The following is a 113315-nucleotide window of genomic DNA, read 5'->3' on the forward strand; positions in this document are numbered from 1 at the left end:
CACCTACCCGCGACTCAGTATTGCCGGCGCCAGCGGCGGCAATATCAGCGAGATTCTGTGGACCCGGATCTACCTGTACCAGGTGCAGATTTTCGGGGTATCCCATGGCACCCGGGAAGAGGCGGAACAACTGATGGCGTGGATCCGGGGAGGGCAGCTGAAACCGGTTCTGCACGGTGCCTTCAAACTCTCCGATCTGCATCGGGCAGAAGAGTATTTCGTGAACCGGGGTAGTAATTATCTCGGCAAGATCGTGATCGTTCCCGACTCAAAATGGGAAGAACACGGCCAACCCTGGTCTCTGGAGAGCGCCTGATGAAACCGGAACTGACCATTCAGTTGATGGATACCCACGCCGGCGGTGATGTCAGCCGGATCGTGACCGGCGGGATTGATCTGTTGCCCGGCGATACCGTTCGGGCGCAGATGGAGTACCTGCGGGATGACGCCGATGGCCTGCGCCGGCTTTTGTTGGAAGAACCATACGGCGTGCCGGAAATGTCCGTGGATTTGCTAGTGCCGCCAACGGATCCCCGGGCCGCAGCCGGTTACATCATCATGGAAGTCATGGGTTACCCCATATACTCAGGCTCCAATACCATCTGTACGGCCACTGCAGTGCTGGAATCGGGCATCGTGCCGAAACAGGAAGGCAAACAGAATTTTCTCCTGGAGTCTCCCGCTGGCCTGGTTCAGATCGAGGCGACGGTGCACGACGGCGTGGTGGAAGCCATCACCTGTGAGGGGTTGCCCAGCTATATCCACACCTACAAGGCCACCATCGACGTGCCCTCGCTGGGTGAGATTACCTACAGTGTTGCCTACAGTGGCGGCTTTTATGCGTTGGTGGACGCGTCCAGTCTGGGCTTTGATCTGACCCTGGACGAAGAGCGCAAGCTGTCGGAAACCGCCCACGCCATCGTTGAGGCCATCCAAGCCGAGCGGGGCTTCTCCCATTACACCCTTGGCGATGTGGGGCCGTTGCCGTTCCTCCACTTCATGGGGCCGGTGGAGCATGTGGCAGAGGGCTATTACCGGTCACGGTCCGCAACCTATGTGCATCCCGGTGTGATCTGCCGGAGCACAACGGGCACCGGCACCTCCGCCCGCCTGGCGCTGATGAATTACGAAGGCAGCATAAAGCCGGGCGACAAGCTCGAGACCGTTTCCCTGAGAGAGACGGGTTTTATCGGGGAATTTACCTCCGTCGAGGAGGAGGGCGAGTACCAGGTGATCAAGAACAGCATCACCGGCAAGGGCTATGTCATCGCCCGCTCCGATATTGTGGTCAACTGCGATGATCCCATGGTTGAGTGCGGATCCCTCCACCACATTCTGTCCAGCCGCCATACCGGAAAAATTACCCCTCAATCCTGAGGCCCTTTTCGGATCCCTGCCCCGGGCGCGGCGGGCCCGCTGCGCCTGGTTTCCCATCTCATAAAACCAGCCGGATTTCTTCCTTTTTGGTCTAAAGTTTACCTTTACGTAAAGTGAAGCCTGTGCTAAACCTTGACCCGTGCTTTCAATGATAAAAACAACAGGAGTTGAGAATGAGCCTTCCGGAATATACCGACGTTTACAACAACTTCGATCCTGCTGCTCTGGAAGCGGACATCCTGGATGGACGTCTGGATAGCGGGCTCAACGTGTGCCACGAAATCTGCGACAAGTGGGCGGATGACCCCAGTCGGGTTGCCCTTTACTACGAAACAGAGGATGGCGGTGACGGCACGCTGACCTTCGCCGAGTTGAAAGAAGCCTCTGCACGGTTCGCCAATTACCTGAAATCCCAGGGCATCGGCAAGGGCGACCGGGTGGCTGCACTCCTGCCGCGCACACCGGAGCTGCTGATCGTTATCGCCGGGACCCTCCGTGCCGGTGCCGTGTATCAGCCACTGTTCACGGCGTTTGGTTCCGGTGCGATCGAATACCGTTTTGAGCGGGCCAGCACCAAGCTGGTGGTGACCAACCCGGAGAACTATCCCAAGCTGAACGACGTCAAAGTCTGCCCGCCGGTGGTGGGCGTCAACGCCAGTGAGATTGGCGCAGACATCCCTGATTTCCGGGAGACCCTGGCGGCCCAGTCCAGTGAGTTCGAGCCTGTCATGATCAAGGGCGACGATCCGTTCCTCCAGATGTTCACCTCCGGCACCGTGGGTAAATCCAAGGGTGTTGCTGTTCCCGCCAAGGCGCTGTTGGCCTTCTACGTCTACATGAAGTACGCCATTGATCTGCAAGACGGCGACAAATTCTGGAACGTGGCCGATCCCGGCTGGGCTTACGGTCTTTACTATGCCGTAGTAGGCCCACTACTGATGGGGTATGCGACCCACTTCAATCCCGGCGGATTTACCCCGGAATCCACCTACGACATGATCCGGAAGTACAAGATCACCAACCTGGCTGCGGCGCCCACTGCCTACCGCCTGCTCAAGGCCAACGATCACGTGCTGCCGGAAGGCGAGAACCTCGGCCTGCGTGTTGCCAGCAGTGCCGGCGAACCTCTTAACCCGGAAGTGGTGAACTGGATTCGCAACCGCCACTTCTGCCCGGTGAAAGATCACTACGGCCAGACCGAAACCGGCATGACCTGCTGCAATTTCCACGGCCTTGAGCACCCTGTTCGCGAAGGTTCCATGGGCTATGCCTCCCCTGGCCATAAAGTCGTCGCTCTGAACGAGAAGAACGAGGAAGTGGGCGAGGGCGAAGTCGGTCAGCTGGCTGTCGATGTAAAAGCCTCCCCGCTGTTCCACTTCGATGGCTACACCTGGGGTGAAAAGGACCCGTTCGTAAACGGCTACTACCTCACTGGCGACATGGTGATCAACCACGGCAATGGCAACTTCTCATTCAGCGGCCGGGACGATGACATCATCACCACCGCCGGCTACCGGGTTGGTCCGGCAGACGTCGAAAGTACACTGCTTGAGCACGCCGCTGTGGCGGAGTCAGGTGTCGTTGGCAAGCCGGACGAAAAGCGCGGTTCCATCATCAAAGCTTATGTGGTGATCAAGGGCGATTACGCTCTTGGAGACGAGCAGGCCCTGAAAGATGAGCTTCAGGAACTGGTGCGCCGCAGGCTCTCTACCCACGCCTTCCCCCGGGAAATTGAGTTTGTTGATGAGCTGCCCAAGACACCCAGTGGAAAAATCCAGCGGTTCGTTCTGCGTAATCAGGCCAAGGAAGAAATCGGCGCATGATCATTACGTTTGAAGAGCTGCAGGCCTTCCTTGACGAGCAGTTTCCGCAGGGGGAAGCCTATGGCACCCTGCAGAAGCTCGGGGATGGCTGGGCAGAGATGAAGCTGGACGTGGATGAGGCGCATCTCAGGCCCGGGGGCACGGTCTCCGGGCCGGCCATGATGGGGTTGGCAGACGTTACCCTGTATGCCGCGCTGTTGAGCAAGATTGGCCTGGTGCCACTGGCGGTGACCACCAATCTGAACATTAATTTTCTGCGCAAGCCGGTGGCCCACCAGCCCATCTGGGCCCGGGCCACCATGCTCAAAGTGGGCCGCACCATGGGTGTGGGTGAGGTGTTTGTATACTCTGAAGGCGCGGAAGAGCCGGTGGCCCACTCCACCATGACCTACTCAATTCCTCCAAACCGGTAACTCCATGCAGATTCGTGACATGATGGTGCCGGTAGGCGACGGTGTTGAGCTGGAAGTGAGGCGGATCCAGCACGCGGAACGGAAAGGGCCGGTGCTGGTTTTTCTCCATGAATCCCTTGGCAGCATCGCTCTGTGGCGGAAGTTCCCGGAAAAACTGGCGAAAGCCACTGGCTGTGATGCGCTGATCTACAATCGGCAGGGCTATGGCCATTCTTCCGACGAAGAACTCCCTCGCCCTTACGATTATCTTGAGGTTGCCGGCCATCGTTGGTTGCCCCGGTTGCTGGACAAGCTCGAAATCGAGGAAGTTGTGCTGATAGGGCACAGCGACGGCGGTTCCATTGCCCTCGTGGCTGCCGGCGAATTGAATGGCCGTGTGAAGGCTCTGATAACCATGGCCGCACACATCTATGCGGATCACCTCACTCTCGCTGGCATAGAAGAGATGGCCGTTCGCTACCGGGAGACGGATATACGGGATCGTTTGGCCCGCTATCACGGTAACCGGACAGACGACCTGTTCAACGCCTGGCAGACAGTCTGGCGAGACGAAGGTTTCCATGCAGCCATGGATTTCAGTCACTGGCTGGCGGCCATCGAATGTCCGGCTATCATCATTCAGGGGGAGAACGATGAATACGGCGTGCCTGAGCAGGTAACCGATATTGTCGCAGGTATCGGGGAAAATGCCCGCGGGGTTTCTCTTGAAGACGCTGGGCACTCGCCGCACCTGGAAAAGCAGGACCAGGTAGTAGACCTTCTATACGACTTTTTGCGTAGCGAGAGTGTACTTAAAAACTGCAATTAAGTGTTGACGTTTACGTATACGTCAATCTAATCTGGTAGTCAGATAAAACGCACAACAATAACAAAGGTAGATTGGCTCATGAGTGAACAGTACGTTCTGGAGACCCGTAACCTTGTCAAAGAATTCAAGGGCTTTGTTGCGGTCGACGACGTGAACCTCAAGGTTCAGAAAGGCCACATTCACGCCCTGATCGGTCCCAATGGTGCCGGCAAGACTACGGTCTTCAATCTGCTCACCAAATTCCTGATCCCGACCCGGGGCCAGATCCTGTTCAAGGGTCAGGACATCACCACCATGAAGTCCGCCGCTATTGCCCGCCAAGGCATTGTTCGTTCTTTTCAGATCTCAGCCGTATTCCCACACATGACCGCGCTGGAGAACATCCGGGTTGCCTTACAGACCTTCGAGGGCACCTCCTTCAGTTTCTGGAAATCCGGTAATTCGCTGCACAAGCTCAACCAGCGTTGCATGGAGCTTCTGGATGCAGTGGGCCTGGCTGAATTCGCCAACACCACCACAGTAGAGCTGGCTTATGGCCGCAAACGGGCGCTGGAACTGGCGACCACGCTTGCCATGGAGCCCCAACTGCTGTTGCTCGACGAGCCGACCCAGGGCATGGGTTCGGAAGACGTTGATCGCGTTGTGGAACTGGTACGCAAGGCTGCGGAGGGGCGAACTGTCCTGATGGTTGAGCACAACCTCAGTGTGGTCAGCAAGCTGTGTGATCGCATCACCGTGCTGGCCCAGGGTGCCGTTCTGACCGAAGGCGACTACGCAACGGTTTCCAGCGATCCACGGGTTCGCGAGGTTTATATGGGGAGTGATGGTAGCGGAGAGCGCGGCACCACCGCCGACAGTGATCAGGCGGAGGCAGCGCAATGACCACGAAATCCGATCGCGAGTACGAACAGCTCCGTCTGTCCGGATTGCATGCCTTTTACGGCGAATCTCACATCCTCCACGGCATCGACATGGTCGTGAACCGGGGAGAGCTGGTGACTTTGTTGGGCCGCAATGGCGCGGGCCGAAGCACAACGCTTAAAGCCATCATGAATATGGTTGGCCGTCGAACCGGCTCCATTATGATCAATGGTGAGGAGACAATGTCCTGTGCGCCTCATCATATTGCCAGGTTGGGTGTCGGGTATTGCCCCGAACATCGGGGCATTTTTTCCTCACTCAGTGTTCAGGAGAACCTGACACTGCCACCGGTCGTGCGAAGCGGCGGCATGAGTCTGGAAGAAATCTACAACATGTTCCCCAACCTCTATGAACGACGCTTCAGCCAGGGCACCAAGCTGTCCGGTGGTGAGCAGCAGATGCTGGCCATGGCGCGGATTCTGCGCACCGGCGCCAATATGCTGTTGCTTGACGAGATCACCGAGGGCCTGGCGCCGGTTATTGTAGAAAAGCTGGGAGAGGTCCTCATTGCCCTGAAAAACAAGGGCCTGACCATTGTCCTGGTCGAACAGAATTTCCACTTCGCAGCACCGTTAGCCGACCGTCATTACGTTGTTGAGCACGGTCAGATTGTGGAAGAAGTCAGCGCCAACGAACTGAGTGCAAAGCAGTCGGTGCTGGATAGCTATTTGGGGGTCTGATCCCGGATAGGACGAGAGCAAGAAAAGTAACAACAACCCGAACCAACGCAAGACAGTAGCGGAGATACAACAATGACAATGATGAAAAAGCTTCTGACATCAGCCGTTGCATCAGCCATGATGGCAGGCGGAGCCCAGGCGGCCATTTCCAACGACACGGTCAAGATCGGTTATCTGGCGGACATGTCCGGCACTTACCGTGACCTGGCAGGACCAAATGGCCTGAAGGCTCTGGAAATGGCCATCGCTGATTTTGGCGGGCAGGTAAACGGTGCCAAGATCGAAGTGGTCAGCGCCGATGACCGTAACAGCCCGGATACTTCCTCCAGCACCGTTCGTCGCTGGGTTGAGAACGAGGACGTAGACCTCGTAGCTGGTATGGTCGCTTCCTCTGTTTCCATTGCCGTGAGCAAAATCCTGGAAGAGAACGATCGCCTGGGGATCATCTCCGGTTCAGCTGCTTCCAGCATTACCAACGAACACTGTACCCCCAACCACATCCACTATGTTTACGACACCTACCCGCTGGCCAACGGTACTGCCAGTGCGGTCGTTAAAGAGGGTGGCAAAACCTGGTACATGCTGACTGCCGACTACGCCTTCGGTCATGCACTGGAAGGCGATGTAACACGCGTTGTTGAAGCCAACGGTGGTGAAATTGTTGGTGCTGTGCGCCATCCGTTCCCGACCCAGGACTTCTCATCGTTCATCCTCCAGGCTCAGGCATCTGGTGCTGATGTTATCGGTCTGGCAAACGCAGGCGCTGATACCACCAACGCCATCACCACCGCCAGTGAGTTCGGTGTAACCCAGTCTGGCCAGACTCTGGCTGCACTTCTGCTGTTCCTGACCGACGTTCACGCGCTCGGTGCGCAGACGGCCCAGGGCATTCAGCTCACCACCGGTTGGTACTGGGACATGAATGATGATACCCGCGAGTGGTCTGATCGCTTCATGGAAGAAACCGGCGTTCGTCCGACCATGGTTCACGCAGGTATCTATTCAAGCACCATGCAGTACCTGAAAGCTGTTGAGGCGACCGGTTCTGACGATGCCCAGACTGTGCGCAAGCAGATGATGGATACCCCCATCAATGACATGTTTGCCAAGAACGGCAAGATCCGTGTTGATGGCCGCATGGTGCATGATATGTACCTGGCGGAAGTGAAGACCCCGGCCGAGTCCAAGAACGAGTGGGATCTGTACAAGATCCTGCGGACCATCCCGGCCGAAGAGTCTTACCGTCCGCTCTCCGAGAGCAAGTGCAAACTGGTCAATAACTAAAAGCGACCGTTTTGGGTTCGTCCTGCAACAGGGCAGGGCGAACCCATGAGAACGGAAAAGAACAAAGCCAAAAAACAATCCCTGTGCTGCTTCTGGAGTTAGCCCAATGTCCATGATTTTCGGCGTCCCTTTAGCTGTGCTATCCGGCCAGCTCCTGATCGGAATAATCAACGGCGCCTTTTACGCCCTTTTGAGCCTTGGGCTCGCGGTCATCTTCGGTCTGCTGAAGATCATCAATTTCGCCCATGGCGCCATGTATATGCTCGGCGCCATGACCACCGTCCTAATGTTCGACTATCTGGGCGTGAACTACTGGGTCGCCTTATTGTTAGCGCCACTTCTGGTTGGTGCCTTCGGTGTCGCCATTGAATATTTTCTGCTGCGTCGCATCGCGGGGCAGGATCACATATACAGCCTGCTACTGACGTTTGGTGTCGCGCTGATCATCTCGGGTGTACTGGTGAACTGGTTCGGGGTTTCCGGTCTTCGCTACACCATGCCTGACGTGTTCAAGGGCGGCGTGAACCTCGGCTTCATGTTCATGCCATATTATCGGGCGTGGGTCATCGTAGCGGCCCTGGTGGTCTGCTTTGGAACCTGGTTCGTGATTGAGAAAACCAAGCTGGGCGCCTATCTGCGGGCCGGTACTGAAGATTCCCAGTTGATGCAGGGTTTTGGCATTAACGTGCCGCTTCTGATCAGCCTCACCTACGGGTTTGGTGTTGCGCTGGCAGCCTTCGCCGGTGTTCTGGCCGCGCCCATTTATTCGGTGACTCCTGTCATGGGGTCAGCCACACTGATTACGGTATTCGCCGTGGTGGTCATCGGCGGTATGGGCTCCATCGGCGGTGCCATTATCACCGGTATTCTGATGGGCGTTATTGAAGGGCTTACCAAAACCTTCTACCCGCCGGCATCCTCGGCGGTCATCTTCCTGGTCATGGTTCTGGTTCTTATGTTCCGGCCCAGTGGCTTGTTCGGTAAGGAGGCATAAACATGAATCAGCCAGTCAATTCCGCCGACATTCACAAGGCTATCGTTGAGGAACAGGCCGCCCAGGATCGCAAAAAGATGATGCTGAACGGCGTGCTGCTGCTCATCCTGCTTGCCGCGCCATTCATGATCTATCCGGTCTTCCTGATGAAGATCCTGTGCTTCGCGCTGTTTGCGGTGGCGTTCAACCTTTTGTTCGGTTTCACCGGACTGTTGTCATTCGGGCACGCGGCCTTCCTGGCCACAGGTGGTTACACCACCGGTTATCTGCTCAGTAATTACAGCGGGCTCACCACAGAGATGGGTATCATCGCGGGAACGCTTGCGGCCACGGCGCTGGGCACGGGCTTTGCCCTGCTGTCGATTCGTCGCCAGGGTATCTATTTCGCGATGGTAACCCTCGCGCTTGCGCAGCTTGTGTTCTTCTTCTTCGTCCAGTCTGAGTTCACGGGTGGTGAAGACGGTATGCATGGCATTCCCCGTGGTGAGCTGTTGGGCTTTATCAATCTCGAAGACAACCTGAACATGTACTACTTCGTTCTGGTGGTGTTCATCGCCTGCTACCTGCTGGTACAGCGCATCGTCAGCAGCCCGTTTGGCCAGGTTCTGAAGGCTATCAAGCAGAACGAACCCCGTGCCGTTTCACTGGGTTACAACGTGGACCGTTACAAGGTGCTCGCGTTTGTAATTTCGGCGGCCCTGGCCGGTCTCGCTGGTTCCATGAAATCCGTGGTGTTCCAGTTGGCTTCCCTGAACGATGCCCATTGGCACATGTCGGGCGAGGTTATCCTGATGACTCTGGTTGGCGGTATGGGAACCCTGCTGGGCCCGGTGGTTGGTGCCACCTTTGTGGTGAATATCGAGTACCAGTTGTCCCAGGGTGCCCTGCGTGACTGGGTGGACCCAATCCTCGGGGGAATTTTCGTCCTGACGGTACTGGCATTCCGCAGCGGTATCGTGGGAGAGGTCCAGAAGTTCGTGAAAAAGAACCTGGGTTGACCCCCTCGTCAGTCCGGAAAACAAAAAGGGCCACCTGTCGCGGTGGCCCTTTTCATTGTTCAGCTGGTTGCGTTTCTTTGGCTAGAACTCGGCCAACCGACTGGGTGTCCCCACATAGACATAAACCGCGGAATCTCCGCGGAATGCTACCCTGTGAACCGACACATTCGGTTTGCCAGCTTCGGACGAGCGAAACCGGGTTACCATCCCGGCATTCTCTCCATCTCGCGTTCTTTCGCCTTCCTCGCTTGCCCAGCTCTCACCCAGGCACTGCCCCATCCAGTTGACGGCCGCGTCGTACCTCGTGGTGGCAACCTCGTCATTGGGGGTGTTGCCGGAGCAGACGTAGGCGCTGTCGTTATTTGCCCAACTCCAGATTTCGCAGTGTCCCTTTATCAACTGCTCCTTCGCATTGTAGACAGTAACCGATCTGAAACCGTTTGGGCTGCCCCGGTATTGCTCGAATCCTGAGGGGTAGTCAGCAACGATGCCTTTCAGTGAGGCGCAGGGATCGTCAACTCCAAGCGACAGCGTATCCTGAAAAGCACATCCTGCCAGGGACAACCCCAACATTACGGCAGAGAACTTTGCGGTCTTGTGGATGGTCATGTGTTGGCTCATTCCTTGAAGGATTTTTGAAGCTCTCGCACAGCAACCCGAGAAAACTCCTCGGTTGCCCGCTCAAGCGATGTCGGATCAATGGTGCTGGAAAACATTTGCCAGATGGCGGTGCCAGAGTCCGTATCGAATAATGTTGTTCTCAGGATGTATTCGGTGGATTCCTCGTAACGGTCCGGAATTGTCATGGTTTCCATGTAGGTGACGGACCCCAGCGCACCAATATTGGTGACGACAGGATTAAACACCACCTGGTTCGGAATATGCTCAACCTGCCGGTTTTTTCGCACCAGTGAGACGGTTAGAACACCGTCGGCCGTCTGCGTCTGCAGTCGCTCTTTGACTTTCTCGCGAAGTGCGTCTGAATCCTTCCAGGGCAAGGATGGAGCCGGACCATATGCTTCAGCCTCATAGCCTGCGGCGCGCAGCCGCGAGACCAATGCTGCTTCCATGAGCGATCTGTTGTTTTCTTTCGGGCTGATGGCAAGGACCAGAAGGTTTCTGGGGGCATCAGAAACATTCGGGGCCTTGCTGATACTTTTCACCTCCGGGCCTGAGGCGCATCCAGCAAGAAAAAGAGCAATGAAAATGATTGCGAGCAAAGAGCGAGGGTAAATCGGCGGTCTCATCGGCAAGTCCATTCGTGGCGAGTCCAGGGATGGAACTGTTTTTTCCAGTTCCGACGCTATTCAAAGCAAATATAGCAAAGTTTTGAGGTCATCTAATTGTTGATCGAAACCGGATAAGACTGGACCGGCTTATCCCGGCTGAGAAAAATTGGATGTTCAATGGCCTGCCATAAAGGCATTGTCTAATCTTAGTGCGGGCGTTCGCTATTCCCACTGGGAAGTATCCATTCAAGGAGATGAAATAATGCCGTTTTTTGCAAGATGGAAAGCAGGTTTGAAAAAAGGGGCTGTTCTCCTTCTTCTGGTGTGGGGCGCAATCACGCTGACTGGCTGTTCTGAGCCTCAGGAACAAAAACAAACCAACCCCGTCGCCGTCTCTGTGGTGGTGCTTGAGGCCAGCGAGATACGGCCTTCCCGGGATTTTGTTGCCAGAACGGCGGCTTCTGCCAAAGCCGATATTACGCCGCGCATTGAAGCAGAAATCCGGGAGATCCTTTTCACCGAGGGAGCGAAAGTCAGCCAGGGCGAACTCCTGATCCGGCTTGAGGATACTCGCGCGAGCGCTGATCTTCAGCAGGCGGATGCTGAACTGGCCGCCGCCCGCGCCGAGTTGGAGTCCGCAACCCGAAACCTAAGGCGCGGAGAGGAAGTGTCAGAAAAAGGGTTCCTCTCCGCCGCGGACCTGGACAAACTCAAAGACCGTTTCAGTGCGGCTGAAAGTCGGTTAAAGGCCGCCCAGGCGGCGGTTCAGAAGGCCGATACCAATCTGGAATATGCGGAAATACGAGCCCCGTTTGATGGCTGGATAGGGCGCCTGAATTACGATGTGGGAGCCGTGGTCAGTCCTGCAACCGGGCCCATCACGTCGGTGCTGGTGACGGACCCTGTCTACGTTGAATTCCAGGTCAACGAAGCTGATTTTGTCAGCTTTCGCCGGAGGGGTGCTGAATCCGCCGAGGCGTTTTCGAAGTCTTTAGGGCTCTCTTTGACACTGCCGGATGGCGAGCGCTATGAGCAGGATGGTGTGCTCGATTTCGCTGATGTGCAGACCGATGCCAGCACAGGCACCGTTGCCATGCGAGCAGTCTTCCCCAATCCCGATGCGGTCCTCGTACCAGGCCTGTACGTGACACTCCGGGTTGAGGGGCAGTCAGGTGAGGCCCAGGTGCTTGTCCCTCAGGTAGCGGTCCAGGAGACCATTGAAGGAAAGTTTGTTCTGGTGGTTGATGACCAGAATCAGGTGGCCCAGCACTTCATCCAGACCGGCGCGCGGGAAGGAGCTCTGCTGGTGGTCAATTCAGGGCTCGAAGCCGGTGACCAGGTGATTGTGGAGGGCCTCCAGAAAGTTCGGCCCGGAGTTACCGTCAGTGCTGTTCAGAAACAGATTGACCCGCAAACCGGTGCGCTCATCCAGACGGGTGAGGCGAGCCAATGATCAGCCGGGTTTTTATCCATCGACCGAAGTTCGCGTTTGTCATTTCCATACTGATTACCCTGGCCGGGCTACTGGCGTTACGCATTCTGCCGGTCAACATGTATCCGGACATGGCCCCGCCCCAGATCCAGGTGACCGCATCGCTTCCCGGGGCCAGCGCCCAGGTAGTTGAGGAAGCGGTTATCCGCCCGGTAGAGCAACAGCTGAACGGGGTGGAGGGCATGATCTACATCGAGTCCACCGCCTCCAGTGATGGCACGGCCAAGATCACGCTCACTTTTGAGAGCGGCACCGATACAGACATCGCCCAGGTCAACGTCCAGAACCGCGTTGCCCTGGCGGAACCGTTTTTGCCCGATGAAGTCCGGCGACAGGGCGTGGTGGTAAGCAAGCAGGCTGGCAACATGCTGATGGGTATCAACCTGACCTCCGAGCGACCGGACCTGGACGGTGTCTTCCTCAGCAACTACGCCTCCAATAACCTTGTCGAAGCCCTTGGCCGGGTGCCGGGCGTGGGTTCGGCGGAAGTGATGGGCGCGAAGGATTACAGCATGCGAGTCTGGCTGGATCCCCGCCGGATGGCCTCACTGGATGTGACCGTTGCCGAGGTTGCGGCCGCGCTCCGTGAGCAGAACCAGATTGTCGCGGCCGGCAAACTCGGCCAGCCGCCCGTGCCTGCGGGCCAACAGTTCGTTTACAGTATCCAGACCCGGGAACGCCTGTCAGACCCCGAAGAGTTTGCCCAGACCATTCTCCGCTCCCGGCCCGATGGCGGCTTTGTGCGCCTCAGGGACGTCGGGCGTATCGAGCTGGGTTCCCGTTCCTATACCTCCACCGCGAAACTGAACAATCAGGACACGGCATTCCTGGTGATCTACCAGCTGCCCGATGCCAATGCACTGGAGGTCGCAGAACGGGTAAAAGCACTGGTTGATGAGGCGTCCGTCAGTTTTCCGGAGGGTGTGAATCACACCGTTCTGTACGACACCACGGAGTTTATCAGCCGCTCCATCAGCGAAGTCATCGTGACCCTGTTCCAGGCCGTCGGCCTGGTGATCCTGGTGGTGTTCCTGTTCCTACAGAACTGGCGGGCCACGCTGATCCCGAGTATTGCCATCCCGGTCTCTCTGATCGGCACCTTTGCGGTTATGTCGGTGCTTGGCTATTCCATCAATACCATCACGCTGTTCGGTCTGGTTCTGGCCATTGGCATCGTGGTGGACGACGCCATTGTGGTGATCGAGAACGTGGAACGCATCCTTGCCGAGGAGAAGCTGCCGATACGCGAGGCGGTCACCAAGGCGATGGCCGAGGTCACAGGCCCCGTGATTGCCACCACACTGGTATTGCTGGCAGTGTTCGTCCCTGTGGCGTTCATGCCTGGGATTACCGGCAAGCTCTACCAGCAGTTTTCGGTCACCATATCAGTGGCGGTGATCATCTCATCAATCAACGCGCTCACTCTGAGCCCGGCTCTGTGCGTTGCGCTGCTTGGCAGGAGCGGGGACAAGGCCATTGGCTGGCTCCGGCCTTTCGAGGTACTGATTACGCGGACCACCAGTGGCTACTCAAAGCTTGTGGTGCAACTTCTTCGCAAAGGGGCTCTCGTTGGCGTTACCCTGGTGGTGATCCTGGTTGCCGGTGCTGGCCTGTTCAAATCAGTGCCCTCGGCATTCGTGCCGCCGGAGGATCAGGGCTTCCTGTTCGTGGATGTGCAGTTGCCCGATGCTGCTTCCCTCGAGCGCACCGAAGCCGTGCTTGGCAAAGTCACCGACATGGTTCTGGAAGATCCGGCAGTGACCGATTTCATTACGGTGTCCGGCTTCTCATTACTGGGTGGCGCTGCCACGAACAATGGTCTCGGGATTGTTATGCTAAAGGACTGGGAAGCGCGGGAAGACGCCAGTCTTGGTCTGGGGGCGATGATTCCAAGGCTGTATTCCAGGCTATGGACAATCCCCGAGGCCCAGGTGATGGTCTTCAACCCGCCTCCGATACCGGGTCTGGGAACCTCATCCGGTTTCGATTTCCGTCTCCAGGACAATCAGGGTAGAGACGTTTCGGAACTGGCGCAGGTGATGAATGGCCTCATCTACGAGGCCAACCAGAGCGAAGAGCTATCCCGGGTATACAGCACCTATCGCGCGAACATTCCGCAATATCTACTGGAGGTTGAGAGGAACAAGGCCAAGGCCCTGGGTATCGAGCTCTCCGATATCTTCTCTACCCTTCAGACCCAGCTCGGCTCGCTCTACGTGAATGACTTCACCCGGTTCGGCAAGAACTACCGGGTGCTTCTGCAGGCCGAAGGTGAATTCCGGCAACGCCCTGAGGACCTGTCCCATTACTTTGTCCGCAACCGGGATGGCGACATGGTGCCGCTGACTACGCTGGCCTCGCTCAAGCCGGTGCTCGGGCCCTCAAGCATCCAGCATTTCAACTTGAAGCGCTCGGTAACCATCTCCGGGGAGGCGGCAGTAGGGTTTGCCAGTGGCGACGCCATCGCGACCATGGAAGAACTGTCAGAAAGTCTGCCGCAAGGGTATGAATTCAGCTGGGCCGGGCAGAGCCTGCAGGAAATACAGGCGGGTAATCTGGCAGCGGTTATCTTCCTGCTGGCCCTGGTGTTCGTGTACCTGTTCCTGGTGGCTCAATACGAGAGCTGGACTCTCCCGGTAGCGGTGCTTGGCGCCGTGCCATTGGCCCTTTCCGGCGCCATGGCCGGGCTATGGCTGGTGGGGCTGGCGAACAACATCTACGCCCAGGTGGGCCTGGTATTGCTGATCGGGCTCTCCACCAAAACCGCCATTCTGATTGTGGAGTTCGCCATGCAGTTGCGCCAATCAGGTATGTCGACTGCCGAGGCGGCCCAGAAAGCGGCGGTACTGCGCTTCCGGGCGGTATTGATGACTGCCCTGTCGTTCGTACTTGGCGTACTACCGCTGGTCTTTGCCGGCGGCGCCGGGGCGGCAAGCCGGGTAAGCCTCGGTATCACGGTTCTCAGTGGCATGGTCGCCGCCACCGTTCTGGGCACATTGCTGGTCCCGGTATTTTACAAATGGATCCAGTCTGTTCGGGACCGCCGCCAACCGGCAGCGTAGTTCGCTGACCGTTCAGGCTGGATGCTGAAAAACAAAGGCATCCATGGCCAGAACGCCGTGTTCGATGCCGCCATCAATCAGCACGCCGGGTTGCTGTTCCCCGGCCGCACCGGCAGCCACCAACAGAGGCAGGAAATGCTCACTGGTGGGATGCGCCCGTTGGGCGTGTGGGGCTGCATCCAGCGTTGCGATCAGCTGTCGGTGGTCGCCGGCTCTCACTTTTGCACGAACCCAGTCGGTGAATTCCTGCGCATACCCGGATGCGTTCGGGTCACCCCAGCGTACTTCGTACAGGTTGTGGGTGAGGCTGCCTGATCCGATGACGAGCACACCCTCATGCTCGAGTGGCTGCAGCGTCTGGCCCAGTTGCCAGGCTGACTCAGGATCAAGATCCGTTGGCATCGAGACCTGAAATACCGGAACCGAGTAATCGGGGAAAAGGTGCATCATTGGCACCCAGGCCCCGTGATCCAGCCCCCGGGTCTGGTCAGCACTGGCCTTCCAGCCCCCTGCCTCCAGCAACGCCAGAGCGGTTCGCGCCAGTTCCGGGTGGCCGGCTGTCGGATAATCGAGGTCATAGAGTTCAGCTGGAAAGCCCCGAAAATCGTGAATTGTCTCAGGTGTTTCCGAGACGCCTACCCGGATTCCCTCCGTCATCCAGTGTGGTGAAACCACCAGCACCGCTTCGGGCCGGGTCAGGCGTTTGCCCAGCTCTGTCAGGGCCGGGCCAGCGAGGCCCGGCTCCAGTGCGAAGGTGGGAGCGCCGTGGGAAACAAACAGACTCATGATTTGCTCCTCCGGGTAGTGGTAGTTATCGGGCTGCAATCGCGCGGTCAATGGACGCGCGGCCTGCGCCGCTGAATACCAGGGATACGGATACGGCAAGTAAGGCCAAGCCAAACTCGTAACCATTGTTACTCATGAACAGGCCGTTGCCGATATGAACGCTGAAAATGGCGATCAACATGGCGAATGCCAGTACCGCGCTGGCGGGCCGAACCAGCAAGCCGATGATCAGAGCCAGGCCGCCAAAGAACTCCGCACTGCCGGCCAACAGGGCCATCAGGTAGCCGGGGCTCAGCCCGATGGAATCCATCCATTGTCCTGTACCTTCCAGGCCGTAGCCGCCAAACCAGCCAAACAGTTTCTGTGCGCCATGAGCGGCGAAAATGATACCGACCGGAATCCGAAGGGCCAGAGCGCCCCAGCCAGCATCAGTGGCAATCAGTTTGTTCAAGAATGCGTTGTTCATGATGAATCTCCTTGGGTGTGTTTCGAACATGGGAGTACTTTACAAATATCAATAAACGGGATAAACGTAGCTTTATTGAATTAACTGTTCCGGAAAAAGAAACAATGGATCGATTACTGGAGATGCAGACGTTCTGCACCGTGGTTGAGGCGGGGAGCTTTGTGGCTGCGTCGGAGAACCTGGGGATGTCCAAGGCCGCTGTCTCGCGTTATGTCAGCGAGCTGGAAACCCGTCTAGGGGTCCGGCTGTTGCAGCGGACCACCCGCCGCCTGTCGCTTACGGGGGAGGGCGAGGTGTTTTATGTCCGATGCCGGGAGTTGCTGGCCGGTGTTGAAGAGGCAGAAGCGGAAATTACCTCCCGCAATGATGTCGCAAGAGGCACGCTAAGGGTGAACGCGCCGGTCAGCTTCGGAATCAGCCACCTGGCACCTTTGTGGGGAGAATTTCACGCCCGCTACCCGGATGTGGAGCTGTCGATTGATCTTTCAGACCGGCTGGTGGATATCGTCGAGGAAGGCTTTGATCTGGCCATCCGGATAGCCACACTGCAAAGCTCCACGCTGGTCAGCCGACGGATAACCTCCACCCGGCTGATGGCTTGTGCATCGCCGGATTACATTGCCACCCATGGTTCCCCTGTGAAACCGGCAGACCTGGCCAGCCACAGGATTATTGGCTACAGCAACTTCACCACAGGTAACGACTGGCCATTTGAAGGCCCCGATGGCGCCACCAGTGTCCGCGTGAGGCCATGGATGTACGCCAATAATGGCGAAACATGCTGCGGCGCTGCCGTGGCCGGCCAGGGCATCGTGCTGCAGCCCGGATTTCTGGTTCATAAAGACCTGGAAGCCGGGCGGCTGGTGGAGCTGATGCCGGAGTATCGCTCCACCGAGCTGGGCGTTTACGCCGTCTATCCCACCCGCAAGTTCGTTACGCCCAAAGTCCGTGCGCTGGTTGACTACCTTGTCTCTGCCTTTCCCGATGCCCTGTGATGGCGCGAGCGGGGCCTCCGGACGCTAGGCTTCCGGTGTATGCAGTCGTTTGCGTTCCGCCCGGCGCATCAAATACCAGGCAATAAACGCAATCAGCGATACCGCCACGATGATCAGGGTGGCCAGCGCGTTGATCTTCGGCGAAACCCCCATCCGCACGGAGGAAAACACCACCATCGGCAGTGTTGTTGCACCCGGCCCGGAAACGAAGCTGGCAATCACCAGATCATCCAGCGACAGAGTGAACGCCAGCAGCCAGCCAGATACGAGCGCTGGAGCAATCACTGGCAGTGTAATCACGAAGAAGGTCTTCAGTGGCGTACAGCCCAGGTCCATGGCCGCCTCCTCAATGGAGCGGTCCACTTCCTGCAACCGGGCTGATACCACCACCGCCACATAGGCACTGCAGAAGGTGGTGTGGGCGATCCAGATGGTTGCCATGCCTCGGTCCACCGGCCAGCCGATGGTCTGGGCCATCTGCACGAACAACAGCAGCAGCGACAGGCCCGTGATCACCTCCGGCATAACCAGCGGGGCGGTAATCATGCTGGACAGTAGCGTGCGTCCGCGCATCTTCTTGAACCGGGTGATCACGAACGCACACAGCGTGCCGAGGCACACCGCCATGCTGGCGGAGTAGAAGGCAATCCGCAGGCTCATCCACACCGCCGACAGAATCTGCTCATCCCGGAACAGCTCGCCGTACCACTGGGTTGAGAAACCGGCCCACACCGATACCAGCCGGGACGCATTGAACGAATACACGATCAGCACGAACATCGGCAGATACAGGAACAGCAGACCGAGAACCAGCATCACTTTAGAGAAACTGAAGGAACGGGACTTAACCATGCTTTTCCATCTCCCGGGCCTGGAACCGATGGAACAGTACAATGGGCACCAGCAGTAACAACAGCATCACGATCGCCAGGGCAGACGCCACCGGCCAGTCGCGGTTGTTGAAGAACTCCTCCCACAACACCTTGCCGATCATCAGCGTATCCGGCCCGCCCAGCAGTTCCGGAATCACGAATTCGCCGACTGCCGGGATAAACACCAGCATGGAGCCGGCCAGAATCCCCGCCTTTGATAGTGGCAGAGTGATGGCCCAAAAAGTGGTCAGGCTGCGGCAACCAAGGTCTGATGCCGCTTCCAGCAGGCGCACGTCCAGCTTCACCAGGTTGGTGTAAATGGGCAGCACCATGAACGGCAGGTAGGCATAGACAATGCCCAGCACCACCGCGAAGTTGGTGTTCAGCATTTTCAGGGGCTGGTCAATCAGACCCAGCCACATCAGAAAACTGTTCAGCAACCCCTGGTTGCCGAGGATGCCCATCCACGCATAGACACGGATCAGGAACGAGGTCCAGGACGGCAGCATCACCATCAACAGCAGCACCAGCTGCCAGTGCTTCGGCGCCCGCGCCATGGCGTAGGCCATGGGGTAGCCAATAAGCAGGCACACGACGGTGGCGAGGAATGCCGTCTTCACCGACCCCCAATAGGCAGCGATATAGAGGCTGTCGGACAGCAGGAACAGATAATTCCCGATATTCACCACCACCGAGAGGGTGTTGTCCACCCAGCGGAAGACCGGTTCGTAAGGGGGAATGGCCATCACCGCTGAGGTCAGACTGATCTTCAACACCAGCGCAAAGGGCAGGAGGAAGAACAGCAGCAGCCACAGGAACGGGATACCGAACACCACCCGGCGATTGAACAGGACTGAACGCACCCGCTCGGTCAGAGGGGCGGGTAAAAGTTTCCGTCTCATCGGCTCAGTTCCAGAGCAGGATGGGGCTGGAGGCTTCCCAGGATACGAATACCCTGTCGCCCCAGGTTGGCCGCTCGCCACGGCGTTCCACGTTCGCCATGGTGGCCTGAACGCGTTTGCCGCTGGCCAGTTTCACGTAGTAGGACGTTATGTCGCCCAGGTAGGCAATATTGTCCACCGTGCCGCAGCTCCAGTTGTGCTCGCCGTCCGGTTTGTCAGAGGTGAGGTAGATCTTCTCCGGACGCAGGGCCACCAGTGTTGCGGTGCTTTCCGCCGGGGTGGTTACGCCGCGATCGATAAATACCGGGGCGTCCAGCAGGTCGCTGGTCAGCGTAACGCTGTCGGCTTCGTCTTCCCGGATATGAGCCTCGAAGATATTCACCGAGCCAATGAACTCCGCAGTCATGCGGCTGTTCGGGCTCTCGTAGATGTCGATCGGCGAGCCGATCTGGGCAATCCGGCCCTGGGCCATGATGGCTATCCGGCTGGCCATAGTCATGGCTTCTTCCTGGTCATGGGTCACCATCAGGCAGGTGGCGCCAACGTTTTCCAGGATTTCCACCAGTTCCAGCTGCATTTCAGTGCGCAGCTTCTTGTCCAGGGCACCCATGGGCTCGTCCAGTAACAATAGCTTGGGACGCTTGGCCAGTGAGCGGGCCAGGGCAACGCGTTGTTGCTGACCACCAGACAGTTGCTGGGGCTTGCGCCGGGCATAGGGTTCCATCTTGACCAGCTTAAGCATCGCGGCCACACGGTCGCGAATTTCGCTCTTGGGCAGCTTGTCCTGTTTCAGACCCATGGCAATGTTCTGCTCCACCGTCATGTGCGGGAACAGGGCATAGGACTGGAACATCATGTTGGTCGGGCGCAGGAACGGGGGCAGAGCTGTAACGTCCTGGCCGTCGAGCACGATGGTGCCGGCGTTGGGCGTTTCAAAACCTGCGAGCATGCGCAGCAGGGTGGATTTGCCGGAACCGGAACCACCCAGCAGGGCGAAAATCTCGCCCCTATGGATGTCCAGGTTCACATTGTCCACGGCCAGCGTGCCATCAAAGCTTTTCGAAATGCCCCGAATGCTGAGTAACACCTCCGCTTGCGCGGAGGTGTTGTTGCCGTTTTCCACCGCTTAGCGACCAGACTTCACGTTGGTCCAGGTGCGGGTCATCAGACGCTGTGCGTCCTGAGGCCGGCCTTCCATGATGTACAGCTTCTTCATCACTTGATCAGTGGGGTAGATGCTGTTGTCGCCCAGAATCTCCGGATCAACAAACTCGTTGGCCGGCTTGTTCGGGTTGGCGTACCACACGTAGTTGGTCACGTCCGCAATGATCTCCGGGCGCATCAGGAAGTTCATCAGCTTGTGGGCGTTCTCCACGTTCGGCGCGCCGGCCGGGATGGTCATCATGTCGAACCACAGCACCGCACCCTCTTTGGGAATGGTGTAGCGGATCACGTTGCCGTTCCCGGCTTCCTCGGCGCGGGCAGCGGCCTGCAGGATGTCGCCGGAGTATCCGGCAGCCACACACAGATCACCGTTGGCCAGATCGCCAATGTAACGGGACGAGTGGAAGTAGGTGACGTTCGGGCGAATGGCCTTGATCACCTCACCGCCTTTCTTGATGTCGTCGGCGTTGTTGCTGTTCGGGTCCAGGCCGATGTAGGCCATTGCCGCACGCACCATCTCTTCACCCGAATCCAGCATGGCAATACCGCAGCCGCCGGCGGCAAGTTTGCCGGTGACTTCAGGATCGAATACCAGGGCCCATGAATCGGTGGGGGCGCTGTCACCCAGGATTTCCTGGATACGGCCTTCGTTATAGCCATAGCCATTGGTGCCCCAGAGATAGGGCAGGGCGAACTGGCTACCCGGGTCAACCTTTTCCAGATCGTCCATCAGGTCCGGATTCAGGTTGCTCATGTTCGACAGTTTGCTGTGGTCCAGGGCCACAAACGCGTTGGCAGAAATCTGTTTGGCCACGTAGTGGTTGGAGGGCACAACAAGATCGTAGCCAGAGCGCCCGGAAAGCAGGGCGGCTTCGAGGATCTCGTTACTGTCGTAAACGTCGTAGATGACCTTGATGCCGGTTTCTTCCGTGAACTTCGCCAGGGTGTCCTCAGCGATGTAATCGGACCAGTTGTAGACACGCACTTCCTCAGCGGCAAACGCGGAAGAGGCACACAGAGACAACGCAACAGAGGCGGCCAGCGCCTGTGGCTTACACAACTTCAACATTGGATGATGTCCCTCACTCAAAAGGGATTAATACAAAACGTGCAGGACGCACGCAGTGTTGTGCAGGTCTGCTGAGGGTGGCCGCAGTTGGCTGTTGTCCCGGAAAGAACCGGTCGCCGCCTTTTGACTCCTTTAAGGCTTGTCCTGGAAAACGGCAGAGTGGAGCCTGCCGAATTCTCGCGATATGTACCATGAGATTCCGGGATGCGCTATAAAAAATTTCGCTCCGGGGATCCGTGCTTTTGCCTATCGGCAGAGGACTTTACGCTGCCGGTGATTAATTCGGGGTTTGTGGTATATGCCTATCTTGCCAAACACCCCGGAAAACGGGATAAAGGAGTGTTTAAACCCCTGCGCCGGCTCCTCGGCACCAGGCCTGTTTGCGTTGTGGAAGGCTTTTCCTATGGCTTCTGGTTCTACGAGTGCCGACTCGTTCCTTCAGGCACACCCCGAATTGCAGTTTGTTGATCTGCTGATCCCGGATATGAATGGCATTGTTCGCGGCAAGCGGGTGGATCCCTCCGCGCTGGCGAAGGTATTCGAGCGTGGCGTGGCCATGCCGGCTTCCATCTTTGCCCTGAATATCCAGGGCACCACGGTGGAAGAAACCGGGCTGGGGCTTGATATCGGCGAGGCAGACCGGGTGTGCCTGCCTATCGAGAATACCCTCACCATGGAACCCTGGCAGAAGCGACCCACGGCGCAACTGCTTCTGACCATGTATGAGTTGGACCGCGAGACACCGTTTTTTGCTGACCCACGGGTGGTATTGCAGAACATCGTCAAGCGGTTCGAGGAGCTGGGACTGAACCCCGTGGCGGCCTTTGAGCTGGAATTCTACCTGATCGACCAGGAGAACCTTGCTGGTCGGCCACAGCCGCCCAAATCGCCTATCTCCGGTAAGCGTCCGGCCGGCACCCAGGCCTATTCCATTGATGATCTGGACGAATACGCGGAATTCCTGGCGGACGTGCTGGATGCCGCCCATGAGCAGGAATTGCCGGCGGATGCGCTGGTGGCCGAGTCAGCACCCGGGCAGTTTGAGGTCAACCTGCACTACGTGGATGACGCGGTGCAGGCCTGCGACCACGCCACTCTGCTGAAGCGTCTGATCAAGAACATGGCCTACGACCATGAAATGGACACCACGTTCATGGCCAAGCCTTATCACAACCAGGCCGGCAGTGGCATGCACCTGCATGTGAGCCTGGTGGATGGCGAAGGTCGTAACGTGTTCGCCGGCGACGCCGAGCAGCCAAACGACATGTTGCGCTGGGCCGTGGGTGGATTGGTCGCCACTATGAACGACGCCATGGCCTTGTTCTGCCCCAATATCAATTCCTACCGCCGGTTCAGCCCGGAGTACTACGTTCCCAGCGCCGCCACCTGGGGCGTGGACAACCGCACTGCGTCGCTGCGTCTGCCGGGCGGCGATCCCGAGGCCCTGCGAATCGAACATCGGGTCGCCGGTGCCGATGCCAATCCGTATCTGCTGATGGCTGCGGTGCTGGCGGGCATTCACTACGGCATCTCCAACAGGATAGAGCCACCCCCCGTCACCGTGGGTAATGCCCATGAACAGCACGAAGCCTCATTGGTGAATAACCTGCGGGATGCCTTGCGGGAGCTGGGGCAATCGAAAGTGATGGCCGACTATCTCGGCAGTCAGTTTCTGGATGTGTTCGTCGCCTGCAAGGAGCATGAACTGAATGAGTTCGAGATGACCATCTCGGATCTGGAATATCTCTGGTACCTGCACACGGTCTAGCGGTTTGTGAATCATAAAAAACGGCGCCTCGAAGGCGCCGTTTGCATTTGCGAAGTGGCTCTTTTCCCTCTACTCCAGAACCAGCCAGGTCGCTTTCACTTCGGTGTACTTGTCGAAGGCGTGCACAGACTTGTCGCGACCGTTACCAGACTGTTTGAATCCACCGAAGGGCGCTGTCATGTCGCCGCCGTCATAGTGGTTGATCCACACGCTGCCGGCCCGCAGGGCCTTGGCCACCTTGTGAGCGGTATTGATATTGGAAGTCCACACCGCCGCCGCCAGGCCATAAATGGAATCGTTGGCAATGCGGATGGCCTCATCAGCGGTATCGAACCCGATCACCGAAAGCACCGGCCCGAAAATTTCCTCGGAGGCAATGCGCATCTGGTTATTCACCCCGTCAAACACCGTGGGCTGAACAAACAGGCCGCCGGTGTCCTCCATGATCCTCTGGCCACCTTCCACCAGGCGTGCGCCTTCCGACTGGCCAATGCCAATGTAGTCGATAATGCGATCCAGCTGCCCCTGATCCACAATGGCGCCGCAAGTCGTTGCCGGGTCCAGCGGGTGGCCGGGGCGCCAGGTTTTCAGGGCTTCGCGAATCAGCTCGATAAACTCTGCGCGAATGCTGTTCTCAACCAGCAGGCGACTGCCGGCAGTGCACACCTCGCCCTGGTTGAAGGCAATGGCGCTGGCTGCCTCGGAGGCAGCTTTTTTCAGGTCCGGCGCATCGGCAAAGACAATGTTCGGGCTCTTGCCACCGGCCTCCAGCCACACCCGTTTCATGTTGGACTGGCCAGCATAGATCATCAGCTGTTTGGCGACATTCGTGGACCCGGTAAACACCAGGCAGTCCACATCCATGTGCAGGGCCAGGGCTTTGCCCACCGTGTGGCCGTAGCCCGGCAGCACGTTGAAAACGCCGGAGGGAACGCCGGCTTCCTCGGCCAGGGCGGCCAGTCGAATAGCGCTCAGGGGCGATTTCTCGGAAGGTTTGAGAATCACAGAATTGCCGGTGGCCAGGGCCGGGGCGATTTTCCAGGCCGCCATGATCATCGGAAAGTTCCAGGGCACGATGGCAGCCACAACACCCATAGGCTCTCGAGAGATCATGCCAATCTGGTTGTGAGGCGTGGGGGCAAGTTCACCATAAACCTTGTCGATGGCCTCGGCTGTCCAGCGGATTGCTCTGGCTGTGGCCGGCACATCCACAGTCCTGGCGTGGCTGATGGGCTTGCCCATATCCAGAGTTTCCAGCAGGGCAAGCTCGTCGCCGTGGACTTCGATCAGATCAGCGAATCGCAGCAGAACCGCCTTGCGTTTGGCCGGTGCCAGCTGGCTCCAGATGCCTGCCTCAAAGGCGGCTCTGGCAGCCATAACGGCCTGGTCGGCATCGCTCTGATCGCAGCTGGCAATGGCGGCCAGCTCACGCCCGTCAACCGGGCTGACCGAGGTGAAGGTCTCGCCGCTGGCAGCCCATTGATAGGCGCCGTTCAGGTAGGCGCGGCCTTCCAGTGTCAGGTTTGTGGTCAGGGCCTGCCATTCGGTCTGGCTGGTTGGGGTGGAAGAGCTGACGGGTTGATTCATGGGCGCCTCGCAGGCTGTAGAGTTGAGCAATCATAGCAGCACTTTCACGCCCGGGCGCCGCCCGCGATATAGGTATAAGAACGTGTCTTTCCGAACGCCCGGCGCTGGCATAGACTTTCTGCGGCGCGCAGCGTTGCCCGCCGGATCCTGAACGTCTCTTTCACCCTCTCTGGCGCCACATAATGATCCAGTATCCTCCGGTTCCATCGTATTACGCAGCCTCTGCCAACCCGGCCCCAGTGCGTCCGGCTCTGAGAGGATCCTGCGAGGCGGATGTGTGCGTCGTCGGTGCCGGTTACACCGGCCTGTCTACGGCGCTGTTCCTGGCAGAAGCTGGTTTCAGGGTGGTGATTCTGGAAGCTGCAACGGTTGGCTGGGGTGCATCGGGACGCAATGGCGGCCAGATCGTGAACAGCTTCAGCCGCGATCTGGACAGCATTGAGCGCCAGACCTCAGAAGACCGCCTGAAGTTGCTTTCTGAAATGGCCTTTGAAGGCAGCCAGATTATCCGCCAGAGGGTGAAGAGTTACGGCATTCACTGCGACCTCAAAGAGGGCGGTATTTTTGCCGCACTCAATCCAAAGCAGCTCCAACACCTGGAATCCCAGCAGGCCTTGTGGCGCCGATTCGGTTATGACCAACTGGAACTGCTGGATCGGAACGCTATCCGCTCCCGGGTTGGCACGGAGCGGTATGTTGGCGGAGCCATCGATCACACCGGCGGCCACATTCATCCCCTTAATCTGGCCCTGGGCGAGGCCGCGGCGCTGGAGTCGCGCGGCGGCGTGATTCACGAGCATTCAACGGTAACGAGCATCGTCCCCGGTAAAACCGTAACCGTTAAAACCGACATGGGCGAGGTGAGGGCGCAAACAGTTGTTCTGGCGGGCAATGCCTATCTCGGCGGCCTGGTGCCGGAACTCGGCGCCAAATCCATGCCATGCGGCTCGCAGATTATTGCCACCGAATCGTTGGACGATGCTGTTGCCAGAGAGTTGCTGCCCAACGACAACTGTGTCGAAGACTGCAACTACCTGCTGGACTACTTCAGGCTGTCTGGTGATAAACGGCTGATTTACGGCGGCGGTGTGGTCTACGGTGCCCGCGATCCGGCCAATATCGAGCGGCTGATTCGCCCGAATATGCTGAAAACCTTCCCGCAACTGGCAAACGTGAAGGTCGACTACGCCTGGACCGGCAATTTCCTGCTCACCCTGTCGCGCCTGCCCCAGCTCGGCCGATTGCACGAGAACGTCTTTTATTCCCAGGGCTGTTCCGGCCATGGCGTCACTTTTACTCACGTGGCTGGCAAAGCGTTGGCACTCGCGATCCAGGATCAGGCGGAAAGGTTTGATGCATTCGCCAGCCTGCCCCATTACCCGTTCCCGGGTGGCCGCGCGTTCCGGGTGCCTTTGACGGCGATGGGGGCCTGGTACTATGCGTTGCGTGACAGACTGGGGGTTTGACGCCCAGGGCCGTTCAGGACTTACCGTAAATCGACAACTCACGCCCATGACGTTCGGGCTTCGGGTCGTCAATAGACTCCACGGCTTCGATCTGTGCAATGTACTCAACTGGCAGGTCGTTCTCCCTGGCGCCGATAAGGACGTGGTCTTTGTACCAATGGAAAGGCTGTAGTGCAGTGTTGATGCGCGTGGCGTAATACATCCAGGCCTGAATTTGGTCGCGGCCGCTTGCCAGCTCCACCTGCTTTTCTTCGTAGCCAAACCCCAGGGCCTCGTGTCGATCAAGGTCCGGCTTTTCTCCATCGTCAATCTCGTACACTACACCAATTACCCGATCGTCCGGATTGCCGGTTTCCTCGGCATCGCATTTGGCAGAGCCATCCCCGGCCGATTTATGAAAGCGAAGCCGATGGGCCGGAAGCTCTGCCACAGCCACAAACCGGGCCGATGGTACCCGGGCCTGGAGGCGTCGATGCGACATGTTGGAGCCGTAGGTGAAGCAGAGCATGGAATGTCCTTGTTGGCGACTAAACTGAGCCTACCAGCGATTTCGGTGTCATTGCAGGGGCTGCATTTCATGTGCGCCAGCTGGCGCCGACAATACTGGCTATCCGCGATTGGGTACTGAACGTACCCGGCGTATTGTGCTTAGTATCGCCGGCCGCCGCTGGCAGAACCTCACGCCTCGACCGCCTTCATGGTTTCAGCCAAGGCATCATCGAGCTCATTGGCCCGCTTTGCCGCTGGTCGTGCTTCTGTCCGTTGGATGTAATCCTGGAACACCGCGTTTTGCGGGATGTTCTTCTGCATGGTTTCCCACCACAGGTAACTGCTGACCAGCACATCCGCTGCGGTGAACGTATCGCCGCAAATATAGGGGCTCGCGCCCAGCACTTTTTCCAGTGTATTGATGCTGTCTTCCACCCGGCCGCAGCCGACCGCCTGGGCGTTGCTGCTATCGATCTTCCAGCCATAGGCGAGTGCGCTGGTGGCCATCTCGAAAGGGCCTGCCATGAAAAACAGCCAGCGATAGTAGGCGCCGCGTTCCGCAGAGCCTGACGGTGGGGCGAGCTTCTTGTCCGGGAACTGGTCCGCGAGGTAAGCACAGATGGCCGCCACCTCGGTCACAATGGTGTTGCCGTGTTTGATGGCGGGCACCTTGCCCATCGGGTTGATGGTCAGGTATTCCGGGGTTTTCATGTCCGGGCCGAATTCCATCGTCTCGACGGTATAGGGAATTCCGACTTCTTCCAGCATCCAGCGTACAACACGGCCGCGTGACATTGGGTGGGTGTAAAACGTGAGTTCCGACATGCTGATCTCCTTTTCAAGCCTGTGTTTGCAGGGGTATGGGTTACTGCGAGATCAGATTAATGTGGAAATAGGCCAATATCTGTCCTAAATAAATGGCAAGATGCATTTTTAATGTAAATCACCGGAAAAGCTGCCAGGAGGAAGGCGACAATGTCTGGTCCCACGACGCGGGTGTTGACCGTGCTGGAATTGTTGCAGGCCCATGGCCAGATCGGCGGGGCCGAACTGGCAGAACGGCTGGGCGTGGACCGGCGAACCATCCGTCGCTACATCACCGTGCTTGAGGACCTGGGCATTCCGGTGATGACCGAGCAGGGGCGTTACGGTGGTTACCGATTGGTGGCAGGTTTCAAGTTGCCACCAATGATGTTCACTGACGAGGAAACCCTGGCGGTCTCTCTTGGGCTGCTGGCCGCACAACAGCTTGGGCTGGCGGATGCCGCACCGGCGATAGCCAGCGTGCAGGCGAAACTCGAACGGGTGATGCCAGCCAACCTGAAGAAGCGGGTCCGCGGTGTCAGCGACACAACCCGGGTGATCCTCCCGCGCGGCGAACCCAGCCTGGACGACCGCGCCCTGCAAACCCTGACCGTTGCCACGGAAGCAATGCGTTCGGTAGGGTTTACCTACCACTCCCCGGATCGCGGAGGGATGGACCGAAGTGTTGATCCCTATGGGCTGGTGTTCCGGCAAGGGCGCTGGTACCTCACCGGCTTCTGCCATCTGCGGCAGGCTATGCGCTCGTTCCGTCTGGACCGCATCAGTGATGTTCATGTGCTGTCGGGTACCTTCCAGCGACCTCCAGGGTTTGATGCGGCGGACTTCCTTAGCGAGAGTTTTCGCGACTGGAGTGGAACTCACGAGGTTTCCGTACTCTTGCATACAGACCTTGAGACAGCGGCAACGGTGATAAATTCCTACTCCTCCTGCAGCAATCAGTTTGAGCAGTGCAGAGACGGGCTGTTGTTCAACACTCAAACAGACAGTCTCGACTGGTTCGCCTGGTGGCTGTCGCAGCTTCCGTTCCGTTTTACCATCCTCAATCCTGTCGCTCTCAAAGATGCCGTGCGGGAGCATGCAACACGGCTGCTGGAATGCTGTCGATGAATACCTGTCCATTCAGCTTGACTGTTCCCGTCCAGACTGTGAAACCGCTCTCGTTTTGCCAACGTTTAAATTTGTAATTCGAGGCATCGCCGCTAGATTCCAGCGCAGAGTTCTAATTTTAGCTTGATCCTTAAAAGCCAGGTAAAACAATATCTTATGATCAGAAACCTAGCCCTCGGGCTGTAACCTTCCATCACAACGTGTATCCCTGCGTAAACGCCAATTTCCTGACGGATTCGCCCCGGGAAATCCGGAACTGCGACGCATATAACCGAAAACTGCCGCTGTAAGATTCGCTCAAATTCGTCAAATAATTGGTGCGAAAAATGTCATATTGCGGCAAAAAACTAACGAAGCAAGGACTGCTGATGTTTCCTGCGGCCGTTCTGCTTTCGGGCTGCGGTCTGGACATTTCCAGTGACGATGACAACACCTCGACACAGTCGTCGGTCACGACCGAGCCGACAGTGCAGATTGCTGGCGCAGCGATGAAGGGCGTCATCCAGCAGGGATTGGTTGTTGCCAATCGCCTGATTGCGGATAAAGACGGCTATTATTCGCCCCAGCGCCAGGCAGCAAAACCGGTGTTGACGGCAGACGACGGCAGTTACGAGTGGCAGCTTCGCGGCAAGGCCGAAGGCTGGGCTTTAGTTGAACTGACGGCTGATAGCGGCACCCGCATGATCTGTGATGTCGTTCCCCAGTGCGATCAGGCTGGCGGAGCGCCGGTGGCGTTTGGCCAGACCATGCCTCTGGATAGCAGTTTCAGCCTTCGAGGTGCCGGCGATCTACGTATGGAAACCGTTAACCTTACTCCACTGACCCACTTGGCCGTAACATTGGCCGAGCGCAGTGGTGACGGCCTTTCACCGGTTGCCATTTCCAATGCTTACATCACAGTCGAAAACTGGTTCGGCCTTCCGGCCGGCGCCTTGCGCCTGACCCCGCCGGACCTGACCAGCCTGGACGAAATGACCGGCGTAACGGCTGACGCTATTCAGGTGGCAATTGCCAACGCGGCATTTCTGGCTCTGGTAAACGACAATACCCAATGGGATTCGATTTCTGATGTACTGACGGATGTTACCTCACAGGTCAGTGCGACAGGACAGATAAGCGTGATGGGTAACGGTACCAACGTGGCGCTGGCGGATCTTGTCAGTGCCGCAGCACTGCAGTCTTCTGAGCTTCAGAATGCGGTGGATTCAAGCGTCATCAGCCAGAAGCTGGTGGTTGTCGAGTACCGCAACGTGCAACGCTTTAAGACCATTGCCGATGTAAACGAAGAGAGTGATACCGGTGTTGCCGACTCGGGTGATACCACCGAACAAGCCACCGGCGGCGATGAAACCGCTGGAACCGATGCCGGCAGTTCGCCTGACAGCTCAACAGACACCAGCACTGATACGTCGACCGATACCTCTACCGGTTCAACGGACGAGCAGGTTGCCGGTACGACTGAGCCCGACACTTCTGGTGATGTTACTTCAGGCGGCGAAACATCAACTGATACCACTACTGACGAAACCGTAGCGGACACAGGAACAGACACGGAAACCAGCGAGCCAGTTACCGAAACGACGCCCGAGGAAACTGTCCCGGCAAATACGGCACTGCTGAGCTGGACCGCGCCGCTGACCCGCGAGAATGGTGAGAGCCTGGCCATGGGCGAAATCGCTGGCTTCGAAGTGGTCTATGGCAACAGCGCTGAAAACCTGGACCAGAGCCTCGCGATTGGTGATGCCTCTGTGGATGAGTTGCTTGTGGACGAACTTACCGAGGGCACCTGGTACTTCGCCATCCGAACCCTGGACACCGATGGCAACCGCAGCCGTCTGTCCGAAGTGGTCTACAAACAGATCTGATTTGCCACTAAAAGGCAGCGTTGCCCCCTGTGGGCTTCGCTGCCAGCCTGCTACTATGTACTGGTCCATCGCATCTTCCCAGGTACATAATGGCTGTTTCAGACCACTCTCGCGCGCTTCTTGAAGTTATCCCTGATGCCAGAGACGGCCTTACCCGCACTGAAAGAATCATTCTTTACGTACTGCACGAAACCCAGCGAGAGCTGAATGGCCGTAATGTCCCGACCGCCATGCTCTATGGCAGGGTGCTCGAATATGTGGATATGAGCGAGGCAGACCTGCATCTCTACCTGGACCGGTTAGGCGTAAAGGGAGACGGGATGTGACGATCGATTTCAATGCTCTCTACCCCAAGCTGGTCAACCTCATACTCGACACGATCTTCGTGGTGGACGAATCCGGCCAGATCGTTTTCGTCAGTGAGGCTTGCCAGCAGTTGCTCGGTTACTCGTCAGCGGAAATGATCGGAACGCCACTGCTTGACTATATTCACCCGGAAGACCAGGAGCGCACCCTGGTTGCAGCCCGCCGGGTAATGAGTGGTCACAACCACACGGATTTTGAAAATCGTTACCTGCACAGAGATGGGCATGCCGTGCACATCCTGTGGTCGGCTCGCTGGTCTGAGGAAGATCGTCTCCGGATTGCCGTGGCTCGCGATGTCACTGCATTACGGCGGGGCGACCAGACTCGCAACGCGCTTTACCGGATCTCCGAGGCAGCTCATGAGGCAGAGACGCTCCGCGATCTGTGCGATGGTGTTCACTCCATTATTGGTGAACTTTTCCCGGAGTCTGATCTTTATCTGGGTTTCAATCAGTCACGGTCTGGTCGGCTCAGCTCGCCAGACTGGCGCACGGAAAACGGTTGGATCGACTGGCAAGTGCCCCCTGGATCTGCCCTCGAAGAGGTTATCGACACCAGAAAATCGCTCATGGCAGCCAGGGATCCGGCGCATTCGGGTCTTGGGATGCACACTAGAACCGGCTCAGAGGTTGCCAACTGGCTGGCGGTGCCTCTGGTTTTCCACGAGTCCGTTCTGGGCGTCCTGGTGATTGAGCGAGCGACAACGGCCGTATCGTATGACGAGGCCGACAAATCGCTATTGGAGTTCGTGGCAACCCAGGTTGCTGCGGTTGTCGAGCGCAAGCGTGCAGAAGAAAATCTTCGATTCCTCGCTCATCACGACGGGCTTACCGGGTTAACCAATCGTTCCCTGTTCTACGACCGCCTGGAGACCGCCCTGCGATCGGCAAGCCGGAACGAAGGTCGGCTGGCGCTGCTGTACCTCGATGTGAACGACTTCAAGCAGATTAACGATACCCTGGGTCATGAAGCTGGCGATCAACTGCTGATCGAGATGGCCCAGAGACTCAGGGACTGCACTCGTGAGGCAGATACCGTTGCAAGGATGGGCGGTGATGAATTTACAGTGCTACTCACCGACGTTCGTGGTCGTGAGTCTGTCGAAAACGCCATGGCCAAGATTCGAGACATGCTGAGCTTACCCGTAGTTCTCGGCGGAACAACGGTTCGCGTGTCTTGCAGTATTGGTTCGGCCATGTACCCGGAAGATGGGGAAACCGCGAGGCTGTTGGTCAGCAAAGCCGATGCCGCAATGTACGCGAGCAAGCGTCAGGCACAGTAGGGCTGGCTGAATGCGTCAAATACGCAAGCGGCCAGCCCGAGCGTCAGCGATTATTTTGCGGTAATGGTCTGCATCACCAGCTTGCCATCTTTCTTGATCGGGCCGTCTTCCTTGGCGCCCAGGGTGTATTCGAAAATTCCGGTTTTCATGCCGCCGTCTTCGCTGTGAACCATCAGCATGAGCATGTCACCGGATTGCACTTCCTCGGTCAGGATAGCCGCGACATCCATGTTCATGCCTTTGCGCAATGGTGCATGGGCAACGACAGGGCCGGGCTTCATGGATTCGTCGGTGCGATGAACCACCAGCCAGCCATTCTGCTCGGCAACCACCTTTCTGGCGGATACTACGCCGTTGGCGACGGACTGATCATTGGTCCAGACACCGGGCTTATGCTCAGCGGCCAGTGCCGAGCCGGTTGCGAATGCGCCGGAAACCAGGGCGGCCAGAAGTACGGATGTTTTTGCGTGCTTGGTCATTGCGTTCTCCTAAGTCTCAGTGTTTACCGTCCATTGGGTTGTTATTGGACGGCTTAACTGCAGCTACGGGAGCGGGTACGCAAAGTTTCAGGCACCGTTTATTTTTTGTGGTCCCGACTACTGATTGTTGCCGTCGGTGGGGTAGAGGTAACCATGAATCGCCGGCCCGGTGGGCTGGCCAGTGGGTGAGCCGCCTTCGGGCTCGACACTGATCCCGAACGTGGCTTCCTTGAGAAGGGCCGGGTCATAACTTCTCAAGGCCCCCTCATCAAGTTCGAAATCGTTGCCCAGAACGCCTACCGAACGTGGGTTTGGTCCCAGCTCGTCCGCCTTGATCCACAACTGATAGGATTTCCCGGGTCTTGGCTCGGCGGTCACCGGCCGGATATTCAGCCGTTGCTCCTTCAGGTCCACCGTCAGCAGGAAGGCCGGCTGTTCATCATTATGCTGGAACACCGCTACAAACGACTGCGTTTGAGGTGTGGGCTGTGGCTGGAACACCAGGACTGCCATCAACAGCAGGGCAGCCGCCGAAGCAATCGCCGTACTCCAGCGCCAGCGCTTCAGCTGACTGCGCAGTGCAACCACGTTGGAGGCTTCGGCAGCCTTGCGGGGTGTCGATTCGATTCGGTCCAGAGCCTTCTCGATTTTTGCGAACAGCGCTGGCGACGGCTGCACGGGCTCGGTTTCTTCAGCTAGCCGGCCCAATCGCTCTTCCCACTGCAGAATCAGGGCCTCCACCTCCGGATCCTCGCTGCGCCGGGTTTCAACATACTCCCGTTCCTGGGCCGGTAGGGTACCCAGAACGAACTCTGCAACCAGCATGTCCAGGTCGTCGCGTTCCGTCATGATTCCAGGCACCTTTTGATCTGTTTCAGGGCGCGGTGTAGCCAGGTTTTCACCGTATTGACCGGCTGCTCGAACTGGCTTGCCAGATCTTCCCGGGACCAGCCATTCAGGTAGGCGAGCCGCACCATGTCCTGTCGGTCTTTCTCCAGTTGGTCTATGCAGTGATTCAGTTTATTTGCCGCCTGCTGGTCTTCCAGCTGTTCCTGAGCCGTTGACTGTCTGCCCGGCATCTCGTCCAGCTCATCGCTGTTCGTGGTGCGTCCGGCAGGGTGTTTGCGCAGCTCATCAATCGCACTGTTACGGGCAATCGAAACCAGCCAGGTGATAGGCGAGGATTTGCCGTCCTGAAATTGCTCTGCTTTCTGCCAGATCTTGAGGTAACTGTCCTGGATAACATCGTCTGCCCATCCTCTATCTCTGAGGATACGCAATACGGTGCCCAGAAGTTTCGGAGCAGTTGCCTGGTAGAGGAGGGCGAAAGCCTGGCGGTCTTTCCGAGCCACACGATGAATCAGCTCAGCAACACGCTCAGGGGTGTCTGAGGGCGACTGCGAACTCGTCGCGCCGATGGCATTGTCTGGGAGCTGATGGGAGTCAGGCTTCATGGTGCCTCAGGCTCTGGTGTCTGATCAGCAGGTTACTTGTTGGTTCGCCGCTGCTCAACAGGAATTTGCCCGGAGTCTGTTGGCTGAAGCGGGTGGATGTGAGGAAGGGAGGTTACCTCCCCTCCTCACGGCAGGGGCTGTGGGCAACGGCTCAGCCGCTGATCTGGCGCCCGATGTGGTCGATCACCTCGCCATGCTCGTGCTGTGGACTGAACATCACAATGTCGGTGTCTGCTTCTGCCCTCACGCTGTGCCCGGGAGGCCAGTAGAATAAATCACCACTGCGGGAAGTTTCTTCCTCGCCATCGGTGTAAATCGCGGTGATTTCGCCGCTAACAACATATCCCCAATGGGGGCTCTGACAACTGTCGTTGTCAAGCCCGTGAAGCAACTCAGTTATATCGGTGCCGGCGTCAAACGAAAAATACTCAGCGCCCATCTTCCCGTAGCCCGTGACATCACCGAAATCGGTTTTCTGCCGAGCTATTGCACCGGGGGCATCGATCCGAACAGGTACATCTTCTTTTGCGATATGCATAAAGATTACCTCCGTGTCGATTTGTTGCCAGGGCCATACCCACTGCACGCTTACTTCGGGTTTGGCCCTGACCACCAAAATAGCATAGATTGCCTGGCTTCAACGGCCCGTTTGGTATTTGCCCGTTCGCCTTTTCAATCTTTAGGGGGCAGCTCCCGCGCTGGCCGTACCTCTATGCTGCCAAAACGGGCCGGTGGAATCCGGCTGGCAAGTTGCAGCGCCTCGTTGAGGTCCCGGGCTTCCAGCAGGTAGAACCCCGCCAGCTGCTCCTTGGTTTCGGCGAAGGGACCATCAGACACCAGCACCTCATCATCCCGCACACGTACCGTCGTTGCAGTCTCCACGGGTTGCAGTGGCTGGCCGGTTATGAAGTTGCCCTGCTGTGCCAGCCTTTCCACGCCAGCGATACACTCCTGGTTGAGGTCGTGCCATTCCTGTTCTGTCATGGCATTGATGATGCTCTCCTGGTAATACACCAGGGCCACGTATTTCATGTGCGCTCCTCCATGTGTGTTGTTCGATGTTTTCGATAAGTAGTCGCGTAGCGCTGAGCAAAATCGACAGAGAAAGGCGGGAAATCAGGAAAATTTCTCAAGCTCTGTCAGCCTGCGCTCCAGAAAGCGCCGTTCGGGACCTTGGGAGACAAGGCCCAGTGCACGCTCATAAGATTGTCTTGCCTCTTCAAGGTTGCCGGCCCGGCGCTGAAGGTCCGCCCGGGCAGCATGGAACAGGTGGTAACCAGCAAAGGCCTTGTGGCTCATCAGCTCCTCAAGGAGCTGCAGGCCATCTGCCGGGGTGTCCCGCATGGCAATGGCCACAGCCCGGTTGAGCGCAATCACCGGAGACGGTTGCTGTTGGTAAAGAGCGTTGTACAGGCGCACTATGCGGGCCCAGTCGGTTTCGTTGGCTTTGGATGCCTCGGCGTGAACCGCTGCGATGGAGGCCTGAAGGGTGTAGAGCCCGGTAGGTGTGCGGGCCAGGGCCGCCTCCAGCCACTGAAAGCCGAAATCTATACTGGCCTGGTCCCATAGAGAGCGATCCTGATCTTCCAGAGTGATCAGATTTCCTTCCTCATCCTGACGTGCTTTCCGTCGGGAGTTCTGAAGCAGCATCAACGCCAGCAAACCGAGCACTTCCCCTTCTGGTAGCAGTCTTGCCAACGCCTCTGCCAGGCGAATGGCTTCCGCGGAGAGATGAACGTCGACAATCTGCTCACCATCACTGCGGGAATAACCTTCGTTGAACACCAGGTAGATTACCCGGAGTACTCCGGGCAGCCTCTCCGGCAGCTCCTTCGCCTCCGGCACCTCATAGGGAATGCCGGCATCCCGGATCTTTCTCTTGGCGCGTACGATCCGTTGGGCCAGGGTTGCGGGCTTCTGCAATAGCCCACTGGCCACCTGTTCGGTGGTCAGTCCGCACATTTCGCGAAGGGTCAGAGCCACGCGGGCATCCAGGGGCAGGGCGGGGTGGCAGCAGGTAAATAACAGTCGGAGTTGATCGTCGTCGAAGGTCTGCCCGATAGCGCTGGTACCGGTCTCCTCCGGCTGATCGATCAGATGAGAATAATGTTGTGCCGTCCGGGAACGGCGAATGTGGTCTATACCCCTGCGATGACCGGCCCGGATAAGCCAGGCCGAAGGGTTGTCGGGAAAACCCTCCTGCCGCCATTGCCGCACGGCAGAGGTAAACGCTTCCTGCATGGCCTCCTCGGCCAGCGTGAAGTCGCCCAGCAGCCTGATCAGCGTTGCAAGCACACGGCGTGAATGCTGCTGGTAGATCTGTTCAATCCATTGATCATCGGTAGTCATCGTTAAACTGGTGTCCCTTGAATTCCAGGGTTCGAGATGTCTTTTTTCCTGTACTTGAATGTTTCTTTATCAGAGATCAGGCCTGACTGCCAGGCCTGGATCTCAATGGCATAGATGACCAAGGAACGCGGACACCGGGGGGTGGGCCGCAAAAGCCTCCGGATAGACAACCACAAGCTCCTTTGCCAGCCCGGGCTCGCTAACGGGAATGGCCTGCAAGGTGCCTGCGCGAACCTCCTCGGTCACACTGGCTGCGAGAACCAGGGATATTCCCAGTCCAGCCTTGACGGCCTGTTTCACAGCCTCTGTGCTACCCAGTTGCATGGACACTTTCGGGAACGGTCCCTGATCACCGAAAAATTGTGCCAGTAGCCGGCCTGTGCCTGTGCCAGGCTCTCCGCCAAGAAGCGTCATTTCTGCGAGGGTGTCCCGATCTATGCTTTGAAGATCTGCGCATGGGTGATCGGGTGGAACAATCAGTACCATCTGTTCTTGCCGCCAATCCTGCGACAGAAATCCGGGTTTGGGCTGCCACCACTCCATTATGGCTATGTCGAGTTCACCGATTGTCAGTTGCCGGGCAATTGAGGGGTTATTATCAATTACGAGGTCTACGTCGGGCGAGGCTGTATCGTCCCTGAAGGCCCGAAGATAGGGCTGGAGCATGTATATGCCGATGTTTGAGCTCGCCCCTATCCGAACGCCGGCCCCCCGAACCGCTTCACGGGCATGTTTGTCGAGGCGCAATATACTGTTTGCGAATGGTACCAGTGCCAAAGCTGCCCTGGTGGGCTCGCAGCCTGATCTTCCCCTTCGAATCAACAACACATCCAGGTCTTGTTCCAGTTTCTGGATATGCTGGGAGAGAGTGGGTTGGGCGATTCCAAGATTCTCGGCAGCGGCCTGAAAACTCTGATGCTGGACCAACGCGATAAAGCTCTTGAGCCAGACCGGATTCAGCATGGAGAGTCCTCACGTACCGACGGAGAATTGATCGCATCCCGCGGCCGTTCACCCCTCAATGCCTGCAGAATGTTCTCGGCCGCCCGTTGCTCAATGGCGAGCCTTACACTTTGTACGGCCGATCCGATGTGAGCGGTAAATAATGTGTTCGGATGGGCAAGTAACTCCGGACTGATCTCGGGCGGACGATCCGATCGCGCCCAGTCCTCCATTTCGAACACATCGGCGGCGTAGCCACCCAACTGTCCGGAAGCCAGTGCCGCCAATACGGCGTTCTCATCCACCACGGAACCCCTGCATGGGTTGACCAGATAAGCTCCCCGCTTCATCAGTGCCAGGCGTAAAGGGTTTATGGTGTGAAAGGTATGCTCGTTCAGTGCCAATGCCAGTATTACGATATCGGATTGGGCGAGAAGCTCTTCCAGCCCTGTGTGCGCCAGCCCCAATTTCCTCTCTTCATCAGAAGGCAAGCCTTCCGGCTGTGAGTACAGCAGGTTTGCACCCCATCCTTGCAGACGGGCAGCGATGGCCTTACCAATGGCACCCATTCCAACAATGCCAATGGTTGCGCCCTCAATCCCCAGCCCGTAGAACTTCGGCTGCCACCCTCTGAACTCTCCGGAACGAACAAATTCGTCCGCTGCCTTTACCTGCCGGGTAAGGCTAACGGTGAGTCCGATGGTCAGTTCTGCGGTAGGGACGGTTAGAAGATCCGGCACGAATGACAGCCACACCCCATGGCGAGTGCAGGCGTCCACATCGAAGTTGTCATAACCTTTCAGGGCTGCGCCCACGATCTTCAGGTTAGGGCAATCAGCCAGAAACTCCTCGCCGATTCTGTCCGGCATGAAGGCCATCACGGCATCGGCTGTGGATACCCTGGCCTTTACCGAATCTGGCGGGAGCGTGCGGTTTGACTGATTGGTTAACAGCTCACAATGTGGTTCGAGGGCAGCCAGGACTTCATCGTGTACCCGGTGAGTTATCACAACTCTTGGTTTCATTCGTTTTCCTTACTTGAATTTCTTACGGAGGAAGCCGCTCAGGCTATCGACAATCGTGACCATCAGCAGGATAACGATCAGGATGGCACTGACTTCCTGGTACTGCATGATGCGCAGCGAGCCCATGAGTTCGAAACCGATGCCTCCTGCTCCCACCATGCCCATGACGGTCGAGGCGCGGAAGTTGTACTCCCAGCGGTAGATGGATACATCGGCGAACTGTGGCAGAACCTGGGGCAGAACTGCGTGCCAGAGAACCTGTAGGCGGGTCGCTCCGGCAGCATCGGCTGCTTCCACCGGGTCTTCGTCCACATGTTCAATGGCTTCTGCAAAGAATTTGCCGACCATCCCAATAGAATGAAGGCCGAGAGCAAGAACGCCCGGTAGCGCGCCAAAGCCGACGGCAGCGACAAAGATAATCCCCATGATCAGTTCGGGTACCGAGCGCAGGCCATTGAGCATGGTACGGGTTATGTGGAAAACCGCGGGATGTGGCGACGTATTCCGGGCAGCAAGGAAAGCTAACGGTACCGAAGCGGCAACCGCAATTGCAGTGCCGGCAATGCTCATTGCTAGGGTATCGACAAGTGGCGACACCCAGTTCATCACATTGGTAAAGTCGGGCGGCAGCGATTCACCCAACAGGACGCCAATCGCCGGCACGCCATTGGCCAGGGTTTTGAAATTAAGCAGGCCTACGTACCAGCTGGCAATGAGAATCACCGCAAGAACCAGGCCTGCCTGCAGGAGTTTTCTCCGCCAGCCCCGGGCATGCTCATCCAGCACCGGCGCTGACGGAGCCGACGACAGAGTCGCCGGTTCCGTCGGGGTATAACTCATGGAATTCCTCACATCTTGGCGAAGTCGAGGTTCAGGAGGCTACCCATGCGCCGGATTACGTCGTAATCCGAATCGGAGATAGCAGCAAAGCCTTCAGCCTTGAGGTTGCTCAGGATTTCCTTGTCGTCGATGCTGATGAAGGCGTTTCGAACCTTTTCTTTCAGCTCAGGGGCGAGATTTGAGCGCATGGCCCAGGGATACTGGGGGAACTCGCCGCTATATCCTAGAACCTTCACATTGTTGCGGTCGATCAGGCCACGATCCATCACATGCTGGAAAATCACCTCGGACAGGCCGCCGGCCTCTGCGTTGCCATTTGCCACATTCACTGCAACAGAGTCGTGGGACCCTACGAAATGTGCCTCATAGTCACGGCCGGCTTCCAGGCCCGCAGATTCCATAAGGACAGTTTTGGGAATCAGGTGGCTCGATGTAGAGGCTCGATCACCATAGGCCATTTTCTTGCCCTTAATGTCGGCATAGGATTCAACCCCGGAATCTGCGTTGGCAATGATGATGGAGCGGTACGTGGGCTTGCCGTCCACAATCATGGCTGCAAAGGGTTCGATGTCGCTCTTGCTTTTGGCCATCACGTAGGACAGGGGGCCGAAGTAAGCCAGGTCGATACGTCCGAAGCGCATGGCTTCGATCATCGAGGAATAATCGGTAGTAACGATCAGTTCAACTTCCTTGCCAAGCGTGCTTTCCAGATAGTCTTTCAGTGGTTGATTGCGTTTGATCAGTTCAGAGGCGTTCTCATCGGGCAGGAGAGCAACTTTCAGAAGATCAGGGTCTGGATCTGCTGCGAGTGCCTGCGGATTCAATCCTGTCACCAGGCAGAGTGCGATCAAGAGGTTCAGTAACGCTTTCATCGGGCTATCTCCAGTTTCGTCGGTTGGGGGTTAACGGTTGTATTGCCGGGAACCGGGACGGTTCGGGGTTTGGTTTCGTAGTTCCCGTGGTAGATCTCATTCAGGTGGTGTTGCTTCAATTGCGCAGGTGGTGCATCGAACACAATCCGGGCATTGGCCAGGCCGATGATTCGGTCTGCAAAGCGTTGGGCGTATTCCAGCTGGTGCAGTGAAATAACAGCGGTAATACCATCTTCCTGGCAGATATCGCGAAGTAACCCCAGTACCTTTTCCGACGTGGCCGGATCCAGACTGGCAACGGGTTCATCCGCGAGAATCATTGAGGGCTGTTGTGCAAGCGCACGGGCGATGCCAACTCGCTGTTGCTGGCCACCAGACAGCTGGTCAATCCTGGCCAGAGCTTTGTCGGCAAGCCCAACGCGTTCAAGGCAGTGAAGGGCAAGTTCAAGATCGTACCTGGGCAGTGGTAACAGGCTGCGCCAGGTGCTGTGATAGGCAAGCCTGCCTGTCAGCACGTTCTGGAGTGCAGTGTGGCGCTCGATCAACTGATGATGTTGGAACACCATGGCAGTGCGGCTTCGATGCAGCCGCACGGTTCTGCGGTTATCAAGGTCACCAAATTCCGCCGAAACGACCTTGCCAGCCGTTGGCTGCACCAGGTGGTTGAGTGACCTCAGCAGCGTGGATTTGCCCGCACCGGAAAGGCCGAGCAGGACCGTAAACTCGCCCTTGTTGAAATCAACGGTGGTGGGCCGTAGAGCAAGGACATTGCCGGGGTAAGTCACCCCCATGTCCTCAATGCGAAGCATCATGTCGGGGTATGAAGCAGGCGTCATTGGATCACCTTTTGCAATGAATAAGCTCGCTTGATTGCGACTTACAATGCAAACGCTAATCCTGGGAGGTGACAGTGCAGTGTCAGTGAGGTGACACCTTAATGACCATTTGCGCCAGCCAAAGAAGATTTACTCAGTCAGATTTCCCTGCTTGCGCCACCGCACCGGCGGCATGCCCGTCCAGCGCCGGAACGCGCGGTAAAAGGTGCTTGCCTCGGCAAAACCCAGTGCTTCAGCGATTTCCGGCAGGGAAGAGGTGGCATCGGCAACCGCCTGCAGGGCCTTTTCGCGGCGTACGTCGTCTACAAGCCCATCGAAGGTCTGGCCTTGTTCATGGAGTCGCCGGGCCAGGCTGCGCTCGCTGATGCCAAGGGCTTCCGCTGCGTCTGCCCGGCGGGGCAGAACCGGTCCTATCCGGGCGGTGAGCCATCTCCGTATTTCGGGCACCGAGGCACTGTTAATGGAAAGCGCGGCGAGGCGAGCGGTTGTGTAGCGCTCGTGCACTTGCGCAAGCTGAGGGTCGGCCTGGGGCAATGGCTGGTCCAGAACGCTATTGTCGATCAGTACCCCGCTGAAAGCCTGTTCGAATTCCACCGGGCAGTTGAATACCGTCTGATATCCCGCCAACGGCCCCAGTCGCGGTTGGCTGAATTGCACCCGGGCCGGTTGCATCCGGGTTCCCGTAACCCAGCTCCCGAAGCCCACCACCGAGGCTAGCACCGCCTCAATCTGATGCGGACTGAATGCCAGCCGGCCCTGCCTCGGATGGTAAACCAGCCAGGTAGCCGCGTTGCCGGCAACAACCTGGAAACGCCCGCCATCGGAGATCAGTCGCTGGAAACGCTGGACCATCACGATGGCTTCCCGCAGGGTGGCGGCGGACTGCAGCGCAAACCCGACACCACTGATACTCATGGGAGAAAACTCCGCACCCACTTTCAGGCCAAAGCCCGGGTCACCGGTGCAACGCTCGGCGGCGTGCCAGAGCCGGGTAATGTCGTCAATTGGCCAGCGTTCCAGTTCGCAGGCGGAGTGCGCAATGCCCGCAGCGGCCAGCAGTTGCTCGGCCGTTACCGACAGCCTCTCTGCAGCACCGATCACGGTGTTGACCCAGCCAATGGAAACCGTGGCCTCTAAAGTCAATTTTGTTGGCCTCTAAAGTCAATTTTAAAGCCATGGTACCGGTATATCTTTAACGCTGACAACTCATTGCGATCAGGTCGGATGCGATATGGCCAAGGTAATTACCTCAGATATTCTGGTGGTCGGCGGCGGGCTGGCCGGTATTGTCGCGGCTCTGGAAGGCCTGCGCGCCGGCAAGTCCGTTGTGCTGGCAGACCGGGATACCGAAGAGCGCATGGGAGGCCTGGCGCTGTGGGCCTTTGGTGGCATGATGCTGGTGGGCACGCCGCTGCAGAAACGCATGAAGATTGCCGACACACCGGAGATTGCCCTGGACGACTGGCTCAGCTTTGGCGAGCTGGCGCCGGACGATGAATTGCCCCTGCAATGGGCCCGTTACTATGTGGAGCATTCACGCTCCGAGGTATACGACTGGCTCAGCAACGAAGGCATAAAATTCCTGCCGGCGGTGAACTGGGTTGAGCGTGGCCGTTTTGGCGATGGCAACCGTTTGCCCCGTTACCATGTGGTCTGGGGCACCGCCCGGGAACTGGTCCGGTGCCTGATGACGGCGCTACACCGGGAGAACACCAGCGGCAAGCTCACCCTGCTGCACCAGCATCGTATTACTGAACTGGACCACGAAGCGGGAAAAGTGAGTGGGGCCCTGGCTGTCAATGAAGCCACCGGTGAGGAAGTCCGCTTCGCGGCTTCCGCGGTGGTTCTGGCCACCGGCGGCATCAACGGCAGCCACAAGGAATGCCGGGCCAACTGGCCGGTGGATCGCCCGCAACCCACCCGCATGTTGAACGGTGCCCATCCCTATGCCGATGGCCGCATGCATCACTGGGTGGCCGACACCCTGGGTGGCCGGATTACCCATGCCGGCGAAATGTGGAACTACGCAGCCGGCTTCCCGCATCCGTACCCCCACTTTCCCGGCCATGGTCTTTCCACCATTCCCTGCAAATCCGCCCTGTGGCTGAACCACCGGGGTGAACGGATTGGCCCGGAACCCCTGGTGACCGGCTTTGATACCCACTGGCTTTGCCAGCGGGTGGCGGAACAGGAAAAGCCCTGGACCTGGCACCTGCTGAACTGGCGCATTGCCGCCAAGGAATTTGCCATCTCGGGCGCCGAGCACAACGCCCGCATCCGGGATAAACAGTTCCCCCAGTTCGTGAAAGAGCTGTTGCTGGGCAACCACGCCCTGGTGCGACAGATGCAGCATGAAAGCCGGGATTTCCTGGTGGCGGACAGCCTTACTGAGCTGGCCGGCAAGATGAACGCGCTGACCTGTTCCAACGACATCAACCCGGCAACGCTCAAAGCCACCGCCGATGCCTTCGATGCCAACTTCGCGGCGGGCACCAGCCTCCATGATGATCCCCAGATCCGCATGATCCAGCACGCCCGGGAATGGAAGCCGGACCGCCTGCGCACCTGCAAACCGGCGCCGCTGCAGAAACCGGGCGCCGGCCCTTACATCGCCATCCGCATGCAGCTGATTACCCGCAAGAGCCTGGGTGGCCTGCAAACTGATCTGCAGAGCCGCGTCCTCACCGACCAGGGCGCACCCGTTGAAGGTCTCTACTGTGTGGGCGAGGCCGCAGGCTTCGGTGGCGGTGGCGCCAACGGCAAACGCTCCCTGGAAGGTACCTTCCTGCCGGGCTGTATCATGACGGCCCGGGCAGCGGTGCGCTCCATCGTGGCCGGAGGCTGAATCCTGTGGGCATATTATTTAACCGAAACCCTGAACCCGGAAAGCTTGGAGAACAACAATGACAAACGGCGCACAAGCCCTGATGAAAACCCTGGTGGATGCCGGAGTTGAGGTCTGCTTCAGCAACCCCGGCACCAGTGAAATGCACTTTGTGGCCGCCCTGGATGACGAGCCTAAAATGCGGGCGGTTCTGGCCCTGTTCGAGGGTGTGGCCACCGGCGCCGCTGACGGCTACGCCCGAATGGCCGACAAACCCGCCGCCACCCTGTTGCACCTGGGCTGCGGGCTGGGTAATGGCCTGGCCAATCTGCACAACGCCCGCAAGGGCAAGGTGCCGGTACTTAACATTGTTGGCGACCATGCCACCTACCACGTGAAATACGATGCCCAGCTGCAGTCTGATATCGAGACCGTTGCCCGCAACGTTTCACCGGGGTTTGTACGCACGGCCAAGAGCACCGAAACCCTCTGCCAGGATGCCGCCGAAGCCATTGCCGCTGCCCGCACGGCGCCCGGGCAGGTAGCTACGCTGATATTGCCGGCGGATGTATCCTGGGGTGAGGGCGGTGTGCCCAACGCGCCCCTGGCACCGCCAACACCGGCGCCGGCAGACGATGCCACGGTAGAGGCCATTGCCTCGGCCATCCGTTCCGGCAAGAAAACCGCCCTGCTGATGGGCGGCCATTCCCTGCGCGAACCGAGCATGCTGGCGGCCGCCAAACTGGCTGCGCACAGCGGCGTGACCCTGCTGGCGGAAACCTTCCCCACCCGCATTGAGCGGGGCGCCGGCCTGCCTTACATCGAACGCCTGGCCTACCTGGCTGAATTGGCTACGGTGCAACTGACGGACGTGGAACAACTGATCCTGGTGGACGCCAAGGCGCCGGTCTCCTTCTTCGCCTATCCCGGCAAGAAGAGCTATCTGGTGCCGGATACCTGCCAGGTACATACCCTGGTGGCGCCCGACCAGGACATCCTGGCCAGCCTGAACAAGCTCAACGAAGCCGTTGGCGCCAGTCAGGCCGAACCAAAGCTACAACCGGCGAAACGACCGGGCCGACCACGGGGAAAGCTCACCGCCGAGAAAGTCTGCAAAGCGGTGGGTGAACTGATGCCGGAGAACGCCATCATCGTGGACGAGGGCATTACCTCCAGCCTGATGCTTTCGGTAATGACCGCCGGCGCGCCCCGCCACGACATGATCACCCTCACCGGTGGCGCCATCGGGCAGGGCCTGCCCAACGCCGTAGGTGCCGCCGTGGCCTGCCCGGACCGGCCGGTCATCGCCCTGATCGGTGATGGCACCGCCATGTACACCATTCAGGCCCTCTGGACCATGGCCCGGGAACAGCTGAATGTAACCTCCATCATCTTCAACAACGCCTCCTACTCCGTGCTCAACATCGAACTGGAACGGGTAGGCGCGGAAGAGGCCGGAGAAAAAGCCAAATCCCAGCTGGACCTGCGCGGCCCGGTGATCAACTTCGCGGAAATGGCGAACGGGATGGGCGTTCACGCCGTGCGGGTACACACCGCCGAGGAAATGGCAAAAGCCCTGGAATACGCCCAGAGAATGCCGGGACCACACCTCATTGAAGCCGTGATCCCGGAATCCCTGAGCGGGGTTAAGCGCCGGATACTGCCGTGGATGCTGCGCTCATTGCCCAGCCTGCCGCTGTCGGTTTCCAAGGCACTGAAGCGCAAACTGGCACCCTGACAGGTGCAATAAACGCCCTCAGCCCCGACGCGCCGCCTCAATGGCGGCGATGTCGATCTTGCCCATGGTCATCATGGCCTCGAAGGCCCGCTTGGCGGCGGCTGGGTCAGGATCGTTTATCGCTTCGGTGAGGGCGACCGGGGTGATTTGCCACGAGATGCCCCATTTGTCTTTGCACCAGCCACAAGCGCTTTCTTCGCCGCCATTGCCAACAATGGCGTTCCAGTAGCGATCCGTTTCCTCCTGGTCCGAGGTAGCCACCTGAAACGAAAAGGCCTCGTTGTGCTGGAAGGCCGGTCCGCCATTGAGACCAAGGCAGGGGATGCCCAACACGGTGAACTCCACCGTAAGCACATTGCCTTCCGAGCCTGCGGGGTAGTCCGCAGGCGCACGAAGCACTCTGCCCACCGATGAATCAGGGAAGGTCTTTTCGTAGAATCGGGCGGCTTCTTCTGCTTCGCTCTCATACCAGAGACAAATGGTATTTCTTGGATGGGTCATCGAACTGATCCTCCTGGCTGGCGTTACTGGCATTGTTCAATCTGGTTGCTGATCATCCACTGAACACCGAATCGGTCTGTGGTCATTCCGAAACGATGAGCCCAGAAGGTTTCCGCAAACGGCATGATGATCGAGCCCCCATCGGACAGGGCATTGAAAACCCGCTCGGCCTGTTCCGGATCGTCGTATTCAAGGTGGATCTGGGCACCCTGAGGTGGCTGGTAGCAATCGCCCGCCATATCGGCGCCCATCAGCCGGCGCCCGCGCAGATTCAGGGACGAATGTACGATTTTGTCATGCATTTCTGGCGGCACATCCGCTGCCGCCGGTGTTTCTCCGTAAGTGATAACACCTTCCAGTTTGCCGCCGGTAACTTTCGAGTAGAACTCCATGGCTTCTCTGCAGGTGCCCGCAAAAGCCACATGCAGATTCATCTCCCTTGGGAGGCGGCCCAGGGACCGATGTTGCTCAAGTGCCTGGCTGGGTTCGAAATCCTCAAGCTCGAAGAAACGCCGAAGCTCAAGGGTCACGTTTCCACCGGCATCTTCCCGGGGCCATTGTTTGGCCCAGGCGATGGCGTCTTCCAGTGAATCCACTTCGAGCACACTGAAACCGGCCAGCAGTTCGCCGGCCGGCTCGAACGGGCCGGAAATAACATTGGGCTCACCGGCCCTGAACTGAATGCGGCAACCTTCGCTCGTTGGCCTCAACCCCTGGCCGTCAGCAAAAACACCGGCCTGGGTCATTCGCTCATTGTAACTCGCCATTGTCTGCAGGATGTCCTCTGAGGGCATAACGCCATTCTCGGTGTCGGCATCGGCCTTGCGCATCAACATGTACTTCATAGTGCTGGTCTCCAGTGAATTTCGGATTGTTTTCACTGGTTAGTCGCGCAAGCCTGTTGAATATCGACACCGAGAAAAAAGATTCCTGAGGGAATCTCAGTCGGACCTCTGAAGCCTCTGGAGCGCGATGGTGTATTCACCTTTCCCTACGTCAAATCCGATCCGGTAGGCTGCCGGGTACCAGGCCGGATAGCTGTACCTCTGCGGCTTCTTAACCGGTGACGTCATGTCTGGAAGTGACTCAAGAAAACTCAAGGACACCATCGGCTCAACGAACATAAGTTCGCCCTTGTAATAGCCGTAGATGAAGTTGTGGCTGAACGGTTGGCCATGGAATTCATGCCCCGCAGGGTCCAGGCCGTGCATTCCCATCCTGTCCACTGCGGCGTCTGGCGGAATCACGTAGCCAACGGGCACGAGTTGTGGGTCTGGTGCTGCCATCGCCAACTCACGGCTCTCACCGTGGAAGGTAATGGCTTCACGTTCACCGTTGCTGATCAGGTAAAAATGCACGTCGAAGTGGGGAACGTTGTAGACCCCATCAGGGATATGGCCGGCCGGGTTCCAGTCAAGAACCACGTGATCGTATCCCGTCCTGGGGCCTGCATCCGGCATGGGTAATGAAAACTCCCAGACCATCTGGTTACCCTGAACAGCGGGAAGCCCCTGAAGGGCATCCTTTGTCATGACGACAGATACAGATTCAGGTTCGTTCATCCCGTTCGCAATGACTTCGACGCGCGCGGTGCCATTACCGACCGGCACTGGGGCTCCGGTGAAAACGACTGGATCGGCGGCAAGCGCAACACTGGCAAAACCCAGGCAGGCTGCGGCAAAGATGGAACGGTTGGGTTGGAACAGACAAAGAGCAGTCTTCATTTCATCACTCCTCAATGACACATGCCATTCGGCAATATTTAGCGGCCGCTATGGCCAGAAAGCCATCGCCCTTCGGGCTGACTCAGAGGAGATCGGAATTGGCAGGCTGGGCTGACAGCAGTAAAACGCGCTTCCTGTCTGCACGCTTCTCCCTACTACCACCACAACGGGATTTGGCTGGGTTTGTTTAATATACCACCAGATTCAGAGCCGAGAACTGATTTTTATGGCCTGCCTGGTGTGTTTGCCGCTGTCGAATTCCAAGGCGCTGAGGCGCTTCGTGGAAAGTTTGGGCCTGGGAGAGATCGGGAGGATCCGGGGAGTGTGAGAGCTCCCCGGATTCAGTGGTTGGGTAGACGTTACAGCCAGGTCAGGCCAGCGCTGATGATGATGCCGGTGATGATGAGCAGCATCAGGCAGTAGCCCATGATGTCCTTGGCCTTCAGCCCGGCAATAGCGAGTACCGGAAGGGCCCAGAACGGCTGGAGCAGGTTGGTCCAGGCGTCACCCCAGGCAACGGCCATGGCCACCCTGGGAATATCCGCACCCAGCTCCTGCGCCGCCGGTAGCATAACCGGAGCCTGCACCGCCCACTGGCCGCCGCCAGAAGGAACGAAGATGTTTACCAGACCGGCACTGATGAAACTCCAGAACGGCAGGCTCTCGGCACTGGCAATGGAAACAAACCCACTGGAAATGCTGGCTGCCAGACCAGAAGCCGTCATCACACTCATGATGCCCGCATAAAAGGGGAACTGGATAACGATGCCTGCGCCGCCCTTGACTGCCTCGTTCAGGCTCGCCAGCAGGCGCTTTGGGGTCTGGTGCAGGATGATTGCAATGAACAGGAACATGAAGTTAACGATGTTCAGGTTCAGGCCGCCTCCATCTACGAAATACTGGAATATAAACGCGATGCCGCTAAAGCCGATGAGCCAGGCCAGGGTGCGGCTGTTTTCCAGATAGTCGGCAGGGCGGTTGATCACCACAGAGGTGTCTGGCTCATCGTCCAGAATCTTCGGGTTGGCATAAATACTGTCCCTTTCTTCTGGCAGCATCAGCCGATTGACCAGCGGCACGATGATGAACAGAGCCACCACGATGGCCAGGTTAAAGAACGCAAAGATTGTTTCTCCGGTACCGATAATGCCGATGGTGTCCTGGGTGAAGTGGCCTTCGGTGGCAATGGTCAGGGGGATGGAGCCTGCCAGGCCGCCGTGCCAGACAATAAAGCCAGAGTAAGCGCTGGCAATCAGAAGCGGGTAGTGGACGCGGATCTGGCGAGCCAGTGCCTTGGCGAACAGGGCCCCGACAACAAGGCCAAACCCCCAGTTAATCCAGCTTGCAATCAATGCAATGAAGGTTACCAGCACAATCGCCTGGCCAGGCGTTCTGGCAAGCATCGCAATGCGGTTCAGGATGCCTCGCACCAGCGGTGTGCTGGCCATCATGAAGCCGGTGACCAGCACCAGCAGCATTTGCATGGAGAAGGTGAGCAGGTTCCAGAAGCCGTTGCCCCACATCTCGACCACGGCCATGGGGCTGTGGCCCTGAAACACCATGGCAGCAACAAAGGCTACCAGGGTAAGAATAATGACGAAGAGGTATGGGTCTGGCAGGTACTTATCCACCAGGCTGACCATTGGTTTGGATGCTCTGTCTAGCATTTGTTACCTCGTTGTTTTATTTAGACTCTGTGCGAGTGTAGCAACCTAAACGTAAAGCGCTTCTTTAACCCATTATTCTTTCGGAGCATTGTGTTTCAGAGGGAACTCAGGACGCCCGGATGCGCGAGGCTATGGCATCAGCAATAAATGCGTAGCCTTTTGGGCCGGGGTGGTAGCCATCGCTGGCGAGAAGATCCGGATCGGTCACGGTTGGGTAGTTGAGGTAGGCAAAGTCTGCAGAGGCGTTCCTGGCCAGTTGTTGGTAGATCCTGTCGAGTTGCTTCGCGCGCCAACCCATTACGTACCGAAGCGGCGAAGGCAGCGCCGTGAACAGGTGCATAGGCGGCACGCTGAGAAGCAGAATGGGCCCCGAATACCGAGGTGCGAGCAATTGGCGCAATTCCCGCAACCGCCGGCGGAAACGAAAACGGGGAGTGAACCCCGTGGTGTCGTTCACCCCCATACTCAACAGCACCACATCCGCCTCTGGCAGTTCGGTGGTTTCCAGTTTGCGAATCAATGCCCCGAGCCGAATGCCGTTGATCCCGAAGGTGTGCCAGGCAATGGTCTGGCCGGTGCGTTCGTGAATCTGCCGCGCCAACTGGCTGGCCAAGCCCTGATCGTGGGTTTCAACACCGACACCGGCCGCCGTGGATTCGCCAATCACCAGGATTCGCCTGGCCGGAGTACCTTCACCATATTGACCAGACGGAGAGCCTCCCGCTTCCGGCAGCCTGGGCGTTGTGCGGCGCGCCTGCTTGCCCTGGTACAGCAGTACCGGGAAGAGCAGTGCGGTGGTCAGCCAGAAAGGGAAGTGCATCTCAAGGGGCTCCGGTTATGCCGACAGACTAGTGAGCGACTGACTTGGAGAATACATTGATCACCACAACACCGGAAATAATCAGCGCCATCCCGATCACACTGGCGGCATCCAGAACCTGCCCGTAAATCAGCCAGCCGATAAGTGCAACCAATACAACGCCCATCCCCGCCCAGATGGCATAGGCAACGCCCACCGGGATTTCCTTCAGCGTGATCGAAAGGAAGTAAAAGGCCACGACATAGCCTGCAATCACCAGCAGGGAGGGCCAGAGTTTGGTGAACCCTTCACTGGCTTTCAGACCGCTGGTTGCCACTACTTCCGCAACAATGGCAATGCCCAGAAATAACCAACTTTTCACAGCAAATCTCCAGTACCGCACGAAATCGGGAAGCAGACGATACCAGCCGGCAGTGCCTTCTTACAGGGTGACTGCAGAAAAGGGAAACTGCACTAAGCTGGTAGTGCATGCCGGAGTTATACGAACGCGTTCGCAAAACTCCGGAATGCAGGATGAGAAATGAACGTAACTATCTGATAGGGTTGGAAAGTTGGAAAAGGAAGGGTGGAACTATACGCCCACGGTGGGAGCAGGGGTGGCTCAAAAGAGGGCGTATAACTCCGGCGGTAGCAGTGGTGGTTGGTGCTCAAGCGGTTGTTTCTATTGAAGAAGCTACTGTTATTTGAGCGCGTTTGAATGGAGTTTTACGAACGGGTGATATACGAACGCGTTCGTATAATTAGCTGTTAGGTGTAAATGTGAAATTCCCAGAGCGCACGACACTAGATGAGCTTTCTAGCAACTTTAGAGTCGAGTTTTGTTCACAGGGACCAACTGAAAAGGGCTGGTCGGGCCATTACTTAGAGTGCCCCATTTGTAAAGATCTGCTGGAAAAGGGCGGTTGCCACTGTTGTACCTGTGGAAACATATCGATCGACGACGGAATGCTACGAGTAACCGTCGAAAATGGCGATAAAAAGGCAGTAAAAACCTACTATGCCTACAAAAAATAGCCGCAAACTTTGGGGAACACCTAACCAGGCCATTAAGGTTGTTCCGGGCCAATGGCCCTCCACCGGACGCCCTTGTCAGGGCGCCGCTTATGGCTGGCGTTATGCTCCGAGGAGTACATGCAATGTATGTGTTTGAGATCATAACTCCTGGAACATGGCTCGAAAGTGAGGACCGGGATTGGTCGTGGAAAATCGGAAATCTGCTGCAATCATTGAAATCACAGTACTTTGAGGCAAATCTTGCACTGAACTTGTTCACGGAAGCCAGATCTGCCCGCCCCTCATTTGCTGACCGCGAAAACTGGGAACGAGACGCCCAACGAAGGAGCGAGATTAGGCAGGAGGTAGAGCAAGATTATGGTGGGTTTCCTGGGCACGAGCATTGGGATGAGCTCCACTTTGAAACAGAAGTCCGGTTCAAGAGAGAGAAATGGTCGAATGGATTTCAACCACGGGAGTTCGAACACAATTTACCTTTCATATACGCCCGAGCCTTTCTATACGCTATTGATTCATTTGATAAGTTCCTTGGGGTGCTATCAAGAGAAGAGGGTGCGCCGCAAATCCTTGCAGAGCTGCACGCTCAGATAGGCGAAGCATTTCCCGACCTTCGAGGAGTAAGGAACACCGCTCAGCATTTAGAGGATAGATCTCGTGGTCTCGGTGCGGGGAGAAACCCGAAGCCACTGGACCTGAAACCAGTCGAAAACAATATGGTAAGTGCCCCCAACGGAGGTGTGCTCATCCTTAACTCCCTTAATGGGTCGAAATATGGCTCAACAATGGCTGACGGCCATTATGGGGAGGTTGATGTATCACCGGAATCAATGGAGAGACTTCAAAAAATCCTGCAACAGACATTGGAAGTATTCGAGTGGCATGGGCCAAAACAGCACGGTCCAAGTGCCTGAGCATAACCAATGCGTCAACGGGACCGGTTTTCCAGCGCGGTTGCGCCTCCAAACCGGCCCGTTACGCCGGCGTTAAGTGAATGGAGGCATCGGAATGCAGTGTGTTTGCGAGAAATTTAGTGCCCCAATTGAAAGCTTTGATCAAGCGGTTGAGCGTTGCAGGCATTGGCGAGAGATTGCTCCGACTTTAGAGAGGCTACACGTAGACTCGCAAAAATGGATGGCAGTGGCTCAGTGTCGCGTTTGTGGTCGGCTGTGGGCTGAAGAAGGCGCTCCTTTTGGCGAAGGACATGGGGGCGGTCCAGACTGCTACTACAGAATTGATACGGATGACCCTATGGGTTGGTTGGCAGGAGCAAAGCGTGATGTATCAGCAATGGCTCGTGCTGAGTAGTACAGCACTTAACAAGGCGCATCAATTCGCGGCCTGCGGCCGCCGGACGCCCTTTTCATTGCGGCTTCGCCTTCATTACAAGGTCGCCGTTGTGCGCTGGCGTTAGGGATAAATTATTTAGGAGATTGAATGCCGAACCCTGCAGAAAGGTTGCTCAAAATCCTCTTGGAAGGAAAGAACTTCGACAATAAGAAGAAGTGTCGGGACGTATGGGGCTCATTACTCAAAGTTTCGCCAGCTAATGATGCGTTACTAATGGCACGGTTAGGCAAAACTATGGAACTCCCTCTCGAGGTTGAGGCAGCAATCGAGGAACAGGTTCCCGGGGAGAAAGAAACGCAAGCCTATTGGATAAAACGAGTGTCTGCCGCATTCAAGCAGCAAAATCTTGAGCAACCATGGGAAACATTCAATAAGTACATTGATGAGCATACGATCTCCTACTTACGAATGGCATCGAAGTTACTCGGTGTACTCTCCAATGGATCTAGTCTCTCTGATGAAAAAATCGACGAAATCAGAGAGTCTATAAGCGACCTCTTGTCCGATGTTCGAGGCTCCGATATCGCTCCGGAAGCAAAGGGATTTCTGGTGCGCAGCCTTCAGCGAATTTTGCTTGCGTTGGACGAATACCATATTTCAGGTTCAATGCCGATTCTTACTGCGGTTGAATCAACTTTTGGACACGTGGTTATAAACCCTGAATTTCGGCAGGCGGTCACAGAAAGTTCGTTAAGCGATAAAATATGGACCACCCTATCTGTTGTTGCATCTGCAGTGACGGTCATGTCGGGGGTTCCTCAGATAGCTGCGGACATCTCTAATGTTATCCAGGCCTTACCGAAGCCCTAACAATCGCAGGCACGGCGACGCCTACTACACTGCGCCTTCGGCTCCATTCCGTAGGCGCGCATGCTGCAAGCGTTAAGCTCAAGGAAGCATAATGAGTACACCTCCCATTATTGAGCACATAGAGCGAAACCTTGAGCCTATTCCAAACGAGGGTGCGGGAAAGACTATCGAATTCGATGGCACCAAAATTCACCTTCTAAAGTTCGCCGATCAGCCTATTCCATCAGTGACCACGATCTGCACCTGCGGGTTATCAAAGCATGCTTTTGGTAGCTCCACAGGAAAAGTGCGGCAAGAGATTCTGCTCGGGTACTTTTCTATTTACGAATCCGATCAATGGTATGCCTTAGTTTCCGCAATGTGTGAAGATCTGCTGGCTACACACAAAGCGCTTGAAATGGGGCAGGTATACGATGTTCCTGGCTCCCTTTTTCCAATCAAAAATATTTCTGGCTTGTACTGTTCTTTTCCTGCTTTCTACGCTGACGATATTTGGGTATGCGATGGCACCAATCCAGATACCTACTTCATCTGGCTCTTTCCCGTTACCAAAGATGAAGTGACCTATATAAAGAAGTTTGGGCCCGAAAGCTTTGAGGAGGATGTGATAATGGTTCAACAGCCAAGGCTTTTCGATTTTGCTCGGGAGTCGACGAAGATTTAGGTGCCAGGCGCATGACAAGCTTAACCAATGCGTCAACGGGACCGATTTGTTCCGCTGCCGCTCCACAAATCGGCCCATTACGCGAGCGTTAAGTGCCAAGATGAATCAATCTGAATATAAAAAGTTGTCCCAAGCCGAGAATGTGCTTCGTAGATCGGTGTTGGAAGAAACCATTGATGTGATTCGCCCTAGGCATCCAGAGATCGCTAATAAGATCCAGGCCATTATTGAGCGTGGTCCGATTCAAAAGCCTGAGAAGCACCAGGTTAGAGAAGAAAGCGATTTGTTCCGTGTGTCGCTGGAGCAGCTGGAGCTTGAGGCTGTCGTTGAAGTGTTTGGCGATCTTGAGGTGGCCAATGTCTCCAGCGAAGGTAAAACAACGCCAGCAGCAGCTCATTATGCCGAGATGTTGGACCTATGGAATACAGTCACTTAACAATTCGCGCCACTCGGATGGCCTTTACGCCGCTTCGCTCTGTAAAGGCCACCGGTGCGCTCCGCGTTAGGTGTATTAATGAGTAACCAAGAGAAAGCCCTCGAAGCTATCAAACGATCAGCCGGCACCGAAGCGGGCGAGTACGGGATTGATGGGTTCGTTTCGCATCACCTGGAAGAGCTTCCCGAGAGTTATTGGCAGAAACATCTTGGAATCTCTGCACCATCTAATGAGCAAGTAATTGGGCTACTGGTCCTCAGAGAAAAATGGGACGACGAAGAGGTATACGATTTCACTCTTCCTGATGAAGTGACGGATTACGTGGTTAGCGTTTCATTCGATGATGATGGTCAAATCGAAGACATCGTCATGGAGAGCTAGCCTCCACCGGACGGCTTTCAGCCGCCGCTTATGCAGGCGTTGAGGCTGTAGAAAAACCCCGAAATCCCCCTCGGTTTTGGTAGCATCAGGCAAACGGACAAGGAGTCGTCGGCATGCCCCGCTTTAAGCATTACAACTACGACCAGGACGCCATGGTCGTGATCAACTACCAGGAACAGCTTCAACCCGGCACCTTTGAACACGCGGTACATTACCTGATCGAACATAAGCTGGACCTGTCAGTTTTCCACCCCAAATACCACAATGAAGACACTGGCCGGCTGGCCTACGATCCGGCCATCCTGCTCAAGATCATCCTGTTTGCCTACTCCAAGGGCATCACCTCCAGCCGCGAGATGCAGTGGTGCTGCGAGACCAACATCATCTTCAAGGCCCTGTCCTGCGATACGGTTCGGCATTTCACCACCCTGGCCAAGTTCGTCAGCAGTCACTCGGATGAGATCGAAGAGCTGTTCGAGCAGGTGCTGCTGGTGTGCCTCGACCAGGGCCTGTTGGGTAACGAACTCTTCGCCATCGACGGCTGCAAAATGCCCTCGAACGCGGCCAAGGAATGGTCTGGCACCTTCAAAGAGCTGGAAGAGAAACGTGCCAAGTTGCGACGGCTGGTTCGCCATCACCTCAAAGCCCATTACGAGCGGGACGAGGCAGAGACCGAAGCCGAACTGGATCGTGACATCCGACGAGCGAAAACCATCCTGTCTCTGGATGAAGCGGCAAAGAAAGTCGATCGCTTCCTAAAGACGAACCGCCCAAGGATGGGCCGGGGGAAGCGGAACAAGGAAGTGAAGAGCAACCTCACCGATAACGAAAGTGCCAAGATGACCACCAGCAAGGGCACGATCCAGGGCTATAACGGCGTGGCCACGGTGGACAAGAAACACCAGATCATCATTGATGCCCAGGCCTTTGGCGAAGGCCAGGAACACCACACCCTGCAACCGGTACTGGAGAGCGTGGAAGCTCGCTTCAGGAAGCTGGGTATCGCTGACAGTATCTACCAGCAAGGCACCACCGTTACCGCCGATACCGGCTTCGCCAACGAAGCCAATATGAAGTACCTGCACAAACGGCAGATCAACGGCTACGTGCCCGACAACAAATTCCGCAGTCGCGACCCGAAGTTCCAGAACCAGAAAGACAAATACGGCAAACGCCATCAGAACCAGCCGGTCTCGGACTGGAAAGAGATCATCCCGGCCAGTGAATTCCAGTTCGATCCTGTGAACTTAACCTGCATTTGCCCGGCGGGCGAAAGCCTCAAGTACCACGGTACCCGGGCAGACCAGAACGGCCAGAGCCGAGCCTATTTCCAGGGCCGTTTGCTGCAATGCCGTCACTGCCCGAAGAAGCACCAGTGCATGCAGAACCCGGACGCCGCTAATCATCGGAAAGGCAAGGGCCGACAAGTGTCGTTCACTATCGAGCACAAACGCCTGCCCAACTACACCGACTGGATGAAACACCGGGTGGATAGCCCGCAGGGTAAAGAGATCTACAGCCACCGCATGTCGGTGGTAGAACCAGTGTTCGGCAACATCGGCACGAACAAGGGTCTTAACCGCTTCAGTTTGCGGGGCAAGAAGAAGGTGCAGGGCCAGTGGCAGCTATACTGCCTGGTGCACAATATTGAGAAGCTGGCGAATTACGGGCGGATGGCGGCGTAATGCCGAGGGCGGAAGTCCCGGGAAAGTGCCTGCTGGAAACCAGCAATGCCGACGCCAGGAGCCCCAAAAGGCCGAAGCGGATGGCTGAACATCGAAATCACGAGAATCGGCCAGTTGATGGCCGCGATAAAAATTACAGGAATGAGGCGTTGGGAACGGGCTCGGAATCGGGTTTTTCTACAGCCTCGTTAACTGCTCAAGGAGCGGGCATGAATTTTGGTATTTTAGTGTTTGATGGCGTGGAGGAGCTCGACTTCGTTGGGCCATGGGAGGTCCTCAAAATTTGGTCCAAAATTGCCGACGGCCCTGAAAATTGCTTCATCGTTGGTGAATCACAAACTGCTATTAGTTGCGCTCGTGGTTTGTCTGTTAATCCCCAGATTTCTTTCGAAGACTGTCCGAAGCTTGACTACCTGTTAGTTCCAGGAGGCCAAGGAACAAGGAAGGAAGTTCAAAATCGGGTTTTGTTGGAGTTTGTCGAGAGCCAAGCACGACATTGCCAGGCCGTGCTATCCGTATGCACCGGTGCCTTTATTCTTCACGCTGCCGGGTTATTGGCCGATAAAAAGGCAACAACGCATTGGGCCTCGCTTGCTCGTCTAAGGGCTTTAGGCAACGTGGAAGTGATGGAAAAACGCTTTGTCAGGGACGGCAATATATGGACGTCTGCGGGCGTATCAGCTGGAATTGACCTTATGCTTGCTTTTATTGCGAGTATCGCTGGAGACGAAGTAGCGGGACAGGTGCAATTCAACTCTGAGTATTATCCCGCCTCAACTAGTTATGGTGGGTTCGAGCTGCATCCGGACGCACCGGCGTACCTAAAGCGCAGTTAACCAGTAGGTGAAGCCGACCGGTACTACGCTGCGCTTCGTCCCAGCGGCTTACCACGGCGTTATGTGGTGCCAGCCATGCTACACTCACGGGTTTTGAACCATGTTTAATCACGGGTAGCCAGGAAGCTACTTTTTACTGAAAGGAACTCTGACCATGAGCAACCTGATTGCCGCCTGCGTCGGCGACATGCACGTTTGCCCGATCAAAGGGCATGGCTCCTCCCCCATCATGTCCAACGGCTCCAGCATCCTTGTTGAAGGTAAACCCATCGCCCGCGTGGGCGATGTCACCGGTTGCGGTGCCGTCATTACCCAAGGCTACCCGTTGGCGTTGGCCGATGGTATGCCGGTGGCCTACCTCGGCAGCCCCACCAGTCATGGTGGTTCCATTGTTAGCGGTAATCAACGAGTAATACTGGGTGTTGCCACCAACACCGCACCGGTTGTGGACTTCTCCATGGCTGGCGCACTGGATGATAAAGGCCAGCTTACTCCGGCCGCCAAAGAGTTGCTGAGCAAAGATCCACAGGAGTTTGTGCGGAGAGCTGCGCAGAAAGGCGCGTTGATTGATGAAGGGTTGCCGGACGAAGAACAGAAAGATTCCCCCGACGAAGAAGATCGCCCCAAAGTCCGGGTAGAGACTGGCCTGTTTTTCGACGGTACTGGCAACAACCGGGATAACACCCAAGCCTATCAGAGACAGCTGGATGAGTGCCTGACGGCCAATGCCGCTGGCGCTATCTCCGAGGATGAGTGCAGTGCCGAACTGTCGCAGATCATGGAGGGTAGTTACCTCAACGCTGAAACCAATGTCTCCAAGCTGGAGCGAATGTATCAGAAGGGCCAGTTCCAGAGTGACGACTGGGAGCGGGCGCATAGGACTTCCATTTATGTCTCGGGCGTAGGCACTAAGTCAGGGTGGCCAGACGACGGTCCGAGTATGGGGCTGGGTCTCGGTGAGCAGGGGATGCTCAAGAAAGTCGATCAAGGTTGTGGCGATCTGGCGATTGAGATTATCAGGCTTGTCCGTGACCCCATTGACGAACTCGTGCTTGACGTTTTCGGTTTCAGCCGTGGCGCGGCCACGGCCCGGCATTTCATCAGCCGTGAAGTTCAGGATGAAAACGGCGCGCTGGCCGTCGCGTTCAAACAACAGGGCATACCCTGGCCGAAGAAGATCACAGTGCGCTTTGTGGGACTGTTCGATACCGTGGCTGGTGTTGCCGATCTTGGTAACTTGGACTTCTCCGCCCACGATGCCGAAACCGGACGCATAAACGTCAACCTCAGACCGGACGATGCTGAGCGGGTGGTCCAGTTTGCCGCACGGGATGAACGTCGTCATAACTTCTCACTGAACAGTCTGCGCGGCGACTCCGGCAACCTGCCGGATCATTTCAGCGAATGGACGCTGCCGGGGGCTCATTCCGATATTGGCGGGGGCTACCCGGATCGCTTTCACGAAAGGATTGAGGTTCGCCCACCGTTGGTGGTCAAAGGGAAAGACCGCCGCAATCCCGAAGCCAGTTTTGAGTTTTCGCGCATGTTGCAGGAGCGTGCGCTGATCAAAAACGAGGGCTGGATTGGTTCTCTGAATCCACTGGCTACTCTGTATATTGAGCAGGAGCGCCCACCCGGTTTGCCGGGCGGTGACATCACGCTTCGCCTTTGGCTGGACCGGGAGGTTCGGGGTGAATACTCCCGGATTCCGCTGTATCTGATGCACAAGTTGGCGGTGGATGCTGGCGTTCCTTTCGATGTTATTGACCCTGAAGACTCATCGCTTTCTCTTCCGCAAGAGTTAATGACGGTCGCCAGAAATCTCGCCGCCCATGTATGGCATGGCAGTGAGCTATTGATGACCCCGGAATCCAGAGCGTTATTGAAGCAACGATACATCCACCATTCCGTTCATTATCTGAAACTTGGTCCTCTGCACCCCTTTAAGCCCGGTAAGTACGGTCGGCGGACCGTCCACCCGAATAAGGGACAATGGTCAGAGGGGGAATACCATGAGTATTAAGGCGCTTGCCATTAGCTTTTGTGTTCTGACGATGCTTGGGTGTTCGGATCAGAGCGAATCGGAACAACCAAGGTATGGCCCCGACCCTGACTACCGAAGCATCTCCGTTGTCGTGCCTCGGCATTACGATGCATGGGTCGAGACCTTTATTCTGGAATCGGTGTCGGGGGAAATCGGTTGGAGAGCACCGATTGGCAGCGTCTCTTGTTGCTGGAAAGAGCCTTCCGGAGGAAACGCCGAGTGGCAGGCAATGCCGGGCCTGGTACTTATCAAGTGGTTCTCGTTTGCCGAACAGCAATCTTACCGGGCGTTGATCCAGCTTGAGAATGCGCGTGAGATTGAAGAGAAAATGAAAGAAATCGCCCCAATTGAACGCTATGGTAAAACCATTGACATGCCTCGCAACGACCTGACGTTTGGCCTGGCACCAGGCGGCACGGTGGTTGTCTGGATAATGAACGGGGCGGAAAATGCCATTGAGGTGGGGCGATACCAGGCAACACCTTACGATCACAAAGAAGAAGGAGAAGACTATACTCGTCGTACCGAGAGTTATCTTGAAAGAGAAGCGGATTTCCTGCAAAAAAATGGGATTCGGTACGACGGTTGGTGAAATCTTATTTCTGACCAGTGTGTAAGGCACCACATAACCATGCCATGCACCGGATGCCAAACCCTCCGCTTCGCTGCGGTTTTGTCACCGGTGATGGCGGGCGTTAGAGGCATCATGGAACCAGAGTATTTCGTAAAGGCCCTGGAAAAACATTGCAGGGATGCAGGCGTCGAAGGTTGCTTGGAGGACTTCGAGTCTCCACCCGGACGCAAGCCAGATCCCACACTTGTTCATATGTCTGAATGGTTCAAATCGTTATCACCGTCTGACCGCGACATGGTAGCCAAAGCAATGCAAGAGGCAGCGGATGCTACATTGCATGGGGTTCTGTGTGTCCTGGATGGAGTTCGTCCAATTGAGAGCGGTTCAGAGAAGTCACGCTTTCAACTTATCGCCCAGAAGGGCACTGAGCAATCAATAATTTGTCCGGGGGGAGAGGATCTGCATGATCTCAAGCAAAGCCTCTAACCCATATGAGCCTTCTCGGATTCAATAGGCAATAGTCATTTTTTTGGCCGCGCTAGCGGCCAACCTAACCCCATGAGCGAGAACGCCTGCTTCGTCAGTCTCGCGGAGCTGTCAGGCACTTACAGCAAACACATATAGGGGCTCTCTTACGTGGCTTTAGGCCACAGCCTGACCGGTCGTTCCATCGGTGGGTCAGGGGCACCAGACATTCATCGGTTAACCGGTCACTGGCGCTATTCAAGCGTCGGGCTGCATGGCTCCAGTTAGTGTCAGGCTCAGGACCGGTGTAAGCGCACTGGCTCATGGTATTAAGGCACGCCCACGGGCTGGCTAATCAAGTCGCTCTGGCTTCAACATCGGTGACAGAAAACCGCTTGGGTATCGGGTACCAGTCAGCGGACTTGCAGTCTTCGGTGTCATCCTTTCTGATCCAGTTAGACGTCTTGCTCAGCCCGTGGCGTGACTAACCTTTCAGGAACCGTTGTTCATCGAACACCCTTTTGTCTTTGAGCATGAAGTACACCGCACGTCCCAGTTTGTGGGCCACAGCCGACAGAGCTTTGGGTTTGTTCATCCGCTTCTGAAGCTTTCAACGTAGCGTTTGGCCTTGTCGTTGTTGCGAATGAACAGCACAGCTGCTTCTGAGAACGCCCACTTCAGATGAGCATTGCCAATCTTGTTACCCTGAGTGCCGTAGACTTTGCCGGCGGATTCCGCTTTGCACTTCACCAGGCGCGCGTAGGACGCGAACTTTTGAACCGATTCGAAGCGTTGAACATCGCCGACTTCGTAGAGAATGGTCAGGGCCAGAATGCGACCGACTCCAGGAATGGTCTTCAGCACATTGAGTGATGCTGGATCGTGTTGTTTGGCCTGCTGCTCCAGATGCCATTCAAGCTTTTTGAGTTCGTGCTGATAACAGTCGACGATGGCGAGGTCCAGATCGATGTTGCGCTGAACGTCTGGATCGCTAAAAGCAGCGGTGAGTTGTGAGCGACCGCCAGGGTTGTTGAGGTTGGCTTTGCTGGGCGGCAAATTGTACTGGCCCAGAGTGTTCACAGCGTGGGCCTTGAGCATAGCGCCATGTTGGACAATGCGGGTACGACGGCGCAACAGATCGCGGGTGGCGCGCATCTCCTTGGGATAGACATAAGCCAATGGGAAATTACCACCGCGCATGAGCATCGCGATTTTGAAGGAATCAATACGGTCGTTCTTGGTTTTGCCGCCATGGATCGCCTTCATGTACAGCGCATGGCCCAAAATGAAGTTGATACCGTGTTCCTCGCACAGGTCTGATATCCAGTACCAGCAGTGCATGCATTCGACACCGACGACGAGATCATCGCGAAAGGGTTCCAGCAGAGCCAGTAGCGGTTCCGGGCGGGCTTTGATTTCCTTGTGCAGCAACACCTCGCCTTGTTGGTCGATGATGCAGACATACAGGCTGCGGGCGTGCAGGTCGATTCCACAATAATGGCGGTGGGTGCTATGGTAAAAGTTCATTGAGTCTTCTCCCTTGTAGAGCTTGGTCGCCTTCCAGCTTAGCGGGCAACCGCTGGGCTGGGGAGAAGGCTCAATCAGTATCAAGGCGCATCAGTACGCGGCTGATGGCCGCCGGACGCCCTTTTAATTGCGGCTTCGCCTCCATTACAAGGTCGCCGCTAAGCTCAGCGTTACAAGGCCAACTGAAAGGGAGTTCAAAGTGGTTACCTGCTATCTGAAGTACGTTATAGATCCCTACAAAGCCGCCGAGTTCGAGCGCTACTCGAAAATGTGGATACCTTTGGTCCAGAAATTCGGCGGTCAGCATCATGGGTATTTCTTGCCCTCCGAGGGCGCAAACAATATAGCTATCGCGCTATTCACGTTCGAGTCGCTGGCAGCCTATGAAAAGTATCGTGAGGCCTCGTTCAAAGACTCGGATTGCCAAGCCGCCTTCCGATATGCCGAAGAAACTCGTTGTGTACTAAGCTGTAAGCGCAGTTTTATGAGACCGGTTTTTGAGTGAGCTTGTAACAAGTGCATTAAGTCTGTTCCGGCCCGAAGGGCCTCCATCGGACGCCGTAGTCGGGCGCCCGTTATGCAAGTGTTGGGCGGCCTGACACAAGGATTGTTCTATGCCAGATATAGCGGCTATTCGCGACATCTCGCGAATCTGGCCACTACCGAAGCGTGAGGGAAGGTGAGTTTCCAGCAGGTACTTGATTCACTGCCGATCGGTGGCGTCTTCGTAGCGTTCGCTATCTTCGCGCTGACCGTTATCGAGGTTGGTTACCGCTACGGGTATTGGTGGCAGGAGCGCACGCAAGACGACAAGGAAGGCCCCACGGGCATGATAGTGGGCTCGCTCCTGGCCCTTATGGCGTTCCTGCTCGCGGTCGCGATGGGGATGGCATCCGATCGCTTCGACACGCGCCGCGGGCTCGTGCTGGCCGAGGCGAATTCCATAGGTACCACTTACCTCAGGGCCGGCTACCTGCCAGAGCCGGCCTCAAGTGAGATCCGGGATCTGCTCCGCGAGTACGTTCCCCTGCGCATCGCAACCGACGATCTGGCAGAAGTCCGAGTGAGAATAGCGCGATCGGTCGAGCTCCAGGAGAAGCTCTGGTCAGTCGCCGAGGAGTTGGCCCGCGCCACACCTGAATCTGACGTCCTGGCCCTGTTCATTGACTCACTGAACGAGACGATCGACCTGAACGAGACGCGGGTAACGGCGGGCATCTACGCACGCGTACCCGAAACGGTCATCCTCCTCCTCTTCTGCGGCTCGATGCTGGCGCTGGGGATGGTGGGCTACAACGTAGGCTTGATCCAGCGGCGCAGCCCCCTCACTACCATCGTGTTGATTGCCCTCCTTGGTGCGGTTATCACCCTCGTGGTGGATCTCGATCGACCGCGCGACGGATTCCTCAAGGTAAGCCAGCAGCCGCTCATTGATCTGCAGGAGCAGGTCGGAGCACTTCCGCCAGCGAATCCACCCGGGTAGCTGGCGTGCATCATTTGGCAGCCCAATGGATTGTGAGGTTACTGAGGGATAGGAGTATTCCCTTTCTGATCTGTGGCGGACTCGCAGCAAAGGGATATGGCTCTGAGCGCGATCTGAATGACATCGACCTTTTCGTTCCCGGTGAATACTTTTCGTCAGTGGTTCAGGCTGGCCATGAATTTGTATCTAAAGCTGCCGCTCACCGACAAGAGGAAGGCTGGGATCTAACCTACGTCCAGTTCAAGTATGAAGGCATCAAAGTGGAGGTAGGTAGCGCTGAAGGTCCAAGAATATACGATGCCGGAAGCGAAACCTGGGTTCCGCTCAGCATAGATTTTTCTCGATATGCGACCGTGCATTTGCTGGGCCTTGAGCTTCCCCTAATGTTGAAGGACGACTTGGTCCAGTATAAGAGCGCGCTCTCACGTCGGGTGGATATCGAAGATATTCGTGCTATCCGTGAGAGCGCATAACCAGGCTATGCACCGAATGCCAAAACCTCCGGTGCCGTTATGTCACCGTTGATGGCAAGCGTTATAGGCCTGGTCGATTTCTGTGCACAGCCTGGTCCAATGTAGGTTAGGCTAATCCATACCTTTCGGGAGGGCATGGCTATGGTAGATATGGTTTTGGAATCAACGATCAAATGTCCAAACTGTGGCCATCAGAAAACGGAAACCATGCCTACCGACTCATGCCAGTATTTTTACGAGTGTGAGTCGTGCCATGTTTTACTGAAGCCCAAGCATGGCGACTGCTGTGTCTTTTGTTCATACGGCACAGTACCGTGCCCGCCAATTCAGCAAGGGGCAGGGTGTTGTGCTCCTGGCCCATAGCAAGTCACGTAAGGCGGACACGTGAGACGCGCCGCTTCGTTTTCGCGTTAGCTGTGATTGCCTCACCCGCTAAGTGATACTATAGTATCACTATAAATTTGGATCAGGGTGAGCCCATGAAAGTTGAGCTTGTTACGAACCTCAAGCGCCAAGCCACAAAGATTCTTGCAGATTTACACTTGTCTAAGGAGCCGATACTGATCACGGAGCATGGTCAGCCATCCGCATACCTTGTTGATGTGCAGGATTATGAGTTTATGCAGCGTCGACTTGAGCTGCTTGAGGGGCTCTCACGGGGAGAGCGTGCTGTACTTGAGGGAAGAACGTACAGCCAGAGTGAGGCCAGAGAGAAAATGAGTAAATGGCTGAAGTAATCTGGACGGAGCCCGCCATTCAAGAGTTGGAGGCCATCGCCGAGTACATTGCTCTGGATAATCCTACAGCCGCAAGTCACCTGGTCCAGGAAGTTTTCGATAAGACCGAGCGTTTGGAAGATTTTCCCCAATCCGGACGGATTCCTCCAGAACTCCCTAATTCAGTATACAGGGAGGTAGTGGTTCCACCGTGTCGCATTTTTTATCGTGAGGATGATAAGCGAGTTCTCATTCTCTATGTCATGCGAGAGGAGCGACAGCTTCGGGCGTACATGCTTGGGAACAGCTAAACAGGCGCGGCACTCGGATGCCTTTGTCTCCGCTTCGCTACGTCAAAGTTGGCAAATGTCAGACTTAACAAACGGGCAAGTTGATGCATTCCGCAGAGCTTTGCTCTGCTCCACGCAAAACTTACCGAAAGCATTAGTGGGATTATGGATGCAGAGTTGAGTCCATCAAGAGCTCCGGGACATTGGAGGCCGTCTCTCAACAACAGGCATTTTCCGAGTTTGTGCGGGCACAGGCCGTCGTTGAGTCGGATCTCAGCAGGTTGATTGGGAGCTTGGAGAAATGACCCACTAACAATGTGATCAACGGCACGCCAACTGCGCTGCCACCCCTTACCACCGGCGTTAACATCAATCAAGGAGTCAGATTTGAGATCGGGAATCTTCATCGCAGTTAGTGCTTTGCTGGTTGGATGTGCAACCTATGAACAACCCATTCCTACAGCGGCAAGCACAGGCAACACCGTTGAACCGTCTTTTGAGCAAAAGGCCGTTGGAGAGGCCTCGATCATGAAGAATCAGGCCTTGAAGTCCTACCGGGAGGACTATGTCCATGCAACCGAACACAAGGCTTTTGCTCAATCTGATGTCGGTGCCTGGTCTTGGAAGTCTAATAGAACCTCAATAAAGCACGCGATAGAGAACTCTTTGATAGATTGTCAAAAAAATAACAAAAGGCACGAAGCTGAATATCCCTGCAAGATCATCAATGTAGACGGGAAATGGGCAGGGGAGCGCTAGATCCTGCAAGGCCAGTCACGGCGGCGCCTTCCACATTGCGTCTTCGCCTCCATTCCGTAGCCGTGAATGCTGGCTGGCGTTGAATTAAGGAGGCTTTCTGCAGCAGAAAGCCCCCTGAAACTGTCTTGGCGCTTATTGGTAGGCGCCTGCACTGTAGATCAATTCATAGCTGTGGCTGTAGATTTCCAGGATGTTCCCAAACGGGTCTTCCATATAAATCATGCGGTAGGGCTTCTCGCCGGGGTAATAGTAGAGCGGTTTCTCCATGCGCTTTTTCCCACCAGCAGCCACAATACGGTCTGCCAGTTCCTCTACGTTCGGGTCTTGAACACAGAAATGAAAGACCCCGGTTTTCCAATACTCGAAATTGTCTTCCGGGTTGGTCTGGTTTTTAAACTGGAAAAGCTCCACACCAATCCGATCGCCTGTCGATAAGTGAGCGATACGGAACTTGCCCCAGCCCGCGCCAAATACATCTGTGCACATCTCTCCGATGGCGCTGTCGTCTTCCTCGATCTCGGTTGGTTCCATGATCAAATACCAACCCATAACCTCAGTATAGAACCTTACGGCTTGCTCAATATCCGGCACGGATATGCCGATGTGTGAGAAGTTTCTTGGGTACACGTTGCTCATTAACTGTCCTCCTCTGTTCAGACTGAAAGCAGGTTACACATGGGCATTGATTAGGTAAAATTATCATTTATTCTCCAAAAGATTACGTAATGTGATGATAAATACGACCTGGTTGCGCACCTTTTGCACATTGGTGGAAGTCGGTCATTTCACCCGAACCGCCGAGCGCCTTCACATGACTCAGTCGGGGGTTAGTCAGCATGTGCGTAAGCTTGAAGAGCAGCTCGGTATCGAATTGCTTGTGAGGCAGGGTAAGCAGTTTTCTCTATCGGGTGCGGGCGAAAGGCTTTATACCGAGGCGCAGGGCATACTCTTTGCGTTGTCTAATCTGGAGCAGACAGTCGGTGAGGATCCGCCCTTTGAAGGCATTGTGCGGATCATGTCGCCGGGAAGTGTCGGGTTGAAGCTTTATCCACATCTGTTGGCGCTGCAGAGCAAGCACCCGAAGCTCGTTATCGATTACCGGTTTGCGCCAAATCCGGATGTGGAAAACGCGATCGCGAAGTCGACTGTTGATCTCGGATTCATGACGTCGAAATCGACCCTCGCCGAGGTAAGCTGCACGCCCGTCGCGCAAGAATCGCTGCTGTTGGTAACACCTGCTACTGTCGAGGAACCGGACTGGGACACTCTGATGGCCCTCGGGTTTATCGATCACCCGGATGGGAGCCATCACGCCAGCTTGCTTCTTGGTGCCAATTACCCTGAGTTTCAGCACAGTAACCTGTTTCCCAGAAAGGGGTTCTCAAACCAGATCGGTTTGATTCTGGAGCCGGTTAGTATGGGTTTGGGTTTTACTGTCTTACCTGCACATGCCGTTGAGGCCTTTGAGAAGTCTGAGCACATCAACGCTCATCTTCTCGCTAACCCGGTCAGCGAGACGTTATACCTGTGCGTTCCCCGGCATCGGGCACTTCAGGCGAGGATGAAGACTATAATAGCGGAAGCCAAAAGGTGGCTTTAACCGGATTGTGGCTGCAGCACTCCGATCCTGTAAATAATATTCACCGCTGGGCTGCCTGTTCGCGATGTTTCAGGTGTCTCAGTAAGAGGCGATAGAGAAAAATCCGATGACTGTTCATTCTGGTTCTTGCCTGTGCGGCACCGTGAGATTTGAGATTGAAGGTGACTTCGAGAGCTTTTACCTGTGCCATTGCCAACACTGTCAAAAAGACACGGGATCTGCTCATGCGGCAAATCTGTTCTCGCAGTCAGCCAAATTGACCTGGCTGGCCGGTGAAGATGCCGTGACATCCTTTACGCTGCCAGGCACTCGTCATAGCAAGAGCTTTTGTAAGTTGTGTGGTTCAGCTCTGCCAAGCACTCAGCTTGAAGGTTTACTCGTCGTCCCCGCAGGGTGTTTGGATAGTAGAATATCCATGGTGCCTACCGCGCACATTTTTATATCCAGCAGAGCGGCTTGGGATGGCGATTTTGGCGGTGTGCCAAAGTTCGCGGGTTTGCCAGAGTAAATTAAGGCATTATCACCGCCCCCAAACATTGACGACTATCGGAGAAAAAAGGCGATATGACTACAGCTCCAACACCCTACCCAATCGGCACCCCCGGCACTCCCTGGGGCGATGCGGAACGCGCCGAGTGGTTGTCACGGCAGACTCGTCAGCGCAGTTACGAGGCGGAGGTGTTGAGTGTGATTGAGGGCCTGCGCTCGCGCTTTGACGTGGAAGAGTACGGCGCTCTGGATTACGGCCCGGATTACTATCCGCTGATGGCGATTCGCAGCCGCGGCTGGAATAACGATCTGCCGCTGGTGCTGATAACCGGCGGGGTTCACGGGTATGAAACCAGTGGTGTGCATGGCGCGCTACAGTTCCTGGATAAGCACGCAGCGGATTATGCCGGCCGCGTGAACTTGCTGGTTGCGCCCTGTGTCAGTCCCTGGGCGTATGAGCGCATTCATCGCTGGAACTATAATGCGATTGATCCCAACCGTTCATTCCACGAGGGCAGTCGGGCGGAGGAGTCAGCCGCACTTATGCGATTGGTAGCGCCTGTTCGTGACAGTGCCCTGATTCATATCGACCTGCACGAGACCACCGACACCGACGAATCGGAGTTTCGCCCGGCGCTGGCTGCCCGCGACGGCAAGCCGTTCGAGCCGGCCGGGATTCCCGATGGCTTTTATGTGGTCGACGACAGCGAGAACCCACAGCCTGAATTCCAGCAGGCACTGATCAGGGCGGTGGAGCAGGTGACGCATATTGCGCCGGCTGATGACAGCGGCGAGATCTTCGGGTCACCCGTGGTCGCCCGGGGCGTGATCGCGTATCCGCTCACGCAGTGGGGCCTGTGCGCCGGTATTACGAGTGCGCCCTACCGGACCACCACCGAGGTTTACCCCGATAGCCCCCGTGTAACCCCCGCGCAATGCAATGCCGCGCAGGCCGCCGCGGTGTGTGCGGCGATCGATTACGGGTTGGCCCATTCAAAGACCGCCGAATGATGTAGCAGGTCAGCATATAGCCATAACCTGAACTACACTTCCTCTGAACGCACACGGCATAGGGAGGCTGGTTATGGCTGACCGACCGAACGTCGTTTTATTCGATGTCCTCGAGACATTGATCGATCTGGATCCGCTGGCGGCACGGCTTGAAGAGGTGGGCCAGCCAGCGACCACCCTGCAGCCCTGGTTCCTGCGCTTCCAGCGCGATGCCATGGCACTGACCCTCGCCGGCGACTCGGCACCGTTCGAACCTCTCGCACGGGAATCCCTCCGCACGGAAACCAAATACACGCTCAATGAGCGTGATATTGAGTATGTGGTTGAGGGGTTCTCCACGCTGCCTACCTTTGATGATACCGCTCCGGCGCTGAAGAAAATCTCGGAGGCGGGCGCATCCGTTGGCTGCCTTACCGTCAACAGCCCTGAAAAAACCCGAGACTTTCTGGAAGGGGCAGGGCTTTCCGGGTTTGTTGACCACGTGATCACCGCCCAGGACGCCGGTGTCTGGAAGCCCCATCCGGATATCTACCGCTACGCTGCCAAGCGCCTGGGTATCCCGATTGAGCGCCTGGCACTGGTTGCGGTGCATGCCTGGGACTGCCACGGCGCCAAAAAAGCCGGGGCCCAGGCAGGCTGGTGTGATCGCCTTGAATGCGAGCCCGGCGATGTATTCATCCCCGCCGATGTGACTGGCAGCACTCTGGTTGAGGTTGCCGACAAACTGATGGGGCTGGATTGAAATCCACAACCACTTGCTCGGGGCTTCGGCCCTGAGGGGTGGTATATCAATCTGCTCAACCAGCGTTCGAAAATATGATTAACCCGGTTCCGACAGATAGGGCTGTGCCAGGGTCTCAAGCTTTTCTTCTCTGAGTTCGCCGATGGCATCCCATATTTGCTCTGCAAGCTCCGGATTTGCCGCTTTGAACTCCCGCGAGAGCATCAGATAGTAAGGTTTGGTTTTCAGGGGTGGTTCAATCCGGACAATGCCCGGGAGCTGATCGGCGTTACGGCTCAACAGGAAATCGGCGGTGACGGATTGCAGGGCAACGGCATGGACTCGTCCCGCGATCAGCAGTTGGAGGCTTTGCCTGGAACTGCGAACTTTCATCACGGAAACGCCCAACTGTTCCAGATCGTTCACTATGGAGTAACCCAGGGGCGCGCCAATCTCCAGGTCATTATCCTTGAAGGCCTCGCCGCTCCAGCCGAGATCGGTATCTGGCAGGGCGTACAAATGGTAGCTGATGGTCGTAAGTCGTCGGGTGGGGTCAACCTGGCCGTCCCGTCGGGGGTATTCGCCAATTCGGGTACGCGCAGCATTGTAAGAAGCATTGAAGATACCATCCACCTGGCCGGTTTCGAGCATGGCCAGGCATCGTTTCCAGGGGTATCGGCTGAACTTGATCCGCAACCCCGGTATCCGTTCCTCTACCAACCTGACCAGCTCCACGGCTGCGCCGGGATTCTCCAGAACCTTTTCGGTGTCACCCATGTAGTAGGGGAACTGGGTTTTATCCTCATAGGCAACATGCAGGACAGTTTCGGCAACCGCAGGCAGGGACGCAGCCAGGAATAGGCAGAGAGGGATCAGTGCGAGGTAAGACTGCACACGCGCTTTCATGGCAGAGTCCAGCAAATTGCAATAACAGGGTTATCTTAAACCGCCCCGCCTAGTTCTGCATGCGAATGTCGTCTTTCCAGCGAAAGCCCACGCCGCCGGCTTGCCATACGCCATCTTTGTTGAACGGATGAGGGCCGGCCATGTTGATGTATTGCGGCAGGCCAAAGTGGGGTGCCAAGTTCCGCGGGGCCTTGATGGTTACCCGGTCCATGATGCGCAGGCCCTGCTGCTTTGCCGGTAGGTGCGCCTCCGGTGAGGCACGATGGGCGACAGCCCAGTTGTCGATAAACAGCAGATCGCCGGTATCGTATTCGTAGCGAATGCCGTAGCCATCCCTGAAGGAGTCGTTCAGCAGATCATTGTAATCGTTGAACAGTTCCTTCATGGCGGCTTCGTCCAGCAACCGGAAGCTGTCGGCGGGGGCGGGCAGGGTCTTCAGCTGGTCGAGCGTCAGCCCTTCTTCCGGCAGGCGTTCGATTACGGCGCCGGTCATGCCCAGGTGCAGCCACACGCTTTTGCGGCCGGAAATCGGATGGGTATGAACCACGGGGTGGGTCACGCTGGAGGCGGAGTTCACCGACACCAGCCGTTCCCAGAGATCTTGTTTCTCCGGCGGTAGTGAATCAAACGCGGCGCCCTGGTGTGCGAAGTGGGTACCACCGCCATTCTCTGGTGCGCGGGCCATGTAGTAGGCGCTGTGGGAGAAGGTGGCAGCTTCGAAACTGCCATCGTTGTGCCACTGGGGGCCAACGCCGAGAATGCCCTGGCGGCCATCGTTGGAGCAGCGAAAGATGTGCCGGTTTCGGCCCGGCGTTGCGGGGTGAACACCGTGTGTGGAGTGGATATCACGGCCGCCCCACCATTTGCAGGCATCAATCAGTTCTTCGGGCGAGAGGCCCGCCTGGTGCTTGAAAACAATGAACCCGCGATTTGCCATTTCCTCTTCCAGCGCCTTGATAGCCGGTTCTGGCAGCTGGTTGCGCACGTCTGCGCCGTAGATTTCAACGCCAATAGGATCCAGCGGCTTGAGCGCCAAGCCTTCCTGTTCGAGCAGGGCCACATTCTCCGGGTTCAGGGGCGCGACGGTGGAGGTTGGTTCGCGGGGTGTTTCCAGGGGCTGTGCCATAGCGTTCAACTACCATGCTGCTCGTTTTATAGCCAGCGTAACCCAGCGGGTTTTTGAAATTCAAACCTGATATCTCCATGTACATGTTTTGAATTGGGCGAGGTGGCCCTGCGGGGGCAAGACCAATTCGCGTTTGCCTTCGTAGATGGGCCCTCTAGACTGATATAGGTAACTAAAAACCCAGAGGAATGGCCGTGACTCCCAAATCCCTTTTTCGCCGCACAGCGGCATTGATAGCGTTGGCAATGTCCGGATCGGTATTGGCTGCGGATCCGGTGGTGGTGTCGTCGAAAATTGATACCGAAGGCTCGGTGTTGGGGCAGATGGTGTTGCAGTCCCTGGAAGAGGCCGGCATTCCAGTTGAAAACCGGCTCCAGCTTGGTGGCACCAGCATTGTCCGCAATGCCATAAAGGCAGGAGAAATCGATATCTATCCGGAATACACCGGCAATGCCGCGTTTTTCCACGACCAGGCCGACCGGGATATCTGGAAGGATGCCGACAAGGCTTACCAGGAAGCCGCTCGCCTGGATAAAGAGGCGCACAACATTGTCTGGCTGCAACCGGCAGAGGCCAACAACACCTGGGCCATGAGCGTGCGGGGTGATCTGGCGCGTGACAACAACCTGGCCACGCTTGAGGACCTGGCCCGCTATATCAATGAAGGCGGTGCCTTCAAGTTTGCGGCCAGCGCCGAGTTTGTGGAATCCGCCAGTGCCCTGCCAGCCTTCCAGGAGGCCTATGGCTTCGAGCTTGAGTCAGACCAGCTGTTGATTCTTTCCGGTGGCAACACGGCGGCCACCCTCCGCGCGGCGGCGTTGAACAACAACGATGTGAACGGGGCGATGACCTATGGCACCGACGGTGGCCTGGATGCCCTGGATCTGAAGGTGATGGAAGATACCGCCGGCGTTCAGCCGGTCTATCAACCTGCACCCATCGTGCGTGGCGAGGTGCTGGAAACCTATCCGCAGATCCGGGAGGTGTTGACCCCCATCTTCGAGTCGCTGGATCTCGAAACGCTGCAGCGCCTGAATGGCCAGGTGGCCGTTAACGGTGTGCCGGCGGATACCGTCGCCCGGGATTACCTGGATTCCCTGGCCCAGGACTGAGGTTTGTCGATTTTCAGCTCCGTTTCCCCGAACTCCATGCCGAACCGTGTCCTGCCCGTGCTGGGGTTGCTGGCCCTGGCACTGGTCTGGCTTCTGGATCTGGGCGTCATTCAACCCAACCGGATCGTTCCGGGTACCGGGCATGGTCTTTGGTCGGCGGTAGGCGGAGCAGGGGCTGGGCTGGTCTCACTGATTCTGGCGGGCTGCGTTGTGTTGTCTCTTCTGCCGGTGCGCCGCCGGTACCTGCCGCTCCTGGCTCTGGTGGGCCTCTCTCTGGCGCTGCTGCCTCTTTTGCTTGAGGTCTTTGCAGGCCGGCATCTGCCGGAAGAAGCCCCCTATGCCCGATCTTCCATCGGAGCCGGTTTCTGGTGCCTGCTGTTTTTGTTGTCCCTGATGCTGATCGAAATCCTGGGGCGCCTCGGAGGTGGCCGAGGGCTGCAACTGTTGATCCTGGCGGTTATCAGTGGAAGCTGGCTGTGGTTCCTGCGGAGTGACGGCCTGGAGAGTCTGTCTCTGGTTCGGGAGTTCAACGCCCGGCCGGATAAGTTTGAGCAGGCCTTCTGGACTCACATGGCACTGGCTTTCGGTGCGGTCGGCATCAGCGCCTGTCTGGCCTTTCTGCTGGCGCTGAAGATGATTCGCAGTGTGGCCTGGCGCCGGCCTATCCTCGGCGCCGTCAGTTTTCTCCAGACCATTCCCAGTCTGGCGGTGTTCGGCCTGCTCATCGCACCGCTCAGCGCGCTGGCGGCTGCTTTCCCGGCGCTTCAGGCCATGGGCATCCGTGGCATTGGCTGGGCGCCGGCGCTGCTTGCGCTGGTGGCCTACAGCCTGCTGCCGATGGTGCGCAATACCTTCGTCGCGCTTACCGAAGTGCCTGAAAGCCTGGTGGATGCCGGGCGAGGCATGGGGATGAACGAGCGGCAGCTGTTTTTCAAACTCAAGCTACCCCAGGCACTGCCGGTGATGGTGGAGGGCGTTCGCATCACCACGATTCAGGCCATCGGCCTGACGGCGGTTGCCGCGCTGATCGGCGCCGGCGGTTTTGGCAGCTTTATCTTTCAGGGTCTGGGGCAGGCGGCGATGGACCTGGTATTGCTGGGCGCCTTGCCGACGATTGCCCTGGCGCTGCTGGCAGATGCTCTGCTGACCATGCTGGCGGCCAGTCTCAAGCCGATACCGGCGACGGCCTGACAAGAAAAGGGTATGTCCGAATGATCGAACTGAAAAACGTAACCCGCCGCTTCGGCGATGCCGTGGCCGTGGACCGGATCAACCTGACGGTCGAAACCGGGGAAGTGTGCGTGCTGGTGGGCAGCTCGGGCTGTGGCAAGTCCACCACTTTGCGAATGATCAACCAGCTGTTGCCCCACAGCGAGGGCGAGATTCTGGTGGACGGCAAGGACGTTACCGCTATGAACCCGGAGCAGCTGCGGTTGAACATGGGGTATGTCATCCAGGGCACGGGCCTGTTTCCGCACTGGACGGTGGCCCGCAACATCGCCATGGTGCCCCAGCTTCTGAAATGGCCCCGCGAGCGGATCGACGAGCGCGTGCATGATCTGCTGACACTGCTGGATCTCGACCCGGCCACCCACGCCAACAAATATCCTCAGCAACTGTCCGGGGGGCAGGCCCAGCGGGTGGGGGTTGCCCGGGCGCTGGCGGCCAACCCCAATATTCTGCTGATGGACGAACCCTTCGGCGCGCTGGATGCCATCACCCGGGAAAACCTGCAGTTGGAGATGTTGCGCATCCAGAGTCAGCTGCGGAAAACCACCGTGTTTGTGACCCACGATATCGACGAAGCCCTGAGGCTGGCGACCCGCATTGCCGTGATGGACCGGGGCCGCATCATCCAGCACGACACGCCGGAGAACATTCTCCGACGGCCGGCCTCCGATTTTGTGGAGAATCTGGTGGGCAAGCAGGACCGGGGCCTGAAGCTGATGAGCCTGCGCACTGTACGAGACCTGATGCAGAGCTACCCGCAGCCCAGGCAGCCTGAGCCCGGCGCCGACGGCCTCAAGGAAGCCGACAGTCTGAGAGTGGCCCTCTCGATTATGCTCTGGCAGAACTGGAATCAGGTGCCAGTGTTCAATGCCGATGGCGAGGAAACCGGAACCATCACCCGCGAACGCATTATCCGGGAAGGTGCCTGATGCGGATCTGGTTGCCGCCTGTACTGCTGACCGCGCTTCTGTGTGCCCTGAGCGCCGGCATGCCGGTTCTGGAGCCGCTGTTCCAGTGGGTCCAGCCGGATAAACAGAACGTGATCTACGAGCGGGAGAGCTTCCTGTTTCTGCTTCAGAACCATCTGATGCTGGTGGTGATTTCCGCACTTGTTGGAACCGTCGCTGCGGTAGCGGGCGGTATCTTCGCAACCCGTCCCTCGGGCCGGGACTTTCTGCCGCTGGTAAGCCAGATCGCGTCCATCGGCCAGACCTTTCCACCGGTGGCGGTTCTGGCCCTGGCGGTGCCGGTTCTTGGTTTTGGTGAGGCACCGATTCTGGTGGCGTTGATTCTGTATGGCTTGCTGCCCATTCTTCGCAACACACTGGCGGGCCTTGAAGGAGTGGATGCCACCGTCCGGCAGGCTGCGCTGGGTATGGGCATGTCGTCTTTTCAGGTGTTGCTGCAGGTGGAGTTGCCGCTGGCGGGCAGGGTGATCCTGGCCGGCATCCGGACCTCGGTTACGATCAATATTGCCACCGCTGCCATCGGCTCAACGATCGGTGCCCGCACCCTCGGTGATCCGGTGATTGCGGGGCTGGTAAATGGCAACACGGCCTATGTGTTGCAGGGTGCGATTCTGATTGGCCTTTTGGCGCTCACGGTGGATAGCCTGTTTGAAGCCGCTGAGCGGGTCTGGGACCGTCGGTTTCTGCCCCAGACCGCGGGCTAAAAGCCGCGCCGCGGCTGCCCGGTGCTTTAAATACCTTGCTTTGATGTCTAGGCTGAGAGGCATGCACAGCGCAAGGAGCACATCGGAATGAAGTTTCCTTCGAGCACGTCATTTGCACTCCTGGGCGCAGCACTGATCGCAATCAGCTACGGGCTTGCGCGCTTTGCGTTCGGTTTGTTCGTTCCTCCTATCCGGGAAGAACTGGGGCTGGCGCCGGATGTGATTGGTGTGATCGGTGCGCTGCCACTGATCAGTTTCGTATTCGCAACCATGGTTGCGCCGCTCTCGGCAAACCGGCTCGGCGCCCGTAATACCGCCATGGCCTCCGGTATTTTTGGTGTTGTTGGCCTGGCGCTGATCAGTCAAGCGGTGGGAGCTGTTTCCCTTGGAGTTGGTGTGGTTCTCTGTGGCATCTGTACGGGCCTCATGATGCCGGCGCTTACAGCCGCCATGCAGGCGCTGGTGCGACGCTCTCTCCACGGCCGGGTCAGCTCGGTAATGAATGCAGGCACGAGTGTCGGTGTCATGATCGCGGTGCCGACCATACTGTTCCTGGCCGGTGCCTGGCGCTACGCCTACGCTTCCTTTGCGGTGCTGGCGGTTATCGGTGTCGTTGCCACCTGGTTCTTTATTCCGTCTGTTTCCCGTGTTGTCCCCGCCAATGCGGCGCCGGTGCAGCCAATCAGCGCCGACCAGTGGTGGCGCCTGCTCAGGCTCTCGCTGTTCGCTTTCATGATGGGCTTTGTCTCTGCCGCTTATTGGATCTTCGCGCCCGACCTGGTGGTTAACCTCGGGTCCATGCCATCTGACGCCACCGGTTGGCTGTGGTTGGGCGTTGGTATTGCCGGTCTGGGTGGCGCGGTCGTGGCCGATCTGGCCGATCGCAACAATCCGCCGATCACCCAGGCACTGATGCTGATGATGCTGGCTGCGAGCCTGGCGTTGCTGGCTGCCAGCCCCGACAACTTACTGATTTCGGCGTTTTCGGCGCTGGTTTTTGGTCTGGCTTACATGAGTCTGACCGGGCTGTATCTGATGACTGGCATTCGCCTGTTGCCGGGGCGTTTGTCCATGGGGCCGGTGCTGCCATTCATAGCGGTATCCCTGGGCCAGGCGGCTGGCTCGCCGGTGGTTGGTATGCTGGTCGGCGGCGTGGGTTACGCTGATGCCTTTGGCATGTTCTGCGCCATCGGGATCGTTGTGGCCATGCTCTCGCCGTTCTATCCACGGTATCTGGAATATGAGCCGGAAGAAGAGACGGAAGAAGATACCGGTCTGCAGGCGGCCTACGACTATCAGCTTCAGGACGAGGAAGGCGAACCCTATTCGCCGGTTACCGGCAAGACGGAGAGTTATTAGGGGGGATAGCCGGGAGAGCGTTACTCCTCGGGTGTATCGGTCCGCGCGGCCCAGCTGGTGTAGCCGAGGTCCATCACCCGGGCCACTTCCTCATCGGGTATGGCCGAGAGGTCGCCCAGCTCCAGAGTGTCATAGTGGAAGGCGTACAGTCTGGAGGTGAATTCGGCTACGGGCAGGGAGGCTTCGCCGCGCAATTCGCCATTGCCGTGGGTTGAGCAGGTGATGCCCTGGCCCCAGTTCTGGCCGCTGTCGTTGTTGGGGTTGAAGAAATAAACCCGCATCTCGTTCTTTGGGCTGAGGGCGACCCGCAGAATGTTGATGGCGTGTCGGCCAACAAAGCGTGCGGCGCTGTCCGTTACGGCTATCCCCGCTGGCTGGGCGTGAATGACCGGGATGTTGCCGTTGTAGAAGGGGTGGTAGCTCGCGTAGAAATGCCGGATAAAGCCTTCATAGTCCTTTACCTCACCGGTTTTCACATCGGTTACCGCGCGGAAGCCGTGGCTGACCCACCAGCCGTAGAATTCCGGGTTGATCCAGCGGTGGGCGTCGTCGTCGCGGTTTTCACAGCGGCGCCACATTTCGCCGTAGATGCGATCCAGATGAGGGATAAGCACCAGCGACACCGGGTCCACGTCCACCGGTGTGCCTTTCACCAGGCCGGGCTCCAGATCCCGGGAAGAAACCTCCTGGCCTTCGAAGCGGCTCAGCACCTCGTTGTCCCGGGCTGCCCAGGCCAGGACCTGAAGCAGGTAATCCGCCTCGTTGGATGCCCACATGGAAAGGCCAATGGCGGACTGGCAGGTGGGGTTGTTGCCCTGGCCAACACCTAGCGGCTGGCCCAGCAGATTGATAACACCGGCAAGCAGGAACACCCTCGGCGGGCGCGCATCGCCGAATGCCTCGCTCAGGGCCTGATCGGTTTCTGCAGAGGGGCGAAGCTTGATCTGCCGCCACAGGGCCTGGGCAACGGAGGGGGTAAAGAGCGACCCGCGTTCCAGCATCATCGTCAGGCCATACACCGCCTGGCAGGTCTCCGGGTAGATGGCCTCGTCAATCAGGGCATGCACCAGTTCGGTGTAACAGTAGAGATCGTCCAGGCCGGTCATGGTCAGGCCCAGTGTGTTGGGTATCAGATCGTCCTGGCCGGTGGCGCGCAGGAACCTCAGCATCACCGCGTGGTAGGGGGAGGCCAGGCCGGTATCGAACATGCTGCGGGCAAAGTAGGTGGCTTCGGAGGAGAGTGCCACATCGTCCATGTCTTTCAGACGCTGCTCGTAAACGGCAAGGCCCGGGTCCTCTGCGCTGGCAGGTGTGGGGGCAAAGAGCGCCTTTACCAGTCGGGTGGCGTCGGCATTGCGCCGGGTTTTGATGCTGGGGTCGTAGAGGCATTTGGCGATCTGACCGATCATCTCGCAGATGCTGTCCACCTGGACTGGGCCCTGGTCCAGCAAGCGCCAAACCTCTGCCACCAGGCTGTCCAGCAGGCTTTCGTATCCCAGGTGGGAAATCAGATATCGGTAAAGGTCCTGAACAATGGTTCCGAGCTGCTTCGGTCGTTCCCGGTCGGCTTCTGTGAGCTGGCCAGACAGCAGGTCCAGGTTCAGAGCCATTACCTGGGTGAGAAAATGGCGAGCCTGCTCGGCGGAAATGCCCGGATGGAAATAATCGCCACGGGTGACGGCCAGCATGCGCAGCTCGCTGATGGCCTCCACGATGGTGGTGACCGCACCGGCCTCTCGCAGGGAGTGCTTGGCAAGCGCCGGTTGCAGGATGGCCGGTTGGGCCCAGTCGCTGGTGCCGAAAATACCAGCGGATTCCATCGAACGGACCCTGCGGTAGAGGGCGTCGAAGCCACCCGACAGGGTCATCAGCATCCTTGCGCGCTCCAGAAGGCTGAGGCTGGAGGCCTTTGGGTCCGATTTCCGGGCCCGGGCAAACTCGGCCAGCGCCATATCGAACTGCATCAATGCCGGCTTGAGCGCAGGATCCGGGTCTTGGCGCTCCATAGCGTTGACTCCCTTTTCCGTCAGGGCAGAATCACGAGATGGTTGGGTAGTTCATTGCGCTCGTGGGTGGCGGGCACGTGTTCTTTGAGCAGTTTGCCACAGGCGGCAATGCAGTCAAGAAACCCCTGCCGGGTCTGTCCCTGGCGAACTTTTTCGCTGAAGTCCGCGACAATACTCTCCCATACCGAGTTGTCCAGCACATCGGCAATGCCCTGATCCACCAGAATCTCTACATAGCGTTCCGCTTCGGAGACGAAGATCAGCATGCCGGTGCCGCCTTCCGTGTGGTGCAGGTTCTGCTCAAGGAATTGCCGCCGGGCGAGGTTGGAGGCCCGCCAGTAACGCACCTGCCGGGGAATCAGGCGGGTGTTTATGCCCGGCATCCGGAACAGCAGGCTGAGCACGACGAACGTGCCCCACTGCACCAGCATGAGCATGTCGGCTCCGAACCAGTTCCCGAAATAGTTGCCGATACCCGGCACCAGCAGCGCCAGAATGCCGGCCCAGACCAGTGGAATATAGCTGTAGTTATCCGATTGGGCCGTCAGCACGGTTACCAGTTCGGCGTCGGTTTCCCGTTCCACCTTATTGATGGCGGCGGTAACGGCTTCCTGATCGCTTTTGCTTAGTAATGTCATGATTGTGCCATTCTCATTGTCAGGTGAGGGGATTCAGCGCGCGAGCATGCCCATGTGGCGCTACCAGCCACCGGAGGCACCGCCGCCGCCAAAGCCGCCTCCGCCGCCACCAAAGCCGCCACCGCCGAAGCCTCCGCCCCGGCCGCCCATGGCGCCACCCAGCAATGCTGCCCCTAACAGCGCAGCACCTCCGCGGCCACCACGGCCACCGCGGCTGCCGATAAAGAACACCACCGCCATCATGATGATGAAGAACAGCGCGACCATACCGGCTTTGGGCTTCTCCTGCAGTGCAACGGGTTGCTGACTCTGCGGAGCTGCCATGGGCTCGCCGCCGAGTACCTGGATCATGGCGGCGGCGCCGTTAACGATACCGGCCTGAAAATCCCCCTGACGGAACGCCGGGGTAATAATGCGATTGATGATGACCGAGGAGTCGGCATCAGTAAGCCGGCCTTCAAGACCATAGCCCACCTCGATGCGGATTTTGCGTTCTTCCTCCGCCACGATCAGCAGCGCGCCGTTGTCCTCGCCCTTCTGGCCGATACCCCAGTGCCGGCCCAGCTGGTAGCCGAAATCCTCAATCGGATAACCTTGCAAGTTCGGCAGGGTAACCACCACTACCTGTTCGGTGCTGGCCTGTTCATGGGCCTGGAGCATCTGGCTCAGGCGCGATTCCACCTCGGGAGACAACATCTCCGCCCGGTCTACCACCCGGCCAGTCAGTTCGGGAAATTCCGGCGTGGACTGAGCCCAGACGGTAGCTGGCAGCAACACCAGCAATGCCAGTAACAGACTCTTGTTGAGCTGGACAACCATCAGAATTCCACCGCGGGTGCTTCATCCGCGTTTTCTGTGGTGGCTTCGAAGTTGGCGCGGGGCTCGAGATCGCTGTACAGCAGGCTGTGCCAGATCTTGCCCGGGAAGGTTCGCAGTTCGGTGTTGTACCGCTCCACCGCTTGGATGAAGTCCCGCCGCGCGACGGCAATACGGTTTTCTGTGCCCTCAAGCTGGGACTGAAGCGCCAGGAAGTTCTGATTCGATTTCAGGTCCGGGTAGCGTTCTGAAACCGCCATCAGTCGGCTCAGGGCACTGCTGAGCTCACCCTGGGCCTGCTGGAACTGCTTGAGCTTCTCGGGATTGTTGAGAATGCTCTCGTCTACCTGGATTGATGTCGCTTTCGAGCGCGCGTCAATCACCGCAGTGAGAGTTTCCTGCTCCTGCGCGGCGAAACCCTTTACGGTTTCCACAAGATTGGGAATCAGGTCTGCCCGGCGCTGGTACTGGTTTTCCACCTGAGCCCAGGCTGCGGTCACTCGCTCATCGTAGGTGGGGATGTTATTGATCCCACAGCCGCTAAGAAAAAGAACCAACGCCATCAGCGAGGTCAGCCGCCAGAAGTTCCGTTGTTGAAACGGAGTGTGGAGGGTTCCGGTCATAATCTTTCCCTGATGTGGTTGCATGAAGAAGGGCGTCCGCCCGGCCAGCGGGCGAAGGCAACGGTTCAAGTCCCAATATTGGGACAAAACCCTTGTTTTCAAGGCGAAAACGCTATCGATCGGCTGTAACCTTGGCAGCGAATACCCGCCGTCGCGAACACAATGGATGAAAGCGTCAGACTCCTCAATCCACTTCTCGATGTTGCGAATCAGGCTGTCTACCTCCCGGCGGATACTCACCAGCCAAGTCGCTAGCGAACAGATCGCCTGGTCGCTCAGATCGTGCTTGAGATAAAACGCCTGATCCTCCTGATGCTCCGCGTTCTGCTTTCTAAGGCTCTTCCAGGTCGAATATCATGCCTTCATATGTGCCCGATACTCTCCCTGTCGCTCCAGCATCCAGCCCGGATACTCCGCCGGCAGGCGGCTGACTTCATCCAGGGCCGCCAGTTCGTCAGTTGAGAACCGGATCTGTGCCGCCAGGAGATTGTCCCGCAACTGGTCTATCCGCTTGGCTCCGACAATAACGCTGGTCACGGCGTCCTGGTGCAACAGCCAGGCAAGCGCAATCTGAGCCACGCTGACGGGCTGGCCATCGACCTTCTTGCCGGTGGCAATCTCCCGCATCACGGCGATGACAGCATTGCCGCGCTCCCGGTTGACCGGTGGGAAATCAAACTTGGCGCGTCGGTTTTCTTCGGACACGTCCGGCCCCTCGTACTTGCCGGAGAGGTAGCCGCCTGCCAGCGGGCTCCATACCATTAGGCCTATGTTTTCAGACTCCAGCATTGGGATCACTTCCCGTTCGAGATCCCGGCCCACCAGAGTGTAGTAGGCCTGCAGTGAAAGAATAGGGCACAGGAGGCGGCCCCGAGTAATGCCAACGGCTTTCATCACTTGCCAGGCGGCCCAGTTCGACAGGCCGACGTAACGGACATGGCCTTGTTGCACCAGCGTATTCAGTGCCTCCAGGGTTTCCTCAATCGGCGTGGCCGGGTCGAAACCGTGGATCTGGTACAGATCGATGTAATCGGTTTGCAGTCGCTGCAGGCTGGCCTTGCACTCACTCATGATGTGGCCGCGGGATGCGCCACGGGCGTTGGGGCCTTCGCCCATCGGGCCGAGCACCTTGGTGGCTAGTACGACATCTTCGCGGCGAACGTCCAGATTCTTCAGGGACTGGCCCACGATACGCTCACTGGCACCACCGCCGTACACGTTGGCTGTATCGAAAAAGTTGATGCCCGCGTCCAGGGCCATCTTCACCAGCTCATCGGCCTGTTCCTGCTGCAACTGGCCGATCAGCCCCCACATATCATTCCCGCCGCCGAAGGTCATGGTGCCCAGGCACAGTTCCGATACAAACAGCCCCGAGTTGCCCAGCGTTCTCAGGCGCAGGGAGGCGTCATGGGTGGATTGGGGTAGGTTGGGTGTTGTCATAGCCGATCACCTCTTCGTCATGGAAGAACCTGCCGAAGCAGGGCCGTCGATTCATACTAGGCGATGCACGGCCAATCGGGCTGGCGGAAACTATCAGAGGATTGCACAATCCTCTCAACCTAGTGTCAGACCGGGGATGCCCCTGCTGAAGTGCGGCGCCGGACAGTCTATGATCCCATCAGACGAGGAGGCCAACATGACTGCCCAGCCTAACGTGATTCCAATGCAACCTGACAACCCATCCCTGGGCCGGCTCCGTGATCTTGTCGAGCAGCAATGGCAGACCCACGGCCCGGAAAGCGCGATCGACGGTTTGCGGTTAACCCGCGCCCTGGAACCCAGCGGCACCATCCGGGCCCTTTACCAGACCTCGTTCTGCATCGTGTTGCAGGGAGCCAAGGTGACGGCGGTTGGGGAGTCGGCCTTTCATTATCGCCAGGGCGAGTGCCTGCTGGCGTCCGTCAATGTGCCAGTGAACTCCCGGATTGTGCAGGCCGCCCCGGACAAGCCGTATCTGGCGCTGAGCCTGTCAATTGATCCGGCGATGATTTCCGAGCTGCTGGTGACCCACCCGGAAATGGCGTATCGGGGCCCGAAACAGCCAGCACTGGTCACGGCCGGGATGCCGGACGAGCTGTACGATCCTGTCATCCGCCTGCTCCGGTTGCTGGATCAACCGGAGGATCGTGAAGTGCTGGAGCCGCTTGTCCGTAGGGAAATCTGTTGGCGTGTATTGCGCTCGCCGCTGGGGCCGGCCCTTCAACAGATCGGCCTGAAAGACAGCGACACCGCCCGCATTGGCCGGGTAACCGCCTGGATGCAGGCGAACTACCAGCAGCCCTTCCGGGTGGCGGAACTGGCGGCGATGGCAAGTATGAGCCCGGCGACCTTCCACCGGCATTTCAAGAGCATCACCCGGTTAACGCCCGTGCAGTTCCAGAAGCTGGTGCGCCTGCAGGAAGCCCGACGGCTCCTGTTAAATGATCAGGAAGTGGCGAGTGTTGGCTACCAGGTGGGCTATGAAAGCCCGTCCCAGTTCAGCCGCGATTATCGCAAACTGTTTGGCGCACCACCGGGCCGGGACAAGGCCGTGATGCGGTCCAGTGTGGCGATTGAGAGTGGTGTTTGAGGGGGATTGCCCGCCCAGTCATCCCCACTCGCCGCGCGCAGCCTCCGCCTCACGGATCGCGGGGCAGTAGTCCATCGGGCTGAGTTCGATGCCCCAGCCCAGCTCCTCGCCCATACGCGGACTACACAAAGCACAAACCCCGACATAAGCCGGGGTCTGTAGTTGGAGGGAGTGAAAGGGCGGGAGCCTTACTTCTTCAACCCCATCTCCTCGATTGAAATCTCCCGCATCTTGAACTTCTGGATCTTCCCGGTGACGGTCATCGGGAATTCATCCACGAACTTGTAGTTCTTCGGGATTTTGAAGTGGGCGATCTTGCCCTTGCAGAAGGCCTGCAGGTCCTCGGCCGTGACGGGCGCCGCATCCGGAGCCAGCTTCACCCAGGCAATCAGCTCTTCGCCGTATTTGTCATCGGGAATGCCGGTTACCTGTACTTCTTCGATGGCCGGGTGGGTGTAGAGGAACTCTTCGATTTCTTTCGGGTAGATGTTCTCACCACCGCGGATGACCATGTCCTTGATGCGGCCAACGATCTGGATGTAGCCCTCTTCGTCCATGGTGGCCAGGTCACCGGTGTGCATCCAGCCAGCATCGTCGATGGCTTCGCGGGTTTTCTCTTCGTTGTTCCAATACTTCAGCATCACGCTGTAGCCACGGGTGCAAAGTTCACCGATCTCCCCGCGCGGAACCACGTTGCCGGTGCCTGGATCGACAATCTTGGTTTCCAGGTGCGGCTGGGTGCGGCCCACGGTGGTCACCTGCTTCTCGAACGGATCAAGGGAGCTGGTCTGGGTGGAAACCGGGCTGGTTTCGGTCATGCCGTAGGCAATCTGAACTTCCTTCATGTTCATCTTGCCGTTGACCTTCTTCATCACCTCCGCCGGGCAGATGGAGCCAGCCATGATGCCGGTGCGCAGGGTGGAGAGGTCGTAGGTCTCGAACTCAGGCTCAGCCAGTTCGGCGATGAACATAGTGGGCACGCCGTACAGGGCGGTGGCCTGCTCCTGGTGCACGGCCTGGAGTACAGACTTGGGCTCGAAGCCTTCGCCCGGATAAATCATGGTGGAGCCATGGGTGATGCAGCCCAGGTTGCCCATGACCATGCCGAAGCAGTGGTACAGCGGCACCGGGATCACCAGGCGGTCCTTCTCGGTCAGGAGCTGGCTCTCGCCCACAAAGTACCCGTTGTTCAGGATGTTGTGGTGGGTGAGGGTGGCGCCTTTCGGGTTGCCGGTGGTGCCGGAGGTGAACTGGATGTTGATGGGATCATCGAACTGCAGTTCGCCCTGGCGTTTTACCAGATCGTCCTGGGATACGTCGCTTGCGAAGCCGACGAATTCCTTCCAGGTCCACATGCCATCGTGCTTGTCTTGGTGCACGTTGATTACCGCACGCAACTCGGGCACGTGGTCGGCCTTGAGCTTGCCGGGGGCGCTGCGCTTCAGCTCCGGGGCCAGCTCGTAGATCATCTCGCGGTAGTTGGAGGCTTTGAAGCTGTCAGCCGTTACCAGGGTGGTGATGCCAGCCAGGTTCAGGGCGTATTGCAGTTCATGCACGCCGTAAGCCGGGTTGATGTTCACCAGGATGGCACCGACCTTGGCGGTGGCGAACTGGGTAACGGTCCACTCATAGCGGTTGGGGGACCAGATGCCCACGCGGTCGCCACGTTTGACGCCAATGGCCATGAAGGCACGTGCGGCTTCGTCGACCTTTTCAACAAACTCTTTGTAGGTCCAGCGAATGTCCTGGTGCAGGCACACCAGGGCTTCGTTGTCCGGGTACTTCTCGGCGGTGCGGTCGAGCATTTCACCGATGGTCATGCCCAGCAGGGGCACTTCCGCGGTTCCGCTTGTATAACTTGGTAGAGTCTTGCTCATATCTCTGCCTCCATTGTTTTTGTATTCGAGGGCGAGCAGGGTGGTTTACCTGCTAGCGACTCTGACTGTGATATTCGGGGTTGGGTTGCATATCGCTGGCAATCGCCACGCGGTTGGACATGTTGTAGAAACCGATCAGGTTGCTGAGATCCCAGATGCCGCGGTCGCTGAGACCGGCATCCCGCAGGGCCTGGATGTGGTCTTCGGTAACGGTGGCCGGTGAGCGGGTAAGGTGGGATGCAAAATCCAGCATGGCCCGCTGGCGCTTGTCCAGCTTGGCGCTGCGGAAGTTCATCACCATGTGCTCACCCAGCTGGGGGTCGCCGCTCAGGACCCGCACGGCGGCGCCGTGAGCAACCAGGCAATAGAAGCATTTGTTCTCGGAGGAGACCACCACGGCGACCATTTCCCGCTCCAGTTTGGAGAGTTCACCCTCGCCAAGCATCAGCTCGTTGTACAGGCGGGTGAAACCTTCCAGTTGTTTGAGGTTCTGGCTGTAGGCGGTGAGTACGTTCGGGATCATGCCCAGCTTTTCCTGGCAGATCTGGAAGTACTTCTGGGTGTCCTCTGGCATCTCGCTGATCTCCGGGATTGGGAGATCCAGGGCGACTACGTTTTTCTTGCTCATTCTTGGCTCCTAGCCTTCTTGTTCGGTGCTTTGGCGGGCGGGAACAGCTTCCCAGGACACGCTGTAAATACGTCCCTGTACGCTTGACTGCAGCATCCATGCTGCAGACAGTCCTGGGAAGCTGTTCCCGCCCGCCAATTTGATCATTGGCAGTTGCCGCCGAGTGCCTGGCCGACTTTGGAACCGTTGTGGCGGTTCAGCTGGCCACAGATCCAGTCGCCTGTGGCGACAAGCTTTTCAAGATCGACGCCGGTTTTGATGCCAAGGCCGTTAAGCAGGTATAGCACGTCTTCGGTGGCTACGTTGCCCGAGGCACCCTTGGCGTAGGGGCAGCCGCCGAGGCCGGCGACGGAGGCATCGATGACGCTGACGCCTTGTTCCAGCACCGCATACAGGTTGGCCAGTGCCTGGCCGTAGGTGTCGTGGAAGTGCGCAGCCAGTTTATCCATGGGCACGTGCGCAGCGACGGCTTCGAGCATGCGTTTGGCTTTGATCGGTGTGCCTACGCCAATGGTGTCGCCCAGGGAGATTTCGTGGCAGCCCATGTCGTACAGGGCCTTGGCCACGGTGGCCACCTGTTCCGGGGCGATGTCGCCCTCGTACGGGCAGCCCATGACGGTGGAAACGTAGCCACGCACGGGGATGCCGTGTTTGCGGGCCTCTTCCACCACCGGGGCGAAGCGTTCGAGGCTTTCGGCGATGGTGCAGTTGATGTTCTTTTTGGTGAAGGATTCGGACGCGGCGCCGAAGACGGCCACTTCGCCGACCTTCGCTGCCAGTGCCCCCTCAAACCCTTTCAGGTTCGGGGTGAGGGCGGAGTAGCGAACGCCAGCCTTGCGATTGATGCCGGCCATCACCTCGGCGGCGTCGCCCATTTGTGGCACCCATTTCGGGGACACGAAGCTGGCGGCCTCGATGTGGCTCAGGCCGCTGTCTGCCAGGCGGTCGATCAGTCCGGTCTTGATGGCGGTGGCGATCACCGGGCCGGGCTCGTTCTGGAGTCCGTCCCGGGGGCTCATCTCAACCAGGCGAACCTGTTTGGGAAAGGCCATCAGCCTGCCTCCTCTTGTTTCGCTTCAGGGTCATTCACCTCAATGGCAATTAGCTCAGCACCTTCGGAAACCTGGTCGCCTTCGGCGAAGAAAATCTCGGTGACCACGCCGTCAGCCGGGGCCTTGATGGCGTGCTCCATCTTCATGGCTTCCATGATCACCAGGCTCTGGCCAGCGGTGACCTTGTCGCCGACCTTGGCCTGCACGGCGACGATGGCGCCGTTCATGGGCGCGGCCAGGCTGCCGTCGCCGGCCATTTCCTCGAAGCCGTAGCTTTCCTTGTACACGTTGCAGTTGAAGGTATCGCCTTCGTAGAACAGCACCAGTTGGTCGTTGTGCAGGTTGCCGTGGATGCTGATGCGGTGGCCGTTGATGACCGCCTGCAGATAATCGTCGTCCAGGCGGGCGGTGAGGTTGTAGACGCTGTCGCCCACATACACCTGATAACGGTCATCGCGCTCCAGTACCTTGAGGTCGTGAATCTCTTCACCAACCTGCAGTTGCAGTGGCTGGGCGTATTCGGAGTTCATGCGCCAGCTGTTCTGGCGGCCGAACGGTGACCAGGGGTCGGTGCTGACCACTTCCCGGGATTTGCGCTGCTCCAGTACAAAACCGGCGGCCAGTACCAGGGCCTTGTGGGTGTCCAGCTTGGATTTCGGGAACAGCAGCTCCCGGTGATCCTCGATGAAACCGGTGGTCAGGTCCGCTTCCCGGAACGGCTGTGCGTCGGCCAGGGCGTGCAGGAACCGGATGTTGGTCTTCACGCCGGCAATGCGGTAATGCTCAAGGGCCTGGACCATGCGGTTGATGGCCTGGTCGCGGGTTTCGTCCCACACGATCAGCTTGGCGATCATGGGGTCGTAGTGGATGCTGATGTCGTCGCCTTCGGTCACACCGGTGTCGACCCGCACGTGGGCGCTTTCATCCGGAGTGCTCAGGTAGCGCAGGTTGCCGGTGGCCGGCAGGAAGTCCTGGTCCGGATCCTCGGCGTAGATCCGCGCTTCCAGGGCGTGGCCCCGGGTTTTCACCTGGGACTGTTCCAGTGGCAGGGCATCACCCCAGGCCACTTTCAGCTGCCACTCCACCAGATCCTGGCCGGTAACCATCTCGGTCACCGGGTGCTCGACCTGCAGTCGGGTGTTCATCTCCATGAAGAAGAAGGAACCGTCCACGTCGTACAGGAATTCAACGGTGCCGGCACCCACATAGTTGATGGCCTGGGCGGCGCGCACGGCGGCCTCACCCATGGCCTTGCGGGTGTCTTCGCTCAGGCCGGGGGCCGGGGCTTCTTCCAGGACTTTCTGGTGGCGGCGCTGCACGGAGCAGTCACGCTCGGCCAGGTACACGCCCTTGCCATCCTTGTCGCAGAACACCTGAATCTCCACGTGCCGTGGCTGGGTCAGGTAGCGTTCGATCAGCATGTCCGGGTTGCCGAAGGCGTTCTGGGCTTCGCGCTTGGCGGCCGCCAGGGCATCGTCGAACTCGCCCATGTTATTCACCACGCGCATGCCTTTGCCACCGCCACCGGCGACGGCCTTGAGCAGCAGCGGGAAGCCGCATTTCTCGGCTTCGGCCCGCAGGGTTTCAACGGACTGGTCGTCGCCGTGGTAACCGGGCACCAGGGGTACGCCGGCTTTTTCCATGATGGCCTTGGCCGCAGACTTGGAGCCCATGGCGGCAATGGCCGAGGAGGGCGGGCCAATGAAGACAATGTTGTTGGCTTCACAGGCTTCGGCGAATGCGGTGTTTTCCGAGAGGAAACCGTAGCCCGGGTGAACGGCCTGAGCGCCACTCTTCTTGGCAATCTCAATGATCTTTTCAGCCCGCAGGTAGCTATCGGAGCTGGGCGCGGGGCCGATGTGGAAGGCTTCGTCGGCCATGGCCACGTGCCGTGCATTGGCGTCGGCCTCAGAATAGACGGCGACGACGCGAATGCCCATGCGGTGGGCGGTTTGTATGATCCGGCAGGCGATTTCGCCCCGGTTGGCGATCAGTATCTTGCTGAACATTGTTATTCTTCCTCCGGAACCCAGTTGGCCTTGCGCTTGTTCAGGAAGGCGCTGAGCCCTTCCTGCCCTTCTTCACCCACCCGGATATCCGCGATGCGGTGTGCAGTGTCGTCAATCACGTCGTCGTTGATGGGCTTGTGGCTAACGGCGAATACCAGGTCCTTGGCGGCTTTCATAGCCTCGGGCCCGTTCATGGCCAGTTGCTGGAGCATCTCGTTGCAGCGGGCTTCCATGGCGTCGACATCGTCACAGACGATGTGTACGAGGCCGTATTCCTGAGCCTGCCTGGCGGTGAATACTTCGGCGGAGATGAAGTACCGCCGGGCCTGGCGCTCGCCGATGGCGCGCACCACGTAGGGGCTGATCACAGCCGGAATCAGGCCGAGCTTCACTTCGCTTAGGCAGAAGCTGGATTTCTCGGTAGCGATGACGATGTCGCAGCAGGCGGCAAGGCCCACCGCGCCGCCGAAGGCAGCGCCCTGTACCAGTCCGATCACCGGCTTGGACAGATGGTTGAGTACGTTCATCAGCCGCGCCAGTTCCCGGGAATCGTCCAGGTTTTCCTGGCGGCTGTTCTCGGCCATACGGCGCATCCAGCCAAGGTCGGCCCCTGCGGAGAAGTGCTTGCCTTCGGAGCGCAGGATAACGACCTTCACGCTGTTGTCGGCATTCACTTCGGTGAGGGTGCTGATCAGCTGCTGGATGATCACGTCGTCGAAGGCGTTGCGTTTGTCCGGGCGGTTGAGAACCACCTCGGCAATGCCTTCGGATCGGTGTCTGAGCAGAACTGCGGATTCGTTGTCTGTCATGTCAGTCTCCCCGATTACATCCGGAACACGCCGAAGCGCGTTGGCTTGGCGGGTCGGTTAAGGGTGGCAGACAGGCTCAGGGCAACCACTTCGCGGGTCTGGGCCGGGTCGATGACGCCGTCGTCCCAGAGACGCGCACTGGCGTAGTAGGGGTGGCCCTGGTGTTCGTAGGTGTCGATGATCGGCTGCTTGAATTCAGCCTCTTCTTCGGCGCTCCATTCCTGGCCCTTGCGTTCCATACCTTCGCGGCGAACGGTGGCCATAACGCCGGCGGCCTGCTCGCCACCCATGACGGAGATACGGGCGTTCGGCCACATCCAGAGGAAATCCGGGCTGTAGGCACGGCCGCACATGCCGTAGTTGCCCGCGCCGAAGGAGCCACCGATCAGTACGGTGATCTTGGGCACGTTGGCACAGGCTACGGCCATGACCATCTTGGCGCCGTGCTTGGCAATGCCTTCGGATTCGTATTTCTGGCCGACCATGAAGCCGGTGATGTTCTGCAGAAACAGCAGCGGGATGTTGCGCTGGCAGCACAATTCAACGAAGTGGGCGCCTTTCTGGGCGGCTTCGCTGAACAGGATGCCGTTGTTGGCGATGATGCCCACCGGGTAGCCGTGAATATGGGCAAAGCCGGTCACCAGGGTCTGGCCGTAGTAGCGTTTGAATTCGTCGAACTCGGAGCCGTCGACGGTGCGGGCGATGACGTCGCGCACGTCGAACTGTTTGCGCAGGTCGGTGCCGACGATGCCGTAGATTTCTTCGGCGTCGTACAGCGGTGCCTTGGGCTTGCGGATTTCCACATCCGTTGGCTTGCGACGGTTCAGGTTGGAGACGCTGCGCCGGGCGATTTCCAGGGCGTGGGCGTCGTTCTCGGCGTAGTGGTCGGCAACACCGGAGATTTTACAGTGTACGTCGGCGCCACCGAGGTCTTCGGCGCTGACCACTTCACCGGTGGCGGCTTTTACCAGCGGCGGGCCGGCCAGGAAGATGGTCCCCTGGTTGCGGACGATGATGGATTCGTCCGCCATGGCGGGCACGTAGGCGCCACCGGCGGTGCACAGGCCCATGACGACGGCGATCTGCGGGATGTCGTCGGCGGACATGCGGGCCTGGTTGTAGAAGATGCGGCCGAAGTGGTCACGATCCGGGAAGACTTCGTCCTGGCGGGGCAGGTTGGCGCCGCCGGAGTCGACCAGGTAGATGCACGGCAGGCGGTTCTGCAGGGCGATTTCCTGGGCGCGCAGGTGTTTCTTGACGGTCAGCGGGTAGTAGCTGCCGCCTTTTACGGTGGCGTCGTTTGCAATGATCATGCATTCGGTGCCGGAGACGCGGCCCACGCCGGCGATCACGCCTGCTGCGGGGACTTCTTCATCGTAGACGTTGTAGGCGGCGAACTGGCCGATTTCCAGAAACGGGGAGCCGTCGTCCAGGAGGCGGTTGATGCGCTCTCTGGGGAGCAGCTTGCCGCGGGCGATGTGGCGCTCCTGGTAGGAGGGGCCGCCGCCTTGCTGGATGGCGGAAACTTTGTCGCGCAGGTCGGCTACGGCCTGGGCCATTGATTCCTGGTTGGCCTGGAACTCTTCGGACCGCGGATTGATTTTGCTTTGAAGTATGGTCATTTTCCCTGCCTTCTTATTCGGGGGCATCCGGGCGTGACGGGTGTTCCTCCCGGGAAACGCTACGAGCACGTCCATGTGCGCTTGACTGCGGCCATCCATGGCCGCAGACATTCCCGGGAGGAACACCCGCCACGCCCTCGGCGTACCGAGGGAGTTATCTTCCGTAAATCGATGTGATCAGCGGCTGTTTACTTGTTCAGATACAGCTCGCGGCCGATCAGCATCCGACGAATCTCTGACGTACCAGCACCGATCTCATACAGCTTGGCGTCCCGCAGCAGGCGGCCTGTCGGGTATTCGTTGATGTAACCGTTACCGCCGAGCAGCTGGATTGCGTCCAGGGCGATTTTGGTGGCCATTTCGGCGGAGTAGAGGATCGCGCCGGCGGCGTCTTTACGGGTGGTTTCCGCGCCGCGGTCGGCGGACATGGCAACCATGTAGACGTAGGACTTGGCGGTGTTCATCCAGGTGTACATGTCGGCTACTTTGCCCTGGACCAGTTCGAATTCACCGATGGCCTGGCCGAACTGTTTGCGCTCGCGGATGTACGGAACGACGACGTCCATGGCGGCTTGCATGATGCCCAGGGGGCCGCCGGAGAGAACCAGGCGCTCGTAGTCGAGGCCGCTCATGAGGACTTTGGCGCCGTTGCCAACGCCGCCCAGAACGTTTTCCTTGGGTACTTTGCAGTCCTGGAATACCAGCTCACAGGTGTTGGAGCCCCGCATGCCGAGTTTGTCGAGTTTCTGGTGGCGGCTGAAGCCCGGGGCGTCGCGTTCTACGATGAAGGCGGTCACGCCTCTGGAGCCGGCGGATGTGTCGGTCTTGGCGTAGATGACGTAGGTGTTTGCATCCGGGCCGTTGGTGATCCACATCTTGTTGCCGTTGAGTACGTAGTGGTCACCGGCGTCTTTGGCGCTGAGTTTCATGGAGATGACGTCGGAGCCGGCGTTGGGTTCGGACATGGCCAGGGCGCCAATGTGTTCGCCGCTGACGAGCTTCGGCAGGTATTTCTGTTTCTGTTCTTCGGTGCCGTTGCGGTGAATCTGGTTCACACACAGGTTGGAGTGGGCACCGTAGGAGAGGCCAACGGAGGCGGAAGCACGGCTGATTTCTTCCATGGCGATGACGTGCGCCAGGTAGCCCATATCGGAGCCGCCGTATTCTTCGCTCACGGTGATACCCAGCAGGCCCATGTCGCCCATTTTCCGCCACAGATCCATGGGGAACTCGTTGTTGCGGTCAATTTCCTCGGCGCGCGGTGCGATTTCGGAAGCAGCAAAGCCGTTGATCTGCTCGCGGAGCATATCGAGGGTTTCGCCGAGGCCGAAGTTGAGCTCTGAGTACTGTGATTTCATCGTTGGCTACCTTTGATTTCTGTCATTCATTAGTTTTCAGCGGTCTGCCTGGCTTCTTCTTTTACCGGGGCCTGCTGTTTCTTTTTCTTCTGCAGCTCGGCCAGGGCTTCTCGGCACCGGGCTTCGGCTGTATCCATTTCCATCTCGGCCTGGGCAATGTCGTTTTTCTGCTGTTCCAGCTGAGCCCGTTTGTTCTCCAGGATGGTCAGCATCTTCAACAGCTGTTTTTCATTGCCACTGAGGGTTTCGTCCCACAGGTCGAACAGTTCTTTGGTTTCCGCCAGGGAGAATCCCATTCGCTTGCCGCGGAGAATAAGCTTCAGACGCACTCGATCCTTTGAACTGAAGATCCGTGTCTGCCCGCGCCGTGTGGGCCTGAGCAGCTCCTGGTCTTCGTAGAAACGAATGCTCCGGGTTGTCACGTCGAACTCTTTTGCGAGCTCACTGATGCTGTATGTCTTTTTAATGTCCATTGGGATTTCCTTTTTAGACTTAGGTTAGATAAAGTTTACGTAAACGTAAAGTAGTTTTAGGGTCCGATTTTTAACAAACAGAATCCTGAAAAGGGGAGTGAACGATGGAATTCAAAAATGTGGCAGCCATTGTAACAGGCGGTGCTTCCGGACTGGGCGAGGGTGCGGCTCGCGCACTGGCCGCCGCCGGCTGCAAGGTCGCGGTTCTTGACCTTCAGCAGGAACAGGGTGAAAAGGTGGCCGCGGATATCGGCGGCATTTTCCTGAAATGCGATGTCAGTTCCCCGGACAGCGCCGAATCGGCCATTAATGCCGCCCGGGAAGCCCATGGCCCCTGTGGTATTGCCGTGAACTGTGCCGGTATTGCCACGGCCTCGAAGATTCTGGGCCGCGAGGGCGTGATGCCCCTGGAGAACTTCAGCAAGGTTATCCAGGTCAACCTGATTGGTACCTTTAACATCCTGCGCCTGGCGGCAGCGGACATGGCCCAGCGCGAACCCAACGCTGACGGTGAACGGGGTGTGATCATCAATACCGCTTCGGTGGCCGCCTACGAGGGCCAGATTGGCCAGGCGGCCTACAGCGCCTCCAAGGGCGGTGTGGTATCGCTAACCCTTCAGTCGGCCCGTGAGCTGGCTCGCGAAGGCATCCGTGTAAATACGATTGCACCGGGCCTGTTCATGACACCCATGATGGCGGGTATGCCGGAAGAAGTTCAGGAGAGCCTGGCAGCCACGCTGCCGTTCCCGAAGCGTCTCGGCAAGCCGGAGGAATTCGGCATGATGGTGGACCAGATGGTGCGCAACCCGATTCTCAACGGCGAAGTGATTCGTCTGGACTGCGCGCTTCGCATGGCGCCCAAGTAAAGCATTCAGTTGCAGGAGACATACATGACCGTGTCTGTTGATAAAGAAGAACTGGGGATGTTCCGGGATTCCGTTATCAAGGTCCTGGAGAAAGAAGTGACGCCGCACTACGAAGCCTGGGAGAAGTCAGGGCTGGTGCCCCGCGAGCTCTGGAACACCCTGGGCGACGCCGGGATGCTGTGCGTGGATGTGCCCGAAGAGTGGGGCGGCATTGGTGCACCCTTCCAGTTCTCCGTGGTGGTGGGTGAAGAACTCGCCCGAATGGGATTCGGCGCGCTGTCCACCAACGTGATGGTGCACTCGGACATCGTGGCTCCCTACCTGAGCCACATGGGTAATGAAGAGCAACGGCAGCAGTGGCTGCCCAAGCTGGTTTCCGGTGAAGCCGTTGGCGCCATCGCCATGACTGAACCCGGTGCTGGCAGTGACCTGCAGGCGATCCGTACCAGTGCGGTGAAGGATGGTGATGAGTACATCCTGAACGGCTCCAAGACCTTTATCACCAACGGTCAGCACGCCGACATGGTCATCGTCGCCGCCAAAACCGACCCGAAAGCCGGCGCCCGCGGCATCAGCCTGTTCCTGGTGGACACCTCGTTGCCCGGCTACAGCAAAGGCCGCAACCTGGACAAGATCGGCCAGCATTCCGGGGATACCTCCGAGCTGTTCTTCTCCGACATGCGCATCCCGGCTTCCGCACTCCTCGGTGAAGAGGGGCAGGGTTTTGTTTACCTGATGAAGGAACTGCCCCGGGAACGCCTGGTAATCGGCGCCCTCGGCGTAGCTGCCGCCCGCGGCTCCCTGGACCTGACCATCGCCTACGCCCAGGAACGGGAACTGTTTGGCCAGAAGCTGGCCCAACTGCAGAACACCCGTTTTGAAATCGCGCGCATGGAAACCGACTACCGGGTGAACAAGGCATTCGTGGACCAGTGCATTGACCAGTACGACCTGGGTGAACTGGATGCACCGACCGCCTCCATGGCCAAGTACAGCGCCACTGAAATGCAGTGCCGGGTGGCCGATGGCTGCCTGCAGTTGTTTGGCGGTTATGGATACACCACCGAGTACCCGATATCCCGGGCCTTTATCGACGCGCGGGTGCAGCGCATTTACGGCGGCACCTCGGAAGTGATGAAAGAAATTATTGCCCGCTCTGTGCTGGGCAAAGCCTGAAGCAGGCAGACGTACTCACAAGCTGAAGGGCCGAGTGGCAGGCGCCTTTCCGGGACTGTCTGCAGCATGGATGCTGCAGTCAAGCGTACAGGGACGTATTCACAGCGTGTCCCGGAAAGGCGCCTGCCACTTGGCCCAGCACCAAATTAGAGGGCATTTGAAATGAATGGTAACGACGTAGTAATCGCAGGCTCAGCAAGAACCCCGATGGGCGGCATGATGGGCTCCCTTAGCTCCGTGCGCTCCCCGGACCTGGGCGCCATCTCCATCAAGGCCGCTATTAAACGCTCCGGCCTTCAGCCGGCGGATGTGCAGGAAGTAATCATGGGCTGCGTACTGCCGGCGGGCCTGGGCCAGGCCCCGGCGCGCCAGGCCTCCCGTGCTTCCGGCATTCCCGACAGCTCCGGCTGCACCACCATCAACAAGATGTGCGGCTCCGGCATGCAGGCCGTGATCATGGCCCACGACCAGATCAAGGCAGGCACCAACAACATCATGATCGCCGGCGGCATGGAAAACATGAGCCAGGCGCCGTACCTGCTGCCCAAGGCCCGCGCCGGCATGCGCATGGGTCACGGACAGGTAATGGACAGCATGTTCCTGGACGGTCTGGAAGACGCCTACGAAGGCGGCCTGATGGGCGTCTTCGCCCAGCGTACCGCTGACAAATACGACATCAGCCGCCAGGCCATGGACGAATTCGCTATCGGGTCCCTGCAGAAATCCCTGGCCGCCATCGAAAACGGCTGGTTCCGTGACGAGATTGTTCCGGTTACTGTTTCCGGCCGTGGCGGCGACACTGAAGTCGACACCGACGAGCAGCCGGGCAACGCAAAGCCGGAGAAAATCCCGCACCTGAAGCCGGCCTTCGCCAAAGACGGTTCCGTGACTGCGGCCAACTCCAGCTCCATCAGCGACGGCGCCTCCGCCCTTGTTCTGGCCTCCGCCGCCGAAGCCGACGCCCGTGGCCTGACACCCCAGGCCCGCATCGTGGCCCACGCCACCCACGCACGCCTGCCGGCCGAGTTCACCCTGGCCCCCATTGGTGCCATCGAGAAGGTGCTGAAGAAAGCCGGCTGGAGCGTGGACGACGTGGATCTCTTCGAGATCAACGAAGCCTTCGCGGTGGTTACTCTGGCGGCCATCAATGAGCTCAAGCTTCCGGCGGAGAAGGTCAACGTCCACGGTGGTGCCTGTGCCCTGGGGCATCCGATCGGCTCTTCCGGTTCGCGGATCATCGTTACCCTGATCAATGCCCTGAAGCAGCGCGGCCTGAAGCGTGGTGTTGCTTCGCTGTGTATTGGTGGTGGCGAGGGGACTGCTGTTGCCATTGAGTTGATCTGATTTGGCTGACCGTTTCTTCTCGTAGCCTGCCTGTTTAGGGGCGGGCTGCGGGGTGGCCGGTGGATTTTTCTTGGAAAAAGAACTCGCTTCGCTCAGACACCTTTTTCCGGCGAAAAATCCACCGGCCACCCCGCGCCGAGATACCCATGAGGTATCGCGAAATACAAATTCGCTTTTCTCTCTTCAGAGAACCCAATCCCTTAGTCCGAAGGACGGTGGTGGGGGTACCTTTTCTGGCGGGAAAAAATGTCTGAGCGAAGCGAGTTGTTTTTCCCAGAAGAAAAGGTACCCCCACTGCCGGCCATCCCCCAAGTCAGAAGTCTCACCATCCCAGAAAGCCTGACTTGATATCAGTCATGCGACCAACTCGATGATTTGCTAGCCTTCAATGCATTGAAATTCCCCGGCATTGGAGAAAGAACCCCCGTGCGAAAGCGCCACGAGTTTATTGAGGAATCCCGCAAACAGTGGAGTTCCGAGCCTGCGTTTGTTGCTTCGATGGCCGCAGCCGCAGTAGGGCTTGGGAACCTGTGGCGGTTTCCGTACATGGTGGGGGAGAACGGCGGTGGCGCTTTTGTGGTGGCTTATCTGCTGGCACTGATTGTGGTGGTTTTGCCCATCATGATTCTGGAAGTGTCGGCGGGGCGTCTTTCCAAGGGCAGTACTGTTCAAACCTACCGGCAGGTGAACCGCTTTGGCGTGGTGTATGGCTGGTTTGTGGTGCTGATCACCGTTGCCATCACCAGTTATTACCTCGTGATTACCGGCTGGACTCTGGGTTATGCGGTGGATGCGGCAACAAACAACCTCCAGGTTTTTGATGACTTCACCGCGGGGTACAACTCGCTTTGGTATTTTTTCGCGGTCACTGTGGTGGGGGCGATTATCCTGGCCAAGGATGTAACAGCGATCGAGCTGTTGTCGAAGATCCTGATGCCGGTATTGATCGTTGTGATGATCGGGCTGGTGATTCTGGCCAGTCGCACATCCGGCTGGGAGCAGACCAAGGATTTCTTTTTCCAGGTGGACTGGAGTCGCCTCACGGACGGCAAGCTTTGGGCGTTTGCCTTCGGCCAGGCGTTCTATTCTCTGGCGATTGGTCAGGGCTACCTGGTGACTTACGGCAGCTTTATTCCCCGGCAGACCCACGTGCCCCGGGCCTGTTTGATTGTTGCAGGTACCGAGACCAGTGTGGCGCTGCTGGCGGGCTGGATGATCTTTCCGTTTGTGTTCAGTCTTGGCATGGAGCCCGCGGAGGGCAGTCAGCTGGCGTTTGTGACCATGCCCCGGGTGTTCGAGGACATGGTTGGCGGCTACTGGGTGGGTACGCTGTTTTTCAGCCTGTTTTTCATGGCCGCGTTCAGTTCCAGCCTGGCCGGTCTGAAGGTGATGATTGCGGCGGTAGCGGAGGAGTTCCGGCTGAGTAATGGCAAGGCCGTCAGTCTTGTTACCCTGGTAATGCTGGTGCTGGGCACGGCATCGGCACTGAGTTTCACGCCGCTGGAGTGGAACATTGCCGGGGAGCCGGTGCTGGATGTGATCGACCGGGTGGCCGGCGGTAATGTGATCATCTTCTCCGGGGTTTTGGGGGCTGCGATGTTCTGCTGGTTTATTCCGCCCGAGAAGATCCGAACGGTGCTGGGCACCCAGAGCCGCTGGTGGGAGTGGCGGATGTACCTGGTTGGTCGCTACCTGCCGCTGGTGATGCTGATCTGGATCGTGGTGACCTACGCCCTGAACCAGGTGGGCATTACTCCGGCCTGATCTGGAACTCCCTGGCGTCGATCTTAAGCTTTTTCAGGCGCGAGGTCAGGGTGGTGGGTTTGATGCCCAGCATGGCCGCCGCGCCGTCATCGCCGAATACCCGGCCACTGCTCATGGTGAGGGCCCGGGCCAGGTTCTGTTTCTCCAGCTCCCGCAACTCCTGTTCCGTCATCAGTTCGCCGCTGTAATGTCTCGCCGGCGGCGCTTCTGCTGTGGTGGACCGGGCTGCAGATTCCGGCCCCGGCAGGTCCAGATCAAGCCGGCCGTCGGCGGTGATTACCTGGCGCTCGATCACATTCTCCAGCTCCCGCACGTTGCCGGGCCAGTGGTAGGCTTTGAGGGTTTCAACGTCACGTTCTTTCAGGGCCAGCAGAGGCCGGTTGAACTTCTGGCAGGCCCGGTTCAGAAATTCCTGGGCGAGTATGGGGATGTCTTCCAGGCGCCGGCGCAACGGCACCGACTCGATGGGGAAGACGTTCAGGCGGAAGTAGAGGTCTTCCCGGAAGGTTTTTTCCTGAACTTCTGCCTTCAGGTCCCGGTTGGTGGCCGCGATCACCCGCACATCCACCGCCCGGGTGTTGTTCTCGCCGACACGCTCGAATTGCTGGTCCTGCAGTACCCGGAGCAGTTTGCCCTGAAGCTCAAGGGGGATTTCGCCCACTTCGTCCAGGAAAAGGGTGCCGCCGTCGGCCAGTTCGAATCGGCCCACGCGATCGCTGACGGCGCCGGTGAAGGCACCTTTGATGTGGCCGAAGAACTCGCTCTCGAACAGATCCTTGGGGATGGCCGCACAGTTCACCCGAATCAGGGGTCGGTCGCGTCGGCTGCTGGACTGGTGGATGGCGCGGGCAATCAGCTCCTTGCCCGTGCCGGATTCGCCGGTGATCAGCACGTTGGCATCGGTGGGCGCCACCATGCCGATCCGGCGCACGATGGCTTTGATGGCCTCGCTCTGGCCGAAAATTTCGTGGAAGTGGTACTCGGCGCTGAGTTCTTCCTGCAGATAGGCGTTTTCCATCTCCAACCGGTGTTTGAGGGTCTCCACCTCCTCCAGCGCTTTCTGCAGCTCTTTCTGGGCTTCCTGGCGGGCGGAGATATCCCGGAACACCACCACCGCACCCACCGGATGCCCGTTGTCCAGGATCGGTGTGCTGGTGTATTCCACCGGGAAGCCGCTGCCGTCCTTGCGCCAGAACCAGTCTTCGCCCACGCGCTTCACGCTGGCATCGCGGAAGGCGGCGTATATCGGGCAGTCCTTGAGTGGGTACAAGCTGCCATCGGCATGGGAGTGGTGCACCACGCGATGCAGAACCCGACCCATAAGCTCGTCAATTCGCCATCCCAGCATTCGCTCGGCGGCAGGGTTTGCGAAGGTGCCTCGGCCCTCGGCATCCACCCCGTAAATGCCTTCCCCGACAGCATGCAGGATCAACTGATTTTCCCGCTCCATGTCCTTGAACAGTTCTTCCACCCGACGCCACTCAAGCAGGCCTCCCCGGTGGTAGTGGTTGGCATCGTGGCGTTCCCGAAGGGTGCGAAGCTGGCGCCGGTCGCGGAGCAACAACAGCACATTCTGGGATTCCGCTTCGCCGACCCGGGAAGAGGAGATTTCCAGTTCCACGGTATGACCGTCCCGGTGCTGCAGGAAGAAATCCCGGCTCCAGCCATGGCTGCGAAACAGAGTTTCCTCGGTGAAAGCAATCAGTTGCGGCCGCTGGTCCGTGAACAGATGGGTGCAGGGTGTTCCGACGAGGGATTGCCGGTCGGTGCCTATCATCCGGCCCATGGCGCTGTTGGCCGAAAGAATCAGATCCCGGCCTGCGTCTACCTGCAGGGCCGCTTCTGGCAGATGGTCAATCCAGTTGCCGGTGATTTCAGGGCGAATGATGGCTTCGGTGTTCATGGCGATTTCCTGAGTCAGTTCCCGAAGGAAGAAACAAACCCTGTGCCAACTACGAAAAATCGCAGTCCTGGCTACGAAAAATCGTGAATTACGAAATGTCGTAGCTCTCCTGTTTTCAGGCTCCTCATTCCTAATGCTTTAAAAACAATGGGTTAAAAAAATAACCGGACTTGGCACAAAGCCTGCGATACCTCTCTCAGCACGCGGAGCCGCCCCGACCATTTCCAGCATCGGGCCCGAGCCGCACCTTTATTGCACCGTGAGAGTGCAGAGATAACCCAAAACTTAGGTCCCAAACCCAGGAGAGTGCGCAATGACCACGAAAAGCCTTGGAAATCCGTTTGATGGTGACAAGTCCCTGATACACGCAAAGACCTGCGGCTGCCCGGAGTGCAAACCCGGCGACAGCGCCCCGTCCATTTCCCTCGATCTCAAGCCCTCTGCCGGCCAGCAGCTAGCAACTGACGAGCACCTGGATTCTGAAGCGATGATGGATCGCGCCATTGAAGGCGCGGTGGTGCGCTCGGTGTTTGGTCACAACGAACACAGCCGGCGCGCATTCATGAAAATGATGGGCGCTGGTACCGCAGCGGCCGTTCTGGGCAGCGTGTTCCCGATGGAGAAAGCGAAGGCCGCGGTAAAGGAATCCCTGGGCAAGCTTGAGAAGACCAAGCTGAACGTTGGCTTTGTGCCGATCACCTGTGCCACGCCCATCATCATGGCTCACCCCATGGGCTTCTATGAGCGTTATGGCCTGGATGTGACTGTGACCAAAACCGCCGGCTGGGCGGTGGCCCGGGACAAATCCCTGGCGGGCGAGTACGACGCATCCCACATGCTCACCCCCATGCCCCTGGCCATGACCATGGGCGCCGGCTCCACACCGGAACCGTTCATCATGCCGGCGGTGGAGAACATCAACGGCCAGGCCATCGTTCTGCACGTGGACCACAAGGACAAGCGGGATCCGAAGCAGTGGAAAGGCTTCAAGTTCGGCGTGCCGTTCGAGTACTCCATGCACAACTTCCTGTTGCGCTACTACCTGGCCGAGAATGGTATCGACCCGGACAAAGATGTGCAGATCCGTGTGGTTCCGCCACCCGAGATGGTTGCCAACCTCCGGGCCGGTAACCTCGATGGCTACCTGTCTCCGGACCCGTTCAACCAGCGCGCCGTGTGGGAGAAGGTCGGCTTCATCCACATGCTGACCAAGGACATCTGGGAAGGCCACCCGTGTTGCGCCTTTGCCTGCAGCAAGCAGTTCGCGACCCAGAACCCGAACACCTACGGCGCCCTGTTGCGCGCCATCATCGACGCGACGCAGTACTCCAACAATCCGGATAACCGTAAGGAAATCTCCGAAGCTATCGCACCGAAGAACTACCTGAACCAGCCGGTACCGGTGATTCAGCAGGTGCTGACCGGCTACTACGCCGATGGCCTTGGCGAGGTGAAAGACGTGCCGGACCGCATCGACTTCGACCCGTTCCCGTGGCACTCCATGGGCGTGTGGATCCTCACCCAGATGAAGCGCTGGGGTTATATCGAGGGTGATGTGGACTACAAAGGTATTGCCGAGCAGGTCTACCTGGCGAGCGAGACCGGCAAGATCATGGAAGAACTGGGTTACACCGCTCCGGACAAGACCTACAAGACCCACACCATCATGGGCAAGACGTTCGATTCTGATCGTGCCGAAGAATACGCACGCAGCTTCGACATCGGGAGGGTGTAACCATGGCTTCCCTGAACGTCCGGGCAGCACTGCTGTCGGTGTCGTTCCTGATTCTGGCCCTGGGGCTCTGGGAAATGGCAACCCAGCCCCCGGAGGCCCAGACAGGACTGACCGAATACGAAATGCTGATGGGTGGTGTGGAGCAGGAATCCCGGGTGCCGCCACCCTCGGCGGTGATCAAGCTGGCCTGGGCGGAGTTGTCCGATCCGTTCTATGACGCCGGCGCTAACGACAAGGGTATCGGCATCCAGCTGGCCTATTCGGTGTACCGGGTATTGACCGGCTACCTTGCGGCCATGGCCATTGCGCTGCCCGTCGGCTTCCTGATCGGCATGTCGCCGCTGATGTACAAGGCCCTGAACCCGTACATCCAGGTGCTGCGGCCGATTTCGCCGCTGGCCTGGATGCCCCTGGCCCTGTTCATCATCCAGGACTCTGATGCCTCGGCGATCTTCGTGATCTTCATCTGCTCGATCTGGCCAATGCTTCTGAACACCGCCTTTGGCGTGGCCAACGTGAGGCAGGACTGGGTCAACGTGGCCCGCACACACGAACTCGGGCCCCTGCGCACCGCTATTACCGTGATCCTGCCGGCCGCCGCACCCACGATCCTGACCGGTATGCGGATCTCGATCGGCATCGCCTGGCTGGTCATCGTGGCCGCGGAAATGCTCGTGGGCGGCACTGGCATTGGCTATTACGTGTGGAACGAATGGAACAACCTGGATCTGGCCAGTGTGATCTTCTCCATCCTGATGATCGGGGTGGTGGGCATGCTGCTCGACCTGGCCCTGGGCAAGGCCCAGAAACTGGTGGAATACAAAGAATGAGCGGTCCGGCACCGGTTTCCGGTGCCGGCCTCAACCCTCCGAATGGAGACCTGTTATGAGTAAATCATTCCTGGAAGTAGATGGCCTGTCCAAGGTGTATCCGGACGGCCAGGGCGGCGAGCTGACCGTCTTCGAGGATATCCGCTTTGCCCTGGAGAAAGGTGAGTTTGTTTGCATCATCGGCCACTCCGGTTGCGGCAAGTCCACCATCCTGAACGTGTTGGCAGGCCTGGACGAAGCCAGCGCCGGCAACGTGGTGATGAACGGCAAGGAAATCAAAGGCCCCGGCCTTGAACGCGGCGTGGTTTTCCAGAACTACAGCCTGCTGCCCTGGAAAACCACCCTGAACAACATCGTCTTCGCCGTACGCGCCCGTTGGCCCGAGTGGTCCAAGGAAAAGGTGAAAGAGCACAGCGAACGCTACCTGAAGATGGTAGGCCTGGACCACGCCCTCAACCGCAAGCCGTCCCAGCTGTCCGGCGGTATGCGCCAGCGGGTAAGTATCGCCCGCGCCTTCGCCACCCAGCCGGAACTCCTGCTGCTGGACGAGCCGTTTGGCGCATTGGATGCGCTCACCCGGGGCGTGATTCAGGACGAACTGGTGAAAATCTGGGAAGAGACCCGCCAGACCGTGTTCATGATCACCCACGATGTCGACGAAGCGATCCTGTTGTCCGACCGCATTTTCCTGATGTCCAACGGCCCCAATGCCCGCATCGCCGAAAGCGTGAAAGTGGACATTCCGCACCCGCGGGCCCGTGCCACCATCTTCCAGAACCCGGCCTATCACAAGACCCGGGACTACCTAGTGGACTTCCTGGTCAACCGCAGCGGCTCGGCCCTGCCGGAAAAAGACGGTACCCCGAAAATCGTGGAACCCGCCAAAGGCGTTGCCCAGTCAGGGCCAGCGTCTGACGAATCTGAAACCGGATCCGAAACTGCCGCCCGTGCGGTGAATGCCTGACGTCAAAACCGAAGAGAGGAAACAGCCATGATGAACAAAGAACTGATGACCGCAAAAATCCTGGAAGCCAAAGTGTCCAAGGGTATGACCTGGGAATCCATCGCCGAAACCATCGGCATGTCCCCGGTATTCACCACCTCAGCAGCCCTGGGGATGAACAGCCTCACCGAAGACAAGGCCTTCGCCCTGTGCGAAATCCTCGGTCTTGATAAGCCGGTGGCAGAGGCCCTGCAGGTATGCCCCAAGAAAGCCTGGGACGGTGCCGTTCCGCAGGATCCGCTGATCTACCGTTTGTACGAGGTGGTGGGCGTTTACGGCGATACCATGAAAGAACTGATCCATGAAAAATTCGGCGACGGCATCATGAGTGCCATCGATTTCACCATGGACATCGAGAAGGAAGAGAATCCGAAGGGCGACCGTGTCGTGGTTACCATGAACGGGAAGTTCTTGCCTTATAAGGCCTGGTAATCTCGGGGTTTCCCGCCTTTGTAGCCTTTTGGTTGAGGGGCGGGCCTGCGGGGTGGCAGGTGGAGTTTTTCTTGGAAAAAGAACTCGCTTCGCTCAGACACCTTTTTCCGGCGAAAAATCCACCTGCCACCCCGTGCCGACGTGCAACGCGGGTTCACAGGTTTAAAGATTTTTGTGTTCTTGTAGGTGGGATTAGCCGCAGGCGTAATCCAACAGATTTTGTCGGATTACGCTTCGCTAATCCGACCTACAAAATATTCCCTTCAGAAATATCGTTTCTGCCCGTCGGTAGGGGGTGGGGGTATCTTTTCTGACAGGGAAAAGATGTCTGAGCGAAGCGAGTTGTTTTCCCCGAAGAAAAGATACCCCCACCCCCGTACCTGCCCGCCAAACCTCAGGCTGCAGAGCGACCTAACTCCCAAACCTCAGGCTACCGAAGACAATCTCCAAGGTTCAGGCCGAACGAGACCGAGCCACAGAGGTCGAACCAAGGGCAACCTCGGCAACCGTATGAAGCTTCTCCAGCTGCGACTGCAACATGGCTATCGGCCGCGTGCCCTCCAAAGTCAGCGCGATATCCAGATGCTCACCGGCGGTTTCGACCGCCATGGTGGCAATCCGGAACCCGCGGATGCGGACCACCTGGCAGAGCCGCTCCAGAGCCGCGGCTTCGTGGATCATTCGGCAGTTGATGGTGTAGCTGGGCGTTGTGGGCTGGCTTTGCGGGTTCATGCAACTTGCTCCTTGCTGGCTTTGGCGGTGCGGGAAGTTTCGTCGATCATGTCTGTGTTGCTGGCGCCGGGTTTTACGATGGGCCAGACGTTCTCTTCACGGCTGATGGCAACGTGCAGCAGCATCGGGCCGTTGTAGGCCAGGATGGTTTCGATGCCCCGGCGGATCTGGTCGGTGCGTTCGATGTGCAGGGCCGGGATGTCGAAGGCCCGGGCCATGGCAACGAAGTCGGGGTTGTCGTCCAGGTTTATCTGGCTTTCGCGGTTGTTGTAGAACAGTTCCTGCTGCTGGCGGACCATGCCCAGGCACTGGTTGTCCATGACGATCAGTTTTACCGGCAGGTTGTAGCGGCGGATGGTGGCCAGTTCCTGGGCGTTCATCATGAACGAGCCATCACCGGTTACGTTGATAACGGTGCTGTTGCGATCCGCAAACTGGGCGCCGATGGCGGCGGGCAGGCCGAAGCCCATGGTTCCGAGGCCGCCACTGGTGAGGTGGTGCCGTGGGCGATCGAAGTCGTAGTGCTGGGCTACCCACATCTGGTGCTGGCCAACGTCGCAGGCGATGACGGTATCGTCCGGGGCAATCCGGGAGAGCTGGCGTATGAAGGCCGGGCCGGTGATGGGGGCCATCGGGTCATCGTTGTCGGCCGCATGGAAGCCGCCGGTGGTGTACCAGGTGCGGCACTGTTTCTGCCAATCCTTGAGGGCCAGTGGCTCGGCCTGCAATGCGTCCGCCAGTGATTTCAGTATGTCGTTCAGATCACCACGGATGGCCAGGTCGGCGTCGCGCAGTTTGTTGATTTCGGCTGCGTCGGCATCGATGTGAATCATCCTTGCGTTGGGGGCAAAGCCATCCAGTTTGCCGGTGGCACGATCATCCAGGCGCGCGCCGATGACCAGCAGCAGGTCGCACTCGTCGACGGCCTTGTTGGCCGCCCGAGAGCCGTGCATGCCCAACATGCCGAGGTTGTTGGGATTGTGTTTGCCGGGGTTGCCAATGCCCTTCAGGGTTACAACCGCGGGTAGTGCGGAGGATTCGGCAAAGGCCCGGAAGCTGTCCTCGGCGTGGGCCAGGCTAATGCCGCCGCCACTGTACAGCAGGGGCTTGCGGGCTGCGCGCAGCATCGCCAGGGCGTCCGTCAGGTCGGTTAAAGCTGTTTCACGGGGTTCTGGCTGGGGGAAGGGCGTATCGGCCGCTTCGGTCAGCAACAGGTCTTTGGGAATATCAATCCAGACCGGCCCGGGGCGACCGCTCTGAGCCAGGTCGATCGCCTCTTCCATGATGGTCGGCAGGCTGTCGGCATCATCAATCAGGTAGCTGTGTTTTACGATGCCCAGTGTCATGCCCAGTACGTCGGTTTCCTGGAAGGCGTCGGTGCCGATCAGGCCCGAGGGCACCTGGCCGGTGATGACCAGCATGGGAATGGAATCCCGGTGGGCGTTGGCCACGCCGGTGATCAGGTTAGTGGCGCCGGGGCCGGAGGTGGCAATGCACACGCCCAGCTTGCCACTGGCCCGGGCGTAGCCGTCTGCTGCCAGCGCGCAGCCCTGTTCATGGCGGCACAGCACGTGCTCCACGCACACATCGTCCACCAGCGCGTCGTATAGCGGCATGATGCAGCCGCCCGGATACCCGAAAACCGTGCTGATGTTGTGGCGGTGGAACGCTTCAAGAATGTGCTGTGCGCCGTTCATGGTCGTTTTTCCCTTTTCTTTTGCCGTAAAAAAAGAAACCCCCGGGACCTTTCGGTGCCGGGGGTTTCTGGTGTCTTGTCAGGTTTGTCGCTATCTCACCCGCTTGTCCACGCAGAAGCCCCCGGGCGGTACCACGACCACCAGGACAAGCTTCACAAGGACAATCACTGCGTTGAGATTCATAAAATCGACAGTCTGCTCTGAATTCGTAAAAAGATTCTGTGTAGAATCTACCCCACGTTTTTATACGGATGCAACCGTTAATTGCCGGTTTTTCTGCCAACCTTCGATTCAGGAACAGTGAGCATTCAATGACGAAAGCAAAATGGGGTTCTCTTGGACTGTCACTTCTGATTGTTATCGCGCTGGTGATCTGGATGGCGACTGGCGAGGTGAAGGTGGCCAGTGACGAGGCGCCGGAGCGCCAGGACAGCGGCGATGACCAGCTCACAACGGTGCAGGTGGAAACCCTGGCGGCACGGTTGCATGAACCGGGCCTGATGCTTCAGGGCCAGTTGGAGCCCTGGAGTTCGGTAATGCTGAGTGCCCAGGTGCCCGGCCGGGTGGAGTCCCTGGCTGTGAGCCTGGGTGAGCAAGTCCGGAAGGGACAGAAGCTGCTTACGATATCCGATGAAGGGCGGAGTTCTGCGGTTGTGCGCTGGCAGTCCCGGGTTCGGAAACTGGAAGCGGACCTGGTGGCTGCGCGTCGGCTCCGCGCCAATAACCTCGCCTCGGAATCCCAGGTATTGAGTCTGGAAAGCGAGCTTGCTGCCGCTGAGGCGGAGCTGACCGATGCCCGGCAGGCAATCAGCCATCTTACTCCCGAGACGCCTTCTGACGGCATCATCAACAGCAAGTCGGTGGATACCGGCGATCTGGTGCAGGTGGGTTCCCCCCTGTTTCAGCTGGTGAGGGTGGATCGCCTGAAGGCTACCGCGCAGATTCCCCAGCAATCGGTGGGCGATGTGGCGCCCGGCCAGGCCGTTCGCGTGGATTTGCTCGATGGTAGCCGTCTTTCTGGCGTGGTGACCTTTGTGGCCAGCGCCGCCTCGCCCGAAACCCGGAGTTTTGCGGTGGAGATCGCGGTGGAGAACCCGGATCGCAAACGGGTGGCCGGTGGCAGCGCCAGCCTGCGGTTGGCATTGCCGGAGGTAAAGGCGATGTTTATCTCACCCGCGTACCTGTCCCTCGGTGATGACGGTCGCCCGGGTGTGAAATACGTGAACGGTGAAAACCGCGTCGAGTTCGGTGAAGTGAAGCTGTTGAGCGTCTCCACCGAGGGCGCCTGGGTGACCGGTTTGCCGGATGAGATCCGCCTGATTACCCGCGGCGGTGGTTTCGTAACCACCGGGGAACAGGTTATGCCGGTCGATGCCGCTGAAGACAGGGGCTAGACCGGATGCGCGCACTGATCTTCGCAGCCATTGATCGCAGCCGGACCACCTTGCTGACGCTCCTGTTCCTCCTGCTCGGGGGTATTGCCGCGTTTCAGACCATCCCCAAGGAAGCCAACCCCGACGTCACCATTCCGATGATTTATGTATCCATGACCCTGGACGGAATCAGCCCGGAGGACGCCGAGCGTCTGCTGGTGCGGCCCATGGAGCAGGAGCTGCGTTCGCTTGAGGGTATCAAGGAAATGCGCGGTACCGCCTCGGAAGGCCATGCCTCGGTGATGCTGGAGTTCGATGCCGGGTTTGATCCGGACAAGGCGCTTCAGGACGTGCGGGAGAAAGTGGATACAGCCCGAACCAAGCTGCCCCAGGAGGCGGATGAACCCAGGGTGAACGAAATCAACGTGTCCCTGTTCCCGGTGCTGTCCGTGGGTCTTTCTGGCCCCTTGTCGGAGCGGGAGCTGATCACCATAGCCCGGCGGTTCCAGGATGCCATTGAATCCATTCCGGAAGTTCTGGAAGTGGAGATTGGTGGCGATCGGGAGGACCTGCTGGAAATTGTGGTGGATCCCCAGGTGCTGGAGAGCTACGGCGTTGATTTTGATCAGCTGGCTTCCCTGGTAACCCGAAACAATCAGCTGGTGGCTGCAGGCTCGCTGGATACCGGGAACGGCCGCATGGCCCTGAAAGTGCCCGGGGTGATCGAAACCATCGAGGATGTGATGTCCATGCCGATCAAGGTGGACGGTGACACAGTGGTCACCTTCGGCGATGTGGCCATGCTCCAGCGCACCTTCAAGGACCCCACCGGGTTTGCCCGTATCAACGGCGAGCCGGCGCTGGTGCTGGAAGTGTCCAAGCGTTCGGGTGCCAACATCATCGAGACCATTGCCCAGGTTCGTGAGTTGATCGATCAGGCCAGACCGGAGCTGCCGGACTCTCTGGAAATACGGTACATCATGGACCAGTCCGAGGAAGTGCGGGATATTCTCAGTGACCTGCTGAATAACGTGCTCACCGCCATCGTGCTGGTGCTGATTGTGGTGATCGCGGCCATGGGGCCGCGTTCGGCGATTATGGTGGGGCTGACGATTCCGGGCGCTTTCCTTACCGGCATCCTGGTTATCTGGAGCATGGGGCTCACGCTCAACATCGTGGTGCTGTTCAGCCTGATCCTGGTGGCCGGCATGCTTGTGGATGGCGCCATTGTGGTGTCGGAGCTGGCGGACCGGAACCTGTCGGAAGGGCAGACGGTAAAGCACGCCTGGGCTGAGGCGGCTAGTCGCATGGCCTGGCCGATTATTGCCTCTACCGCGACCACCCTGGCCGTGTTCGTGCCGTTGTTGTTCTGGCCAGGCGTGGTCGGGGAATTCATGAAATTCCTGCCGCTGACGGTCATCATCTGCCTGATTGCTTCCCTGGCGATGGCGCTGGTGTTCCTGCCGGTGCTGGGAAGCACCAGCGGCGGCCGCCGGGCGCGGCAGGGCCACTTGCAGGGACGCCTGATGGAGGGCTATCGGCGGGTACTGGCAATGCTGCTCAGGTCACCGGGGCTGACGTTGATCGGCGTACTCTGTGTGATCGCAGTGATCTATGCGGCCTATGCCCGCTTTAATCACGGGGTGGAGTTCTTCCCCAGTGTGGAGCCGGATTCCGCCCAGGTGCAGGTGAGAGCGCGTGGTGATCTATCGGTGTGGGAGCGAGATGCCATCGTGCGAGAAGTTGAGCAGCGCCTGCGCGGCATGCCCGAGGTGAAGGCCCTTTACGCCCGCTCGATGGTCCAGACCAGCTCGCAGCTGGCGCCGGATGTGATCGGCGTTCTGCAGTTCCAGTTTACCGACTGGTTCACCCGGCGTCCGGCCAGCGCGATTCTGGAGGACTTCCGAGGAATGACCTCTGATATTCCTGGCATTGAACTGGAATTCCGCAAGCAGGAGGGTGGGCCCGCAGAAGGCAAGCCAATCGAGCTGCAGGTGAGCAGCCGGGAGGCGAACAGTCTCAATGGCTACGTGGACGAAATCAAAGATCGCATACGGGAGCTCGGTGGCTTCGTGGACATCGAAGACGACCGCAGCCTGCCCGGTATCGAGTGGCGACTGCAGGTTGACCGGGAAGCCGCCGCCCGCTTTGGTACCGATGTGCTTGGCATCGGCAGTGCCGTTCGTCTGGTGACCAACGGTTTGAAACTGGCGACCTATCGCCCGGAAGACGTGCGGGATGAAGTGGACATTGTGGTACGGGTCCCCAACAACTGGCGGGAACTGGATCATCTTCAGCGCCAGACCATTCATACCTCCCGGGGCCAGGTGCCGCTCTCGGAGTTTGTTGATCTGCGGCCTGGTGACAAGACCAACAGCATTGTTCGGGTGGATGGCCAGCGTACGGTGACCATCAAATCCGATCTGGCCCAGGGGCGCCGTGTGGATGAGCTGCTGCGGGCCCTTCAGGCGGAGATGCCAGAACCACCGGAGGGTATTTCGGTGAAGTTTGCCGGCGAGAACGAGGATCAGCAGCAGGCCTCCAACTTCCTTGCCACGGCCTTTCTGGTGGCTATCGGGCTGATGCTGCTGATACTGGTGACCCAGTTCAATTCGCTGTACCAGACCTTCCTGATTCTCTCGGCGATTGTGCTCTCCACTGCCGGGGTCCTGCTGGGCCTGCTGGTAAACGGTCAGTCCTTTGGCATTGTGATGGTGGGAATGGGCACGATTGCCCTGGCGGGCATTGTGGTGAACAACAACATCATTCTGATCGATACCTACAACCAGATGCGCAAGGACGGCATGGAGGCCTACGAGGCCGCCCTGGAAACCGGTTGCCTTCGTCTGCGGCCGGTGCTGCTGACGGCCATCACCACCGTGCTGGGTTTGATGCCCATGGTTCTCGGCGTCAATGTTGACCTGTTGACGCCTTCGCTGGGCCTGGGCGCTCCCTCAACCCAGTGGTGGACCCAGTTGTCCAGTGCCATCGCCGGCGGGCTGGCGTTTGCCACCGTACTGACGCTGTTGCTTACGCCGTCACTGCTGGTTCTGGGCAACCGAGCCGGCCAGGCCTTCGGGAGGCTGGCCAGGCGGTTCCGCAGCGTTTAGTGTTTGATCCGGTCTGCCAATTCCCGGGCCCGGGCGGCCATGGCTTCCAGTTCGGGAACGGTGCGCAGATTGTTTTCGGCAGCCTGGTGCATGGCTTCTGAGGTTTCGGCCACATCCGTGACATTGCGGTTGATGTCTTCGCAGACGCTGGTCTGCTCTTCGGCGGCGGTGGCCACCTGGGTTGTTGCATCATTGATGCTGCCCATCCGCCGGTTGATTTCAGCCAGGGTATTGCGCACCGCTTCAACCGCCTCGCTGCTTTCCTGAGCCACTACGCCAGAGGCCTGCATGAATTCGGTAGCATCCCGCGAGGCACCGCTGATGGCGCCGATGATTTGGTCGATCTCCACGGTTGCTTCCTGAGTTTTGGCCGCCAGGTTGCGGACCTCATCGGCAACGACAGCAAACCCGCGACCGGCGTCACCTGCCCGAGCTGCCTCGATGGCGGCGTTCAGGGCCAGCAAGTTGGTCTGGTCCGCGATCTCCCGGATGACCTGCATAACGTCGCCGACTTTTTTGCCATCGCTGGCGAGCTGGTTGACGGTTTCGGCCGAGCTTCGGATCTGGTCGGTCAGGCGGCGCATGCTTTCCACAGCTTTGTTGATCTGCGAGTCGGCCGTCGCGGTTTCATCGGAGGTCTGACTGACTTCGGTAGCCACCGAGGCAGCGTGACTGGCTACGTCTTCGGCGGTGGCGGACATTTCGTTCATGGCTGTCGCGATCTGCTCGATGCGCTGATGGGCCAGGTCGGACTGGCTGACAACACTGTCTGCGTTCTTGCGGATCAACTCACCGGTATCGTTCAGTTGCCTGGCGTTCTCGCTCAGTTGATTTCCGGTATCGCTAAGGAAGCGGTGCAGACTGCGGGCCGCATCGGCCAACTGGCCCAGTTCATCAGCGCGCTGCATGGTGACCGGATCCGAAAGGTCTCCGTCGCCCAGTCGTGCGATCTGTGAGGTGAGTTTCTGTGCAGGCCGGACCACACCCGACAACAGGATCATGATCAGAGCGATAGTACCCAGAATAATTGCGGCAATCAGAAGACCCGCCACCACCCAGCTACGCTCGGTGACAACGGTGTTCAGGGTTCCGGCCCGGTCAAGGCTGTCTTCTCGAACTGCGGTTGCCGCATCTACGATCAGTCTGGCGGGTTCACGGTCGATCCCCTGTACAGCGGCATCGCCTGCGTTCGGATCAAAGCCGGAGCGGGTGAAAGCCTGGAACCCTTCTCGATAGGCCCGTCCCATTTCCCGGTGTGCCTGTTTGAAATCAGACATCAGGGCCTTTGCCTGTGGCTCCTGAATGCGTGGGATTAGCTCATCCAACTGGTTCTGTATCGATGCTTCGCGTTCCTGGAATCGGTTCCAGTATTTGTCCAGTTGTTCCGGGTCGGCACCCCGGATCAGGACGTTTTTCCACTCCTGGACCTGGGTCTTGAATTCGGAGAGCACATCCTGGGCCTCGAGCGCGTTAACCATCCGTGTGCTGACAAGGTCATTGAAGTCATCTTTGACTTTCAGCGAGAAATTCAGGTAAACCACCGCCCCAGCGGCGACAATCAGGTTTGCTGTCAACACGACAAGAAGAACCCGGTTGAGTATGCTTTTCGAGTACCAGTTCATTGGTAAGTCCTGAATTCGATCGGGGTTAGAGGTGTGTCGTTAGTGTATACGTAAATTTAGTTGATTAGGTTATCTACTTTTGTATCGGCCGTTGCGTAGTGCTCTTGACTGAATTTGGCTGTTTTGAATATGAAACTTTTATGACACCAGTACTATGAGTAACCCTCTGACTGTTCTGTTTCGGGACGACCACTTGCTGGTCGTCCACAAGCCAGCGGGACTGCTGGTGCATCGAAGTCCCATCGACAGGCATGAAACCGAATTTGCCCTGCAATATGCCCGGGGGCTCAATGACGGCCAGCATGTCTACCCGGTGCATCGTCTGGACCGACCCACGTCCGGCATCCTGGTGTTTGC

General features: G+C 58.1%; 108 protein-coding genes and 2 pseudogenes (2 of these 110 only partly in view). 58 read left to right on the forward strand and 52 right to left on the reverse strand.

The features are described 5' to 3' along the window. The 10 genes from ACO06L_RS20305 to ACO06L_RS20350 all read left to right on the forward strand — a co-directional run. Nucleotides 1-316, forward strand: partial view of a zinc-binding dehydrogenase gene (locus tag ACO06L_RS20305; protein WP_202348696.1) — the end only. It extends 827 nt beyond the left edge of the window; 316 of the gene's 1143 nt are visible here — the last part of the coding sequence; its start codon lies off the left edge, out of view; it ends in the stop codon at nt 314-316. Beyond that, the gene (locus ACO06L_RS20310) at nt 316-1377 is read left to right on the forward strand and encodes a proline racemase family protein (RefSeq protein WP_202348697.1); all 1062 of its coding nucleotides are present in this window, start codon (nt 316-318) and stop codon (nt 1375-1377) included. The genes ACO06L_RS20305 and ACO06L_RS20310 overlap by 1 nt, the downstream gene beginning before the upstream one ends. 173 nt (nt 1378-1550) lie before the next feature. Next, nucleotides 1551-3200: an AMP-binding protein gene (locus ACO06L_RS20315; protein ID WP_202348698.1), complete on the forward strand. Its 1650-nt coding sequence runs from the start codon at nt 1551-1553 to the stop codon at nt 3198-3200. Continuing rightward, nucleotides 3197-3613, forward strand: a complete 417-nt coding sequence (locus ACO06L_RS20320; RefSeq protein ID WP_202348699.1) for a PaaI family thioesterase — start codon at nt 3197-3199, stop codon at nt 3611-3613. The genes ACO06L_RS20315 and ACO06L_RS20320 overlap by 4 nt, the downstream gene beginning before the upstream one ends. Before the next feature lie 4 nt (nt 3614-3617). Beyond that, entirely contained in the window at nt 3618-4421 is an 804-nt protein-coding gene (locus tag ACO06L_RS20325) for an alpha/beta fold hydrolase (RefSeq protein WP_202348700.1), read from the forward strand. A 78-nt stretch (nt 4422-4499) separates the two neighbouring features. Then, the gene (locus ACO06L_RS20330) at nt 4500-5303 is read left to right on the forward strand and encodes an ABC transporter ATP-binding protein (RefSeq protein ID WP_064227238.1); all 804 of its coding nucleotides are present in this window, start codon (nt 4500-4502) and stop codon (nt 5301-5303) included. Continuing rightward, nucleotides 5300-6022: an ABC transporter ATP-binding protein gene (locus ACO06L_RS20335; protein WP_064227239.1), complete on the forward strand. Its 723-nt coding sequence runs from the start codon at nt 5300-5302 to the stop codon at nt 6020-6022. The genes ACO06L_RS20330 and ACO06L_RS20335 overlap by 4 nt, the downstream gene beginning before the upstream one ends. Nucleotides 6023-6094: 72 nt before the next feature. Next, nucleotides 6095-7306: an ABC transporter substrate-binding protein gene (locus tag ACO06L_RS20340; RefSeq protein ID WP_064227240.1), complete on the forward strand. Its 1212-nt coding sequence runs from the start codon at nt 6095-6097 to the stop codon at nt 7304-7306. Nucleotides 7307-7412: 106 nt separating this feature from the next. Continuing rightward, nucleotides 7413-8300 carry a branched-chain amino acid ABC transporter permease gene (locus tag ACO06L_RS20345; protein ID WP_064227241.1) on the forward strand — a complete coding sequence of 296 codons (888 nt, stop codon included), beginning with the start codon at nt 7413-7415 and terminating at the stop codon, nt 8298-8300. 2 nt (nt 8301-8302) lie between these two features. Beyond that, nucleotides 8303-9298, forward strand: a complete 996-nt coding sequence (locus ACO06L_RS20350; protein WP_064227242.1) for a branched-chain amino acid ABC transporter permease — start codon at nt 8303-8305, stop codon at nt 9296-9298. 81 nt (nt 9299-9379) lie between these two features. Here the strand turns inward: ACO06L_RS20350 and ACO06L_RS20355 are convergent, their stop codons facing one another. Then, nucleotides 9380-9907, reverse strand: coding sequence for a hypothetical protein (locus ACO06L_RS20355; RefSeq protein WP_064227243.1), 528 nt, complete (start codon nt 9905-9907; stop codon nt 9380-9382). Between the two features lie 8 nt (nt 9908-9915). Beyond that, nucleotides 9916-10368: a hypothetical protein gene (locus ACO06L_RS20360; protein WP_202348701.1), complete on the reverse strand. Its 453-nt coding sequence runs from the start codon at nt 10366-10368 to the stop codon at nt 9916-9918. 451 nt (nt 10369-10819) lie between these two features. Here ACO06L_RS20360 and ACO06L_RS20365 point away from each other — a divergent pair, with 451 nt between their 5' ends. Then, nucleotides 10820-11980, forward strand: coding sequence for an efflux RND transporter periplasmic adaptor subunit (locus ACO06L_RS20365; protein WP_227716172.1), 1161 nt, complete (start codon nt 10820-10822; stop codon nt 11978-11980). Further along, nucleotides 11977-15081 carry an efflux RND transporter permease subunit gene (locus ACO06L_RS20370; RefSeq protein WP_202348702.1) on the forward strand — a complete coding sequence of 1035 codons (3105 nt, stop codon included), beginning with the start codon at nt 11977-11979 and terminating at the stop codon, nt 15079-15081. The genes ACO06L_RS20365 and ACO06L_RS20370 overlap by 4 nt, the downstream gene beginning before the upstream one ends. A 12-nt stretch (nt 15082-15093) precedes the next feature. Here ACO06L_RS20370 and ACO06L_RS20375 read toward each other — a convergent pair whose 3' ends face one another. Next, nucleotides 15094-15867: a DODA-type extradiol aromatic ring-opening family dioxygenase gene (locus tag ACO06L_RS20375; protein WP_202348703.1), complete on the reverse strand. Its 774-nt coding sequence runs from the start codon at nt 15865-15867 to the stop codon at nt 15094-15096. Nucleotides 15868-15892: 25 nt separating this feature from the next. Then, the gene (locus ACO06L_RS20380) at nt 15893-16333 is read right to left on the reverse strand and encodes a DoxX family protein (protein WP_202348704.1); all 441 of its coding nucleotides are present in this window, start codon (nt 16331-16333) and stop codon (nt 15893-15895) included. Nucleotides 16334-16437: 104 nt separating this feature from the next. Between ACO06L_RS20380 and ACO06L_RS20385 the strand changes: the two genes are divergently transcribed. Then, entirely contained in the window at nt 16438-17328 is an 891-nt protein-coding gene (locus ACO06L_RS20385; RefSeq protein ID WP_202348705.1) for a LysR family transcriptional regulator, read from the forward strand. Between the two features lie 24 nt (nt 17329-17352). Here ACO06L_RS20385 and ACO06L_RS20390 read toward each other — a convergent pair whose 3' ends face one another. From ACO06L_RS20390 to ACO06L_RS20405, 4 genes are read right to left on the reverse strand one after another with little or no spacing between them, the layout of a single operon-like run. Continuing rightward, the gene (locus ACO06L_RS20390; RefSeq protein WP_202348706.1) at nt 17353-18180 is read right to left on the reverse strand and encodes an ABC transporter permease subunit; all 828 of its coding nucleotides are present in this window, start codon (nt 18178-18180) and stop codon (nt 17353-17355) included. Next, nucleotides 18173-19102 carry an ABC transporter permease subunit gene (locus ACO06L_RS20395; protein WP_421846189.1) on the reverse strand — a complete coding sequence of 310 codons (930 nt, stop codon included), beginning with the start codon at nt 19100-19102 and terminating at the stop codon, nt 18173-18175. Before ACO06L_RS20395 ends, ACO06L_RS20390 begins: the two co-directional genes overlap by 8 nt. A gap of 4 nt (nt 19103-19106) precedes the next feature. Beyond that, entirely contained in the window at nt 19107-20225 is a 1119-nt protein-coding gene (gene potA, locus ACO06L_RS20400; RefSeq protein WP_202348708.1) for a polyamine ABC transporter ATP-binding protein, read from the reverse strand. 3 nt (nt 20226-20228) lie between these two features. Continuing rightward, nucleotides 20229-21335, reverse strand: coding sequence for a polyamine ABC transporter substrate-binding protein (locus ACO06L_RS20405; RefSeq protein WP_202348709.1), 1107 nt, complete (start codon nt 21333-21335; stop codon nt 20229-20231). 403 nt (nt 21336-21738) lie between these two features. On the opposite strand from ACO06L_RS20405, the gene ACO06L_RS20410 reads away from it, so the two are divergent. After that, the gene (locus ACO06L_RS20410) at nt 21739-23103 is read left to right on the forward strand and encodes a glutamine synthetase family protein (RefSeq protein ID WP_064227253.1); all 1365 of its coding nucleotides are present in this window, start codon (nt 21739-21741) and stop codon (nt 23101-23103) included. Between the two features lie 69 nt (nt 23104-23172). Here ACO06L_RS20410 and ACO06L_RS20415 read toward each other — a convergent pair whose 3' ends face one another. Continuing rightward, the gene (locus ACO06L_RS20415) at nt 23173-24690 is read right to left on the reverse strand and encodes an aldehyde dehydrogenase (protein WP_202348710.1); all 1518 of its coding nucleotides are present in this window, start codon (nt 24688-24690) and stop codon (nt 23173-23175) included. Between the two features lie 185 nt (nt 24691-24875). On the opposite strand from ACO06L_RS20415, the gene ACO06L_RS20420 reads away from it, so the two are divergent. Beyond that, the gene (locus ACO06L_RS20420) at nt 24876-26156 is read left to right on the forward strand and encodes an FAD-binding oxidoreductase (RefSeq protein ID WP_320407655.1); all 1281 of its coding nucleotides are present in this window, start codon (nt 24876-24878) and stop codon (nt 26154-26156) included. A 13-nt stretch (nt 26157-26169) separates the two neighbouring features. Here the strand turns inward: ACO06L_RS20420 and ACO06L_RS20425 are convergent, their stop codons facing one another. Together ACO06L_RS20425 and ACO06L_RS20430 are read right to left on the reverse strand one after the other, a co-directional pair. Next, the gene (locus ACO06L_RS20425; protein ID WP_202348712.1) at nt 26170-26664 is read right to left on the reverse strand and encodes a gamma-glutamylcyclotransferase family protein; all 495 of its coding nucleotides are present in this window, start codon (nt 26662-26664) and stop codon (nt 26170-26172) included. A 170-nt stretch (nt 26665-26834) separates the two neighbouring features. Then, on the reverse strand, nt 26835-27470 hold the full coding sequence (locus tag ACO06L_RS20430) for a glutathione S-transferase family protein (RefSeq protein ID WP_064227257.1): 636 nt from the start codon (nt 27468-27470) through the stop codon (nt 26835-26837). A 150-nt stretch (nt 27471-27620) separates the two neighbouring features. Here ACO06L_RS20430 and ACO06L_RS20435 point away from each other — a divergent pair, with 150 nt between their 5' ends. The 4 genes from ACO06L_RS20435 (at nt 27621) to ACO06L_RS20450 (ending at nt 32090) form a co-directional block, all read left to right on the forward strand. Then, nucleotides 27621-28577 (forward strand): helix-turn-helix transcriptional regulator, encoded by a 957-nt coding sequence (locus ACO06L_RS20435; protein ID WP_202348713.1) that lies wholly within the window; start codon nt 27621-27623, stop codon nt 28575-28577. A 368-nt stretch (nt 28578-28945) separates the two neighbouring features. Then, on the forward strand, nt 28946-30442 hold the full coding sequence (locus ACO06L_RS20440; RefSeq protein ID WP_202348714.1) for a fibronectin type III domain-containing protein: 1497 nt from the start codon (nt 28946-28948) through the stop codon (nt 30440-30442). Nucleotides 30443-30531: 89 nt separating this feature from the next. After that, the gene (locus tag ACO06L_RS20445; protein WP_064227260.1) at nt 30532-30768 is read left to right on the forward strand and encodes a hypothetical protein; all 237 of its coding nucleotides are present in this window, start codon (nt 30532-30534) and stop codon (nt 30766-30768) included. Beyond that, nucleotides 30765-32090 carry a sensor domain-containing protein gene (locus ACO06L_RS20450; protein WP_202348715.1) on the forward strand — a complete coding sequence of 442 codons (1326 nt, stop codon included), beginning with the start codon at nt 30765-30767 and terminating at the stop codon, nt 32088-32090. The genes ACO06L_RS20445 and ACO06L_RS20450 overlap by 4 nt, the downstream gene beginning before the upstream one ends. 50 nt (nt 32091-32140) lie before the next feature. Here ACO06L_RS20450 and ACO06L_RS20455 read toward each other — a convergent pair whose 3' ends face one another. From ACO06L_RS20455 to ACO06L_RS20510, 12 genes are all read right to left on the reverse strand, one after another. Then, entirely contained in the window at nt 32141-32569 is a 429-nt protein-coding gene (locus tag ACO06L_RS20455; RefSeq protein ID WP_202348716.1) for a DUF7282 domain-containing protein, read from the reverse strand. Nucleotides 32570-32686: 117 nt separating this feature from the next. Continuing rightward, nucleotides 32687-33418, reverse strand: coding sequence for an anti-sigma factor (locus tag ACO06L_RS20460; protein WP_202348717.1), 732 nt, complete (start codon nt 33416-33418; stop codon nt 32687-32689). After that, on the reverse strand, nt 33415-34023 hold the full coding sequence (locus tag ACO06L_RS20465) for a sigma-70 family RNA polymerase sigma factor (protein ID WP_064227264.1): 609 nt from the start codon (nt 34021-34023) through the stop codon (nt 33415-33417). The genes ACO06L_RS20460 and ACO06L_RS20465 overlap by 4 nt, the downstream gene beginning before the upstream one ends. Nucleotides 34024-34174: 151 nt before the next feature. Next, complete coding sequence (locus ACO06L_RS20470; RefSeq protein ID WP_202348718.1) at nt 34175-34561, reverse strand: cupin domain-containing protein; 387 nt, start codon at nt 34559-34561, stop codon at nt 34175-34177. A gap of 134 nt (nt 34562-34695) precedes the next feature. Beyond that, on the reverse strand, nt 34696-35055 hold the full coding sequence (locus ACO06L_RS20475; protein ID WP_202348719.1) for a YciI family protein: 360 nt from the start codon (nt 35053-35055) through the stop codon (nt 34696-34698). Between the two features lie 84 nt (nt 35056-35139). Beyond that, nucleotides 35140-36372, reverse strand: a complete 1233-nt coding sequence (locus ACO06L_RS20480; RefSeq protein WP_202348720.1) for an RNA polymerase sigma factor — start codon at nt 36370-36372, stop codon at nt 35140-35142. A 102-nt stretch (nt 36373-36474) separates the two neighbouring features. Beyond that, the gene (locus tag ACO06L_RS20485; RefSeq protein WP_202348721.1) at nt 36475-37335 is read right to left on the reverse strand and encodes a LysR family transcriptional regulator; all 861 of its coding nucleotides are present in this window, start codon (nt 37333-37335) and stop codon (nt 36475-36477) included. After that, on the reverse strand, nt 37329-38339 hold the full coding sequence (locus ACO06L_RS20490; protein WP_202348722.1) for a phosphonate dehydrogenase: 1011 nt from the start codon (nt 38337-38339) through the stop codon (nt 37329-37331). The genes ACO06L_RS20485 and ACO06L_RS20490 overlap by 7 nt, the downstream gene beginning before the upstream one ends. 9 nt (nt 38340-38348) lie before the next feature. Then, the gene (gene phnE, locus ACO06L_RS20495) at nt 38349-39179 is read right to left on the reverse strand and encodes a phosphonate ABC transporter, permease protein PhnE (protein WP_202348723.1); all 831 of its coding nucleotides are present in this window, start codon (nt 39177-39179) and stop codon (nt 38349-38351) included. 8 nt (nt 39180-39187) lie between these two features. After that, a complete protein-coding gene (gene phnD, locus ACO06L_RS20500) occupies nt 39188-40051 on the reverse strand; it encodes a phosphate/phosphite/phosphonate ABC transporter substrate-binding protein (protein WP_064227272.1) in 864 nt (287 codons plus the stop codon). Further along, nucleotides 40048-40887, reverse strand: a complete 840-nt coding sequence (phnC, locus tag ACO06L_RS20505) for a phosphonate ABC transporter ATP-binding protein (protein WP_064227273.1) — start codon at nt 40885-40887, stop codon at nt 40048-40050. The genes phnD and phnC overlap by 4 nt, the downstream gene beginning before the upstream one ends. Before the next feature lie 129 nt (nt 40888-41016). Next, nucleotides 41017-42030 carry an AraC family transcriptional regulator gene (locus tag ACO06L_RS20510; protein ID WP_064227274.1) on the reverse strand — a complete coding sequence of 338 codons (1014 nt, stop codon included), beginning with the start codon at nt 42028-42030 and terminating at the stop codon, nt 41017-41019. Between the two features lie 88 nt (nt 42031-42118). On the opposite strand from ACO06L_RS20510, the gene ACO06L_RS20515 reads away from it, so the two are divergent. After that, nucleotides 42119-43732: an FAD-dependent oxidoreductase gene (locus ACO06L_RS20515; RefSeq protein ID WP_202348724.1), complete on the forward strand. Its 1614-nt coding sequence runs from the start codon at nt 42119-42121 to the stop codon at nt 43730-43732. Nucleotides 43733-43790: 58 nt separating this feature from the next. Next, nucleotides 43791-45449 (forward strand): acetolactate synthase large subunit, encoded by a 1659-nt coding sequence (locus ACO06L_RS20520; RefSeq protein WP_202348725.1) that lies wholly within the window; start codon nt 43791-43793, stop codon nt 45447-45449. 18 nt (nt 45450-45467) lie between these two features. On the opposite strand, the gene ACO06L_RS20525 is transcribed toward ACO06L_RS20520, so the two are convergent. From ACO06L_RS20525 to ACO06L_RS20550, 6 genes are all read right to left on the reverse strand, one after another. Next, nucleotides 45468-45950 carry a VOC family protein gene (locus ACO06L_RS20525; RefSeq protein ID WP_202348726.1) on the reverse strand — a complete coding sequence of 161 codons (483 nt, stop codon included), beginning with the start codon at nt 45948-45950 and terminating at the stop codon, nt 45468-45470. A 23-nt stretch (nt 45951-45973) separates the two neighbouring features. Next, nucleotides 45974-46795, reverse strand: coding sequence for a YciI family protein (locus tag ACO06L_RS20530; protein WP_202348727.1), 822 nt, complete (start codon nt 46793-46795; stop codon nt 45974-45976). A gap of 96 nt (nt 46796-46891) precedes the next feature. Next, nucleotides 46892-47674, reverse strand: a complete 783-nt coding sequence (locus ACO06L_RS20535) for a DUF5602 domain-containing protein (RefSeq protein WP_202348728.1) — start codon at nt 47672-47674, stop codon at nt 46892-46894. A 359-nt stretch (nt 47675-48033) separates the two neighbouring features. After that, entirely contained in the window at nt 48034-49341 is a 1308-nt protein-coding gene (locus ACO06L_RS20540) for a short-chain fatty acid transporter (RefSeq protein ID WP_202348729.1), read from the reverse strand. A 106-nt stretch (nt 49342-49447) separates the two neighbouring features. Beyond that, complete coding sequence (locus ACO06L_RS20545; RefSeq protein WP_202348730.1) at nt 49448-50161, reverse strand: SGNH/GDSL hydrolase family protein; 714 nt, start codon at nt 50159-50161, stop codon at nt 49448-49450. 28 nt (nt 50162-50189) lie between these two features. Further along, nucleotides 50190-50543, reverse strand: a complete 354-nt coding sequence (locus ACO06L_RS20550; RefSeq protein WP_320407654.1) for a DMT family transporter — start codon at nt 50541-50543, stop codon at nt 50190-50192. Nucleotides 50544-51297: 754 nt separating this feature from the next. On the opposite strand from ACO06L_RS20550, the gene ACO06L_RS20555 reads away from it, so the two are divergent. The 9 genes from ACO06L_RS20555 to ACO06L_RS20595 all read left to right on the forward strand — a co-directional run bounded on the left by ACO06L_RS20555 (nt 51298) and on the right by ACO06L_RS20595 (nt 59970). Then, nucleotides 51298-52086, forward strand: coding sequence for a hypothetical protein (locus tag ACO06L_RS20555; RefSeq protein WP_202348732.1), 789 nt, complete (start codon nt 51298-51300; stop codon nt 52084-52086). 523 nt (nt 52087-52609) lie between these two features. Next, a complete protein-coding gene (locus ACO06L_RS20560) occupies nt 52610-53332 on the forward strand; it encodes a hypothetical protein (RefSeq protein WP_202348733.1) in 723 nt (240 codons plus the stop codon). Between the two features lie 91 nt (nt 53333-53423). Beyond that, a complete protein-coding gene (locus ACO06L_RS20565) occupies nt 53424-53996 on the forward strand; it encodes a suppressor of fused domain protein (protein WP_202348734.1) in 573 nt (190 codons plus the stop codon). Between the two features lie 100 nt (nt 53997-54096). Beyond that, nucleotides 54097-54432, forward strand: coding sequence for a hypothetical protein (locus tag ACO06L_RS20570; RefSeq protein WP_202348735.1), 336 nt, complete (start codon nt 54097-54099; stop codon nt 54430-54432). A gap of 78 nt (nt 54433-54510) precedes the next feature. Continuing rightward, entirely contained in the window at nt 54511-54813 is a 303-nt protein-coding gene (locus ACO06L_RS20575) for a DUF2004 domain-containing protein (protein ID WP_202348736.1), read from the forward strand. A gap of 113 nt (nt 54814-54926) precedes the next feature. Next, nucleotides 54927-56498, forward strand: coding sequence for a transposase (locus ACO06L_RS20580; protein ID WP_202348737.1), 1572 nt, complete (start codon nt 54927-54929; stop codon nt 56496-56498). Between the two features lie 80 nt (nt 56499-56578). Next, nucleotides 56579-57334: a DJ-1/PfpI family protein gene (locus ACO06L_RS20585; RefSeq protein ID WP_227716173.1), complete on the forward strand. Its 756-nt coding sequence runs from the start codon at nt 56579-56581 to the stop codon at nt 57332-57334. Nucleotides 57335-57488: 154 nt separating this feature from the next. After that, nucleotides 57489-59357 carry a phospholipase effector Tle1 domain-containing protein gene (locus ACO06L_RS20590; protein ID WP_202348738.1) on the forward strand — a complete coding sequence of 623 codons (1869 nt, stop codon included), beginning with the start codon at nt 57489-57491 and terminating at the stop codon, nt 59355-59357. After that, entirely contained in the window at nt 59347-59970 is a 624-nt protein-coding gene (locus tag ACO06L_RS20595; RefSeq protein WP_202348739.1) for a DUF2931 family protein, read from the forward strand. The genes ACO06L_RS20590 and ACO06L_RS20595 overlap by 11 nt, the downstream gene beginning before the upstream one ends. A gap of 931 nt (nt 59971-60901) precedes the next feature. Here ACO06L_RS20595 and ACO06L_RS20600 read toward each other — a convergent pair. Together ACO06L_RS20600 and ACO06L_RS20605 are read right to left on the reverse strand one after the other, a co-directional pair. Further along, nucleotides 60902-61944 (reverse strand): annotated as a pseudogene (locus tag ACO06L_RS20600) (IS110 family transposase). A gap of 70 nt (nt 61945-62014) precedes the next feature. Then, complete coding sequence (locus tag ACO06L_RS20605) at nt 62015-62254, reverse strand: hypothetical protein (RefSeq protein WP_202347445.1); 240 nt, start codon at nt 62252-62254, stop codon at nt 62015-62017. Between ACO06L_RS20605 and ACO06L_RS20610 the strand changes: the two genes are divergently transcribed. From ACO06L_RS20610 to ACO06L_RS20640, 7 genes are all read left to right on the forward strand, one after another. After that, nucleotides 62144-62449 carry an NIPSNAP family protein gene (locus ACO06L_RS20610; protein WP_202347224.1) on the forward strand — a complete coding sequence of 102 codons (306 nt, stop codon included), beginning with the start codon at nt 62144-62146 and terminating at the stop codon, nt 62447-62449. The two genes, ACO06L_RS20605 and ACO06L_RS20610, sit on opposite strands and share 111 nt — an antisense overlap. 174 nt (nt 62450-62623) lie before the next feature. Beyond that, nucleotides 62624-63427 (forward strand): hypothetical protein, encoded by an 804-nt coding sequence (locus ACO06L_RS20615; RefSeq protein ID WP_202347225.1) that lies wholly within the window; start codon nt 62624-62626, stop codon nt 63425-63427. A gap of 5 nt (nt 63428-63432) precedes the next feature. Beyond that, nucleotides 63433-63900 carry a nucleotidyltransferase gene (locus ACO06L_RS20620; RefSeq protein WP_227715919.1) on the forward strand — a complete coding sequence of 156 codons (468 nt, stop codon included), beginning with the start codon at nt 63433-63435 and terminating at the stop codon, nt 63898-63900. Between the two features lie 141 nt (nt 63901-64041). Beyond that, entirely contained in the window at nt 64042-64263 is a 222-nt protein-coding gene (locus ACO06L_RS20625; RefSeq protein WP_227715943.1) for a GDCCVxC domain-containing (seleno)protein, read from the forward strand. A gap of 116 nt (nt 64264-64379) precedes the next feature. After that, nucleotides 64380-64637 (forward strand): type II toxin-antitoxin system Phd/YefM family antitoxin, encoded by a 258-nt coding sequence (locus ACO06L_RS20630; RefSeq protein WP_022992576.1) that lies wholly within the window; start codon nt 64380-64382, stop codon nt 64635-64637. Then, nucleotides 64625-64927 carry a type II toxin-antitoxin system RelE/ParE family toxin gene (locus tag ACO06L_RS20635; RefSeq protein ID WP_202347226.1) on the forward strand — a complete coding sequence of 101 codons (303 nt, stop codon included), beginning with the start codon at nt 64625-64627 and terminating at the stop codon, nt 64925-64927. Before ACO06L_RS20630 ends, ACO06L_RS20635 begins: the two co-directional genes overlap by 13 nt. Before the next feature lie 366 nt (nt 64928-65293). Beyond that, nucleotides 65294-65665 carry a hypothetical protein gene (locus tag ACO06L_RS20640; RefSeq protein ID WP_202347227.1) on the forward strand — a complete coding sequence of 124 codons (372 nt, stop codon included), beginning with the start codon at nt 65294-65296 and terminating at the stop codon, nt 65663-65665. A gap of 132 nt (nt 65666-65797) precedes the next feature. On the opposite strand, the gene ACO06L_RS20645 is transcribed toward ACO06L_RS20640, so the two are convergent. Then, complete coding sequence (locus ACO06L_RS20645) at nt 65798-66301, reverse strand: lactoylglutathione lyase family protein (protein ID WP_202347228.1); 504 nt, start codon at nt 66299-66301, stop codon at nt 65798-65800. Between the two features lie 94 nt (nt 66302-66395). Here ACO06L_RS20645 and ACO06L_RS20650 point away from each other — a divergent pair, with 94 nt between their 5' ends. The 4 genes from ACO06L_RS20650 to ACO06L_RS20665 all read left to right on the forward strand — a co-directional run bounded on the left by ACO06L_RS20650 (nt 66396) and on the right by ACO06L_RS20665 (nt 69507). After that, complete coding sequence (locus ACO06L_RS20650) at nt 66396-67265, forward strand: LysR family transcriptional regulator (protein WP_202347229.1); 870 nt, start codon at nt 66396-66398, stop codon at nt 67263-67265. A 106-nt stretch (nt 67266-67371) separates the two neighbouring features. Continuing rightward, entirely contained in the window at nt 67372-67773 is a 402-nt protein-coding gene (locus ACO06L_RS20655; RefSeq protein ID WP_202347230.1) for a GFA family protein, read from the forward strand. A 56-nt stretch (nt 67774-67829) separates the two neighbouring features. Next, on the forward strand, nt 67830-68765 hold the full coding sequence (locus ACO06L_RS20660) for a M14 family metallopeptidase (protein ID WP_202347231.1): 936 nt from the start codon (nt 67830-67832) through the stop codon (nt 68763-68765). Between the two features lie 73 nt (nt 68766-68838). Further along, nucleotides 68839-69507, forward strand: coding sequence for a haloacid dehalogenase type II (locus ACO06L_RS20665; RefSeq protein WP_202347232.1), 669 nt, complete (start codon nt 68839-68841; stop codon nt 69505-69507). Nucleotides 69508-69585: 78 nt separating this feature from the next. Here ACO06L_RS20665 and ACO06L_RS20670 read toward each other — a convergent pair whose 3' ends face one another. Beyond that, entirely contained in the window at nt 69586-70392 is an 807-nt protein-coding gene (locus tag ACO06L_RS20670) for a substrate-binding periplasmic protein (protein WP_202347233.1), read from the reverse strand. 49 nt (nt 70393-70441) lie between these two features. Further along, the gene (locus ACO06L_RS20675; protein WP_202347234.1) at nt 70442-71518 is read right to left on the reverse strand and encodes a TauD/TfdA dioxygenase family protein; all 1077 of its coding nucleotides are present in this window, start codon (nt 71516-71518) and stop codon (nt 70442-70444) included. Nucleotides 71519-71706: 188 nt separating this feature from the next. Here ACO06L_RS20675 and osmF point away from each other — a divergent pair, with 188 nt between their 5' ends. The 5 genes from osmF (at nt 71707) to ACO06L_RS20700 (ending at nt 76891) form a co-directional block, all read left to right on the forward strand. Then, complete coding sequence (gene osmF, locus ACO06L_RS20680; protein ID WP_202347235.1) at nt 71707-72630, forward strand: glycine betaine ABC transporter substrate-binding protein OsmF; 924 nt, start codon at nt 71707-71709, stop codon at nt 72628-72630. Between the two features lie 36 nt (nt 72631-72666). After that, the gene (locus ACO06L_RS20685; protein WP_202347440.1) at nt 72667-73821 is read left to right on the forward strand and encodes an ABC transporter permease; all 1155 of its coding nucleotides are present in this window, start codon (nt 72667-72669) and stop codon (nt 73819-73821) included. 20 nt (nt 73822-73841) lie between these two features. Beyond that, complete coding sequence (locus tag ACO06L_RS20690; RefSeq protein ID WP_202347236.1) at nt 73842-74789, forward strand: ABC transporter ATP-binding protein; 948 nt, start codon at nt 73842-73844, stop codon at nt 74787-74789. Continuing rightward, nucleotides 74789-75532, forward strand: a complete 744-nt coding sequence (locus tag ACO06L_RS20695) for an ABC transporter permease (RefSeq protein WP_064227301.1) — start codon at nt 74789-74791, stop codon at nt 75530-75532. Before ACO06L_RS20690 ends, ACO06L_RS20695 begins: the two co-directional genes overlap by 1 nt. An 87-nt stretch (nt 75533-75619) precedes the next feature. Continuing rightward, complete coding sequence (locus ACO06L_RS20700) at nt 75620-76891, forward strand: MFS transporter (RefSeq protein ID WP_202347237.1); 1272 nt, start codon at nt 75620-75622, stop codon at nt 76889-76891. A gap of 20 nt (nt 76892-76911) precedes the next feature. Here ACO06L_RS20700 and ACO06L_RS20705 read toward each other — a convergent pair whose 3' ends face one another. The 6 genes and pseudogenes from ACO06L_RS20705 to ACO06L_RS20730 form a co-directional block, all read right to left on the reverse strand. Then, nucleotides 76912-78897, reverse strand: coding sequence for a hypothetical protein (locus ACO06L_RS20705; protein ID WP_202347238.1), 1986 nt, complete (start codon nt 78895-78897; stop codon nt 76912-76914). Between the two features lie 20 nt (nt 78898-78917). Further along, nucleotides 78918-79535 carry a TPM domain-containing protein gene (locus ACO06L_RS20710; protein ID WP_202347239.1) on the reverse strand — a complete coding sequence of 206 codons (618 nt, stop codon included), beginning with the start codon at nt 79533-79535 and terminating at the stop codon, nt 78918-78920. A 60-nt stretch (nt 79536-79595) separates the two neighbouring features. Then, a complete protein-coding gene (locus tag ACO06L_RS20715) occupies nt 79596-80354 on the reverse strand; it encodes a TPM domain-containing protein (protein WP_064227305.1) in 759 nt (252 codons plus the stop codon). Next, nucleotides 80354-80914 (reverse strand): LemA family protein, encoded by a 561-nt coding sequence (locus tag ACO06L_RS20720; protein ID WP_227715941.1) that lies wholly within the window; start codon nt 80912-80914, stop codon nt 80354-80356. The genes ACO06L_RS20715 and ACO06L_RS20720 overlap by 1 nt, the downstream gene beginning before the upstream one ends. A 234-nt stretch (nt 80915-81148) precedes the next feature. Beyond that, nucleotides 81149-81271: pseudogene (locus tag ACO06L_RS20725) on the reverse strand (DUF2959 family protein); the annotation flags it as partial. A gap of 57 nt (nt 81272-81328) precedes the next feature. Then, the gene (locus ACO06L_RS20730; protein ID WP_202347241.1) at nt 81329-82414 is read right to left on the reverse strand and encodes an aldo/keto reductase; all 1086 of its coding nucleotides are present in this window, start codon (nt 82412-82414) and stop codon (nt 81329-81331) included. Between the two features lie 196 nt (nt 82415-82610). Between ACO06L_RS20730 and ACO06L_RS20735 the strand changes: the two genes are divergently transcribed. Then, on the forward strand, nt 82611-83543 hold the full coding sequence (locus ACO06L_RS20735) for an AraC family transcriptional regulator (RefSeq protein ID WP_202347242.1): 933 nt from the start codon (nt 82611-82613) through the stop codon (nt 83541-83543). A 188-nt stretch (nt 83544-83731) separates the two neighbouring features. On the opposite strand, the gene ACO06L_RS20740 is transcribed toward ACO06L_RS20735, so the two are convergent. From ACO06L_RS20740 to ACO06L_RS20775, 8 genes are all read right to left on the reverse strand, one after another. Further along, a complete protein-coding gene (locus ACO06L_RS20740; RefSeq protein ID WP_202347243.1) occupies nt 83732-85420 on the reverse strand; it encodes an AMP-binding protein in 1689 nt (562 codons plus the stop codon). A 52-nt stretch (nt 85421-85472) separates the two neighbouring features. Continuing rightward, nucleotides 85473-86048, reverse strand: coding sequence for a peroxidase-related enzyme (locus ACO06L_RS20745; RefSeq protein WP_202347244.1), 576 nt, complete (start codon nt 86046-86048; stop codon nt 85473-85475). Between the two features lie 143 nt (nt 86049-86191). Next, nucleotides 86192-87100: a hydroxymethylglutaryl-CoA lyase gene (locus tag ACO06L_RS20750; RefSeq protein WP_202347245.1), complete on the reverse strand. Its 909-nt coding sequence runs from the start codon at nt 87098-87100 to the stop codon at nt 86192-86194. Beyond that, nucleotides 87100-89109: an acetyl/propionyl/methylcrotonyl-CoA carboxylase subunit alpha gene (locus ACO06L_RS20755; protein ID WP_202347246.1), complete on the reverse strand. Its 2010-nt coding sequence runs from the start codon at nt 89107-89109 to the stop codon at nt 87100-87102. The genes ACO06L_RS20750 and ACO06L_RS20755 overlap by 1 nt, the downstream gene beginning before the upstream one ends. A 2-nt stretch (nt 89110-89111) precedes the next feature. Next, nucleotides 89112-89918, reverse strand: a complete 807-nt coding sequence (locus ACO06L_RS20760; protein ID WP_202347247.1) for an enoyl-CoA hydratase-related protein — start codon at nt 89916-89918, stop codon at nt 89112-89114. A gap of 14 nt (nt 89919-89932) precedes the next feature. After that, the gene (locus ACO06L_RS20765; RefSeq protein WP_202347248.1) at nt 89933-91540 is read right to left on the reverse strand and encodes a carboxyl transferase domain-containing protein; all 1608 of its coding nucleotides are present in this window, start codon (nt 91538-91540) and stop codon (nt 89933-89935) included. Between the two features lie 188 nt (nt 91541-91728). After that, nucleotides 91729-92898: an isovaleryl-CoA dehydrogenase gene (locus tag ACO06L_RS20770; protein WP_202347249.1), complete on the reverse strand. Its 1170-nt coding sequence runs from the start codon at nt 92896-92898 to the stop codon at nt 91729-91731. Nucleotides 92899-92927: 29 nt separating this feature from the next. Then, nucleotides 92928-93371, reverse strand: coding sequence for a MerR family transcriptional regulator (locus tag ACO06L_RS20775; protein WP_064227315.1), 444 nt, complete (start codon nt 93369-93371; stop codon nt 92928-92930). Between the two features lie 104 nt (nt 93372-93475). Between ACO06L_RS20775 and ACO06L_RS20780 the strand changes: the two genes are divergently transcribed. From ACO06L_RS20780 to ACO06L_RS20795, 4 genes are all read left to right on the forward strand, one after another. After that, nucleotides 93476-94237 (forward strand): SDR family NAD(P)-dependent oxidoreductase, encoded by a 762-nt coding sequence (locus tag ACO06L_RS20780; RefSeq protein WP_202347250.1) that lies wholly within the window; start codon nt 93476-93478, stop codon nt 94235-94237. A 24-nt stretch (nt 94238-94261) separates the two neighbouring features. Next, complete coding sequence (locus ACO06L_RS20785) at nt 94262-95413, forward strand: acyl-CoA dehydrogenase family protein (RefSeq protein WP_064227316.1); 1152 nt, start codon at nt 94262-94264, stop codon at nt 95411-95413. 162 nt (nt 95414-95575) lie between these two features. Then, nucleotides 95576-96757 (forward strand): thiolase family protein, encoded by a 1182-nt coding sequence (locus tag ACO06L_RS20790; protein ID WP_202347251.1) that lies wholly within the window; start codon nt 95576-95578, stop codon nt 96755-96757. A gap of 426 nt (nt 96758-97183) precedes the next feature. Continuing rightward, nucleotides 97184-98521 (forward strand): sodium-dependent transporter, encoded by a 1338-nt coding sequence (locus ACO06L_RS20795; protein ID WP_202347252.1) that lies wholly within the window; start codon nt 97184-97186, stop codon nt 98519-98521. On the opposite strand, the gene ACO06L_RS20800 is transcribed toward ACO06L_RS20795, so the two are convergent. Further along, complete coding sequence (locus ACO06L_RS20800; protein WP_202347253.1) at nt 98508-100424, reverse strand: sigma 54-interacting transcriptional regulator; 1917 nt, start codon at nt 100422-100424, stop codon at nt 98508-98510. The genes ACO06L_RS20795 and ACO06L_RS20800 overlap by 14 nt on opposite strands. A 313-nt stretch (nt 100425-100737) precedes the next feature. Here ACO06L_RS20800 and ACO06L_RS20805 point away from each other — a divergent pair, with 313 nt between their 5' ends. Genes ACO06L_RS20805 through cynS form a run of 4 tightly spaced genes read left to right on the forward strand, consistent with a single transcriptional unit; the run spans nt 100738 to nt 104424 of the window. Continuing rightward, nucleotides 100738-102159: an ABC transporter substrate-binding protein gene (locus tag ACO06L_RS20805; RefSeq protein WP_202347254.1), complete on the forward strand. Its 1422-nt coding sequence runs from the start codon at nt 100738-100740 to the stop codon at nt 102157-102159. A gap of 2 nt (nt 102160-102161) precedes the next feature. After that, nucleotides 102162-102989: a nitrate ABC transporter permease gene (ntrB, locus tag ACO06L_RS20810; RefSeq protein WP_008170590.1), complete on the forward strand. Its 828-nt coding sequence runs from the start codon at nt 102162-102164 to the stop codon at nt 102987-102989. A gap of 55 nt (nt 102990-103044) precedes the next feature. After that, complete coding sequence (locus ACO06L_RS20815) at nt 103045-103953, forward strand: ABC transporter ATP-binding protein (protein ID WP_202347255.1); 909 nt, start codon at nt 103045-103047, stop codon at nt 103951-103953. 27 nt (nt 103954-103980) lie between these two features. Then, complete coding sequence (gene cynS / locus ACO06L_RS20820; protein ID WP_012138527.1) at nt 103981-104424, forward strand: cyanase; 444 nt, start codon at nt 103981-103983, stop codon at nt 104422-104424. A gap of 453 nt (nt 104425-104877) precedes the next feature. Here cynS and ACO06L_RS20825 read toward each other — a convergent pair whose 3' ends face one another. Together ACO06L_RS20825 and ilvG are read right to left on the reverse strand one after the other, a co-directional pair. Then, nucleotides 104878-105156: an ACT domain-containing protein gene (locus ACO06L_RS20825; RefSeq protein ID WP_202347256.1), complete on the reverse strand. Its 279-nt coding sequence runs from the start codon at nt 105154-105156 to the stop codon at nt 104878-104880. After that, nucleotides 105153-106853 carry an acetolactate synthase 2 catalytic subunit gene (ilvG, locus tag ACO06L_RS20830; RefSeq protein WP_202347257.1) on the reverse strand — a complete coding sequence of 567 codons (1701 nt, stop codon included), beginning with the start codon at nt 106851-106853 and terminating at the stop codon, nt 105153-105155. Before ilvG ends, ACO06L_RS20825 begins: the two co-directional genes overlap by 4 nt. A 311-nt stretch (nt 106854-107164) precedes the next feature. Here ilvG and ACO06L_RS20835 point away from each other — a divergent pair, with 311 nt between their 5' ends. Together ACO06L_RS20835 and ACO06L_RS20840 are read left to right on the forward strand one after the other, a co-directional pair. Beyond that, nucleotides 107165-108247 carry an efflux RND transporter periplasmic adaptor subunit gene (locus ACO06L_RS20835; protein WP_202347258.1) on the forward strand — a complete coding sequence of 361 codons (1083 nt, stop codon included), beginning with the start codon at nt 107165-107167 and terminating at the stop codon, nt 108245-108247. A gap of 5 nt (nt 108248-108252) precedes the next feature. Next, nucleotides 108253-111336 carry an efflux RND transporter permease subunit gene (locus ACO06L_RS20840; protein WP_202347259.1) on the forward strand — a complete coding sequence of 1028 codons (3084 nt, stop codon included), beginning with the start codon at nt 108253-108255 and terminating at the stop codon, nt 111334-111336. Here ACO06L_RS20840 and ACO06L_RS20845 read toward each other — a convergent pair. Next, the gene (locus ACO06L_RS20845) at nt 111333-112958 is read right to left on the reverse strand and encodes a methyl-accepting chemotaxis protein (protein ID WP_421846190.1); all 1626 of its coding nucleotides are present in this window, start codon (nt 112956-112958) and stop codon (nt 111333-111335) included. The two genes, ACO06L_RS20840 and ACO06L_RS20845, sit on opposite strands and share 4 nt — an antisense overlap. 154 nt (nt 112959-113112) lie before the next feature. Between ACO06L_RS20845 and ACO06L_RS20850 the strand changes: the two genes are divergently transcribed. After that, nucleotides 113113-113315, forward strand: partial view of a pseudouridine synthase gene (locus tag ACO06L_RS20850; protein ID WP_421846191.1) — the 5' end (the start) only. The gene runs 541 nt beyond the window's last position; the window shows 203 of its 744 coding nt (coding positions 1-203); its start codon is at nt 113113-113115; the stop codon falls past the right edge of the window.

Source organism: Marinobacter sp., assembly GCF_965229985.1.
Lineage (GTDB): Bacteria > Pseudomonadota > Gammaproteobacteria > Pseudomonadales > Oleiphilaceae > Marinobacter.

What these genes read in the sequence shown, in the direction of transcription:
- ACO06L_RS20315 (WP_202348698.1), top strand. Translation starts at nt 1,551, where the DNA reads ATGAGCCTTCCGGAATATACCGACGTTTACAACAACTTCGATCCTGCT.
- ACO06L_RS20475 (WP_202348719.1), bottom strand. Translation starts at nt 35,055, where the DNA reads ATGAAATACGTGGCCCTGGTGTATTACCAGGAGAGCATCATCAATGCC.
- ACO06L_RS20405 (WP_202348709.1), bottom strand. Translation starts at nt 21,335, where the DNA reads ATGTTGAAGTTGTGTAAGCCACAGGCGCTGGCCGCCTCTGTTGCGTTG.
- ACO06L_RS20755 (WP_202347246.1), bottom strand. Translation starts at nt 89,109, where the DNA reads ATGTTCAGCAAGATACTGATCGCCAACCGGGGCGAAATCGCCTGCCGG.
- ACO06L_RS20750 (WP_202347245.1), bottom strand. Translation starts at nt 87,100, where the DNA reads ATGGCCTTTCCCAAACAGGTTCGCCTGGTTGAGATGAGCCCCCGGGAC.
- ACO06L_RS20780 (WP_202347250.1), top strand. Translation starts at nt 93,476, where the DNA reads ATGGAATTCAAAAATGTGGCAGCCATTGTAACAGGCGGTGCTTCCGGA.
- ACO06L_RS20655 (WP_202347230.1), top strand. Translation starts at nt 67,372, where the DNA reads ATGACTGTTCATTCTGGTTCTTGCCTGTGCGGCACCGTGAGATTTGAG.
- ACO06L_RS20460 (WP_202348717.1), bottom strand. Translation starts at nt 33,418, where the DNA reads ATGACGGAACGCGACGACCTGGACATGCTGGTTGCAGAGTTCGTTCTG.
- ACO06L_RS20375 (WP_202348703.1), bottom strand. Translation starts at nt 15,867, where the DNA reads ATGAGTCTGTTTGTTTCCCACGGCGCTCCCACCTTCGCACTGGAGCCG.
- ACO06L_RS20740 (WP_202347243.1), bottom strand. Translation starts at nt 85,420, where the DNA reads ATGAGCAAGACTCTACCAAGTTATACAAGCGGAACCGCGGAAGTGCCC.
- ACO06L_RS20690 (WP_202347236.1), top strand. Translation starts at nt 73,842, where the DNA reads ATGATCGAACTGAAAAACGTAACCCGCCGCTTCGGCGATGCCGTGGCC.
- ACO06L_RS20380 (WP_202348704.1), bottom strand. Translation starts at nt 16,333, where the DNA reads ATGAACAACGCATTCTTGAACAAACTGATTGCCACTGATGCTGGCTGG.
- ACO06L_RS20805 (WP_202347254.1), top strand. Translation starts at nt 100,738, where the DNA reads ATGACCACGAAAAGCCTTGGAAATCCGTTTGATGGTGACAAGTCCCTG.
- ilvG (WP_202347257.1), bottom strand. Translation starts at nt 106,853, where the DNA reads ATGAACGGCGCACAGCACATTCTTGAAGCGTTCCACCGCCACAACATC.
- ACO06L_RS20790 (WP_202347251.1), top strand. Translation starts at nt 95,576, where the DNA reads ATGAATGGTAACGACGTAGTAATCGCAGGCTCAGCAAGAACCCCGATG.
- ACO06L_RS20565 (WP_202348734.1), top strand. Translation starts at nt 53,424, where the DNA reads ATGAGTACACCTCCCATTATTGAGCACATAGAGCGAAACCTTGAGCCT.
- ACO06L_RS20775 (WP_064227315.1), bottom strand. Translation starts at nt 93,371, where the DNA reads ATGGACATTAAAAAGACATACAGCATCAGTGAGCTCGCAAAAGAGTTC.
- ACO06L_RS20540 (WP_202348729.1), bottom strand. Translation starts at nt 49,341, where the DNA reads ATGCTAGACAGAGCATCCAAACCAATGGTCAGCCTGGTGGATAAGTAC.
- ACO06L_RS20765 (WP_202347248.1), bottom strand. Translation starts at nt 91,540, where the DNA reads ATGACCATACTTCAAAGCAAAATCAATCCGCGGTCCGAAGAGTTCCAG.
- ACO06L_RS20840 (WP_202347259.1), top strand. Translation starts at nt 108,253, where the DNA reads ATGCGCGCACTGATCTTCGCAGCCATTGATCGCAGCCGGACCACCTTG.
- ACO06L_RS20370 (WP_202348702.1), top strand. Translation starts at nt 11,977, where the DNA reads ATGATCAGCCGGGTTTTTATCCATCGACCGAAGTTCGCGTTTGTCATT.
- ACO06L_RS20310 (WP_202348697.1), top strand. Translation starts at nt 316, where the DNA reads ATGAAACCGGAACTGACCATTCAGTTGATGGATACCCACGCCGGCGGT.
- ACO06L_RS20635 (WP_202347226.1), top strand. Translation starts at nt 64,625, where the DNA reads ATGGCTGAAGTAATCTGGACGGAGCCCGCCATTCAAGAGTTGGAGGCC.
- ACO06L_RS20665 (WP_202347232.1), top strand. Translation starts at nt 68,839, where the DNA reads ATGGCTGACCGACCGAACGTCGTTTTATTCGATGTCCTCGAGACATTG.
- ACO06L_RS20325 (WP_202348700.1), top strand. Translation starts at nt 3,618, where the DNA reads ATGCAGATTCGTGACATGATGGTGCCGGTAGGCGACGGTGTTGAGCTG.
- ACO06L_RS20760 (WP_202347247.1), bottom strand. Translation starts at nt 89,918, where the DNA reads ATGACAGACAACGAATCCGCAGTTCTGCTCAGACACCGATCCGAAGGC.
- ACO06L_RS20525 (WP_202348726.1), bottom strand. Translation starts at nt 45,950, where the DNA reads ATGACCCATCCAAGAAATACCATTTGTCTCTGGTATGAGAGCGAAGCA.
- phnC (WP_064227273.1), bottom strand. Translation starts at nt 40,887, where the DNA reads ATGACGCCTGCTTCATACCCCGACATGATGCTTCGCATTGAGGACATG.
- ACO06L_RS20560 (WP_202348733.1), top strand. Translation starts at nt 52,610, where the DNA reads ATGCCGAACCCTGCAGAAAGGTTGCTCAAAATCCTCTTGGAAGGAAAG.
- ACO06L_RS20335 (WP_064227239.1), top strand. Translation starts at nt 5,300, where the DNA reads ATGACCACGAAATCCGATCGCGAGTACGAACAGCTCCGTCTGTCCGGA.
- ACO06L_RS20660 (WP_202347231.1), top strand. Translation starts at nt 67,830, where the DNA reads ATGACTACAGCTCCAACACCCTACCCAATCGGCACCCCCGGCACTCCC.
- ACO06L_RS20650 (WP_202347229.1), top strand. Translation starts at nt 66,396, where the DNA reads ATGATAAATACGACCTGGTTGCGCACCTTTTGCACATTGGTGGAAGTC.
- ACO06L_RS20470 (WP_202348718.1), bottom strand. Translation starts at nt 34,561, where the DNA reads ATGCATATCGCAAAAGAAGATGTACCTGTTCGGATCGATGCCCCCGGT.
- ACO06L_RS20630 (WP_022992576.1), top strand. Translation starts at nt 64,380, where the DNA reads ATGAAAGTTGAGCTTGTTACGAACCTCAAGCGCCAAGCCACAAAGATT.
- ACO06L_RS20605 (WP_202347445.1), bottom strand. Translation starts at nt 62,254, where the DNA reads ATGATGCTGACCGCCGAATTTCTGGACCAAAGGTATCCACATTTTCGA.
- ACO06L_RS20720 (WP_227715941.1), bottom strand. Translation starts at nt 80,914, where the DNA reads ATGGCGTTGGTTCTTTTTCTTAGCGGCTGTGGGATCAATAACATCCCC.
- ACO06L_RS20465 (WP_064227264.1), bottom strand. Translation starts at nt 34,023, where the DNA reads ATGAAGCCTGACTCCCATCAGCTCCCAGACAATGCCATCGGCGCGACG.
- ACO06L_RS20705 (WP_202347238.1), bottom strand. Translation starts at nt 78,897, where the DNA reads ATGGAGCGCCAAGACCCGGATCCTGCGCTCAAGCCGGCATTGATGCAG.
- ACO06L_RS20390 (WP_202348706.1), bottom strand. Translation starts at nt 18,180, where the DNA reads ATGGTTAAGTCCCGTTCCTTCAGTTTCTCTAAAGTGATGCTGGTTCTC.
- ACO06L_RS20515 (WP_202348724.1), top strand. Translation starts at nt 42,119, where the DNA reads ATGGCCAAGGTAATTACCTCAGATATTCTGGTGGTCGGCGGCGGGCTG.
- ACO06L_RS20835 (WP_202347258.1), top strand. Translation starts at nt 107,165, where the DNA reads ATGACGAAAGCAAAATGGGGTTCTCTTGGACTGTCACTTCTGATTGTT.
- ACO06L_RS20440 (WP_202348714.1), top strand. Translation starts at nt 28,946, where the DNA reads ATGTTTCCTGCGGCCGTTCTGCTTTCGGGCTGCGGTCTGGACATTTCC.
- ACO06L_RS20360 (WP_202348701.1), bottom strand. Translation starts at nt 10,368, where the DNA reads ATGGAAGCAGCATTGGTCTCGCGGCTGCGCGCCGCAGGCTATGAGGCT.
- ACO06L_RS20745 (WP_202347244.1), bottom strand. Translation starts at nt 86,048, where the DNA reads ATGAGCAAGAAAAACGTAGTCGCCCTGGATCTCCCAATCCCGGAGATC.
- ACO06L_RS20575 (WP_202348736.1), top strand. Translation starts at nt 54,511, where the DNA reads ATGAGTAACCAAGAGAAAGCCCTCGAAGCTATCAAACGATCAGCCGGC.
- ACO06L_RS20410 (WP_064227253.1), top strand. Translation starts at nt 21,739, where the DNA reads ATGGCTTCTGGTTCTACGAGTGCCGACTCGTTCCTTCAGGCACACCCC.
- osmF (WP_202347235.1), top strand. Translation starts at nt 71,707, where the DNA reads ATGGCCGTGACTCCCAAATCCCTTTTTCGCCGCACAGCGGCATTGATA.
- ACO06L_RS20385 (WP_202348705.1), top strand. Translation starts at nt 16,438, where the DNA reads ATGGATCGATTACTGGAGATGCAGACGTTCTGCACCGTGGTTGAGGCG.
- ACO06L_RS20825 (WP_202347256.1), bottom strand. Translation starts at nt 105,156, where the DNA reads ATGAACCCGCAAAGCCAGCCCACAACGCCCAGCTACACCATCAACTGC.
- ACO06L_RS20715 (WP_064227305.1), bottom strand. Translation starts at nt 80,354, where the DNA reads ATGGTTGTCCAGCTCAACAAGAGTCTGTTACTGGCATTGCTGGTGTTG.
- ACO06L_RS20345 (WP_064227241.1), top strand. Translation starts at nt 7,413, where the DNA reads ATGTCCATGATTTTCGGCGTCCCTTTAGCTGTGCTATCCGGCCAGCTC.
- ACO06L_RS20320 (WP_202348699.1), top strand. Translation starts at nt 3,197, where the DNA reads ATGATCATTACGTTTGAAGAGCTGCAGGCCTTCCTTGACGAGCAGTTT.
- ACO06L_RS20415 (WP_202348710.1), bottom strand. Translation starts at nt 24,690, where the DNA reads ATGAATCAACCCGTCAGCTCTTCCACCCCAACCAGCCAGACCGAATGG.
- ACO06L_RS20435 (WP_202348713.1), top strand. Translation starts at nt 27,621, where the DNA reads ATGTCTGGTCCCACGACGCGGGTGTTGACCGTGCTGGAATTGTTGCAG.
- ACO06L_RS20585 (WP_227716173.1), top strand. Translation starts at nt 56,579, where the DNA reads ATGGCTGAACATCGAAATCACGAGAATCGGCCAGTTGATGGCCGCGAT.
- ACO06L_RS20735 (WP_202347242.1), top strand. Translation starts at nt 82,611, where the DNA reads ATGACTGCCCAGCCTAACGTGATTCCAATGCAACCTGACAACCCATCC.
- ACO06L_RS20530 (WP_202348727.1), bottom strand. Translation starts at nt 46,795, where the DNA reads ATGAAGTACATGTTGATGCGCAAGGCCGATGCCGACACCGAGAATGGC.
- ACO06L_RS20670 (WP_202347233.1), bottom strand. Translation starts at nt 70,392, where the DNA reads ATGAAAGCGCGTGTGCAGTCTTACCTCGCACTGATCCCTCTCTGCCTA.
- ACO06L_RS20710 (WP_202347239.1), bottom strand. Translation starts at nt 79,535, where the DNA reads ATGACATTACTAAGCAAAAGCGATCAGGAAGCCGTTACCGCCGCCATC.
- ACO06L_RS20545 (WP_202348730.1), bottom strand. Translation starts at nt 50,161, where the DNA reads ATGCACTTCCCTTTCTGGCTGACCACCGCACTGCTCTTCCCGGTACTG.
- ACO06L_RS20455 (WP_202348716.1), bottom strand. Translation starts at nt 32,569, where the DNA reads ATGACCAAGCACGCAAAAACATCCGTACTTCTGGCCGCCCTGGTTTCC.
- ACO06L_RS20785 (WP_064227316.1), top strand. Translation starts at nt 94,262, where the DNA reads ATGACCGTGTCTGTTGATAAAGAAGAACTGGGGATGTTCCGGGATTCC.
- ACO06L_RS20730 (WP_202347241.1), bottom strand. Translation starts at nt 82,414, where the DNA reads ATGACAACACCCAACCTACCCCAATCCACCCATGACGCCTCCCTGCGC.
- ntrB (WP_008170590.1), top strand. Translation starts at nt 102,162, where the DNA reads ATGGCTTCCCTGAACGTCCGGGCAGCACTGCTGTCGGTGTCGTTCCTG.
- ACO06L_RS20350 (WP_064227242.1), top strand. Translation starts at nt 8,303, where the DNA reads ATGAATCAGCCAGTCAATTCCGCCGACATTCACAAGGCTATCGTTGAG.
- ACO06L_RS20555 (WP_202348732.1), top strand. Translation starts at nt 51,298, where the DNA reads ATGTATGTGTTTGAGATCATAACTCCTGGAACATGGCTCGAAAGTGAG.
- ACO06L_RS20570 (WP_202348735.1), top strand. Translation starts at nt 54,097, where the DNA reads ATGAATCAATCTGAATATAAAAAGTTGTCCCAAGCCGAGAATGTGCTT.
- ACO06L_RS20675 (WP_202347234.1), bottom strand. Translation starts at nt 71,518, where the DNA reads ATGGCACAGCCCCTGGAAACACCCCGCGAACCAACCTCCACCGTCGCG.
- ACO06L_RS20330 (WP_064227238.1), top strand. Translation starts at nt 4,500, where the DNA reads ATGAGTGAACAGTACGTTCTGGAGACCCGTAACCTTGTCAAAGAATTC.
- ACO06L_RS20520 (WP_202348725.1), top strand. Translation starts at nt 43,791, where the DNA reads ATGACAAACGGCGCACAAGCCCTGATGAAAACCCTGGTGGATGCCGGA.
- ACO06L_RS20770 (WP_202347249.1), bottom strand. Translation starts at nt 92,898, where the DNA reads ATGAAATCACAGTACTCAGAGCTCAACTTCGGCCTCGGCGAAACCCTC.
- ACO06L_RS20485 (WP_202348721.1), bottom strand. Translation starts at nt 37,335, where the DNA reads ATGCTGAATCCGGTCTGGCTCAAGAGCTTTATCGCGTTGGTCCAGCAT.
- ACO06L_RS20340 (WP_064227240.1), top strand. Translation starts at nt 6,095, where the DNA reads ATGACAATGATGAAAAAGCTTCTGACATCAGCCGTTGCATCAGCCATG.
- ACO06L_RS20395 (WP_421846189.1), bottom strand. Translation starts at nt 19,102, where the DNA reads ATGAGACGGAAACTTTTACCCGCCCCTCTGACCGAGCGGGTGCGTTCA.
- ACO06L_RS20355 (WP_064227243.1), bottom strand. Translation starts at nt 9,907, where the DNA reads ATGACCATCCACAAGACCGCAAAGTTCTCTGCCGTAATGTTGGGGTTG.
- ACO06L_RS20535 (WP_202348728.1), bottom strand. Translation starts at nt 47,674, where the DNA reads ATGAAGACTGCTCTTTGTCTGTTCCAACCCAACCGTTCCATCTTTGCC.
- ACO06L_RS20430 (WP_064227257.1), bottom strand. Translation starts at nt 27,470, where the DNA reads ATGTCGGAACTCACGTTTTACACCCACCCAATGTCACGCGGCCGTGTT.
- phnE (WP_202348723.1), bottom strand. Translation starts at nt 39,179, where the DNA reads ATGAGTTATACCCCGACGGAACCGGCGACTCTGTCGTCGGCTCCGTCA.
- ACO06L_RS20625 (WP_227715943.1), top strand. Translation starts at nt 64,042, where the DNA reads ATGGTAGATATGGTTTTGGAATCAACGATCAAATGTCCAAACTGTGGC.
- ACO06L_RS20590 (WP_202348738.1), top strand. Translation starts at nt 57,489, where the DNA reads ATGAGCAACCTGATTGCCGCCTGCGTCGGCGACATGCACGTTTGCCCG.
- cynS (WP_012138527.1), top strand. Translation starts at nt 103,981, where the DNA reads ATGATGAACAAAGAACTGATGACCGCAAAAATCCTGGAAGCCAAAGTG.
- ACO06L_RS20645 (WP_202347228.1), bottom strand. Translation starts at nt 66,301, where the DNA reads ATGAGCAACGTGTACCCAAGAAACTTCTCACACATCGGCATATCCGTG.
- ACO06L_RS20695 (WP_064227301.1), top strand. Translation starts at nt 74,789, where the DNA reads ATGCGGATCTGGTTGCCGCCTGTACTGCTGACCGCGCTTCTGTGTGCC.
- ACO06L_RS20425 (WP_202348712.1), bottom strand. Translation starts at nt 26,664, where the DNA reads ATGCTCTGCTTCACCTACGGCTCCAACATGTCGCATCGACGCCTCCAG.
- ACO06L_RS20595 (WP_202348739.1), top strand. Translation starts at nt 59,347, where the DNA reads ATGAGTATTAAGGCGCTTGCCATTAGCTTTTGTGTTCTGACGATGCTT.
- ACO06L_RS20800 (WP_202347253.1), bottom strand. Translation starts at nt 100,424, where the DNA reads ATGAACACCGAAGCCATCATTCGCCCTGAAATCACCGGCAACTGGATT.
- ACO06L_RS20700 (WP_202347237.1), top strand. Translation starts at nt 75,620, where the DNA reads ATGAAGTTTCCTTCGAGCACGTCATTTGCACTCCTGGGCGCAGCACTG.
- ACO06L_RS20685 (WP_202347440.1), top strand. Translation starts at nt 72,667, where the DNA reads ATGCCGAACCGTGTCCTGCCCGTGCTGGGGTTGCTGGCCCTGGCACTG.
- ACO06L_RS20445 (WP_064227260.1), top strand. Translation starts at nt 30,532, where the DNA reads ATGGCTGTTTCAGACCACTCTCGCGCGCTTCTTGAAGTTATCCCTGAT.
- ACO06L_RS20580 (WP_202348737.1), top strand. Translation starts at nt 54,927, where the DNA reads ATGCCCCGCTTTAAGCATTACAACTACGACCAGGACGCCATGGTCGTG.
- ACO06L_RS20480 (WP_202348720.1), bottom strand. Translation starts at nt 36,372, where the DNA reads ATGACTACCGATGATCAATGGATTGAACAGATCTACCAGCAGCATTCA.
- phnD (WP_064227272.1), bottom strand. Translation starts at nt 40,051, where the DNA reads ATGAAAGCGTTACTGAACCTCTTGATCGCACTCTGCCTGGTGACAGGA.
- ACO06L_RS20845 (WP_421846190.1), bottom strand. Translation starts at nt 112,958, where the DNA reads ATGAACTGGTACTCGAAAAGCATACTCAACCGGGTTCTTCTTGTCGTG.
- ACO06L_RS20490 (WP_202348722.1), bottom strand. Translation starts at nt 38,339, where the DNA reads ATGAAACCAAGAGTTGTGATAACTCACCGGGTACACGATGAAGTCCTG.
- ACO06L_RS20815 (WP_202347255.1), top strand. Translation starts at nt 103,045, where the DNA reads ATGAGTAAATCATTCCTGGAAGTAGATGGCCTGTCCAAGGTGTATCCG.